Genomic DNA, 115,343 nt, shown 5'->3' with positions numbered 1-115,343 from the left:
AAGGTGGATATTCAGTCCCGGCTCGGGGAAGGGACCCGTGTGCGGCTTATTTTTAGCAACAGTGATCATCTACAGAAATAATACTGAGGGGACTTCATCGTCATTATTCATGGCTTTGAAGCCTCCTTCTTCTTTATAGGCTACTTATCTCTCAACCCATTCTCCACAAGGAGAAAGGCGAACATAACCTTAACGTCTCTGTAAGGAAACCTTAAGGTAAATCCATAGCAGCTAATCTCTCGATCTTATAAATTATATACATAACCCGTTCCCCGAATAAGGCGGATGAAATCATTTTTGTATTGGAAGGAATGAATGATATGAACGTATTGGAAGTCAAAGGACTTCATAAGGTATACCCCGGCAAAATAGTGACCCAAGCCCTCACCGATATTCATCTTAATATTGAAAAAGGTGAATTTGTCGGAATTATGGGACCGTCTGGTAGCGGTAAAACAACACTGCTCAATATGGTATCCACAATCGACCAGCCGTCCTCTGGCGAAGTGAATATCAATGGCAGCAACCCTTATCTTTTGAATAAAAAAGAGCTCGCCCACTTTCGCCGAAAACAGCTAGGCTTTGTGTTTCAGGACTTCAACCTGCTTGAGACGTTAACCGTCGCCGAAAATATTGTGCTGCCCCTGACTTTGGATAACCGTAAGCTCTCACAGATGGAAATCTTGCTTCAAAGAGTCGCTGAACGCTTAAACATTACCGATATTCTGAGCAAACGCACTTATGAAATTTCAGGGGGACAACGTCAGCGGACCGCAATTGCCCGGGCGATCATCACCTCTCCTTCGATTATTTTGGCCGATGAACCTACGGGTGCGCTTGACTCCAATTCTTCGCGGATGGTGATGGAATCGCTGGAGGATATTAACCACAAAGAAGGCACCACGCTAATGCTCGTAACACATGATCCACTGGCAGCGAGCTACTGCAACCGAATTGTTTTTATAAAAGACGGCAAACTAGCAGCCGAAATTCACCGGGGAGATAACCGTCAGGCCTTCTTCCAAAAGATTATCGATACACTTTCGTTCTGGGGAGGGAATAGTCATGAACTTTCCTCAATTCGCGTTTAATAATGTACGCCGTAATTCGCGCGCTTATTTTGCTTTTTTCTTAAGCAGTGCTTTTATGGTCATGATCTTTTTCTCTTATTCAGTCTTTATTTATCACCCTAGTATTACGAACATCGCGCTGGGTGCGAATTCAGCCTCCGGCATGCAAATTGCTTCTTACATTGTGTTTATCTTTGCGTTCTTTTTCGTACTATATTCGATTAGTGCGTTTCTGAAAATGCGTAATCTGGAGTTCGGCATACTGATGATTTTAGGCGCACGCCCTGGCCAGATCAACAAGCTGATTCTTATAGAAAACATGCTGATCGGACTGCTCTCTATAGTAACAGGTGTGTCTTTCGGCATGCTTTTATCCAAGTTATTCTTGCTGCTAAGCACGACAATTATGGGCATGGAGCCACTACCCTTTTATTGGCCAATGAAGGCGTTAATGATTACTTCTATCTCTTTCATTTCATTATTTCTGGTCATTTCGATCTTCACATTATTGTTCATTCGTAAACATCAAGTTCTTGAACTGCTTAAGGGAAATGTGAAACCTAAAAAAGAACCCCGTGTCTCCTTGTTGTTCTCGCTCTTTGGGCTTCTACTGTTGACCGTCGGCGCTCTCGCGATTCGGAAGCAATTGTCCCCGTCCTCACTGTTAGTCGCCGCTGTCACAGGTATCGCTGGAACCTACTTTTTCTACTCTCAGTTATCTGTATTGGGCATTCGCCTACTAAAACTAAGACGCAAACAGTTGTGGCGCGGAACCAATCTGCTGTGGATTTCCGAGATGAGTTATAAGATTAAAGACAATGCAAGAATGCTGTTCCTTGTAACTGTGGTTACCTCGCTTGCCTGCATGGCTTCGGGAATTCTTTTATCGATTAATCAAGCGAACTCAGACCTCTATAAAAAATCCCCATTCGCTGTGAGTTATACGATTTATGATCCGAAGGATGAAGCACCAGATTTAGAGCCCATTCACACTAAATTAAAGAATGCTAAAGTCGAGTATACAGAGAATAAAGTAGATCTAATCTCTGCTTCCATTCAAGGAATCGATAAGGAAATAATACTTGGAATTGATCTGATCTCCCGCTCACAGTTCAATCAACTGGGCTTACAGATGGATGTATCCGAGGTTGGACCCTTGTCTGAAAAAGAAGCTGTATTACTGCTGAACCCACATATGGATTCACAGAATTATGCTGCTAATCGAGCGATTCATTTGAAGGTTCAAAAAGATGAGGAACTGATGTTAAAAGAATTACGAACACCAAAGGTGCATCCAGTAGATCCAATGGCCACCTCACTTCTAATCGTAGATGACAACTTATATCATAAGATTTCTAATTCAACAGAGAAGTACACGAGACCTTATGTGAAATATCTATACAAAATCCCTGCATGGGACGGTCCTACACCTAATGACAGCTCAGCTGAAGCTGTTGTCACCAGAGACCTTATCCAATGGAATAAAGCCGCTAACAAGGCTAACCATCAATACAGCTCTATACTGGGATCGCGAGCAGACAGCTATCTATCTACCAAACAAGGAGCCGCCATGCTTAGCTTTATAGGGATTTTTATCGCTCTGATCTTCTCGCTTTCATCGGCCAGCTTTCTCTTTTTTAAACTTCATACTGAGCTCAACACAGATAAGCAAATGTATAATGCTTTGTCCAAAATCGGTTTAAGCACTAAAGAAATGTCAGCTTCTGCTACCAAACAGATTTCTGTGCTTTTCTATATTCCGATTATTATTGCCACCATTCAGACCCTTGTCGTGATACGCCCGATACTGAAACAGATTAATATCACAAATGTAACTGTGCCCGTGCTTACTACATCTGCTGTATTTCTGGTTGTGCAAACTATCTATTTCCTTATCGCGAGATCACGGTACATTCATAGTCTCAAGAAAATAATGGTGTAACACCATGTTGAAAAGAATCGTAACCCTGGATGTACTTCGCGGCTTGGAACTTATGGCAGCACCAAAAGGTTCTCTAGCTGATCAATAGGCAATTTGCTATAGTTAGTAAACTATTACTAATTAATGAAGCAAGGAGGTTCCTGATTTATGTCCAAGGCTGATCACATGTTATCCATTCTCTGGATGCTCAAGCAACGGGGAAGAACCGCCGGGGAACTAGCAGAAGCGCTAGAGATCAGTGTCCGATCTGTCTATCGTTACATCGACGCGTTATGCATCAGTGGCGTACCCATTATCGCGGATAGTGGACCTGGTGGTGGCTATAGCCTTCCGGAGCATTTTTCCGAGGCCCCGTTATTCTTTGACTCCGACGAACAACGTTCCCTCCTGCAAGCCGCCTCCTTTGCGCGGGGAACTGGATATCCTTATGTAGAAGCTCTAGATCAAGCAATCGCCAAACTGAAACGGTACAGCAATGCGCAGCAATTAGAACAGATGGAGCGTCATGAGAGCGGGATAGAAACCATCCACTCCCCTGCTGCGCCGCTTCCCCACCTGCTGCAAGAGCTTGAATTAGCGACGGCGAACGGACATACCCTCCAGATGGAATATCGAAAGGGAAACGGGGAGACGATTTCTTCCCGCGCTATTGATCCTTATGGACTTGTCCTGTGGAAAGGGCAATGGTACACCGTTGCTTATTGCCATCAGAGGCAAGAAATTCGGTCTTTCCGAGTCGATAGAATAACTGAACTGCACCGCACAGAAGCTCTGTTTGCCCGTCCTGCTGAATTCTCTGCACGGGATTTTTTATTAAAAAGCTTGCTGCCAACACCAAATACTCCAGAGAAACTCATAGCAGTAGTCATCGCCGCCGATGAAGGAATCCTGAACGATCTATGCAGTCATTGGCTATTTGGACATACGCTGGTGCAGCGCATTGACGGACAAGCCCGTTTTCAAGTCGATGAGACCTCCTTACTGACTTATGCGCCTTACTTCTTGTTGCCTTATGGATCAACACTACGAATCCTAGAGCCTTTAGCTCTGAAACAAAAGCTGTCCGCTATAGCTACCGATCTGGCAGCTTATTATAAGACTTAAAATGATTATTTTAGGATCACTGACCGTAGTTGTCAGTGATCCTTTTGTATAGTGTAAATAAGTCTAAGGGAATAAATGATTGTACAAACCAAGGAGGAATAAGGAATGAAAGAACTTCACTATGAATTTTATATTGGCGGAACACCTGAGCAGGTATGGGAGACTTTGATCTCTCCCGAAGGTACTAAACAGATTTACTACGGGAGCGTAATCCAATCCACCTTTAAAGAAGGTGAATTGCTGGAATATGTTGGTCCCGGTGCAGATGGCGATGAAACGATACATGTATATGGGACTCTGCTGGAGTTCACTCCACAAAAAGCGTTTCGTTTCACGCATAAGGTCGGCCCCTCCTATCATAAGGGGACAGAAAGATATGAATCGCGTATATCTTGGCTGCTTGAACCGGTGGGTGGAACTACTAAGCTTACGCTTATCCACGATGAATGGCATCCTGATGATCCTTCATATGCTGGCAGTATCAACGCCTGGTGGCAGGTTCTGAGTAATATTAAAACCTTGGTCGAAACCGGAGGTACACTTGATTTTGGCAGCTGGTCGTAATTTTAATGTTAATTAGGAATTAGGAATTAAGCTCAACCCTGCGGAAAAGAGCGTACAAGCTCTCTTTCGTCAGGGGCTTTTTTTGCTTAATTTTATTTTGCCTAAGGGAAACATTCTTGTTGCAGGGACAAAGTTGTTGCCATATACTAATGTTGTGCCAGACTACAAGAAATGTTCTAATACACAAAATAAAAACCATAGGCGGTAAAAATATAAATGAAAGAAGGGATCTCATGACTGGAACAACTATTCCTTTATCAGAGGCTGCAAAGGGTAGCACGCTGCGCATCAGCGACATTGAAGTTCAAGGTGTGCTTAGAAGAAGATTACTGGACCTCGGGTTCGTAGTCGGGAATATCGTAGAGGTGTTGCGGCGTAGTCCATTAGGAGATCCTATAGCTTTTCGGGTAAGCAATACGACCATTGCACTGCGTAGAGAAGAAAGTTCTTTAATCTTCGGAGAATTAATTGGAGGTGTAGAAGCATGAGTCAGTTCACCGTCGCTTTTGCAGGCAATCCTAACACCGGAAAAAGCACACTATTCAACCTGCTAACCGGCATGCGACAGCATACTGGAAACTGGGCAGGTAAAACCGTCATTACTGCCGAAGGCGAATTCAAACACAATAACCATTCATACCTCGCGGTAGATTTACCAGGAACGTACTCCCTATACTCAAATTCCGCGGATGAAGAAGCGGCTAGAGATTATATTATTTTTGAACAGCCAGACGTGACACTTGTAGTGCTTGACGCTACTTCGCTGGAACGTAATCTCAATCTTGCCTTGCAAGTGCTGGAGATTACCGGACGGGCGGTTGTCTGCATCAACCTCATTGATGAAGCACGTAAGCTGGGCATCGACATCAACCTGAAGAGTATCTCCAAACGTCTCGGCGTTCCCGTCGTTGCGATATCGGCACGCAATAAAATAGGGATCGATGCCTTATTGGATCAAGTGGAGCGAGTGGCTACAGGCTCATTCACAGCGCAGCCGCTGCGGATTAGTTACAACGAAGAGATCGAACGGGGAATTGCCGAGCTTACACCATTGGTAGAGCAAACCATCGGTACCAAATATCCCGCTCGCTGGATTGCACTGCGCTTATTGGACGGTGATGACAGCCTGCTTACTTCACTTAAAGAGCATATGAAAAGCAAGGATTTACCCGAAGCAAAGGAGGTCATCGGCCATGGAGTCACTGCCTATCACTAAGGGATCTGACGCTCTAGATTCCCTATTGTCCACCGCAAAAAAGCTCGCTGACGGCGGAGCCATTCGGGATGAGATTGTCAGTGGTATATATGGCGTATCCGCAGGCATCTGCGGAGATGCAGTTACTTATCGGGATAAGAAGAAACTGAACAGCACTTATAAGCTGGATAATATCGTGACCTCCAAAATTTGGGGTTTTCCCATCATGCTCGCCATTCTCGGTGTCGTATTCTGGATTACGATTGCCGGGGCTAACTACCCTTCTAGCTGGCTCGCTTCCTTCTTTGGCTTCATCGAAGGATATCTGACAGCGGGATTTGAGGCTCTCCATGCCCCAGCTTGGCTGCACGGCGTGCTTGTGCTTGGATTATATCGGGGCACCTCATGGGTAATCAGTGTCATGCTGCCACCGATGATGATCTTTTTCCCCGTATTCGCTCTGCTTGAGAATTTCGGGTATCTGCCACGCGTAGCTTTTAACATGGACCGACTGTTCAAAAAATCAGGTGGTCATGGCAAGCAAGCTTTAACCATGTCCATGGGCTTCGGCTGTAACGCGGCTGCGATCCTCTCCACACGAATCATCGAATCGCCGCGTGAACGAATGCTGGCTATACTGACCAACAATTTTGTCCCTTGCAACGGCCGCTGGCCCACGCTGATTTTATTGTCTTCCTTATTTATGGCAGGAGCCGCTACGACAGGCGCGCTTCGTACATTCACCACTGCCTCCGTCCTAATGGGAATGGTTCTAATCGGCATCATTGTTACCTTAACCGTTTCCTGGGTCATGTCCAAAACTGCGCTGCGTGGGGTTCCCACACATTACACACTGGAGCTTCCTCCCTACCGCCGTCCACAAATCTGGAAGACCATACTTATTTCCTCCAAAGATAAGTCCCTTAACGTACTTACCCGGGCTATCGTCGTTGCTGCCCCTGCCGGGATTATCACTTGGATTCTAGGCAATCTGTTTATTGGCGGCGATTCTGTACTGAATCATATGGCTGCATTCTTTGATCCGTTCGCACATTTGCTCGGCATGGATGGCTTTATCATCATGGCCTTTATTCTTGGACTTCCTGCGAATGAAATCGTATTGCCTATCCTGCTTATGGGCTATATGTCCTCAGGCGCTATGGTTGATATCGACAGCTTAGGCAGTATCAAAGATGTCTTTCTCTCACATGGCTGGACCTGGCTGACCGCACTCAACATGATGCTGTTCTCCCTGCTCCACTATCCTTGTGGTACGACACTCGTGAACATTTACAAGGAAACAAAAAGCATGAAGTGGGCCGTTCTCTCAGCAGTCATTCCGCTGGGTATCGCCATCGGAGTAACCTTTGCTGTCGCTCAGCTTGCCCGGTTATTTGGGTGGGTGTGACGAGGGTGAGGTAGGCTTGCGATCTAAACTCAAGTGACATCGTCTAACTTTAATTGATTTCATCTGACTTCAACTAGCTTCAAGTAACTTCAACTAACTTCACAACTCACTTCAACTGATTTCAACTTACATCGCAAAAATTCATCATTAACTCACTAAATTCACCTTAATCACATCACCCAAATTAACCTTGCTACACGGAATTCACCTTACTTTACCTTACAATCTAAAGTTCAACTTGCTTCCCTTTGCAACACCCTACAATATCTAGAGTTCATCTTGCTTCACTTTACAACACCCAACAATAACTAGAATTTGCTTCACAAAGTTCCGCCCACTTTGAAATCATATTTAAGGAATTTCTCCCTAATAATCGAACTTTATAGGCGCGCGTTAAACTTATTGCGGAATTTCTCCCTAATAATTAGCCGATTATAGGCAAAAAGGGCAATTTCCGCAGAATTTTAGGGAGGAATTCCCCAATTATCGCTATTAATGAGTAAAACACGATAAAATCAGGGAGGATTTCCCTAATTATTGATTCTAGATGATTCCGAGCTACACTTGAGCACCAGCACCAGCACCAGCACCAGCACCAGCACCAGCACTAGACCTGCATCGCCCTTCCACACATACCAACTCTAGACCTACGCCGCCCTTCAGCACACACCAGCATTAGCATCAGTACCTTTTCGCCCACCAACATACTCCACCACTGGTCCACCAACACAGCCCAACACCAGTTACTCAAGGTCTTCTCAAACAAATAAGCGGTCGCTCGGATGTTTATCCCGAGCGACCGCTTATTTTATCACAACCCCTTATATACTCTTACGTCCTAACTTGATCCCACCATTACATTACATGACGTGACTCTACAGTTAGAGTCATTTTTTGCGCGTTCCATCATTTCTACGACGGTATAGAACAGCCCCAGCTATAGCTGCTAGAACGATAATTATTCCACTAATCCCCACATTAACAAGTGGAAAGGAATCACTGTCCCCAGCCGGGTTCCCCGTTTGATCAGGCTCATTACTCCCAGCTTCTGACTCCGGTGAATTATTCGGGGTTACCTCCGGAGAAGCGGTAGGCGTTGTAGGCGAAATACCCGGTCCCAGCTCTTTCAGATCCACTGAGTCAGCGGTTAGCCGCTTAGTTCGACTGCATAAACTAGCCTCCAGATTACCAGAGTCTCCGCCGTCTCTAGCATAAGCATAGACAATGTAACTTTCCCCTTCCACAAATTCAAAGCCGCAGCTTGCAGAAGATAATGCCGTAGTTAATGTAACTTGATTACCCTCGACCCCTTTCCAGCTGGAATCCACCTCAAAGGTTACCTTTACTGGATCAGCAGAAGAAATTATGTTCCCCTGTGACGGCTCCTTCATATCCACTACTTTCCCGACAAAAACAGCTGTACTTTTCTCAAGAGCTTCCAGTGGCTCCGCAGGCATAACACAGGAACATGCGTAAGTGACCGAGGGCCGTACCGTCAGCAAAGCCGTAAATATTAATAGGACACCTAGAAATATCATCATTGGACTTCGGAAATTGATCTTTCGGAAATTGATCTTTCGCACTTTGATAACCCCCTTCTTTACCTTACAGACGGAGCAAACGTGGAAAGTGTTACAGGAATTCCCAAATAAGTGATACAAGTTTATCCGGTAGCAATTCCTCTAATCCTCTTCTTTAATTACCCTAATCTTCTTTAACTCCTCATATCCTCTTCATTAATCCCCCATACCTGCTGTACCACTCACAAACTGTGTGCGATCCCAATCAAACGCTGTATTCCTTCGCGCAGCACCCCTTCGCTTGCAAAGGAATAACTTAGGCGAAGCCTTGACTTCATTTCCCCCAGTGGATCAAATAACTCCCCAGGAACAAAAGCGATCGACTGCGCCATACTTGAAGCAAACAGGCGATCCATCGTAAGCTGCTCCGGTAGTTTCACCCATAGATTTAATCCGCCTTGCGGAGTCGTCCATTCCCAGCCAGTCCCCGCCAGCTCCTCTTCTACAATTTCCTTATGCACTTGAAGCGCAATACGCAGCTTACCGAGATGCTGTTGCAAGCGCGGGGAGGTGTAGTAATGTAGAAATATTTTTTGATTCAGCAGCGGAGTGCCATTGTCTGCGAGTGATTTGGCCGTGATTAGACGTTCCATAAATGGATATCGGCAAGCCACCGCACAGATTCGTAAGCCAGGGGCTACATATTTACTGAAGCTGCTGATATAGATCACCCACCCCTCCGTATCATAAGCAAAAAAGGGCGGCGGCGGCTCCTCATCAAAATACATATCGCGGAACGGGTCATCCTCCACCAGTAAACAGCGATAACGTTCGGCCAGTTCTACCAACAGCTTGCGCTGTTGCACAGGCACCGTGTATCCAGTTGGATTGTGATGCGTTGGATTAATGTAGAACATACGCGGTTTATGCTTTTTCATCAAAGCTTCTACTTCCTCCAGATCATATCCCTCCGGAGTGATCTCTACCGGAACCAACCGTGCCCCCTCCCGGCGAAAAATATCCATAGCAACACTATAAGTAGGCCGCTCCACAAGCACCGTATCCAGAGGACCAAGCACAATCCGGGCAATCAGATTGATCGCCTGCTGCGCACCCGAGGTAATAAGCAGCTCTTCCGAAGTTAACTGCAGCCGATGTTGCTTCCGAAAGTGGTGGCTTAACGTCTCACGCAGCTCGTTATCCCCCTGGACCGAGGCATACGTTCCCATTACCTTGGGATATAGATCGAACACTTTTTTAACATAGTCAGATAGAAAAAGATTCGGCAGCAGCCCCGGATCAATCAGCGCCTGCGAGAACTGATACTTAACTGGCACTCTCTGAATATCAGACAGCGGGTTAGTGAGCGCATAAGCCGATACTGCGGCTCCTACTTCAATAGCAGGAAGCGAGATTATGGGTGCCACGTAATATCCTGATTTATCTTTTACATAAACCTTTCCATCCTCCGTCAACCGTCTGTACGCTTTGAATACGGTCAGTCGATGTACCTTAAGCTCCTCCGCCAGCAGCCGTATAGAAGGAAGCTTATCATGTGCGACCCACTCCCCTCGCTCCATGCGATTTAATAAAAATTCATAGACCTGCCGAAACAAAGGATGATTATGCTCCGCTCCCACAACCTTTTTCATCTGGCTACAACTCCTCTCCGAACAACCTTGTAATCATATTGTACACGATTTCCGAATTAATCTGTTCTACACAAGGCAATCTGTTCTGTCCTCTCCCCTATATGATTAACAAAATGCCAGCTTATAAATTCTTATATTTTATAAAGCACACAAAAGGGGACTTTCAAAATGATCTTATTTGCTTATGCACTTGTATGTCTGATCTTCGGCACGACCTTTCTAGCTATCAAAATCGGCGTAGATGCCGGTGCGCCTCCTTTCTTTTCAGCGGGCTTAAGATTTTTTGTCGCGGGCGCTGTTCTATTCCTATGGATGGTCTGGAAACGTAAAGCCAGCTTCTCCTTGCTGTTGCGCAAAGAAATGTTGTTCACCGGGTCTGCTCTAACCTTCGGCACCTTCGCGGGTCTCTACTGGGCTGAACAATATGTTTCTTCAGGGCTTGCAGCTGTACTCTCTGCCACTGGACCGATCATGATCCTGCTGCTCCAAACCTCTATTCTTCGGCAAAAAGCACCCGCCATCTCCCTATATGGCTGCATCATCGGCTTCACTGGCGTACTGCTGCTGGTTCTCCCCAATCTCGCCGTTGATATTTCACCACTGTGGCTCATCGGTTGCGCCGTAGTCCTAATTGGAGAGTGTTGCTATGCTGTAGGTGCGATTTACTCCAAAAAAGTAATTAACAGTATGCCTGAGGTCTCACCGATTGCGCTGAATGCGGCTCAAATGATGTATGGCGGTGCGTTGTTATTCATTCTTTCTTTTGCCACGGAAAAAGTACATCCTGCATTTCTCTTCTCATTCGAAACAGCAGGTTCACTGCTCTATCTCACAGTTATCGGCTCCATGGTCGGCCATACCTTGTTCTACTGGCTCGTAGCTAAGACCAACCCAGTGTTTCCTTCTACCTGGCTTTATATTTCTCCACCGATTGCGGTGGGTGTAGGCTTTTTCTTTTACAAGGAGTCCGTATCTTGGATTACAATTCTTGGAGTGTTCACCATCATTGCCGGAACAATCCTAGTGAATGCTGATGCTCTAAAGCAATTACTGCAAAAAAAGAAGATCAACACTGTTGCGTTAAAAAAATCAAATATATGACGTACTATATATTGCATTTATGACCACTATTGCGTATTATATAAACAAGTTAAATTAAACACAGCTAAATATGACTCATATATGAAAGGAGGATTCGCTTAACGGCGCTTCTTTTCTAAAGAGGAATGCCTTTTTTATCGGAAGTGGAGGGAATTGTGATCGAACTGACATCACGTCAAATAGAGATTATCGATATCGTTAACAAAAGAGCTCCGATTACCGGCGAACAGATTGCCGAAAGTTTGAATCTTACCCGGCCAACAATTCGCTCGGATCTGTCTGTTTTGGTTATGCTCAAATATATCGACGCCAAGCCGAAGGTCGGGTACTTCCCAGGATTGAAATCATCCAGTCGTCAGGGAAGCGGTTATCTGCTGCAGGAAACGATGGTCAAAGAAATTCAAAGTGTACCTATAGTTATCCGTGAGACCACAACTATTCAAGATGCCGTAGTTACGCTTTTTCTACAGGATGTAGGCACTCTTATTATCTGTGACGAAGAGGGTAAACTCACGGGCGTTGCTTCACGTAAGGATTTCTTAAAGGTAACCTTGGGTAACCCCGGTGCAGTCTCCATGCCCGTAAGCATGGTTATGACGCGCCAGCCCAAAGTGGTCACAACTTCACCGGATGAGCCGGTGCTTGAAGCTGCACATAAGATGATTTTTCACGAGGTAGACAGTTTGCCGGTGGTTGTTCCCAGCGCCGCTGAAGACGGCGGTACAAAACTGGATGTGGTAGGACGTTTAACAAAAACCTCCATCATCAAACTTCTCCTCGAACTTGAAGCCAAAGGATAACAGGAGGAACCCATGAGCATCGAGCAATCTTCCAACTTAATAACGATATGCTCGGATTCTATAGGAGATACGGCAGAGGCTGTCGTGCAGGCCGTTATTCACCAATTTCAGAATCAGCAGGTCACCATTAAAAGATACGGCAATATTAGGCATGAAGACGAGCTACGCAACCTTATGGAAGAAGCAGCTCAGCATAAAGGTTTTGTCGCCTATACATTAGTTCAGCCAGAATTAAGAGAAATGATCCGCGAGGAAGCGGTACGTCTTGATTTACGGATCGTTGATATCATGGGCCCTATGATGCAGGCCTTCATTGATACCTTCGACGATGCTCCTCAGCAGCGGCCAGGTCTTCTCCACCAGCTCGACGAGAATTATTTCCGCCGCATAGAAGCTATAGAATTCACCGTCGCCTGTGATGACGGCCGTGATCTGGGTGCCATGCTCAAAGCCGATATCGTTCTGCTGGGCATGTCCCGTACTTCAAAGACACCGCTTAGCATCTTTTTGGCCCATAGAGGAAAAAAAGTCGTTAACTATCCAATTATCCCGGAGATTGGTCCTCCGCAAGAACTATTAAGCTTGCCGCCGAACCGGCTTATCGGATTAACCATGAAACCCGAGTACATGCTGAAGGTCCGCTCTGAGCGGCTTAAGGTTCTCGGATTACCGACAGGCTCCCAATATGCAAGTCTGGAGCGGATCACCGAAGAGATGGAATACGCCGCTTCATTGTTCAACAAGCTGGGCTGTCCTGTAATTGATATTACTGACAAGGCTATAGAAGAAACCGCTGGTATTATTATGGGTTATATCTAAATTTCAGTTTACAAAATATATAGAATGCACTGGAGGGAATTAGAATGGAGCGCGAACTGGCCCTTGAGATTGTACGGGTAACTGAACTAGGTGCTTTATCCTCGGCTCGTTGGATTGGACGGGGTGATAAAAATGCGGCAGATGATGCAGCCACGACTGCGATCCGTTCCATGTTCGATTCTGTGTCCATCGACGGCACTGTTGTGATAGGTGAAGGAGAGATGGATGATGCTCCAATGCTCTATATTGGTGAGAAAGTCGGGAACCAAAAAGGTCCCTCTGTCGATGTAGCCGTCGATCCTCTCGAAGGAACTGAGGTTGTTGCCTGTGGCCTGCATAATGCGCAATCTGTTATTGCTATAGCAGATAAAGGCAGCCTGCTGCATGCCCCGGACATTTATATGGAAAAGTTAGCCTGCGGGCCTGAACTTGCCGGTAAGCTTAGACTCGAGGACCCTGTAGAGATCACTCTGCAAAAAGCCTGCCATTACACTGGCAAATCCCTCTCCGAGTTAACCGTAATGGTGCTGGATCGCAAACGGCATGAGCAGCTGATTAATAGCCTGCGTGAAGCCGGGGTACGAATTAAGCTGCTTGGTCACGGAGATGTCGCTGGCGCTATTGCGGCTGCACTGCCAGACAGCGATGTCGATTTATATATGGGTTCCGGCGGAGCACCCGAAGGTGTTCTTGCTGCCGCTGCACTGAAATGCCTTGGTGGTGAAATGCAGGGCAGATTGCTCCCGGATGGACCAGTAGAGCTACAGCGCTGTGTACGCATGGGAATTGCCAATCCAACGCGAGTGCTATACATGGAAGACATGGTTGGCACGGGCGACGTCCTCTTTGCCGCCACGGGTGTAACGTCAGGTGAGTTCCTGAACGGCGTCCGTTTCATCGGTAAAGAACGCGCGGAGACACATTCGGTAATTATGCGGGCACAGAGCGGGACGATCCGCTATATCCGCAGCATTCATTTCCTGCCAGGAAAAGAAATACCGGCTGCGCTAACCGTTAGGCAAAATGCTGTCTCTCTATAAAACCACAAAAAACAGGCTATCTCACTAGCAGTATCCTTTGCTAGTGAGATAGCCTGTTTTGTTTTTTTACACTGAATGCTAATTGCTTCTTATTTATTTCCAATACGTTCACTCGCTAATGGATCTATATTAGCAACTTTCTCAAAGCGTTCTGCGTTCAGGCTGTTATACTTTGCGAAGATTTGTTTCACTTCTTGCTCCTTCTGCTCGCCTTCCACATCCGCCATTACTAGAATATGACCTTCATCCACGTAATTATCGTAGCTCTCTGCTTCCTCTTCAGGGATGCCAAGGCCAATAAGTCCGCCGACTAACCCGCCACTGCCTGCGCCTATCGCCGCTCCGGCTAGTGTTGCCGCAAGAGGGCCGGCTGCAATAATAGGTCCAATACCAGGAATAGCCAAAGCGCCAATTCCCATCAGCAGCCCCGTTACTCCACCCAGCAGGCCACCAGTAGCTGCACCTGTAGCCATACCTTCCGGGGCCACGGTTCCTGACTCGTCTCTAAGAGTTTCCTCATCCGCTTTATTTCTCGCGATAATCGAAATATCCTCTGTCCTACAGCCCTGACGCTTCAACTCCTCAATAGCTCGCGAAGCTTCGTATTCGGCAGCAAAGACACCCACTATTCTCTTATTCATCTCCATTACCTCCTATTGATGTAGTTAGCTCATACGTTCAGCTTCATAGCTTACTTAACCAAACTGGACAGGGATAAACTACGATCTTTGAATTGTCTGCAATTCCGAGTTAATATTCCTTCTAAAATATGCTGTATAATAAAAGTAAGCGGGTACAACTACCTTGATTAACTCTATAGAAGAAAGAGAAGGAATCATCCATGGCGATATTTAACTATAATTCTGAGCGTCCCTTCCGAGGCAATCCCGACCTGCATCTCCATTACTGGGGGCGGGAGCAGTGTCTTCCCGGACATTTTTTTGGACCTGGGGTCCGTGACGTATATAAAATACATTTTATCCATGCAGGAACAGGTGAAGTTACTGTGGGTGAACAGACCCATTATCTTAGGCCAGGACAAGCTTTTCTCACCTATCCGCATATCGTAACTGCCTACACAGCAGACACTGCAAATCCATGGACCTATTCTTGGGTAGCTTTTACCGGGGAGCAGGTTGATTATATTTTGGCCAAAACCGCCTTGTCACCTGAGCACCCGATCTTTCCAATGGATGAACAGCTTATGCCGAAATTATACGAGCTCCTGACACAAGCAGCTGAAGCTTCGGACAGTCTGGATCTACCTCTAAAAGCAATTATGTATGAGTTCTTTTCTCTGTTACTTCGAGCGGTGCCAGCAGTTCCAGATGTACTTCCTTTACCACGTCAAAAGAGTATTTACGTCGAGCAATGCCTGCACTTTTTGCATACACATTATTGTGAAAATATTTCGGTTGAGATGATGTCCTCTTCGCTCAAGCTGGATCGCAAATATTTATCCTCCTTGTTCAAACGGACAATAGGTATGCCACCACAGCAGTATTTATTAAATTTCCGCATCGCTAAGGCGTGCGAGCTGCTGACAGAGACCTTATGCACGATTGGTGAAATCTCACGTTCTGTGGGCTATCAGGACCCCTTACTCTTTTCGCGGATGTTCAAGAAGGTGAAAGGTTGTTCGCCAAAAGAATACCGTAGCCGTCATCTCGAAAATGACATTGTACTATAAACTTCTTCCTTGCTGACATACGTTTGTCCGCGATCTTTCGCTACAATAAGGACGTAACGTACTAAGTAATAAGTGTTTATAGGAGGAATAAATCATGTATAACGCAAGCGCTACCAGATATGACAATATGAAATATAATCGCACCGGAAAGAGCGGTCTACTCCTGCCAGCGATCTCGCTTGGTCTATGGCATAACTTTGGCGGCAACGACTTATTTGAGAATGGCCGCGCCATGGTAAGAAGAGCTTTTGATCTTGGAATCACTCATTTTGACCTTGCCAATAATTACGGTCCACCCGCAGGCTCCGCCGAAGAAAGTTTTGGCCAAATTCTTAAAAAGGATCTGACCCCTTATCGTGATGAGATGGTTATCTCTACTAAAGCTGGTTATTATATGTGGGCTGGTCCTTATGGTGAATGGGGCTCCAAAAAATATCTCGTCTCCAGCCTAGATCAAAGCTTAAAACGTATGGGACTGGATTATGTTGATATTTTCTATCACCACCGTCCAGATCCAAATACACCACTGGAAGAAACCATGGCTGCGCTGGACCTCGTGGTACGCCAAGGTAAAGCGCTGTATGTCGGGATTTCGAATTACGGACCTGAACAAACACGCGAAGCGGCACAAATTCTGCGTCGACTAGGCACGCCATGCCTGATTCATCAGCCAAACTATTCCATGATGTCCCGCTGGATTGAAGATGGCTTGCAGGATGTATTGTCTGAAGAAGGCATCGGCTCCATTGTGTTCTCCCCGCTACAAGGTGGCATACTAACCGATCGCTATCTAAACGGAATCGCTCCTGATTCCCGTGCCGCTGGTCCAAGTGTATTCCTGTCTGAGAATGCCATTACCGAAGAGGCGATCGGCAAGGTTCGCAAACTGAACGAGATTGCTGCTGCACGTGGACAAAAAATGTCTCAGCTAGCGTTATCTTGGGTACTCCGTGGAGACAAAGTAACTTCTGCATTGATCGGCGCAAGTAAGGTAAGCCAGATTGAAGATGCCGTCGCTTCCTTAAATGCCCCAGAGCTTAGCGCTGAAGAGCTAGAGCAAATTGAGGCAATTCTGCGGGGATAATTGTGGACTAAACAAGAGGAAACGGCATTACCGTACTTTTAGAGGTGGAAGCCGTTTCTGCAATACGGCCAATGAGATCAGGCAGCTTATGCTGCTCTGGCACTTCATTGGCCGTTTTTTTAACATTTTAGATTAAAGCTTGGAGATCAATTGCACTCATTAGAATGAAGTCAACTTTAAAGCCAAAATAAAAAGCCTATTCTGAGGAATAGGCTTGATTGAAAGATATTTTTGTTCGAGTTCCTAGTCTACGTAGGCTTCGGACAATATATAAGTGCTACTGTTATAGGTCTCTACATCATATGAAAAATAGACGTTAACAGTACTGAGAGCATTAAAGTCTTTCGGCTGAAAAGAGAAGCTGAAACGTTGGAAGTACTCATTTTTATCACTGATAAGCCCAACCTCAATATCAGAAAGTTTAACATCCTGTAAAGCCTTTGCAAAAGACTTGAGAGTTGATGCCGAATTCGCTTTCTTTGTGCCTGTTACCAAATCAGAATAATTATCTATAAAGTAGTCATCCCCCAAAGAAGTTCCCGAATTTTCACGAGAAGTAGATACATTTTTCGATAAATAAGCGGCGTAGTTGGAAGTATCTCCACTTAATAGGGAATCTCCGTACATTTTAAGAAGAATCACAGCTTGTTCCTTTAATTTGCTAGTCATTTGTGATGTAGTTCCAGAAAGTACCTTGATATCACTAGAAGTCGATGATGTGCTTGTACTTGGAGATGCGACTGGAGTCGATGATGTGCTTGTACTCGGAGCTGCGACTGAAGTCGTCGCATCATTATAAGGAATCCCGTTTGCAGAACCACTATCCAGTGAAATCACTTGTGTTGCGCTGTTCAACGACAAGTTGACACCAAGAGCCTCTGCTGTAGAACGTAATGGTAGATAGGTAGTACCGTTATAGACAAGCGCGGAGAGATTCTTTCCATTACCATCTTTTGGTTGCCATGAATTGCCATCAACTTTAAACTTGATATTTGAATTTAAAGCAGCTTGAATCTTTGTGATACCATTTGCTGCTCCTGCTCCAACTACCCCGAACACTAAGCTGCATACTACTAATGAACTGATAAATACAGACTTCTTCACTTGCATAAACATATTACCCCCTAGATGTAATTGATGCATCCCTTAGTATGTAAAACATTAGGTTACTCGTTGGGTTACTAATGGATTATCTCAGTAAGATTCTTCTGAACCAAATAACTTTTTCATACCTTTCGCTGAATACCTCCCACAACCTTCTTCAAAAATAGGAGCTCCTGTAGTAGAAAGAAAACCGCAGATAATCTTCTCCTCATTAAATATGTATGCTATGGAAATACTTACCTATAGTAAAACATAATCTAACAAATCACAATGTATTTTTTAATATACACCGTGTTATTTTCGACTATCATCCACTTTATTCAACATACCCATCATTGCGATGAACACCAACACCCCGATCACTCCGACATCCAGTGCAATCTGCAAACTATGTAATGTACGTATATTAATATACAGAAGGGTATAGAAACGAAAAACCACCACCAACAAAATGCACTTACTGCTTCTATTAATGAACACAAAAGCAATGGTTCCAATCACAACCAGGATCAGCGCAGCCGTTACTCCATGGAGCACTGCCATCAACGCCAAAAAGGAACGAGGGTAAAATTACCCCGCTCCTATAGATCCAGCAACGATAAAAATAAGTAAAGTGTAAAATGGTAGTTTTTCAAGTTTATGTGTCGTCACATAATTAATCTTGTTCGACAAGACTCAAGGAAAATCCTTATATTTGCTCACCCAAATATCTGCGTGATGTACACCATGATCAATAATCCAAAAATAAAAGAATACGTCGAAGGCCGCTCATAACCATGGCCATGACTCTCCGGAATCAGCTCCTTGTAGACGATAAAGAGCATAGCCCCGGCTGCAAAAGCTAGACCATAACCCACAACATTATGCAGGTAACTGGCAGTAAAATACCCGATCACCGCAGATACCATCTCCATCAAGCCGGTAAGTGTAACGATTCCTAAGGCTTTTAGCTTGCTAGTTCGCGAATTCATCAGAAAGACCGCAAGAATCAAACCTTCCGGCATATTCTGTGCGCCAATGGCAATCGCCACGGTAGGACCTAAACTGGCCTGTTCGCTGGCATAACTGAAACCTGTACTGAGGCCTTCTGGTATGTTGTGGATGAACAGCGCAATCATAACAAGCAGCGCTTTTGAATCCATATTGGTATAACCGGGCTTATTCTCCACATCGATATGCGGGATGTTATTTTCAATTAAATCAAGCAGCAGCACTCCGGTAATCAAGCCCAAGGTTAAAGCGATAATCCCCGATTCTTTGATCGATTGCGGCATGAGTCCAAACGTGGAGGCGGACACCATAATCCCCGCAGTGAAGGCTACGAGGATATCTTTCCACTTCTCGGATAACCTCTTCACGAACAGGATCGGAAATGCTCCAAGAACGGTAGCCATTGCCGATACAAAGCTGCCAATAAGCGCAGATTCCAAACCTTCAACTCCTTTGGTACAAGTCGGATAGACCAACATATGTTTCAGAAAAAATAATTATTACTTTTTCATACATTTTCGAATGGTCCAATATAGTATGGATCATATCATAAAAGACCTCCCCTAGGTTCGGTTCATATCCTAAGGAGGTCTTTGTCTCACATATCATTATGCAACTCGGTTACACCAGCTTCTTCCGGATCTTGCCGGAAATCAAATCAATAATTGTGATCATCGCAATGATACCTAGCAGTATAATCCCCACGCGGTCCCAATTCCGTGAACTGAGCGCGAAGATTAACGGTGTGCCGATCCCCCCTGCTCCAATCACACCTAGAATCGTAGCCGAACGAACGTTAATTTCGAATCTATATAAGGTATAGGATAAGAATCCCGGCAGCACCTGCGGCAACACCGCAAACCACAATACCTGCATGCGGCTGGCACCAGAAGAAATTAAAGCTTCGAGTGGACCGTTGTCGATATTCTCAATCTCATCCGCGAACAATTTGCCGAGCATGCCCACCGAATGTAGTCCCAGAGCCAGCACACCTGCAAAAGAACCCGGTCCAACAGCCTTGATAAATAACAAAGCCATAATAATCTCAGGGAAGGTTCGTATAAAGCTCAACATCAGCTTGCCGGAACCTGAAATTACCTTTCCCTTGCTCATGTTAACTGCAGCCCAAAATGCAAAAGGAATACATAAAAAGGTCGAGATAAAAGTGCCTAGGATTGAAATAGCTAACGTCTCGAGCAATCCCCGCAGGAGATCCTCCCCATCTGGTAAATAAACGAAGGCCCAGTCAGGTGAGAATATCCCGGCAAAAATTGCTTTAGTAATGATCCCGGCGGTTTCTTTGAATCCATTAAACGGCACTCCCGAAAAAGCCCAAATATATAACGCGGCTAGGGCTACATAAATCAGCCAACGAAAACGATTTTTACGGGGTTTAGGGACAAGGGTATTCCATGATTTACTCATATTAATTTCTCCCGCAGCTTAGTGCTTACATAATCAATAATCAGTACTACTGCTAATGTGAACAAGATGATGGTGCAAGTCTTATCGTATTCCAAAAAGCCTAGGGTGACTTCATAATAGTGGCCGATCCCACCCGCTCCTACCAGACCTAAAACCGCCGCAGCACGAACATTAATCTCGAAGGCATATAGGACATAAGACATAAAATGAGCCTGTACCTGTGGAATGACTCCGAACATAATGCGTTGAATCTTATTAGCCCCCACTGAAGTCATTGCTTCCAAAGGTCCTTGATCAATCGTCTCCATCGTTTCATAGGTAAGCTTAGCGATCAGCCCCAACGAAAATATCGTCAATGCAAATATCCCAGGAAGCGCACCGAGGCCGAAAATAGCCACAAAGATAGAAGCCAACAGCAGATCGGGAATCGTACGGATCAGGTTCAGCAGCATACGAACCGGATAATGAAGCCAACGGCTTTGCGTAATATTGCTTGCACACAACAGCGCAACCGGAACCGCAAGAATGGCACCAAACGTTGTGCCAACCAGCGCCATCCGGATCGTCTCCAGCATCGCATCTATAATGTTGTCAAAATACCCCCAGTTCGGGGGAAACATTTCCTTAAGCAAATCAAGCATATTCGGCAGACCGGAGATCAGCTCCCCGAAGGATGAATCGGTTAAGACAGCACTTCTCCACAGTAATACTACTAATATAATGGCTGTGAAATAATGTTTTATCTTTCTTGGCGGTTTGGGATGTAGCTTCTCTGCATTTACACTCATCTCACACACCTCCGACTACAGGCTCACCCAACAACTCATCCTGATGAATCGGTCTGCCGTAAATCTCAGCAAACCTCTCATCAGTTGCCTCTGATACAGGACCATCGAAGACAACCTCTCCTGCCCGGAGCCCGATAATCCGGGTAGCGTATTCTCTAGCCAGATCAATAAAATGCAAATTCACAATGGTCGTAATCCCGAGTTCCATATTAATCTTCTTTAGATCATCCATAACCTGCTTGGTTGTGAGCGGATCTAGTGAAGCTACAGGTTCATCTGCGAGGATAATCTGTGCCTCCTGCGCAAGAACACGGGCAATAGCAACACGTTGCTGCTGACCTCCAGATAGCTGATCTGCACGTGTATAGGCCTTCTCGGCGATATTTACCCGATCAAGGGATTCGAAGGCTAAATCGATATCCTTTTGTGGGAATCTGCCAAGTATCGTCCGCAGTGTGGAATGATAGCCCACCCGTCCTGCCAAAACATTACGAAGCACCGTCGTACGTTTCACTAAGTTGAAGCTTTGAAAGATCATTCCGATATTCCTACGGATCATTCGTAGCCGGCTTCCTTTTGCATTCGTGATGGACTGCCCGTTAATAAGAATATTACCTTCGGAAATATCATGAAGCCGGTTAATGGAACGCAGCAAGGTCGACTTCCCTGCTCCCGAAAGACCAACAATAGCTACAAATTCTCCGGCTGGAATGGTCAGGTTAATGTTGTTTAATCCTTTGGTTCCGTTTAGATACGTTTTGGATACATTACGAAGCTCTATCATGAAATCATCCCTTTATGTGTTTTCGTATATTCGTATAAAAGAGATAGCCAGATCCGGGGGGGAATCCGGAGCTGGCTATCCTTAATGCCTGTTATACACCAACATCGTTGTATCCTTGAACGGCCTGTTCTACTCTGTTTTTACTTTACTGTTGTATTCGCGAACAATGTCAAAGTTGCTGTCTTGTGATTTCACATAACCTTCATGAGAGTAAATGTCTTTGATAATCTCATGGCCTTCTGTGTCAGCTGCGATATCAATGAATGCCTGCTGGATTTTTTCTATCCATTCTTTATTCATATCTGAACGGACCGAAATCGTATCGTTAGGAATTTTATCAGTAAAGGCGAGAACTTGAGTATCTTCAAATACTTTTGGATAATCCTTAACGACCGTGTTCCGGGCATCTTGGAAAATAGCTGCTGCATCTACGTCACCATTCAGCACAGCAAGCACGCCTTGATCATGACCTTTAACCGTAATGGCTTGTACATCCTTCAACGGATCAAGTCCTGCATCCATTAGTGTTGCAGCCGGCCATACAAAACCTGCTGAGGATGTAACGTTTTGATAGGCAATTTTTTTACCTTTCAAATCGGCAACCGATTTGATCGCAGAATCCTTCTTGACGATAATCATAGATTTATAGAAATCCGCTAATTCATCTGTTGGACCACCGGTTTCATCATTTACACCAAAACGTTGAGCCTGAAGAATAACCTCAGCTGCTCCTTTTTCTTTAGCTAACACGTAAGCAGTTGGAGGAAGGAAACCTACATCCACTTTTTTAGAGGCCATAGCTTCGATAACGGTGTTGTAATCAGTAGAGACACTTACTTCTACAGGAATACCGAGCTTGTCACCCAGTAATTTTTCAAGAGGTTTCGCTTTAGCTTCGAGCGTATCTGCATTTTGAGAAGGAACAAATTGTACAGTAAGCTTCTCTGGAACATAACCCTCTGCTACAGGAGCTGCCGTTTCCTTCGGTGCATTTGCCCCGTCCGTCGATCCTTGGTTTGCATTATTTGTAGTGTTGTTAGCGCCACAACCACTAAGCAATGTAATAGACATCATTAGCGGCAATACGAATTTACTGATTTTTCTCAAACGAAAGACCTCCACTGTTTTCTATTTTTATTTTTGAGTACTTCTAAACTATAGATGTGTTTTATTAAATCAATAGCAACCAAGCATCAAATATATGTAAAATTTATTCCAATCTCTTAAAGTTACCAAATTATCTGCTAGAATGAGGTCTGAACTTATTATCAGGAGGAGCTACCTATGAATAAAGAGAATTCAATAACCTGTGAAATCCTCGTAACAAGTGATCTACATGGACATTTTGGGCCCGTCGATTACCGCACGGGGGAGAAACGACCAGCAGGCTTAGCAACAATTGCTACCCTCATTAAACAAGAAAGATCCCATACTCCTGAGCTGATCCTTATAGATAACGGGGATCTTATTCAAGGCACACCGTTAACTTATTATGCAGCTACACATTATAGTAATGAGCTGAATCCGGGCATAGCTGCACTAAATGAATTGAAATATGACGCTGCAATTATTGGCAACCATGAATTCAATTTTGGCAAAACTCTGCTGAATAAAGCCGTTCAGGATTCCCGCTTTCCTTGGTTATCAGCTGGAATTATAGATAACACGACAAATCAACCCGCCTTTGGTAAACCCTATATCATCAAATGGGTAGATAAAATCAAAGTAGCCGTTCTAGGGGTTACGACGCATTACATCCCCCACTGGGAGAACCCTAGCCATATTGAAGGGCTTCAATTTGAGGATTCGCTAGAGACTGTAAAGCATTGGTGTGCCATTATACGGGCAGAAGAGCAGCCTGATCTGCTCGTTGTAGCTTACCACGGCGGATTCGAACGCGATCTAAGCAGTGGAGAACCTGTAGAAAGACTAACGGGGGAGAATCAAGCCTACGCCATGTGTACAGAGGTAGAGGGCATAGATGTGCTAATTACCGGACATCAGCACCGCTCCATAGCTGGGGAGTTGAACGGTGTTACAATCATACAACCTGGTTGTAATGGACTTTCCCTCGGTAAAATTTCGGTTATTTTCCAAAAAGAAAATACACACTGGAAGATTCAGCGTAAACATGCCGAGCTCCTTAACGTTAATGAGACAACAGCTGCAGATGAAATAATCCTAGAGCTGAGCAGTACTCTTGAATCAGAAATACAAACTTGGCTGGATGAGAGAATAGGAACGGTTATCGGGGACCTGTCTATTTCCAGTGCTGATGAATGCCGCTTAGCTGACCACCCTTTTATAGAATTTATGAATAAGGTACAAATGGAGGCTACTGGCGTAGATATTTCTACAGCAGCCTTACTCAGTAACGATTGCAAGGGTTTCAGCGAAACCATCACACGCAGAGACATTTTATCGAACTTCATTTATCCCAACACCTTAACCGTCCTAAGACTGACAGGACAAGATATTAGAGAGGCCTTAGAACAAACCGCTAGCTATTTCCAACAAGACGAGAACGGAATAATAATCGTTAACCCCGCCTACATCGAGCCTAAACCGCAGCATTACAATTATGATATGTGGGAAGGAATACAATACGAGCTTGATATCGCTAGACCTGCAGGCGAAAGAGTCCTCCATCTGCTGTACCAAGGACAGCCTATAGAGGACTCTAAAGAATATGAGGTTGTTATGAACAATTATAGAGCCAGCGGTGGCGGAGATTATGAGATGTATAAGGGTAAAACGATTGTTCAAGAAATTATGATCGACATATCTGAAATTGTCACGGACTACATTGAAAAGCATGGCCAAATTGAAGCTACCTGTGACCATAATTGGAGAGTTGTTTAGGCTTTAGCGATGAACACCCCAATATCGCTCTCTATCAGCTTCAACGCACTTCTCCAGAAGTCGACGGAATGAACATCTAGATCCATTGTTTTTGCTACATCAACAATATTATGTTTGCTGGTATCCCTAAGGAACTGGCGATACTTAGGGGCGAACTCTTCGCCCCTCTTTAAATATTCCGCGTACAGTCCTTTAGAGAATAACAAACCAAAGGAATACGGGAAATTCAAAAATTCATTACTAGCCATAAAATATCCAGCTTTGTTCATCCACATGTACGGATGGATTGTACCCGGGTCAATGCCCTCACCATAGGCTTCCACCATACAGGCAATCATCAATTCATTTAGCTCTTGAACAGACAGCGGGCCTAATGCTCTTCTCTCATATAATTTGATCTCAAATAAATAACGGGCATAAAAGTCTACAAGATAATAACCGGCATCAGAAATACTTCTCTCCAGAATAAGCAGAGCTTCCTTCTCCGTTGAATTTGTAATTATGGCATGGTTCACTATCGTCTCACAAAAAATCGAAGCCGTTTCAGCAATCGGAATCGGGTAATCCGTATTCAGCATCGTTTCATTAGCCAGACAGGAGCTATGATAGGCATGGCCGAGCTCATGGGCAAGGATACTAATATCTATGGCATTTCCGGTGAACTGGGTCATAATTCTGCTCTCGCCAATCGGGAAAATATCAATGCAAAGTCCATACCCCCCTTTGCCTGATCTAGGTTCTGCATCAATCCATTGCTGATCAAAAGCCTTCTGAGCAAAACAAGACAGTTCCTCACTAAAGGTTGCGAAGCTCGAGAAGATTGTATCTTTGGCGTTAGCGTATGTAATTTTCCCGTTTTCTACACCGACTGGTGCAAAAATATCGTAAAAAGGCAGCTTTGCCGGATGTCCCAGCAGCTCGGCTTTCTTTTGATAATAGGTATGAAAGGCTGGCAGGCTCTCCCGAAGAGCAGTGAGCATAGCGGCTAAAGTCTCACTGTCCATTCTCGAAGCGATTAACACTTTTTCCAGAGAAGATTGATAACCCCGCATGCCATAAATCGTCACCGCCTCACCACTAATGCCATTTAAGCTGGCTGCGCAGACCTCAGCAATAAGACTACAGGCTTCTGCCTCTGCTTCATAAGCAGCTTTTCTTAAGCTTGCATTATTCTCATAAGCCATACTTCTTAGCTCCGCAAGTGTCACTTGTCTAGTTTCCCCATCTACCACTAAATCTGCAAGTGCACTTGAAGTCCTCTCCATATACAGTCTGCTCCATGCTTTGGATCCTGTACTCTGCATTTTGGCTATGGCCATTTCAAGTTCTTCGCTTAACTCATAGCGGGATTGTAACAGGAGTTCTCGCAAATAAAATTGATGCTCCATTAGATAAGGTGAGCTAACGATAAGCTCATCCATATGATCACAAGTGCTAAACCAGCGCTTAAAAGCCACAACTACCCCGATGATTTCTGAATTGGCCTCCTCAATATCATCAGCAAGATTCATGGCTTCCTCGGAGCCACGATCTGCGCTGAGTGTTAACTCTGCATAAGCTAACAAGCATACATATATGCTTTTATAATCATTATAAATTCTTAAAAAGCCCTCCACAGACATGGCTGTAACGTCTTTTACTTTCAAATGGTGCTCAGCCCACCGCTTTAAATCTTGTATATGCTGGTCCAGTAGCTTGCGATCCCTTTTTAACTGCTCCGATTCAAAGGAAGGATATAAACTATCTAAGTTCCATGTCATATTCATCCGCAAATCTCTCCCCCTTCGATTCCTATTCTTCTAAGCATAATCCATCCTGCCAGAAAAGTGCATCGACATAATGTACTTCTTCTCTTCATACACAAAAAAAGGACCCTGCCAACGTCCGGCAGGGTCAAAGTCTATATTATAAGGGGGTTATGTGATTACTATAACCCTCTTAGCTTAAAATAATATGAATAGTAGATAAAGATTGGCTTAATCTCCGAACCCTATTGACTTAAGGTTGATGGATTCACTCTAGCCTTGTTAATCTGAATTCCCACATACACGATAAGGAACAACACCATAAACCCAGCCGAATAACGATACATTATCCCATAATCAGTTGCTGCCGAGATTGCCCCCAGAATAATGGCTCCGCTGGCTACACCCAAATCCGTTGAGTTATAGAACATACTGTTGGCCATACCATATTGTGCAGGTGTTGAGGTGCGAAGCATCCAAGCCTGGATCGTTGGCTGAATAGCACCGAAACCAAGTCCATACAGCAGTGCAGAAACGATGAGCATTGGCATAGAGGTCGTATAAGAAAGCACAGTTAAGCTTGCAACGACGCAAACCGCCGCCGGAATTAGGACAGAAGCTGGTCCTCTTTTATCAAATAATCTGCCGGAGATAGGTCTTATAATGATGATCGTAACCGCATTAAATAAAAAGAACAAACCCACTTGCTCCAGATGAACTGATTCGCCGAATAAAGCGATAAAGCTTAGCAATCCCCCGTAGGTAATTGCCAACATGACATTTAGAATGGCAGGCAATACTAACTTTGTATTAAACGGAACCTTGAGAGGTTTGGTGGATTCGCTTTGAGTTGGGGTAGGCTTTTTTTTCGGTTGCGCTGGAAGTGAACGAGAAAATAAAAGTACTGGAAAAGCAAGAAGTAAAGTTACCATACCGATCATAGCCAGTGTTCCAAAACCTGATTGTTTCATCACATTCAAGCCAATCATTGGACCGATCGACATCGCCAGGCTGGTGGATAAACCGAAATAACCTATCCCTTCACCCATTCTTTTGCTTGGAATAATCTGTGAAACAATCGTTGGGATAATCGTGCTGGCAATCCCGAATCCAATCCCATAGCCCACACGCATCAGCAGCAGTGATCCGATAGAATCTGCTACAACATAAAGGCCGGTAATAGCGGCGGCAATTGCTAAGCCAATATATAATAATACATTGCGGCTAACCTTTCGCATCAGAAAAGCGGTCATAAAACGTGAAGCGATCGCAGTTAATGCAAAGACGCTGGTAACGAGGCTGACCATAATATCTCCGGCCTGAAATTCGCTTTTTACGTAAGACGGAAACGAAGATAACAACATCTGTAAATTCATAAATAAAAATAAAGCACTAATCGTTAAAGCAATAAAAGATTTGGTCCATAATTTCGTACGTAGTTCTTGTTGTTCTAACATAACTTGCCTTCCTACTCTCCATCTGTTATTTGATCTACATGATTGTTTATTCTTAGCAGCAATTCCATGAGCAACTCATATTCCTTACTAGAAATACAGTTCATAATCTCTTCTGTCACCTTATCTTCAATAGGAACGGTTTCCTTCACCAGAGACCTTCCTTTTTCCGTAATATAGACTTTAAAAGAACGCCGATCGTTCTCACCGGTTCTTTTATAGATCAGTCCCTTTCCTTCCAAATGATCCAGAATTCGCGTTGTAGTTGGCTTATCCTTACCAGAGCGCTTAGCAATGTCCTTCTGAATCAAACCTTCCGTTCTGTCAATATGAAAAAGGACTGACCATTGCTCCGGTGTTATATCATGTTCTTTCAGCCCACTTTGAAATAACATGCTTAATTTACGATAAGTCGTGCCCATCATAAATCCTAACGTAAGCTCGGATTGGTTATGCTTTGTCGTCATGATCGTATCCCTTCTCAATTAACACTGTTTTAATAGTTGCTTAAACAATTATATTCCTAACAACTAATTTTGTAAAGGTGAAGCAAAGCTATAAACTAACTATTATAAAGTTGCTTGACAAAGCACACTATGTGCGGTATTATTATCTCATCTTAAAGATACTTAACTTAAAGACAACCAGAGTTTACTACTCTTGAGATAAATAATTTTTAAAGGTTGTGTACTTCATGGGATTTCTAGACAAACTATTTGGTAGAACAAAAATTGAGGAGGAACAAACAATGTCAAAATTAAACATCGGTATTATTCTCGGAAGTACTCGTCAAGGTCGTTTAAGCCCGCAAGTAGGAGAATGGGTTAAAAAGATTGCGGATGCACGCGGGGATGCTAATTATGAGATCATAGATATTGCAGATTTCAAGCTTCCACTATTGGGTGAGGCTGATGCAACTGAACAAGCAACAGCATGGAACACTAAACTCGCTACACTAGACGGTTTCGTATTTATCGTACAAGAATATAACCACAGTATTTCTGCATCACTGAAAAATGCGCTCGATTATGCCCGTGAAGCTTGGAATAATAAAGCAGCAGGTATCGTAAGTTATGGTTCCGTAGGGGGCGCTCGTGCAGCTGAACATCTACGCGGAATCTTGGGAGAACTATCTGTAGCAGACGTTCGTGTACACCCTGCATTGTCACTGTTCACTGATTTCGAGAACGGAACTGTGTTTAAACCAGCGGATCTGCATCTTACCAATCTTAATGGGATGCTGGATCAAGTCTTGGCTTGGAGTGGCGCATTGAAAACTCTACGTTAAGATAACGCCTTACCCCTCTGTTATGTTATGAAGTACACCCTTTAGAATAGACATTTGATAAACCTTTGGTTTGTCCGGTCGATTCTAGAGGGTGTATTTTTTATGTGTGACGAAATGAGCACCCTGTGTAGAATCTAATCTGGTATAATCGGCGGGGATTTTAATCTACAGCAAGGAGCAATGATTATGTGGTTTATGTTTGCATTATTAACAGCCTTCGCTTGGGGAGGGGCTGACTTATTTTATAAAAAGGGGACCGATAGTCAGGATCGGTATAGCCATATTAAGATTGTCATTATCGTGGGGATAGTCATGGGTATTCACGCAACAGCTTATATGCTCATTCAAGGATTAACCTTTGATCCTATGGACTTAATCCGATATTTCCCTGTGTCTGCACTCTATATCCTGTCGATGGCAGTTGGTTATATTGGACTCAGATATATTGAGTTATCCATTGCCTCCCCCGTACAAAATTCATCTGGCGCTGTAACGACGATATTATTATTTATCTTTTTCACCCATGAGCTAGGGGCGCTTGAAATCGTTGGTGTTGCCGTTATCACCTTGGGCATTATCGGGATCGCCATCTTGGAAAAGAAAGCAGAACACCAAGCGCTTCAAAAGAGCGCCACACAGATTGATAAAAAATATCAGATTGGCGTGATCGCCATCATTTTTCCAATCCTATACTGCCTAATCGATGGACTTGGCACCTTTGCCGATGCTATTTATTTGGATGAACTTAGTCTGATTAGTGAAAAAGCAGCTCTGCTCGCGTATGAATACACCTTCTTTATATGTGCCATCTTGTCTTTTACATACCTGAAATTTTTAAAAAAGGTAAAGTTCAACCTATTTAAAGAACGGGATAAGGGCTTCGCAGCCATTCTGGAAACGACCGGACAATTCTTCTACGTATTTGCTATGTCCAGCAACGCGATTATCGCGGCACCACTTATTGCTTCATACAGCATTTTTTCCGTAATATTATCGCGAATCTTCCTCAAAGAAAAACTAAGCAAGGCACAATATGCCGTTATTATCGTTGTGATTCTAGGGATTGCTTTGTTGGGGGTTGCGGACGAGCTGTAGCTTCGGTACACAAAAAGACCTGCTAAGTAGGCTTCATTGCTTACTAGCAGGTCTATTCTATAGTTACTTATTCCGGCCTATCTATTGTAAAAATCTCTCCAAGGGTTGCGTAATTATTTCCCGCCAAACGGCTCACAGCGTTTAGAACTCTCGGGTCAATATGCCCCTCCTGATAGATCGATTCATCGATATGGAATTGAACAATTTCGCCAATAAACAAGTCACTCCCAGGTTCTTCGCCCCCTAGAGGAATTGCTTGAACAAGCTTGCACTCCATCCGCACCTTCGCTTCCAAAACGCCAGGTACAGCTACACTTGTACTTTGAATCGGTGTAAGATTCGCCAATTCAATTTCACTTTCAGAAGCAGGTAATGTGGCTGCAGTCTGATTGATCTTCGCAACATTCTCCTCATCTACAATATGCACAACAAACTGTTGATTATCGTAAATATTACGGGCTGTATCTTTTAAACGACCTGCCGGTCTTTGAATAGCCAATGAAACCATTGGAGGATTGGACGAAACGATATTAAAATAGCTAAAAGGTGCACCATTTAAGAGACCCTCTTCTGATTGTGTTGTGACAAAGGCTATAGGTCTAGGAATAATAGTGCCAATTAATAATTTGTAATTTTCCCGTTCACTGTTGTGCTTTGGATCCATTGAAATCAATTTCCTCAGCCCCTTCTTCACTCTTTCACAAAGTCGATCGTACTTCTAACGGTATCAATAGGACGGACTAACTTCTCAATTTGCTCACGTTTAGGTTCCAAGAAAGGTGGCAATGAAAGCTTCTCGCCAACGGTTTCATATTCCTCATCTCCCATAAATCCTGGCCCGTCAGTGGCAAGCTCAAACAATATTTGTGGTGCAACACGTGTATACAACGACTCGAAGAAGTGACGATCTACATATCCTGAAGTTTGGAATCCAAAGCCTTCAAAACGCTCTGTCCACTCGTCCAGCATCGCACGATCCTCTACACGGAAAGCAGCATGGTGAACAGTCCCAAAACCTTGGCGTGAATTCGGTAAGAACTCGTTATGCTCTACAATAATTTGTGCACCGTTTCCGCCTTCGCCAACTTCAAATAAATGATACGTCTCTTCCTGAGCAATTTCTTTAAACAACATCACTTTCTCCAATACTTCTTTGAAGTAGTTGAAATCAGCAATTCGTACAAAGATCGGTCCCAAGCCAGTTATTGCATACTCCAAAGGGATAGGTCCTTTTTGCCACGGTGTACCTGATACGACACCTTTATTCAATTCATCTGAAATAAGTTGATACTGTTGATCATCGAAATCTACGAAGGATAATGTCTTTTTGCCGAATTGCTCTTTAATGCCGGTATGCTTCACTGCAAGCCGATCAAAACGCTTAACCCAGTAGTCTAATGAAGCATCTGTTGGTACCCGGAAGGATGTTTTCGCAATCTCGTTAGTTCCATGAACCCCTTTAGGGATGTTAGGAAAATCAAAGAAGGTCATATCTGTTCCGGCGCTGCCCTTATCATCTGCAAAAAACAAATGATACGTCTGAATATCATCTTGATTAACTGTTTTCTTCACTAGACGCATACCTAACACGTAAGTAAAAAACTCGTAATTTTTCTCTGCGCTGCTTGTGATGGCTGTAACGTGGTGAATCCCTTTTAAGTTTCTCATTGTTATACACTCCTAATGTTTAGTTGATTTTGACTCGTAATATAATTCCCAAGAACAAAAAGGTTTAGTTTAATTATCTTAATGTTAAGATATTACTTAAAAAAAAGATCTTTTTCTACTGTACAAGCTCTTTGGTGGATAGCATCGAGTTTTTATCTTCACTTTAAATATCTTTAACTTAAGATAAGTTTAGCACTGAATCTGTAGGAAGTCAACGCTTTGAAGCTTTCCATATAAAAAAGGCTCCACACAAGTTCAATGAACTCGTATGAAGCCGGGATATTTTATATCATCTCATTAGGTTAAGTTATGATGCTGAGTGATGACCGCTGCTTGGCTTTGATGATCCATCTTATAACATATCAACGTAATCACACAGGCCAATATCGCCAGGATGGCAGCAGCTATAGGAAGAGAGATTAATCCTCCATGCCCGGCAACCACTCCACCGATCGCGGACCCGCCTGCAATTCCCAGGTTTGAGGCTACTGGATTCAATGAGGCAGCAAGATCCTTCGTTTTTGGTGAGAATTGCTTAGCTAAGTCAATCAAATAGAGCTGCGCAGGGGCGCTCACAATACTCGACATCATGGCTAGAGCCATTAGCACAATCATTCCTAGAATGGAAACAGATGCGGTCATACTAAAGATAACATAGACCACAGCTTGGATAAGGAACACGAATCTCAGCTTACTAACCGCATTCCCGGTCGCAACCTTGCCACCAATCCAGTTGCTGACAATCGTGGCAATTCCGTATACAAACAGCACACCGCTAACTGAGCTTTTAGGAACGTTCATGACTTGCTCCAGTATAGGTGTAATGTAAGTGTACATTACAAATACGGCTCCCACTGCCGTAACCGGAATGAGAAATGCAAGAATAATGCGGCCGTTTGTGAGCAATCCGATCTGATCCTTGAGTGAGCTAGGCACAGGTTTCGGTAATTGGCGTGGAATATAGATATAATTTAGGACTATGGCAACTCCAGCTAATATCCCATTCAGAACAAACGCTGCTGGCCAATTAAAAAACTGCCCGACGAAAGTACCGATCGGCACACCAAAAACATTCGCAATAGCAAAACCACTCAAAATTGTAGCAATCGCTTTGCCTCTCTTCTCCTGATCAACCGCTTCATTCGCTACCGTAATGGCTACAGAAAGAACAAAGCCACATAGTATGGCAGTAACTATTCTAGTCACCAGCAGCATACTGTAAGTTCCAGTTACAGCACTCCACAAATTTAGCAGTAAAATCAATACAAGTGATACAAGAATCGTAATCCGTTTCGGAACACGGCTGCACAAGGACATCATAATTGGTGTGCCAATGGCATAAGAAATCGCGAAACCAGATACCAATCCCCCGGCTGTCGCAAGCGTAACTCCGAGGCTTGAGGATATTTCAGAGAGTAAACCAACAATAATATACTCCGTCGTACCCAGAATAAAAGCCATAAAAGTAAACGAGAAAATCAATGCGTTCTGACGTGTTGTTTTCATGGTGCTCTCCATCCTGTTTATCTCTATTTTTATATGAACATACCTTACTCATAATACTCATTTAGACTATATTGAGCAATCCTATTTTTTCATAAAAAAAGAAGCTTCCCACAAGTTCAAAGAACTCATGAGAAGCTTCTAGTTTAAGCCGGTGGCAAAATAATTAAGGTAATGACTTGTTCCTCGGAATAAGATCTGGCTGTTCCAGGTCCATCCGCATCTGCTTTGAACTTAATGAGATAGGTCCCGGGTGCCGGCATCACTTTATTATGAAGTTCAAAAGCGATATCCGAAACACCTATGTTACTTCCTGTGAAAGTTAACGTATGCCCATTATTGCTAATTTGATCACTCGTCGGATGTGTCCATCCACTAATGGTATAATAGTCGTTTGTGGTAAAGGTAATGCCTTCCATCGTTACCTGAATTTCAGCATTCGTAAAGCTTTCTCCGGAGAAAAAGTCGAAGCGAATGCGCGATTGTGTAGAACCCGTTATCAGTTGTTTTGTTTTTGAACCGCCGCCTCCGTCAAAGCCATATATAGAGCTAGTAACCGTAGGTGTGGTCAGAACACCATTAACAAGCTCAATCGTAACCGCATGTACAGCGTTCTTCGTTGATTCATTATTGGATGAATCCTTAGCGGTAATCACGAAACGATACGTTCCTGCGTTCAGATCCCCAATATTGGCCGCACTCACAGCTCCGTCTGCTGCACTAGTGCCTAATGCGATGTCTGTTCCTAATTCGTCGGCATCTACTTCGCCGTTCTCATTCGCATCCGTCCACAGGTAGGCTTGTACCGCTGCTCCTTGCTCCCCGATGGCTCCCGCTAACCCGCGAAGCTGATCTTGTGTCCCGTTGTAGTTGTCGATCGCCTCGAACTTGGCTGCGTCCACTACCGGTGCAGTCGTATCCGGAACTTCGTTTTTGCTTAAGGTCACTGTAACCGCATGTGCAGCGTTCTTCGTTGATTCATTATTGGATGAATCCTTAGCGGTAATCACGAAACGATACGTTCCTGCGTTCAGATCCCCAATATTGGCCGCACTCACAGCTCCATCTGCTTCGCTGGTGCCTAATGCGAGGGCTGTTCCTAACTCATCGGCATCTACTTCACCGTTCTCATTCGTATCCGTCCACAGGTAGGCTTGTACCGCTGCTCCTTGCTCCCCGATAGCTCCCGCTAACCCGCGAAGCTGATCTTGTGTCCCGTTGTAGTTGTCGATCGCCTCGAACTTAGTTGCGTCCACTACCGGTGCACTCGTATCCGGAACTTCGTTCTTGCTTAAGGTCACCGTAACGGCATGGGCAGCATTCTTCGCTGATTCATTATTGGATGAATCCTTAGCGGTAATCACGAAACGATACGTTCCTGCGTTCAGATCCCCAATATTGGCCGCACTCACAGCTCCGTCTGCTGCACTAGTGCCTAATGCGAGGGCTGTTCCTAATTCGTCGGCATCTACTTCACCGTTCTCATTCGCATCCGTCCACAGGTAGGCTTGTACCGCTGCTCCTTGCTCCCCGATGGCTCCCGCTAACCCGCGAAGCTGATCTTGTGTCCCGTTGTAGTTGTCGATCGCCTCGAACTTAGTTGCGTCCACTACCGGTGCACTCGTATCCGGAACTTCGTTTTTGCTTAAGGTCACCGTAACCACATGTGCAGCATTCTTCGCTGATTCATTATTGAATGAATCCTTAGCGGTAATCACGAAACGATACGTTCCTGCGTTCAGATCCCCAATATTGGCCGCATTCACAGATCCGTCTGCTTCGCTGGTGCCTAAAGCGATGGCTGTTCCTAATTCGTCGGCATCTACTTCACCGTTCTCATTCGCATCCGTCCACAGGTAGGCTTGTACCGCTGCTCCTTGCTCCCCGATGGCTCCCGCTAACCCGCGAAGCTGATCTTGTGTCCCGTTGTAGTTGTCGATCGCCTCGAACTTGGTACTTTCAACCATAGGTGCATTTGTATCTGAATTGCTGCTATGCTCACTTTGCGAAGAGGAAGACCCTCCAACAACAGGAGTAGGCACTGTTACCGGCTCTTTACTCGGTTGAGCAGTTGGGGTGGAGGCGGGCTGCTCAGTGTTTCCGTTCTCCTTAAACTTCAGAAACTTAGAGGCTACTAGAGCTACGGCCTGACGATCTACTTTGGCATCAGGATTAAAAAAATTATTATATCCGGTAATCAATCCATATTCCACAGCAGCAGCTATAAAATCTTTGGAATAATCAGCAATTTGGCTACTATCAGCAAATTGTAAAGTTCCAGCTTTACCCGTAGGATTGACTCCCAATGCTCTCACGAACATGACGACCATATCCTGACGTGATAAATTTTGCCCCGTACCGAAAAGATTACTGCCTGTACCCTTAATCAATCCGGCTTTGACAGCTGCCTCTACATAGCTGTATGCGTAGTTGCTTGTGGGAACGTCCAGAAAGGTTGGCAGTGCAGGAGGGTTTGAAACATCCAGCTTTAATGTCTTTGCTAAAATAATTGCAAAATCCTGCCTTGTAATATTCGACGTAGGATAGAACTTACTCTCTCCGACACCGGTCACTATCCCCTGATCGAATAGCTCAACAATCGCTTTCTTTGCGTATGAGCCATCAATATCAATAAAGGAAGCCGCTGCCGATCCTTTGGTCGGCATAATGATAGGGCTTGATAATACAGCAGCAGCCAATATAGAGCTTATCCATTGCTTTTTGTTCACTTGCTTATCCCCCTGTTCTTTGGATGCGTTATGTCGTTTGTCTATAATCGATTCGTTAACACGATTCGACTTTATATTACAAACTTTTCATCTACAGGATTATAACAAGTATCAATAAACAGATTATAAACAAATAGCCATGGATGAACATTCTCATATCATTGATTCTGTGCATCAAACGAAAAAAAATGATACTATGTATGATGGGTATAGGACTTTGCTATCCTTATATCGTTTTTATATATTACAACAAGAGGAGATAATATGAGTAACGAACAAAACTTTTGGCTTGATTTACCGAAGCCGTTTTTTATATTAGCGCCCATGGAAGATGTCACAGATGTTGTATTTCGGCACGTCGTTAGTGAAGCTGCAAAACCCGACGTATTTTTCACAGAATTCACAAATACAGAAAGCTATTGTCACCCTGTAGGAAAAGACAGCGTACGTGGTCGATTAACGTTCACAGAAGATGAGCAACCGATTGTCGCTCATATTTGGGGTGATAAACCCGTATTTTTTGAACAGATGAGCATTGATATGAAAAAACTTGGTTTTCGTGGTATCGATTTAAACATGGGGTGCCCAGCACAAAACGTTGCATCGAATGGAAAAGGTGCTGGATTAATAAAACATCCTGAAGTTGCTGCAGAAATTATTCAAGCAGCAAAAGCAGGTGGATTGCCGGTTAGTGTTAAAACAAGATTAGGATACTCTGATATTGACGAGTGGCGCGATTGGCTAGGACATATATTGAAACAAGATATTGCGAACCTTTCCATTCACCTTCGTACAAAAAAAGAGATGAGTAAAGTAGAGGCACACTGGGAACTAATCCCTGAAATAAAAAAATTACGCGATGAAATTGCTCCAAATACGTTGTTAACTATTAATGGAGATATTCCTGACCGCGCAACAGGATTAAAATTAGTAGAACAATACGGCGTTGATGGAGTCATGATTGGCCGCGGCATTTTCACCAATCCATTTGCTTTTGAAAAAGAACCTAAAGAACACAGCGCGAAGGATTTTCTCAATTTACTTCTTTTACAGTTGGATCTTCACGATAAATATTCAAATGAACTCGAGCCACGTTTATTTAAACCACTTCTTCGCTTTTTCAAAATCTATGTTCGTGGATTTAGAGGCGCAGGCGAACTAAGAAATCAATTAATGGATACAAGATCAACAGATGAAGTACGTCGTTTAGTAAAAACTGTTTTAGAGCAAGAATTAGATTAAATTATACCCACAAAAAAATGAGAGACCTCTCAAAAGTTCAATGAACTTATGAAAGGTCTCTCATTTTTGTACTATGTGGTCAAATGGTGTTTCCTCTCAAGGAAACTCATCATCGAATTGCTTCGATAATGATTTTCTTACATCATGCCGCCCATTCCACCCATGCCGCCCATATCAGGCATGCCGCCGCCTTTTTCAGGCTCAGGCTTGTCAGCGATAACTGCTTCAGTAGTCAAGAACATAGCTGCTACGGATGCAGCATTTTGCAGCGCGGAACGAGTTACTTTAGCAGGGTCAACGATACCCGCTTCGAACATGTTCACCCATTCACCAGTAGCAGCGTTGTAGCCGATACCTACTGCTTCTTTTTTCAAGCGGTCCACGATTACGGAACCTTCTTGACCAGCGTTAGCTGCGATGGTGCGAATTGGCTCTTCCAACGCGCGAAGCACGATGTTAACGCCTGTTTTCTCGTCGCCAGTTACGTCTACAGCAGCAACAGCGTTATATACGTTCACAAGAGCTGTACCCCCACCGGATACGATACCTTCTTCAACCGCTGCGCGAGTTGCGTTCAGGGCATCTTCGATGCGAAGTTTGCGCTCTTTAAGTTCAGTTTCAGTTGCAGCGCCAACTTTGACAACGGCTACGCCGCCAGCCAATTTAGCCAGACGCTCTTGCAATTTCTCTTTGTCGAACTCGGAAGTTGTTTCTTCCAGTTGAGCACGGATTTGGCTTACGCGTGCATTGATGTCCGCTTTGTCGCCGCTTCCGTCTACGATTGTTGTGTTTTCTTTAGTTACGCGTACTTGACGTGCGTTACCCAGTTGTTCAATGGAAGTGCTCTTCAGATCAAGACCGAGCTTCTCAGTGATCACTTGGCCACCAGTCAGGGCAGCGATATCTTGCAGCATAGCTTCACGACGGTCGCCAAAGCCAGGAGCTTTAACAGCAACAGCGTTGAATGTTCCACGCAGTTTGTTCACGATCAGCATAGCTTGTGCTTCGCCTTCGATATCTTCAGCGATAATAACAAGCGGTCTAGCTTGTTGAACGATTTTTTCAAGCAATGGAAGAATTTCTTGAGTGCTGCTGATTTTTTTATCAGTGATCAAGATGTATGGATTCTCCAAAACAGCTTCCATTTTGTCTGTATCAGTAATCATGTATGGGGAAATGTAACCACGGTCGAATTGCATACCTTCTACTACTTCAAGCTCAGTAGCGAATCCACGGGATTCTTCAACAGTGATAACACCGTCTTTACCTACTTTTTCCATAGCTTCAGCGATCAATTGACCTACTTCATCGTCAGCAGCAGAGATAGCAGCCACTTGAGCGATAGCTTGGGAATCTTCGATAGGCTTAGCGATTTTTTGCAATTCTTCAACAGCTGCACGAACCGCTTTGTCGATACCTTTACGGATAACCATTGGGTTAGCACCAGCAGTTACGTTCTTCAGACCTTCGCGGATCATAGCTTGAGCCAGAACCGTTGCAGTTGTAGTACCGTCACCGGCTACATCATTAGTCTTAGTAGCAACTTCTTTAACCAGTTGAGCACCCATGTTCTCGAATGCATCTTCAAGTTCGATTTCTTTAGCGATCGTTACACCATCGTTAGTGATGAGTGGGCTACCAAATTTCTTCTCAAGCACCACGTTGCGGCCTTTTGGTCCAAGTGTAACTTTTACCGCGTTTGCCAGAGCATCTACACCACGAAGCATAGAGCGGCGAGCTTCTTCACTGAATTTAATTTCTTTAGCCATTGTGTAATTACCTCCTAGAATTTTTTGTATATCATATTACTTTAAGTAGTTTAGATTTAGCTTATGATCGACTCTTGCTTAGTCAAGAATCGCGTGAATGTCGCTTTCTTTCATAATCAAATATTCTTTACCTTCATATTTGATTTCTGTACCTGCATATTTTGAGAAAAGAACACGGTCGCCTTCTTTAACTTCAAGCGCTACACGTACTCCATCTTTCAAAGCTCCGCTGCCTACTGCAATAATAGTTCCTTCTTGTGGCTTTTCTTTCGAGGAGTCCGGAAGCACAATCCCGAATGAAGTTGTTTCCTCCTGCTCGCTCGGTAGCACCAATACGCGTTCACCTAATGGTTTGATCATGAAAAAATAGCCTCCTTTAAAATTATGTTATTTTGCTTCAAAACATAGTTTAGAACTTACCGGTCAAACTTAGAATGCTGTGATGTTCTTGAAAAATATCAATGGAACCCTGCTAATCTCCAGCCCATCTCCTATTTTTCAAGAGCGTTAGCACTCAACAGCGTGCAGTGCTAACAACAATTTTTATGATACTCAACTTGAGCCCGGATTTCAAGTCTTTTTACACAAATTCGTATTAGTTTTCGCAAAAAAATACGTTTCAATGCTTGTCCAAGCACACACTCTATTACATTGTATCCACGGGTTTTGAAAATATGCGTAGAATTCCAGCGCTTTCCTCTCACCCCTTATAGATATGAACGTTGCTAGAATGGTTAGACCTTTGCATCTAATGATCCTGATCGATCGATAACAATTACTTACTAAGTGTATTCAATCCAACTAATGAAATCAACTTATAGCAAAAAAGCTGCCACATTCGTAGAAAATCTACTTAGCGGCAGCCTCTCTCCTCACTCCTGCTTCTGAACATACCGTTCATCCCGTGCCGCGTCCGCAGCAAGTTGCTTGCGATAGACAAATGCAGATAAAAATACACTGAACTCATACAAAATGAGCAGTGGAATCGTCACCAGAAAGTCTGAGATAAAATCCGGGGGCGTGATAACTACAGCAATAAAAACAAGCGTGAAATAGGCGTACCGACGCATTTTACGCAAGCGTAGCGGGTTGAGTACTCTTAGTTTGGTCAGAAACATCACCAGCAATGGAAGTTCAAACAGCAATGCCAGCGGCAATACCAGGCTGAACATGAAGTTAAAATACTGTGCAATCCCGTAGGTCTCTTCCAGTCCCATGCTTCTGGTAATTGAGATCGTGAACGAGAGTGCCATTGGAAAAACAATATAATAAGCAAAAGAAAGACCGATAAGGAAAAGAACAAACACATAGGGAACATAACGAAGTGTCGCACTTCGCTCCTCCGGCCGCAGGCCCGGACTGATAAATGCCCACAGCTGGTAGGCAATAAACGGGACAGAAATCACTAGCGAAACGGCCATCGCGATCTTCATGTACATCCCAATGCCATCCCAGAATGAGAATGCATGCAGAACAAAACCTTGCGCCAGATCCGTGCTAATCAAATAATCGTAAATGGGCTTTGCACAAAATAAACCGCCAATTAATCCAAGGACAAATACGACTAACACATAAATAATCCGTTTGCGCAGCTCGGTGAGATGATCTACCACCGACATTTCTTCCGATTTCAGAGACATCCAGACACCATCCCATGACAAGAGTAAAAAAGATAACACTAACTTTCTTCAAAGCAGTGTCCGTTGCTGCGGAAAGCAAAGAAAAAGGGGCGTCTCCTCAAGTCTAGTAGACTCCTGAGAATGCCCCATTGAAAGATCTTCTATTATTCCGGCAGGCGTTTGTCCTGAGGAATATCTGCAGCGACCGTTTGCGGGGCCGTCGGCACAGGAGCTTCGCTCTTCTTCACCGGTTCATTATCCCCGATGATTTCACGCGCGCCTTCCTTAAATTCACGGAAGGTTCGTCCAACTGCACGGCCTAGCTCTGGCAGTTTATTTGGGCCAAAGAGCAGAAGTGCCAGTATGACCAACAAAATAATACCAGGAGTACCAATTCCACTAAACATTATTATTCCTCCTTGTCCACCTGTCCGTTCATGGTATCGTTTACTTTAATTTAATAATACCATAACTTATGTCACAGTTACATCCACTTTCTTCTATAAATAGATTATCATTGTGACGTGACAAGAAGATGACAAAGGGTTATTGGCGGTATTGGCCAGTTACCATGAGCAGTGCTTCCGGTAATTGATCCATAATAGCTGCCAGATTCTCATGAACACCCTTCGGCGTTCCAGGTAAATTGACAATCAACGTGCGACCGCGAATGCCGCATATCCCACGAAAAAGCATAGCTGCACGGTTTTTTTGCATCACTGTGCTTCGCATAGCTTCTGAGAGCCCAGGCACTTCCCGTTCTACCACTCGCCGAGTAGCATCCGGGGTCACATCACGAATCGCCAGATCTGTGCCTCCGGTGGTCAGTACCAAATCTGCCTGAAAATAGTCCGTCAGTTCAATCAAGGCTGCGATAATCTCATCTTGTTCATCGGGAACAATTCGATATTCAATGATCTCGCCACCTAGTTCCTCTTCCACCAGCTCCCGAATAACCTGGGCGCTCGTGTCTTCCCGTTCGCCCCTGGCCCCTTTATCACTGGCCGTTAGGATTGCTGTCTTCCACGCCATAGGTTTGTCCTTCCTCTCTATATGTATAGTTGGCTGTACAGTTCAGCCTGCTCGCCTCAGCGCTTCGAACAAAAGCAGCTGATACTTATTCGAGCGCATAATCTCCGTTCTTGCCCCCGCTCTTAGATACCAGAAGCGTCGGTCCGATAATCATATCCTTCTGAATAGCCTTACACATGTCGTACACCGTTAGTGCTGAGGCAGAAACAGCGGTTAAGGCTTCCATCTCTACTCCGGTTTTTCCTGTAGTACGGACTGTTGCTTCTATATAAAGTTCATCTTCGCTGTTATCGGAGAAGCTGATATCAATACCGGTAAGTGGCAGCGGGTGGCACATCGGAATCCAGTCTGACGTTTTCTTAGCCGCCATAATCCCGGCGATCTGTGCAACAGCAAGGACATCACCTTTGCTGATCTTGCCACTCTTAATGGCGCTCAGCGTTCCAGCAGCCATCTTGATCATACTCCGCGCGACAGCTGTCCGCTTCGTAATCTCCTTCTCACTCACATCCACCATACGAGCTCTTCCCTGCTCGTTGAAATGGGTCAATTCCATGGCTCACTCTCCTTTTCGGCAGTGCACTATACCATTTTCAGTAATCAGCATGTCCATTAAAGCGTCATGCTCATCCATCGGCACCCTTGGAACCAACTGCATGCCGTAAGCTAATCCGATCCATATCGGGGGCTGTGCGCTAACGTACCCGGCCTTCTCCCAAGACGCACGTAGCCGGTCATAGTATCCTCGACCGTAGCCAAGCCTGCCGCCTTGAAGATCAAATGCTAGCCCTGGTACGAACACAACAGCAGGTAGCTTAATCTCTTCAATCTCTAATAAATCTCTGCTGGAGACAACAGGTTCATGGATACCATAAGCCCCCGGCTCTAAATCGCTCCATGCATTCACCGCGTGGACACTCATTTCACCGCTTGCTGGAATTACACGCGGCAACAGCACCTTACGCTGATCTTTCCACGCCTGTGTGATAAGTGGGCGGGTATCAAGCTCTGAACGAAAAGACACATAGGCCATTAGTGAAGTTATACCCTTCGTCTCCAGCCACTCCAATGCATAGTGGCAGACTTCAGATGATAGTTTACTTCTCTGGTCCGAAGACAGCTCGTTTCGGGCGATGGTCTTCTCCGTTCGTAATTGTTGCTTTACTTTGGAGATCTCCGACTCCTTGCTGGACATTGTCGGCCTCCCCCTCTTATTCATCCCTAGCTTATCCTTGTTTGTAAATCCAGTTTACCACTCTTCTCCCCGGTTCGCCAAGGTGGATAGAACTGTGTTATCGGACTAGGTCGTTATTCCCTCCTTACATTAGATCGAACCCTCGCTTGGGAAACGCTTTTCATGTAAACTATAGAATAAGTTGTTCATACGGCTGAGGGATAAATACCAAAGCGAAATATGCAAGGGTGGAGGTTTCATCGTTATGCTTCTTCAAGCGACAGGAATTACTAAATCATACGGTATACAGAACGTACTGGATGGCATAAGCCTACAGGTAAATGAAAAGGAACGTGTCGGGCTAGTGGGTGTGAATGGTGCCGGCAAATCAACTTTTCTACAAATTCTGGCCGGTGAGATGTCTTATGACAGCGGTCAAATTCATAAATCAAAAGAAACAACAATCGGATATTTAGCTCAGAATAGCGGACTGCAATCTGACAAAACCATTCATGAAGAAATGATGGCGGTCTTCGCTCCGCTGATCGAAGCCGAAACTGAGCTGAGAGAGTTAGAAGTAAGTATTGCTGATCCTAAGCTCGCGGAAGACCCCAAGCGGTACGAAGAACTGCTTGAACGATATGCGCGGCGCTCGGATTGGTTCAAGGACCACGGTGGCTATGAAATGAATACACGGATTCGCAGTGTCCTACACGGCATGGGCTTCAGTGATTTCCCACCAGATACACCCATTTCTACCCTTAGTGGAGGCCAAAAGACCCGGCTCGCGCTGGCCCGTATTTTGCTTCAGGCTCCAGATCTTCTGATGCTGGATGAGCCTACTAACCATCTGGATATCGAAACGTTAACGTGGCTGGAGGATTACCTCCGCAGCTATGCTGGCGGGATTCTGGTTGTATCCCATGACCGTTATTTCCTAGACCGTCTCGTGACCACTATTGTAGAGATCGAGCGGCACCAGTCCCGGCGTTATACGGGTAACTACAGTCGTTATGTAGATTTGAAGGCTGCCGAATATGAAGCACGGATGAAGCAATATGAGAAGCAACAGGATGAAATTTCTCGAATGGAGGATTTCGTTCAGAAAAATATTGTCCGGGCTTCCACCACAAAACGTGCGCAGAGCAGACGCAAAGCGCTTGAGAAGATGGATCGTCTAGATCGTCCAATGGGCGATCTGAAGAAGGCTAGCTTCTCCTTTGAGCCAGACTTCATGTCTGGAAAAGAGGTGCTTCAAGTGCGCAATGTTGCGGTTGCCTTTAATGAAGGTTCACCTTTATTCAAGGACGCTTCTTTTGAGCTTCGTCGCGGGGAGACTGCTGCCCTGATCGGTCCCAATGGTATCGGTAAATCCACATTGCTGCAGTGTATGACCGGAACCCGTGAGCCTTCTGCTGGAACGGTGAATTGGGGCACTAAAGTAAAAATTGCTTATTATGATCAGGAACAGACCCGCCTTAATCCACAAAATACGGTTATGGAAGAACTGTGGAGTGAATATCCAATGATCGAGGAAGCCAGAATTCGTACGATCCTTGGTAATTTCCTTTTTAGCGGAGAGGATGTTCTTAAGAAGATTTCCGCACTCAGCGGCGGCGAAAAAGCTCGGGTTTCCTTATCTAAACTAATGCTCCGCGGTGCAAATATGCTAATTCTCGATGAACCTACCAACCATTTGGATCTGGTCAGCCGTGAGGTTCTGGAATCTGCTTTAATTGATTTCGAAGGCACCCTGCTGTTCATCTCCCATGACCGTTATTTTTTGAACAAAATGGCGGAACGGGTACTGGAGCTACATCCCGAAGGGATCGACCAATACCTCGGCAACTACGATGACTATGTCGAGAAGAAACGAGAATTAGAAGAGATTGCAAAAGATGCCGCTGAACTAGCTACTAAAAACGTCAATAAGGACAATGCTGTACCTGAAAAAAGCGCTGTAACCTCTTTTGAAGCAGACAAGCAGGCTAAGCGTGAAGAGCGTAACCGCAAACGGCGTATCGCAGAGCTTGAGGAGAACATCGCCTCACTTGAAGAATCAATCGTATTTATAGAGCATGAAATGACTAAACCTGAAGTTTATCAGGATTATTTAGCACTTCAAGGTTATGAAGAGGACCTGAAGAACAAAAAATCTCAGCTGACAGATTTCTTTAGCGAATGGGAAATCCTTGCTGACGAATAATGTAAACCCTCCTTATAAATATTTTTTCATCGTTCTAGATTTGTTCATAAATAGTTATCCACAGCTCTATACACAGGTTTCGTGTATAACTCCCTACTTCAAAAGACCCTTCGGGGTCTTTTTTATGCGTTAAATCGGTATTTTCAAGGAAAAGGAATTATTATCCACGGATCTATCCACATTATCCACAATTCTCACAGTGTTTCATTGCCAACAAAATTGTTTATTAGAGCATTTTGAAAAAAGCCGTTATTGCTGATTTTACGCACTTTTTACACAACTCAGGCAGAATATGTGGATAACGTTGTCCACAACTTGACAAAAGACGTAACCCCATTTTACAAGACTGATTTTCTGCTAAAAAAGAACCCGCTATCTCCTAAACTGACAGCGGGCACGTCGTATTTTAGACAATCTGTGTAGAGAGCAGGGCGGCATTACAGGCTGCGATATAAGCGATGCCTGCCGCCATAATTATATCTTGGTGAGTGGCCGTGCCTCTGAATTTAAGGCCCTCCCACTCCACCATCACCGCTGCCTCTGCTTGCGCATTCTCTCCGCTTCCAAGCGAATGAAGCTCGAGTCCTGCAAAGTCTATCTCCTCAGCAATCCCTTGCCCAATAGCGGCGATAATCGCTTCAAGCGGACCTTCACCAGTGCTGGTATGTGACGTTTCCCGGCCAGTCTGCAGATGGCGTACCGTAACTGCAGCTACACGGCGCTGGGCACTGCCCGCCAATACCTGAACCTCACCCAGCTCATAGACCTGAGCTTGTTGTCCAGTTGTACTGCTTACCATTTGCAGCAGCTGGTCATCACTGACGACCTTTTGACGGTCAGCGGTCTCTTTAAAGGACTCATAAAGTGCATCCAGCTCCGCAGGCTCCAGCGTTATTCCATACTTCGCAGCCCGATCCTTCAGCGCATGTCTGCCAGAATGTTTGCCCAGAATGATCATGCTGCGGGGGATGCCCAGCCGTTCGGGATCCATAATCTCATAGGTACTACGATCCTTGAGCAGGCCATCCTGATGAATCCCGGATTCATGCTGGAAGGCATTTCTTCCGACGACCGGCTTGTTATAGGCGATTGGAAAATGCATCGCTCCACTAATCAGCCGTGAAGTATCATACAGTTTATCGAGCACGATGCCTGTTTCTGCACCGATTGCATCGCCGCGGGTTTCGAGCGCCATAACAAGCTCTTCCAGTGCGCAGTTCCCTGTGCGCTCGCCTACACCATTCACGGTGACTTCTATCTGAGTCGCCCCTCCATCAATCGCTGCCAGACTGTTAGCTACAGCCAGCCCCAAGTCATTGTGACAGTGGGCACTATAGCTGACCTTGCCGCCGCCTCTTGCTCCCTGCCGCACTCTCCGGAACATCTCGCCATATTCATGTGGCAATGCGTATCCTACTGTATCCGGCAGGTTAATAATGGAGGCCCCTTCCTCTATAACTGCTTCAACCATTTCAATCAGATCATCAATCCCTGTCCGCGCAGCGTCCATGGCCGTGAATTCAACTACATCACAGAATTGTCGCGCATAAGCCGTCATCTCGCGCGCTTTAGCTACGACTTCAGCTCTGCTCATACGCAGTTGATGCTGCAAATGAATATCAGAAGAGGAAATGAACAAGTGAATCCGCCGACGTTCAGCATCTTGAGTCGCCCGGACTGCAGCATCGATGTCTCCTTTTACGGCCCGCGCGAAACCACAAATCTCCACGTTGCGCACCTTGCGCGAAATCGTCTGCACCGCTGCAAAATCTCCAGGACTCGATACCGGGAACCCCGGCTCCATTACATCAACACCCAGATCAGCGAGCTTATAGGCCAGTAATATTTTTTGTTCAGGAGTCAGACTAGCCCCAGGGGCCTGCTCACCGTCACGCAGGGTCGTATCGAAAATTTGAATACGTTTCTTAACTGGAATAATCATCTGAATTCCTCCTAGTTTTGTTTTCATGTAATTGGATGCCTTATCTCTATCCTATGCTTCGGCGCAGAACCACACGTCGACTTGCGGTTCTGCTCATTTCCCACCCACTGCTGCCGGCAGCTGAAACAAATGAATCTCTGCACAATGTGCAGAGTGTTCACTTTTGGCGTCTTATGTAGCGATGAGTCCATTCCCCGGACTTCTTCTACAAGAACGCAAAAACCCGCCGTCTCTAATAAAGAGACGGCGGGTTACCCCTCCGCGGTACCACTCTTTTTGACGCATCGGCTGTCTTAATAACAAGCCTTAAAGCTGCGTCCAGCTCTTCTTCCCGGTTCAAGCTGGCGTGCCAGCTTAAATCCGGAAAGGTCCGATAACGAGGACAGCCGTAGGCAGCGTACTCTTGTTCCGCCGCTCCGCTCCCGGGCGAGCTTCAAGAAATCCGGTGACTGCGTCGCACCAACCCGCAGCTCTCTGTTCACCGTCAAACTCTACTACTCCCGTTCTTAGCGTGTATTATATAAATTATTCACCACTCTAAATCCATACAAAAAAGCCTGCCATCTCATTCAAGAGACGACAGGCTGTTAACCTTCGCGGTACCACTCTTGTTGATGCTCTGTATCAGCTAAGTTCCTGCCGATTCCAATTGAACATCCACTCTACGGTCCAGTATGTTAGGTACTAGACCACCCTATTACGGAGGTTACCCGTAAACGGTGTACAAACGTTCCGGCGACAATTGCCAGTAATGTTCCACCGCTCCGCTCCCAGACGAGTTCAGGACTCCTTCGACTGCGTTGCACCCACCCGCAGTTCTCTTATCCCAGAGTATCCTTACTACTTCCGCTCATCGCGTTTGCTTGTTTAATTGAACTGATTATACTCGTTAGCTCCAAATGATGTCAATAGGCAGATACAGACCATTGTTCCAGTGAGAAGCCAGGGTCAGCAACCATATCCAGCGGTATTCCACCGTCATGCTGCCACTTCACGTATGCAGCCGCTCCAATCATCGCCGCATTATCCGTGCAATACACCGGTGGAGGAATAATAAGTTCAATGCCCTCCGTTTCACAGCGTGAAATTAATGCCGAGCGGAGTCCGCCATTAGCAGCGACCCCCCCACAGAGCAATAACTGTCTGGAGTTAGTGGCTTTAACGGCGCGTACCGCCTTTTCCACCAGCACTTCAACTACGGATTCTTGGAACCCCCGGGCGATGCCTGCGACATTGGGTTCAAGACCTTTCATTTTGCTCTGATTCACCACATTCAGCACCGCCGATTTTAGACCGCTGAAGCTGAAATCATAAGAGTTCGGCTCCAGCCATACCCGCGGCAATGCAACAACTTCCGTCGCTTCGCGTGCCAGGCGATCTACATGGGGTCCGCCGGGATAAGGGAACCCTAGCGCCCGAGCCACTTTATCATATGCTTCACCTACAGCATCATCACGCGTGCGGCCGATAATTCGAAACTCACCCTCACGCTCCATATGAACCAGTTCAGTATGTCCACCTGACACCACTAGTGTCATACATGGATACTGCAACTCTGCAACCAGACGGTTAGCATAGATGTGGCCTGCAATATGATGCGTGCCAATTAACGGCTTGCCCCATGCAAGAGCAAGGCTTTTAGCTGCTACTACCCCGACCAGTAAAGCTCCCACCAAACCCGGGCCTTGAGTCACCGCTACCGCAGTCAATTGTTCGGGTGTAACGCCTGCCTTGGCGAGCGCTTCCTCGATTACGAGCGTAATTACCTCCACATGTTTACGGGAAGCCACTTCTGGCACCACGCCCCCAAAAGCGCGATGTGTCTCTATTTGACTCGAGATGATGTTGGATAACACTTCTGATCCGTTTTTGACCACGGCCACCGAGGTTTCATCACAACTGGTCTCTATAGCAAGTATTAGTACAGGTTGATCTGCGCCCGTTTCTGTCTTCATTTCAAGTCCACGCTTCCTTCCAAATAGCCATGCTCCTTATACTCCGGTAGATCCGCCCACATAATGAGCGCATCCTCGCGATTATCGGAATAATATCCTTTGCGCGTGCCGGCAGAACGAAAGCCTTTTTTACGATATAAATTCTGAGCTACCTCGTTGGATACCCGTACCTCAAGCGTAATGGATTTCATGCCTACGTAAGAGGCTGTATTCATTAACTCCTCCAACAGGCGCTCCCCCCATTTACGTCCACGATAAGCTTCGAGTAAGGCAATATTCGTCACATGCGCCTCATCCACGATAGCCCACATTCCAGCATAGCCAATGATATGACCCGCCAGCTCCATGACCATGTATTTAGCAAAATGATTATGCGTCAGCTCATTCCGGAAAGCTTCCTCCGTCCACGGCATGGTAAAGGCTTCGCGCTCAATAATAAGAATGTCCGGAATATCCTCCAGCTTCATCAGACGAAAAACAAGGTCAGCCTCTTGTGCTCTCAATGCTTCCACTTCCGTCATCGTTTTAAGCCTCCTTTACTACTTAACCGCAGATTGGCCTCCGCTTCCGAAATCTGAGTATAGTTAGGGATCAAGCTATGAATATCATCATTCTCTACTTGCAGCCGGGCTTCACCAAGGAAGCCTGTCCAGCGGCCCTCCAGCTCATATGGAACAGCTACAGAAGTGCCGAGTTCCGCCAGCGGATGTAGTGATTCTTCGCTGCCATGTACAGCGGTTTCTCCAACAAACCATAGAATAGCTGGTTTAGTTCCTTCAGCTGAAGCCTGTTGTAAACGTTCTGCCAAGTACTCCACCCAGTCGGCCATCAACCGGATGGCATCTGGTTCAAGGCGGCTAAGAGAACTATTCCCATCCGCTGCGAATAATCCTGTGTAGACCTGTCCCCGACGCGCATCCATCAGTGGAATGATCCAGTCTGGACCGTAGCCACTGTTCGCAGTGGCTTGGCCTGACTCTGCTGTCGTCTTATTCTTAAGGGCTATTTCATACCCACCCCATGCCACAGCATGCAGGCTCGAAATACCAACTACCGGGACATTCCATGCCCAAGCCAGTGTTTTGGCAGCGGTAACCGCGATCCGTGTTCCCGTATAAGATCCCGGGCCCACACCAACCGCAATCCCGCCCAGATTAGCAACGGTTGTTCCCGAAGCTTGCAGCGCCTGCTCTATAATCGGCAGCAAATGCACCGAATGATTCCGTTCACCGGAAGCATTAATTTCATGCAATAATTCTCCATTCTCGGTCACTGCAACCCCCAATACGGCAGTTGATGTATCCAGCGCTAAAAGCCGCTTGCGCGGCTCTGTATTCTCGTTCGTCATTTTTATTAACCCCACTTCTGGATCAGCTCCCGGCAAAGCTCACCATAAGGCTCCCCGATTGCGGTCACCGTAATGATTCTTTCCTCCGGTCCAACTGTTTCCATGTATATATGCATATGCCGCGGCGGCATTAACTCCGTAATAATACTGCTCCATTCTACCAAACAAACACCCTGACCATAGAAATACTCATCCAATCCAAGCTCATCTGCTTCCTGAAGTGAAATCCGATATACATCCATGTGATATAACGGCAGACGACCTTCGTACTCTTTAATAATAGTAAAAGTAGGACTGTTTACGATCCCTTTCACTCCAAGATGGCGAGCATAACCTTGCGAGAAGGCCGTTTTTCCTGCGCCTAGATCACCGTCCAAACCGATAACCATGCCTGCCGTTGAAGCAGCAGCTATTGCACTTGCCAGTTGCTCCGTATCCTGCAGATTGTAAGAACGGTAAGTGAACACCGTTTCGACTGTTTTGTCCAACTACAACTACCACCTTTTAAAATATACCTGTCGAAAACCATTACATTCAATTATATCGGTATGGTCCATCCACCGCAACAACTGTCCCGCCCATTGTTTAAGCCGAAGGAGGTACAGCCCTCTTCTTCACTTGCGTGGTTAAGCTGAATTTCGATACCGAACGCTGCGAGAATGGGTGGCTTCGACTGCCGTTAATCCGCTCATGCTGCTCCTACCATATCTGTAGCTTGAAAGAATAATACTGTGGCAATAACTCCTGAACACAGCGCAACAATAATGGACTGTCCTGCCTGATCCAATATATTGGTTTAAATCTTACACCGTCAACCTTGACGTCAGTTATGCTCCAAATCAAAAAAGAGACCTTTACGCAAACTTAAGCATAAAAAGTCTCTTTTTTTAAAACTATAATTCAGCTTTAACGTACGCTCTAAGTAGACCTTTGTTAGTGCTCTTGCTCTTCGAGTCGTTCAACACCCACAGTGTGCGTATTGGTTGGTCGAGAGCCAACTTGTACCGTAGCCATTCCGTTCTCTTCATCCACATGTTCAATCCATACAGGCTCCCCATCCAAATGTACACTTACAGTTTCTTTAGAAGCATAAATATCCTGTGCCCGTTTGACGTCCACAACTGTTCTCCTCCTTTATCTTTCCTAAAGTTTACGATTCTAAGGGTGACGTATCTTCGAGGGTTCGTTCCGCATCCAGCTTTTCCGAATCGGAAACCTGACTGGCCTCCGTGGACGCAATAATGCTCTCCCAATCCACAACTGTGGCCGGAATATCCTGCTCGCTCAGCGTATCGCTCCATTCGTTATCTCTTGGTTCCATACCTTAGATTCTCCTCCTCAACTTCACAGGTCCGAGTTTATTTTTTCCCAAGCTTCTCAAAAAATGCACCCGGCTAGAAAAGCCTTTCCTGCCTCATACTAACCCAAAGCAAATCAACTTAGATCAGGAGGTGTTTCTCATGCATACCGTTTGGAAAGGAGCCATCAGCTTCGGGCTTGTGCATGTTCCGGTTAAAATGTTCTCCGCTACGGAAGACAAGGACATTTCTCTGCGTTATATCCATAAGGAGTGTGGCAGCCCGCTGTCGTATGTACGCAAATGCCCGGTGTGTGACAAAGAGGTAGCTTGGGAAGAGATCGGTAAAGGATATGAGTATGAAAAAGGGAAGTTTGTGCTCTTCGACAAAGAGGAATTGGATCAACTATCCGACGAGACCAGTAAAAGCATCTCCATTCTCGACTTTGTAGACCTGACGGAGATCGATCCGATTTATTTTCAAAAAACCTATTATTTATCCCCGGATCAGGCAGGCTCAAATGCTTATCGACTTCTTATGGAGGCCATGAAGCAGACAGGTAAAATTGGTATCGCCAAAATTTCAATCCGCTCAAAAAGCAGTCTGGCAGCGATCCGTGTGCTTGAGGATTGCCTTGCGATTGAGACCATTTTTTATCCTGATGAGGTGCGGCCGATCTCGCAAGTGCCTGGTCTGCCCGAAGCAGGGACAGTGAACGATAAAGAGCTGGAAATGGCTAAGCTGCTGATCTCACAGCTATCCACTCCTTTTGATCCGGCAAAATATACCGATGATTATCGCCAGCGTATGCTTGATCTGATCTCACATAAAATTGCAGGCGAGGAATTTCATATCGCTCCTGCTAAACAGGAAAGCAATGTGATTGATCTAATGGCTGCCTTGCAGGCTAGTATTCAAGCTGTGCAGCATATTCCTTCAGACCCTGGTCCTTCATTAACAGGCAACACAAAAACCAAAACTAAAGCGGCTCCTGCTGCCAAAAGAAAAACAGCCAAGACCAAAACAACCGCCGCGGAACCTGCGGAGCAGCAAAACGAGGTCTCCGGGCCGGCTCCAGTCATCACGCCAAAACCGAAACGCCGCAGCACGAAAAGCAAAACAACCGTATCTTAGGAGGCTCTGCGGATGAAGCTTCAGCCCATTATTCCTTTTGAACCTATACTGGCTGGGCAGCTTCCAGCAGGTGACCAGTGGATCGCACAAATTAAATGGGACGGCGTACGGATGTTGTCCTATTACGATGGAAGCACTACTCAGCTTATTAACAGACGTGGCAATTACCGTACCACGCAATATCCAGAACTTATTGATGTATCTGCTTACTGCAAGGCTGACTCCGTGATTCTTGATGGTGAGATTATCGCGCTCAAGGACGGCAAACCCTCATTTCATGAGGTGATGCGGAGGGACAGTTTGAAAAACGGTTCCACAATTTCCGTCGTTAGGCATCAGGTTCCTGTCATTTATATGATTTTTGATATTCTGTTTTATAATGGCCAATCGACGATGGATCAACCATTATTCTTGCGGCAGCAGCTGTTAAGTGACATTCTGCTGCCGCATCCCCATGTTCAAGCTGTGCCAAGTTATACCGATCCTACAGAACTGTTCGCCGCCACTCAGAACCAGGGCTTGGAAGGAATCGTCTGCAAGGACATCAACAGCACTTATGCTCCGGGCGGAAAAGATAAACGTTGGCAGAAACGCAAAATCAGTTCTGATATTACAGCTGTAGCCGGGGGTGTGACGTTCCGTGACGGTATCGTCAACGCACTGCTTCTTGGTCTTTATGATGATAAAGGAAATTTGCATTATATCGGACATGCCGGTCCGGGAAAATTGACTGTGCAGGATAAACGCGACTTAACTGCGGAGGCACACCGCCTTAAGCTGGATCGGATGCCCTTTGCAGATGTTCCACAGCGAGGCAAGGGTGCTTTTTGGATAAAGCCGGAGCTCGTCTTCAAAGTTCATTTTCTGGAATGGAACACCTCGGGCACTCTGCGTCAGCCTGTTACTCAAGCTAAAGTGGATCTTCCCCCGGAGGCATGCACAATAGAGCAAAAAGGATAAAAGAACGTCCTCCCAATCTGAAATGGGAGGACGTTTCTTATTGTGCTGTAAAACTTGTTACAAGGGCCTCAAGCTCTGCCTTTGTCTGCGCAGTATTTTTTGTACTCGTAAGTGTATAATCGACACTTCCATCAGCACTGGACCATACCAGCTGGACTTTAAGATCACCGTGATGAGGACCAAAAACTGTGTAAATCGCCTCAACCCCGTTGAGGGTCAAGCTCTCATCCTGATCCCCAGGCAGCTGGGCCAAAGTCACCCCTTCCGGTAGCGTGTATGCGGGTGCAGATCTTAAATTCAACCTCTCTCCATTTCGTAGATAGGTGATAGAGGTTTCTGTATTGCTCCACTTCAAGCTTTGCGAAATCACCTTTTTACCACCAGCTTGGGCTTTAGCTTTTAACTGATCCCTAAGGGTTTTATACTCTGAGCTAAAAAACATTGGAATCACTGGATTTAAAACGACATCCTGTAACTTATAATCCTCTGGTAGAGAAGTAGGTATCAGGAGTGACTTCCCGCTTAATGAAAGTAACTTCTGCGCCGCTTCGTTTATAGAACTGAATCTATATGGCATATAGCTTATACTCAAGGTTTCATGTGGATTAGATTTCTTATCATTTACATACAGGATCTTAAGTTCGCCTGCTTGTAAGGGAACTGTATTTTCTTTGGCAATCAAAGCTTCAATCGTTGAAGATATGGGCGTATTCTGCTCAACGGGTACGGTAGCTTTACTTTTATTATTACTCCCCGCAGGCACTGCGCCTGCTGTTCCACTCACCGCACTTATCAATACTAATAAGCTTAAGGCTGTAATCGCCGCGCTTTTCTTAATCATCATTATAATATCCTCCTTTAGCCCCTTGGTTATTTGATCATGGTTTTAGCTACCGCCAGCATTTCATTTGTCGTCAGCGTACTGGCCCGATTGTCTGAAAGGGTATATTGTATCGTGCCTGAGTTATCCAGCCATACTAGCTTTGTGTTAAAGCTTGCGTCTTTAGCGGAATCAGTTGTAAGTACTACTTTTCTGCCGTTGACCGTTAATTCTTTCTTAGATTCCGAAGCTCTTACAAAAGGTACCGCTCCTTCCGGAAGTTTGGATGGCGGCGACCCAGTTACAATGCTAAAATTGGCTTTTCCTTTCGCATACAGCTGCATAGACAAATTCGTCTGGTTCCAGCTGATGATTTTACTAAACAACTGTTTATTAGAATTACCAGCAACCGCTGCTGCCTTCAATTCCTGCTCTAGTTGCAAATACAGCTCTGAATCATTAGCTACAGCCGGTGGATAGATGATGGCTCTCGCCAGAGTGAAGCCTTTAGGAAGATTTCCGGGCTGCGGAATAGACGGACCCTTTAGCGCTTTAAACTTCGCAGCAAAGGATTTATAGTCCTTAAAAACAAACCCTTTGCCAGAGAAGCTGATCGCATCCTGTGGATTGGAGACTTTATCCCGTACGTAGTAGGCCAAAAGCGTACCTTCCTTCACTCCAGCTACGAGTGCCTGCAATTCCTTTTGGGTCTTCTGATCGGTTTGTGATGCAACCTGCGCTCCTGATGCCGCCGCAATTGTAAGAGACAAGCCGGGTACATCCACACCCCCGGCCACTCCTGTTCCCAGCAAGATTGCTGCAGAGAACGCGATAACTGTTTTTTTGAAATCAGAATGGAGCTTCAATTTCTAACATCCTCTCCTTCAATAAGGTAAATGTATTTTCACCCCTGTTTTTTAACTACACTTCTATAACAATCCAACATTAGAAAAAGGGACATTTTCTCACAAAAAAGAGGCTGTCCCAAAAGCCATGAAATAGTTGCTTGGGAAAGCCTCTTTTTTGTTCTTAACATTACAAGTAACGCATCAAGTGATGCTCCTAATGATGCAATAAGTGAGCACTTATAGAACAATTGGGGAATCTCTCCCTAAACCTCAGATATTTCTGTCCACAGAACGTATCGCCCATAGTCCACCGTCACATATACCACTAATTCCACAAATCATCTACTGCAAGCCGCACGAAAATCATACATAGCACATCGCCCACCGCCCCAACCATTAACATAGAACTCTACGCGTGGCATATCGTCACATGGCACAGTAAAATCCATTATTCCCCTATTCCATAAAAAAGCTGCCTCCCAAGTAGAATTCACCACTTTTGAGACAGCTTCTCATAATGTACAGTTAGAACAGTAGCTAGTGAATAAAACTGGTGGCAATCTTTTGCCATTGCTCACAAGTCAGTTTATTCTCCTGCTTGTCGCTCAGAGAAAGAACCATCTGGGTGGCTTCATCATACCAATACAATCGATTCTGAGAAGACCAAGCATTCTTCCCTTTTCCAGTACCCGCCGCGATAAATATTGCCTCTTTACCTGTACCTGTCACAGACCATTTTTCAGCAGTCTGGCCTTCCAAGATAGTCACTTGCATGGTATAACCCTTAAAAACACTCTGCCTTAAGGATAGTGTAATTCTTTGATCTCCGTTGTGGTAGGTAACCTCAGCATTATCTATGGAATTTGCAGCTATCTTCTCCATAAACAAGTTTTGTCCAGTTTTATCGGTTGTAGCCTTTTTTTGAAATTGTTCAAGGATTTCTTCATATTCTGTGTCTAGCGACTTGTATAGGGGAGCTGCATTAAAAGTTCCTTGCTCGAATTCATAACCATCAGCTAACGAGGAAGGCAACCCTGGCCAGAAATCGCCAACCGTTTTTAATTCTTTTACGAAGTCTTGATATTTCGAATACACCGGCGAAATAAAAGCAAACTGCAATTGATTTCCATAGCCTAACCCTAACTCCAGCTTATTTAATTCAGCATCCTTCACATAATAAGCAGCCATTTCCCCAGTGTTTAAACGAGCAAGCACTTGCTCTTTATAAGTCATAGATAAGCTCTGATACTTCTCTATCGCAGGCGAGGTTGTCGGATCAGGCGTATTATTATGCACCGTCTTCACAACAGCCTTCCCTCCGCTGTTCACTAGTGTAATAATACCACCTTGGGGTTTTGAGATATCAATTGTAACCTGGCTACCTTGTTCCGATAAATCTCCATCAGCAGATAGCTGAAAAGCACCCAACCCGATAATCCCTAGCAATACAGCCGCGGAGACTCCTGTGAGCACTCTTTTTCTAAACCTAGACGGGTGTTGGGGCATCTCCTTTTGCTTCTGCATAATAGGATCTTCCGGTTCTGGGAACGGCTTCAGCTCGATAACGATGTTCGTCCTTTCACCGTCAATCCTATTCTGTTGTTCATGAATTGCTCTTACCCGCTTCATAACAGCTGCTTTTACATCCAGCTCTTCGCAGCTCCCTACCGCATCCATTTTCTTGATCATTTTCTCTTCAACAAAGCCTCGTTGCCGCACCATTCCGTTCCCCCTTTCTGAGCATTCAGCATTTTGCCAAGCTTCGTAATCGTTCGCCTGTATTTTTTCTTCACAGCATCAGTATTCTTATCCAGAATCTCCGCAATCTCCGGGAAGCTCTGTTCCTCAAAGATTCTAAGTACTAACAGGTTTCGCTCCTCTGTCTTCAGCTTCTCGAGGGCAAAAGTCAGATGTTCGTTAAATATGTAACGGTCCATCAACTGTTCCGGGCTTTCTGCAGGCGGATCTGGTTGAAAAAGCGCCATAAACTTTATTTGGCTTTGACGTTTGCGGATCAGACTGAGGCAATGATGGTAGGCAATTTTATATAGCCATGAAGAGAAGCTCGCGATAGGGCGGTATGTGCCTATATGCTGATATGCCTTTACCAGAATTTCCTGTACTGCATCCTCCGCTTCAGTACGGCTCCCAAGCAGCCGACAGCAATAGCGGTAAATCGGCTTTTGAAAAGCCTCGACGATCAAGGCATAGGAATCTACCTCGCCTGCCTGTACCCGAACAACAGTGTGCTCGATCCCGTCCAAAATCAGCAAACTCCCCTTTCTCATTAACGTATATCCTTATAAGTCTTATGATCATCCAAAAGGGACACTTTGAGAATATTTTTTTCATGAAAAGGAGCCGACTGACACATAATACCTTCATTCCTATCACAGAAAGGAGTTTCCCCGATGCCGGCAGCGATCAAAGGTACAATTACCATAGACGGAGAAGAAATCATCATCACTAATCCAGAAAAGCTGCTCTGGCCTGAATGTGGCATTACCAAACGAATTTATCTGCAAAAGCTCGCTGCACTCTCTCCCTATCTGCTGCGTTATTGCCGAGACCGGCTGCTTACCGTCATTCGTTATCCGCACGGCATCACTGGAATGTCCTTTTATCAGAAAAATGCGCCTGATCCTCTTCCGGCCTTTGTCCAAACCGCTGTACACGAGAATATTAACTATATCAAGCTGCAAGGTTTACCTGAGCTGATCTGGCTGGGGAATCTGGCTGCTTTGGAATTCCACCCTTCCCTGCATTATGTAGGCAGCGAGCTGCCCTGTGAGTGGATGATTGATCTTGATCCGTCACTTGAGATCGAACCTCGTATCATGGAAGCAACTGCGATCGTTGGGGCGGTCTTAACCTCTCTTGGCCTCTCCTCTGTACCCAAAACCTCCGGTGCTACCGGGGTGCAAATCATCGTCCCTATCGAGACTGGCGTTACTTTTGATGGATTGCGGAAAATCGGGCATTTTGTGGGTCGTTATGTCACCGAAAAGCATCCCAACCTGTTCACCCTGGAACGTCTAAAAAAGAATCGCGGAGATAAAATTTATTTTGACTACCTTCAGCATTATAGCGGCAAAACATTAGCTGCACCTTACACACCACGCGCAAGACCATTTGCTACAGTTTCTACACCCTTGCTCTGGGAGGAGGTTCAGCAAAATGTATCTCCCTCTAATTTTCATCTGCTCAATATCGAGGAACGCCTTCTGCGTATGGGAGATCTTTTAGAGAAAGTGCCCCCACAGCCCGTTGAACAGCTCATCGCTAAGCTCCCATAAAGAGCAATCCCATAGAAAAAAGAGCCTAAAAACAGCAATAAGCCCGCAGCATCAACTACATGCTACGAGCTTATTTGGCGTCCCACTCAAGGACAGAAGGTATACTATATAAGAATACGGCAGGCCGAGCTTTGTTCACCGTATTTATTGCTTTTTTATCCGTAAAAATACCTTCTTTCAGTTAATAATACTTAAGAGCTACGCTAGTGGATGGATTTCTTCTTGAAGCGGCCACCTTTAACATCATGAATGTTACCTATTGCGATGAATGCATCAGAATCCCAATCTTCAACAATGGTTTTAAGCTTAGCTTCTTCCAGACGGGTGATAACTACAAAGATCACTTTCTTGTTCTCACCGGAAAATCCGCCTTCTCCATCTAAATAAGTAACACCACGTCCAAGACGCTCTGTCAGAGCTTCCCCGATATCGCGGAATTTATCACTGATAATCCATACTGATTTCGATTGATCCAGACCCTCAAGGGTGATGTCAATAACCTTAAATGCAATATAATAAGCAATCAGGGAGAACATCGCGTTATTCCAACCGAACACAAATCCAGCTCCGGACAAGATGAACAGGTTGAAGAACATAACTACTTCACCTACAGAGAAGGGAAGCTTCTTGGCTACCAAAATCGCAACAATTTCTGTACCGTCTAGAGATCCCCCGAAACGTACAACCAATCCAACACCTACACCTAGAATGATACCGCCAAACACGGCAGCAAGCATCGGTTCAACTGTAAAGGCCTCTACATGATGCAGCATTGAAGTGCCGATAGACATAAGTAAAATCGCATATAAGGTAGATAAGGCAAATGTCTTACCGATTTGCTTATAACCGATTAACAGGAACGGAAGGTTGAGCAGTGTCAATAATATACCCAGAGGAATGTCAAATAAATGTGATAAAATAATGGAGATACCGGTAATCCCGCCATCAATCATTTGATTAGGTACTAGGAATATCTCAAGTGCAACAGCCATCATGGCGGCCCCTACGGATAACATGATCATACGCTGCGCGAACTTAGCCATTTTATGGGCACCGGTCTTCTGCAGTTTGTTCTGCTCCTCTTTGGTAAACATTTGTGGACTCACATTCATAGAACTCCCCCTACAATTTAACAGTATAGTTTTGAAACATTCGGAAGTATAACTACAATCTATACTTTCTTACATTTCTTCTTATACAATTATTATATCACAAAATATGCTCTAATAATGAATGGAACACGTACTATCCTTCGAAAAATTCAGATTTAGTCCTCTTTCCGGTCATAACAGCGGTGATAACAACTGACATAGCCCTTCACCGAGTTTGACAATTCTCCCTCTCTCCTTAAATTTTACAGGATCAATGAATTCACTGTTCTTTTGATCCTTTTCAAACCCCGCGACTAGCTCTGCTATCGTCTCAGGATGCAGCAAAACCGCTGTCATTTCGAAATTAGAATAGAAGCTGCGCATATCCAGATTCGCACTTCCCACCGTACCCAGCAGATCATCCACAATCATGACTTTGGCATGCATAAATCCTTTGGTGTAGCGATAGAACTTCACGCCTGCATCTTGTAAATTCTCCAGATAAGACAAAGAAGCATGATAAACAAGCTTATTATCAGGCTTCGCCGGAATGATGATTCTAACATCCACTCCACGAAGGACTGCACTCTTCAAAGCACGACAAATCGCAGGGTCCGGAATAAAATACGGTGAAGTAATCCAGATCCGTTCCCTAGCAGAGCAAAGAGCGGCAAAATACATCTCCTGAGAAGCATCGATCGCAGCATCCGGTCCACTTCCTACAATCTGCACGGCCTCTTGCTCCTTGCAAGAGTGCTCAGGGAACAAACGAGGATGACTCATACCTTCACCAGAGGCCAGTCTCCAATCCTTCAGGAAGACATACTGAATATAATAAACAGAATCTCCTTCTAAACGCAGATGGGTATCGCGCCAGTACCCCATCTTGGCGTCCTTTCCTAAGTAATCATCACCGATATTCATTCCCCCCGTAAAACCAATCAATCCGTCCACCACTAGGATCTTCCGATGATTGCGGAAATTAAACCGACGATCCAGTAAAGAACTAATCGGAGGTAAAAAAAAGTGGAACTCCACCCCGGCATTTCTCAGGGTTCGAATAAACCTACGGCTTAATCGATGACTGCCCAGTCCATCACAAAGCAAACGCACCTTTACTCCCTGCCGCGCCTTTCGAATCATAACGTCCTGAAACTGTTCTCCGATCTCATCATCACGATAAATATAAAATTGCATGTGGATATGCTCTTTTGCCTCTTCCATGGCTTCCAGCATAGCGTCGTAAGCTTCTCTTGCAGTTGACAGCACTCTGCTTTTGTTATGGCCTGTAATAGGCCCTTCCGAGAGCTTTGCAAGCAAAACCAATAAACCCTCGTTATTCTCAAACTGAGCGTTTCCAGTATCCGACGCATGTTTTACTACCTTAATCTTACCAGTGACATACGAACGGATTTCCCGGAACAGTGAAGTACATCTTTTGTTCAATTTTCTATTCTGTCTGTAGTCACGACCTAGAAAATAATAGAATGCCAGACCGAGCGGTGGACAACAGAAGGAAATAAACAACCATGCTATAGCCCTTTGCGGGCGTCGGTACTCCAGAAATACAATCAATGCAATCTGTATGATAAAAAGAATTAGAATTATCGCGAAAATCTTCAATTCTCTACCCCCTCAATTAATAAAAACAGATGCAATAGACTCTCTGCGATGACTCTAGTACAGGTTTTGCCGTAACTCTCCTTCTTTATTCAAACAAACCGTTGTCATGTTCCTGAAAGATATGGAATACATAGAGTAGTAGGACAATTCGGATGAGCCTAATGGAAGAAAAGTCGTTAGCCTCAGGTATCGCAAGCGGCTGCCATAAGCCGCAGAAAGGAGAAGCCATGAAGAGTCAGCCAGATCATAAACGGATTACGCTGCTTGTCGTAAGGGATGCCGGACGTCCAGTCAAACAGCTCCACATCTCCAAACCGCTAGCGTTCGCCTTACCGGCAGCAGCAGCCCTGTCTATCTCCAGTCTGGTCACCTCTATGCATTTCCATGCCTCTCAGTCCATCTCACAGCTAGAAGCCGAGGCAGCCGCACTATCGCTAACCAATCTCCGCATGGAAATGAAGGTCGCCGACAAGGATAAAGATTTAACACAGCTTCGTAGCCAGGTCAGCGAACTTTCGGAAGAGGCAGATAACATTAAAGACAAGCTGAAGAGTGTAAATGCACTGGAACAGGAGCTGCAAGCATTGATTAACAAAAGCAAAGGTGCTGCTGCCGCTACAGACACGAATGAATCTCAACCGGAGAAATCCGCAACAGAAAAATCAAAAGCTGGATCGGCCACTTCAAATTCAACATTAGGTTTATCGAACCGTCTTTCTTCTCCTGTTCCTAAAGAGACTTCCTTTAAGCAGAGTACAGAAGAGAACTCATCTTCCACTTCTCTATCCGCCATAAGTTTCCGCTTTGGGGCCATCACCGCAGCCCTTCCAAAAACACTCACCCCGCAGGTTGGTGGAGAATACATCGCGGTGTATCAGAACGACGCTACGAGCTTGGTGGAAGAAACTAAGGATGACTTTGAGGAGATTCACGGGATGCTTGATGAAATGGTGGAAAGTATCACACAGACGATCACACAGGCAGAGCATGAAAATAACGTACAGGCAAATCTGCAAGCTCAAAAGGCCCGTGCAGAAAAGGCTAAACTTAACGCTGTACCGCTCTGGCCTACCGAGTCCAAAGTCATTTCTTCAAGCTTCGGCTACCGCTCAGATCCATTCAAAGGTTTGTCTGCGTTCCATTCCGGTGTCGATATTGCTGGGAACATCGGTGATCCTGTATATGCTGCCTTAGATGGCGAGGTTATTACTGCGGAACAAATGGGCGCACGCGGAAAATACATCGTGATTAAGCATTCAAATGGATTGGAAACCTGGTACATGCATTTGAACGGAATGATCGTATCTGCGGGAGACAAGGTTAGCAAAGGGCAGAAAATCGGCTTGCTTGGAAGCACTGGCCGAAGCACAGGTCCTCATCTTCATTTTCAGGTTGTGAAGCAGAATAAAACAGTCAACCCTTTAGCGTATGTCAAACCCTAAAGGGTTGCATTTAATTTCAAAATAGGAGGAATTTATAAATGTGGAACAAACGGCAGCAGCGTGTCCCCTTTAAATCTACCGATTCCCTAATTGGGCATGGAGGAACACTGGAGGGTAAGGTGCAATGTGATACAAACCTGCGGATTGAGGGTACCTTTAGCGGTGAGATTATTTGCAGTGGTGTCGTGACTGTAGGAGAAGAAGGAACAGTGCGCTCCAGTATTAAAGCGGAAGAAATCGTGATTGCCGGCAAAGTATACGGGGATGTTACGGCTGATCGCAGACTCATTATGACCGGAACCGGAGAATTGCATGGCAATATTTCAGCAGGAGCACTTAGCATTATGGAAGGCAGCCTCCTGAATGGCTCCATTGCCATGCAAGAACAGCCCACCTCTGAAAAAGCAGGTGAGCCCAAAAGTAATATGAAAAAGGACAAGGCAGCCAAGCGCTCCTCCAAAGCTCAAGGAACACTTGAAGCCGGCTAGACTTATTTCTATGAAGCAACGTCCCTTTTACGGAAGACAATCCAGGAAATGGCCAGGAATAGGATATAGTACACCGCTAATACAGCTATGGAGAAACCAAGTGTTGAGCCCCCCGGACCCGTATCCGACAATAGGTAGCCTCTTAGATCCATATGTGTGAAGATCAAGTATTGGGCCCATTCAAACCGTTCTGGACTAAAAATAACCGTAAAAATACTCTTGGCAAACATAATAAATAAGGATAATCCAATAGCCAGCCCACTTGCGCGGAATACGCTAGATACCATGAAAGCCAGAGCAGCAGTCAGGAAAAGCTCAATGTAACGACATAGGAGATCTAGGAAGGAATATTCCGCTGGACTCCAAGCCGTAATGGATGACATCGTATCTCCCGAAGATGAGGAGAAGATTAACGAAGCACCAAACCCAAAAGCAATCAATACTGCGGTGCTAAGCAAACTGAATAACACCATGGAAATATATTTCGAGAGCAGGATCTTGGAGCGACTCCACGGGCGAATCAGCAGCAGCTTAATGGTTCCCCAGGTAAATTCGCCCGCTACGGAGTCAGAAGCCACTACAACGGTAAAGATTGTATTCAAGAAGAACGCAATACTCACCGTCATCTGAAAGTTGTCCCAAAGCCCCATAAGCGATGAATCGCCTTCGCTTGTGAAATAAATAAGCGCAGGAAGCAGCACGCTCATCACTGCAAGAATAAGCAGCATAATCCATGTGCGGACACGGCTGTATATTTTGATATTCTCATTATGTATGAGAGCTGTAAACTCACCCAATTCCTTCACCTCCTGTAACCTCTAAGAATTGATCCTCCAGCGTACGGGCAAGGGTTCTGATGTTATACACCTTAATCCCACCTGCCACTAGCTTGGCATTTAATTCTGCAATCTCCTCACGCTCTGCCTCAAGCACAAGTCCCCCACTCTTAAATACTCCACGTCCAATGAGGGCTAACGCAGCCTCAGCATTATCAACCTCGAACAAGGTTTCTCCCAGAGGCATTACAGTATTGCCTACCCCTTTCAGCTGCTTCACATCCACCAGTCGTCCATTTTGGATAATCGCTACGCTGTCACACATGAGCTCCATCTCGGAAAGTAAATGACTGGAGACGAATACAGTTGTTCCTTCTTCCTGACATAAACGGCGTAAATAGTCTCGGAGCTCGCGTATCCCTTGTGGGTCCAGCCCGTTGGTTGGCTCATCTAGAATCAGCAGCTTGGGTCTGTGCAGCAGTGCTTGAGCCACTCCCAGCCTCTGACGCATACCTAGCGAATAGGTCTTAACTTTGTCATGAATTCTTTGACCTAGTCCGACTAGCTCGACAACCTCATCTATCCGTTGCTTTGTTACCCCTGGCACCATCCGTGCATATTGGCGCAGATTCTGATAACCGGTGAGGAACTTGTACATCTCTGGATTTTCTACAATGGCCCCTATATTTGCGATAGCCTCTTCAAAATGGTTTTTAATACTACGGCCACAGATCAAGATGTCTCCACGACTAATGGAAATCAATCCTACCATCATCCGTATTGTAGTAGTCTTACCTGCTCCGTTGGGTCCCAAAAAACCGAAGATTTGTCCAGGCGGGATGTCCAGCGTTAAATCGCTCACCAGCGTTTTCGAGCCGATTTTTTTGGTGACTCCCTGCAGGCGGGCAACAGGCTCCATCAATATTTCTGTATTCGACATAGTCTCACTTCCTTTCATCTATAACCTAGTTTACCACATATACCCTTTTTTCCGAAAATCACTAGAGGATAAGAGTCTGCCAGTAAAAAAAGGAACCTGACTTCTCCGGTATTAGGAAGAGTCAGGTCCCCTTATTCACTTAGTTCCTATTTCATTCAAGTACAACAGTTTAACCGCCAACACGGGCAAGCTCGCGCATATTTGCTTCAAATGCAGCCATCAACGCAGCTTCTCCGGTCAATCCGGTTTGTTCTACCTTGCGAATTTGCTCCATCATCCGTTTGTAATCCTTCGGAATGACACGAACGAAGTTCGGCAAGCTATCTGCCCACTGATTCAGTACCCGTGCGCCAGCCGCACTACCTGTAAGCTTGGTATGGCGGATAATCAGCTCACGCAGCTCTTCGATCTCCTCAGACTCTTCCACTCTCTCGAGCAGTACCATTTCGAGATTGCAGCGGCCGATGAAGGTTCTATCTGGGTCGTAGACATAAGCGATGCCGCCTGACATCCCTGCCGCAAAGTTACGGCCAGTTTCACCAAGGACAACCACTCGGCCTCCAGTCATGTATTCACAGCCGTGGTCACCCACGCCTTCTACAACAACCTTCGCTCCGGAGTTACGGACGGCAAAACGTTCACCAGCGATACCGTTAATATAAGCTTCTCCACCTGTTGCACCGTAGAATGCAGTATTTCCGATAATGATATTGTCCTCAGCAGCAAAGGTAGCTTTCGGAGATGGCTTGATAATAATCTTACCACCCGACAATCCTTTACCTACATAGTCATTGGAATCTCCTTCCACCGTAAGCGTGATTCCCTTAGGCACGAATGCACCCAAGCTTTGACCAGCAGAACCGGTGAAATGAAGCCGAATCGTATCATCCGGCAAACCTGCGGCCCCATACTTGCGGGTCAGCTCGCTGCCAAGGATAGTTCCGACGGCACGATTAACGTTCGTGATTGGCAGTGATGCCTCAACAGCCGTACCTGATTCCAGTGCAGGTGCTGCCAGGTCGAGCAGCTGCGAAACATCAAGTGTCTCTTCCAGACCATGATTCTGGTATTTACTGCGGAAGCGTGTGCTTCCTTCCGGTAATTCCGGTGTATGCAGCAGGCTGCTCAAATCTATGCCTTTCTTCTTCCAATGCTTCGACGCCTGAGTTGCGTCTAGACAATCGGTACGGCCTACCATCTCTTCAATTGTACGGAAGCCGAGACTTGCCATAATTTCACGTAGATCCTGTGCCACGAAGGTCATAAAGTTAACTACATGCTGCGGATCACCGGTAAAATTCTTACGAAGATCCGGATTCTGTGTAGCTACACCAACCGGACAAGTATCCATTTGGCAGACACGCATCATAATACAGCCAACAGATACTAGCGGAGCAGTGGCAAAACCATACTCTTCGGCCCCAAGCAATACAGCTACAGCCAAATCGCGGCCGCTTAGCATTTTACCATCTGTTTCCAGAACTACACGGTCACGCAGATTGTTGAGCATCAATGTCTGATGGGTTTCAGCCAAGCCAAGCTCCCACGGAAGACCCGCATGACGAATGGAGTTCATCGGCGATGCCCCTGTACCTCCATCATAGCCACTAACCAAGATAATATCAGCGCGCCCTTTGGCTACACCCGCAGCAATCGTACCCACTCCAACTTCCGATACGAGCTTAACATTAATGTTTGCACGTGGATTTGCATTTTTCAGATCATAGATCAGCTCTGCCAAATCCTCGATAGAGTAAATATCATGATGCGGTGGAGGTGAGATCAGACCGACACCTGCTGTTGAGCCACGTACTTCAGCGACCCAAGGATAAACTTTACGTCCCGGAAGCTGTCCACCTTCCCCTGGTTTAGCACCCTGAGCCATTTTAATCTGGATCTCATCAGCGTTAACTAGGTAGTTCGAGGTAACACCAAAACGTCCAGAAGCTACTTGTTTAATCGCACTGCGACGTGAATCACCATTGCTATCCGGAATATAGCGGGCTGGATCTTCGCCGCCTTCACCTGTATTACTCTTACCACCGATACGGTTCATCGCAATGGCCAGTGTCTCATGTGCTTCCTTACTAATGGAACCAAAGGACATTGCACCCGTCTTAAACCGTTTCATAATGGACGATGCAGATTCTACTTCTTCCAGTGGAATCGGTTCATAGGCTGACTTGAATTGCAACAAGGAACGAAGCGTCAATTGTTTCTCGCTTTCTCCTTGAACAAGGGCAGCATATTTCTTGTACATATCATAATTCCCGCTACGCACAGAGTGCTGAAGCAGATGAATCGTCTGTGGATTGAATAGATGCTCTTCCCCATCATTACGCCATTGATAATCGCCACCGGAGTCAAGCACCTTATCATTTCCGTCTTTTTCTGTAAAAGCACGGTTATGATGGATAAGCGCCTCAGTTGCCACTTCCTCCAGGCCAATCCCCCCAATCCGGGAAGGTGTCCAAGTAAAGTAACGATCCACGAACTCAGAGTTCAGACCCACAGCTTCAAAAATCTGCGCACCGCGGTAAGATTGAATCGTCGAAATTCCCATTTTAGAAAGAATCTTAACTACGCTCTTAGTCGCAGCTTTAATATAGTTCTTCACTGCTTTTTCATGCGAGATTCCCCGCAATAAGCCTTGGCCGATCATGTCATCCAAGCTTTCAAAAGCCAGATAAGGATTTACTGCACTCACACCATAACCGAGCAGCAGCGCATAATGATGGACTTCACGTGGTTCACCGGATTCCAGCAAAATACTAACCTTCGTCCGTGTTCCTTGGCGGATCAAATGGTGATGCAGACTCGATACCGCAAGCAGAGCTGGAATCGCAGCATTCTCACTGTCCACACCGCGGTCAGTCAGAATCAGAATGTTATGCCCTTTTGCCATAACACGGTCAGCAGCCTCGTTCATGCGCTCAAGCGCGATGCGTAATCCTTCTGCCCCAAGCTCAGCCGGGAAAAGAATTGGAATAGACATCGATTTGAAGCCTGCACGGCGAACATGGCGAATCTTAGCAAAATCTTCGTTTGAAAGAATTGGCGTTTGCAGCGAGATCTGGCGGCAGCTTTCCGGTTCCGGTTTAAGCAAATTACGCTCTGGTCCAATCGTAGTCGTTGTGGATGTAACCAGCTCTTCACGAATGGCATCGATGGGTGGATTCGTTACCTGAGCAAACATTTGTTTGAAATAGTTATAGAGACGTTGCGGGCGGTCCGAAAATACGGCGAGCGGAGCATCATAACCCATGGAACCGACAGCTTCAGCACCAGTAGATGCCATTGGCTCAAGCACCTTACGCAAGTCTTCAAAAGTATAGCCGAAAGCCTGCTGTAGCTGTTGTACATTATCATGCTTAGGATTTGGCAGTTCAGGTGCATCCGGAAGCTCATCAAGACTGATCAAATGCTCATCCAGCCACTGGCGATAAGGCTTCTCAGAGGCGATAGCCGATTTAACTTCCTCATCGGAGATAATGCGGCCTTCCTTCGTATCCACGAGCAGCATGCGTCCAGGCTTCAGGCGGTCTTTATATAGGATGTCCTCTGCTGGAATGTCCAGTACACCGGCTTCTGAGGATAAAATAATCATATCGTCTTTCGTTACATAATAACGAGCAGGACGCAGGCCGTTACGGTCCAGAATAGCGCCGATTTGTATCCCATCGGTAAAGCCCATTGCAGCAGGCCCGTCCCATGGCTCCATTAGAGTACTGTGATATTCATAAAATGCTTTTTTATCAGCATCCATACTATCATGATTGCTCCATGGTTCAGGAACCATCATCATGGCTACCTGTGGCAAGGATCGTCCGCTCAAATAGAGAAACTCAAAGGTGTTATCGAACATTGCAGTGTCCGATCCATCCGGGTTAATAACAGGCTTGATCTTATTCAGATCTTCACCAAACACTTCGCTCTTAAACAATGACTGGCGCGCATGCATCCAGTTCACATTACCACGCAAGGTATTGATCTCACCGTTGTGGATCATAAAGCGGTAGGGATGCGCACGTTCCCAGCTTGGGAAGGTGTTCGTGCTGAAACGGGAGTGAACTAACGCGATCGCTGATTCCAGCTCTTCGTTCTGCAAATCCAGGTAGAATTGTCCGACTTGTTCTGTAGTCAGCATGCCTTTGTATACAATCTTACGGCACGACAAGCTTGGAATATAGAAGGATTCATCCTCTTCTGCACCACCGTAACGAATGGCAAGCTCTGCACGTTTGCGGATTACATAAAGCTTACGTTCAAAAGACAACTCATTCGTGACTGAAGCCGAGCGGCCGATAAATACTTGACGCACAAAAGGCTTAGCAGCTTTCGCTGTCTTGCCAAGCATTTCATCATAGGTAGGCACATCACGATAGCCGAGTACTATTTGACCTTCTTCAGCAATAATATTGCTTAAGAGAGCTTCATGCTGCGCCCGAACTTCATCGTTATGAGATAAAAAGATCATGCCCACGCCATAATGGCCTTGTTCCGGCAAAGCAAAGCCTAGCTTCTGAGCTTCGCTTGCAAAGAAACGGTGCGGAATTTGAAGCATGATACCTGCTCCGTCACCAGAGTTGGGTTCGCTACCTTGGCCTCCCCGATGCTCCATATTAAAGAGCATTGTCAAAGCATTACTTACGATATTGTGAGACGGTGTGCCTTTAATATGAGCTACAAATCCCATGCCGCAAGCATCTTTTTCGAACTGGGGATCATACAGGCCCTGTTTTACGGGCAGTTCAGTGTGTTTCATCGAACGCAACCTTTCTATTATAAAGTATGCAATGTGTTAGGAAAATTTTTCACATGAAAATCTTAATAATTATTCAATCCAGATTAGTGCTATTATTTTATCACCGAGGTATCATCAGCGCAATTTAAACTTTTTTATGATGCTGATTAACAATTGTTTTTGCATCACAGCTTTAGCGAGTAAAAGTTTAAAAAAACTTCATGTTGCATAATTATACATAAATAACGCATAAGTGCATATGCAATGAAAGCGTTACAAGATTTTTCACTCCTTCTAATATGTTTGCAAGAAAAAGGGTTTTTATGATTTTAAATCAAAAAAAGCGTCTCCCAGAGGAGACGCTTTTTTATACTTTTTTTTCAAAAAATTTATCAGTTTATACAGTCAAAACTTGTTCACTATTCACTCCAACTTCATTCTCACGGCTACGTGTCATGAAGTAAGCGAAGGTAAGAGCAAGGAATCCAAGACCAAAGATTGCCAGGATACCTACATCTCCCCACATTGCACTGAAGTCACCTGTAGAAATTACTGCTTTGAGACCACTAACTGTGTACGTCATTGGAAGCAGTGGATTAAAGAATTTCATCCAGTTAGGAATCAATTCAAGTGGGAATGTTCCGGCACTAGTTGTTAATTGGAAGATAAGAATAACGATAACAACGAAACGTCCCGGTTGATCCATCCAAGTAACAATCGCTTGAACTACCCATGTGTAAACTAAGCTTGTTAAGAATGTAAATACGAAGAATAGCGGTTTACTTTGTACTTCCAGTCCAAGTCCGTACAATACAACCACAGCAGCCAGCATAGACTGGATGAAGCTCATGATTGTGAAGGTAAGCGTACGGCTGATGAAACGGTTCATACGGCTAGCACCAAGGACAGCCGAATCACGCATTGGAATAACAATTGTTGAAATCAAAGCACCTACAAACAATCCAAGAGAGAGGAAGTAAGGAGCAAAACCTGTACCATAGTTCGGAACATGATTCACAACTTTATCCTCAACCACAACTGGTTGTGCGAACATTTCCATCATTGCATCTGTTTTGTTCACACTGCCTGTTTTTTCAGCAGCATCGCCAAGCTTAGTTGCCAGTTCTGTTGATCCAGATTTCAGATCATCCATACCATCTTTCAGCTCGCCTGCGCCATCAGCCAGTTTTTTCGAACCATCTGCTACCGCACTGATACCGGAACCTAGTTCGCCTACACCGCTAAGCAGTTTTGAGGTACCATCACCAAGTGCTTTACCGCCTTCAGCCAGCTTGCTGCCTCCAGCTGCAGCTTCTTTAAGCTTCGCACCAAATTGTTGCATTCCTGCATTCAGCTTATCGCCACCAGCTACAAGTGCAGATGCGCCTTGTGCCAGTTTTTGTTGTCCTGTCAACAGCTGTGTGCTACCAGCATTTAATTGCTTAGCTCCATCATGCAACTGAGTTACACCAGCAGCTAACTGCTGTGAACCCGAGTGCAGTTGAGTTGCACCTTGTGCCAGTTGCTCTTGCCCACTGTGGAGTGCAGTAGCACCCTGTGCCAGCTGCTCTTGGCTTTGTTGCAGTTGCTCACTGCCTTGTGCCACGGCTGCACTAGCTGCCAGCAGCTTCTGTACCGCTGGATTTTGTGCCAGCTCAGGACTAGCCTGTGCCAATTGCTGCAATCCTTGAGCTACCGCTTTAGCACCCTCAGTTACCTTCGTGCTGCCTGCGGTGGAAGCTTGCAAACCCGCTTCCAGTTTCGCGCTGCCATCTACGGAAGAAGTTAAGCCCGCTTCCAGCTTCGCGCTGCCATCAACTATAGATTGTGTTCCTGCTTGTAGTTTAGAAGTACCATCCACAGCAGACTGTGTTCCCGCCTGAAGCTGTGTAGCACCTGTTACAGCTTGTTTCAAGCCGTCACTAAGCTGCTTACTGCCGGCAGAACTTTGTGCAACACCGTCTTGAAGTTGCGTATGTGCAGTAGACAATTGTTGCAATCCGCTTGCCAACGTGGTTGATCCTGTTTTAAGCGCTGTAGCACCTGCATTCAAATCAGTCACGCCTTGTGTAAGGGGTTCTACACCATTTTGAAGTTTACCTGTACCCTCTGTCAGTACAAGTAGATTATCTTTCAGCTTCAGGGCTCCGTCATCTAGCTTACCAGCGCCATCAGCGATCTTGGAAGCACCATCTCCGGCTTCGCCCAATCCATCAGATACTTCTGTAATCTGATTGAATACAGACTCCACATAAGCTTCTGTTACTTTAGCAGATACTTTATTTTTAATTTCTGCTACAGCCGTACCACCGATCTGACCAGCCAAGAAGTTATAACCTTCATTTGGCTCATAAATAATTTTTGCCGGCTGTGGTTCATCATCCATAAGAGTAGTAGCTTTAGCAGAAAAGTCTTCCGGAACAATGATCGACATATAATAAGTATTGTCCTTCATTCCTGCTTCCGCTTCTTCAAGGGAAACGAAGTTCCACTGGAAGCCGTCGGTTACCTTCAACTCTTCTATAAGATCATTACCGGCTTGTAGTTGCTTGCCTTCATAATTAGCGCCGACATCCTGGTTGACCACAGCAACCGGAAGTTCATTCATCTTGCCATACGGATCCCAGAATGCCTTCAGGAAGAATCCGCTGTACATCACCGGAATAAATAGGATAGCAATCATTGGAATCAGCACCTTCGGATTTCTAAGGGCTGCGCCAAGATCCTTGGTAAATACGGATAATGATTTCATTCTGGTTCTCTCCTTATGAGCTTATGCTCTCTTTAAAATGCTTTGTTTGCGAAATATTACGTAACACTAAATGACTGTTTTCCCCATTCGGTCAATTCAGGGTATAAAAAAATGCCTTGCGGCTCTTCTTCAATGCCTAATCATCTTGAGAATTGTTAAGGGAAAGCGAATCGAGTGATGCTGAGAACGCCATCCCTATCCTGAATCAACCCTTACTGTGCCAATCCTTCGGCGAGAAACAAATGAAAATACATCTTGATCTGTTCCTTGTCCAAGGGAGTATGTGTTTTATTCAGTTCAGCAGTCAATACAATATATAATCTGAACATGACTACCGAGACGATTTTGGGATCGCAAGGTTTGATTTCTCCCTGTTGGAGCGCTTGTTGCACCTCCCGTTCTAAATATTCTAAAACTACGTTCTCGATCTTCTCGAGTCCTTCTCCAGCCTGCGGCGTACCGAATTCGCGATTTTCCTGGGAAAGTTTTATGAATAGCTCCTGCTCACTTCGAAACTCAAGCAGAGCATCCAGCACACGATGCAAGTTATCAAAGAAAGGTCTGTCTCGCCTGATCTCCCGTTCAGCTATCGTCTTCATTTCCATCATCATATCGCGCAGGATCTCGTCAAACAATTGCTCTTTGTTTGTAAAAAAGGTGTAGATGGTTCCCTTACCGACATTTGCAATTTTAGCAACCTGATCCATTGTAGTTGCCTTATAGCCAAATAATGAAAAAGATTTCGCTGCGGCCTGAAGCACCTGCTGTCTTCGATCCACCACTGCCACCTGTGCACACTTCCTTTCTCCAGAAAATATCGTTCCCGCTGACTTCTGACCACTTTACTAATCCGGTCAATTGGTCATTCACTACTTTATCATGTTGTTTTCTAGTTTGCAATACTTTGGGCGAACCTTTTATTTTTTTATTTATTGCAGGGTTTTAACTTTCTATTTACGTCTTACTTGTATAATGTGAGTATAGTATAGATTTCCTAGTATAATTAGAAGAAGGAAAGCATCTCTATAGAAAAGGAAAGTAGCAGGTGAACTTATGCGAAAGAAAAGAGTACTGCTGTTTTCGGAAGGCTTCGGTACGGGCCACACAGGAGCAGCCTATGCTCTGGCCGAAGGAATAAAGCTGCTGAATCCGGATGTCCAGTGCCGAGTCATCGAGCTGGGGAAATTTCTTAACCCGACGGTCGCCCCTTGGATTCTTTCCGCTTACCGCAAAACAGTTAGCAGCCAGCCTAAGCTGGTCGGCATGATGTATAAGACACAATATCATAAATCATTGAACCCGTTGACTAAAATGGCGCTTCACCGGATTTTTTATACACATGCTTCACAGGTGATCGAACAGCTAAAGCCTGATTTGATTATCTGCACTCATCCCATTCCGGCTGCGGTCATTTCCAGACTAAAGCGTCGTGGATTAAATGTGCCTCTGTATACATTAATTACAGATTATGATGCACATGGGAGCTGGGTAAATTCCGAGGTCAATCGTTATCTCGTATCTACCCCACGCGTCAAATCCATTCTGACAGGCCGTGGGATCGCTCCAGAGCTAGTAACCGTCACTGGCATCCCAGTGCATCCAAAGTTCTGGGAACGCTCCAACAAGACGCTGCTGCGCAAGGAACTGGGATTGGCTGATATCCCAACCGTACTCATTATGGGTGGAGGCTGGGGGTTAATGTTCGGCAAAGAGATTATGCATTCCCTCACCGCCAGAATGGATGATATTCAGCTCGTGTTCTGTATGGGCAGCAATGAGAAGCTAATCGCCAAAATGAAGTCCAATCCGCTGCTTAATCATCCCAATGTTAAAATTCTGGGATATAGCAGTGAAATCAATAAATTGATGGATGCCTCAGACCTGCTGATCACGAAGCCTGGAGGGATGACCTGCACAGAAGGTCAGGCCAAAGGAATTCCGATGCTTTTCTATAAAGCTATTCCAGGTCAGGAAGAGAAAAACTGCCAATATTTCGTAGAGCTTGGGCTGGCAGAGGTGCTCGACTCGGAAGTTGTGAACAAATGGTTCACTATGATGCTTCGTGAATATTCAGTTCTGGAAGAGCAACGCAGACGACGTCTCGCTCCAGATAAACATCAACCGCAAAGCTGTGCGACTACTGTTCTGAAGATGTTAGGTAACCCCGTAAGCGAGGCAACTGAAATTAGAGGCTCTAGAGCGCAAGCACGTAATGAAGAACCTGTATGTATTACACCTTAAAGAATAAGCAGGTAGTCAGGGAATTTCCCCCGGCTACCTGCTTTTTTTAATATAAATCGGATTGGTTTAAATTTCTACACTCTCACCAGCTTTAAGCGGGAAACCTTCTACTCCCTCTTGGTGCAGGCGATCGCAGAAATCAGCACCATCCTGAGCAATATCCGGAAATGTATTGTAATGTAGCGGGATCACCTTATCCGCCCGCAGCCAGCGTGCGGCCAGCAAGGCGTCATCCGGTCCCATGGTTAGCATATCACCTATAGGCAGAGCTGCCAGGGCAATCGCATTCCTTTCTCCAATGAGGCGCAGATCGCTGAATAGCGCGGTATCCCCCGCATGGAAAATCGTCTTGCCCTCAATCGTCAACAAAATCCCCGCGGGTTGTCCAGCATAAATCCAAGAGTCGCCCTCCTGAATGGATGAGGAATGAAATGCCTGCGTAAATTTCACAGTCATCCCGGCATAGGTATGACTACCACCTATATTCATGTGCTTTACTTGTGCACCCTTCATCCGGCAATATTCGGCAAGCTCAAACACCGCAAAGATCGGACAATCATTCTGCTTGGCAATTTCGACAGCATCTCCAAAATGGTCAGAGTGGCCGTGAGTAAGCAGAACGGCATCAACTGAAATATTGGCAGGTGAAATACCGGAGTTCGGATTGCCTGACAAAAAAGGGTCAATAATAACCTTTACGTTCCCCGTCTCTACCAGCAGAGCTGAATGTCCATAATAAGTGATTTTCATGGTTATCTTACACCTCCAGATTCATATAGTTTAGTTTACCCTATATAGCACTGAGGTTCACAGATCCACCAAATTTATTTATAAAAAGTATGATTGCCAATGGTTTTAACATAAGTCTGTGTATGATGTACGGTCAGATCCTGTGCAAGTTTTAGCGACAAGAAAAAGTAAGTATTATCGGGAACTTCCTTTACTCCGGAGAGTGCAGCATTCACCGCTTTAATACTATCATCGTTAGGCTTCACACGGTTAAGACGCCCGTTAGCTACAGGGCTGAACTGGCTCTTCTGATAAATAACCTTATATATCGTGTCGGGGAAATTGGCTGACCGCAGCCTATTCAGAACAACGTTGGCAACTGCCACCTTGCCCTTGTACGGTTCACCTTCCGCCTCTGCCATTACAATTTTTTGTAGCAGAAGCAGTTCTTCTTCGGATACAGCGTAGCGCCGGGTTGCTTTACTTTGCTGCTCCTGGCTTAATAGCTCTGTCCGAGAGAAGTACAATGTTGTGAGGGGATGTTTCTGAGAAGCCGAGACTGTCTTCGCTGTCGCCTGACTACTCTTTGTTGCTGTTTCCGCCAATTGCGACGCTTTTTGCGCAGCTGGCTTGGATTGTACTACATCAGCCTTCACCCGAATAATGGAAACGTTCGATGTGTTTTTTGTGTTTTTTTGTTTTAATTTTTTTACACTAAGCCATTCCACACCCTTCGCCGGTTTCCAAGCGGAACTTAAAAGACTGAATGTGTTATTAAGCTTATTGGCTTGTGTAACTTCAGTAATGCCCCTCGTAATGCTACTCGTTATACTAGACTTCGATTCATCTTGCAAAAGAGAAAGTACGGATGCACGGCTAGTGGATTGCAACTTATCCATCTGCACCCTGTCCATCTTCCCTTCCGCAACTTGTTCGGGTTGCAATAAGCTTATGGCAGAGAAACACACTAGTATAACGCCAACGAGCAACGCAATATAGCGGTTTTGTTTAAAAATTAACATGATATTCCTCCTATTTCACGGCACATTCCTATTGTATGTAACCGAAAACGGAAGCTTTGAAAACTTTATTATCGATTTTAAACTGTAAACTTTTCAATAATTTCATACATAGGAATGGCATACATTCTGGTAGCATACAACACAAAACTATCAATCGTCCAGTCTCTCTGATAGTTTTTTAGGTTCCAATCATCATCCAATTTCAGTAAATTTTCCAGCAATTTATCATCATATGAATTTTTTCCCCGGTACTTTCGAGCCACGGTAAGATGCGGTTTATAGGCCCTGGATTCGCCTGAAAAACCTAGTGGAAACGTCGCTGAATGCACTCTGGCAGCTAATTGATTTAATGCCTCTATTTCGCCGGAAACCCCTATCCACAGGACTCTTGGGGAAGCTGGAAGACCAAATGTGTCCCATTTGTCCAAAGAGAGATTGAAGGGTCTGCCTTGCCCCGCAGTCTGCCTCAAGGATTTCACTAAATCTGGAATTTTGGCCTTTGGGGTATCTCCTAAAAACTGCAGGGTAATATGATAATCTTGCGGATTTGTCCATTTAGCAAAATCAAAATTTTCAGATAGCTTTGAACATGCCTGCGCCACTATTTCTTGCAGCTCAGAAGGTAATTTCACAGCTAAAAAAAGCCGTTCTGATTCGTTCTCTGATGCTTTAGCATCCATGGTCAATTTCACCTTCTCCAATAGATTTGGTATTCTTAACCTATAACATGATCCATATCCATTAAACCACAAAGTAGGAGGAACACATCATGACTAAGTCTATAGTATGTCTACAACCACTTACATCTCAGCAGCAGGAAAGGATCAAAGCGGCTGCCCCAGGCTATACATTTACACAAGGAGACGCAAAAAATCCGGATTTGCAGCTGCTTGCAGAAGCAGAAATTGTAATTGGCTGGGCAAAAGGTATTTCGGATACACTCCTTCGCCCCGAGTCCTCCCTTCGCTGGGTTCAGTCCTGGTCTGCTGGTATTGAGAAGCTTCCTCTCGATCGTCTTAAGCAACAAGGAATCCTGCTAACCAGTGGGAGCGGAGTTCATGCCGAACCTATTTCTGCGGTAATCTTCGGGTTCATACTTCTCTTCACCCGTAATTTGCATACAGCTGTACGCAATCAGCAGAACCGTATTTGGAAATCTGATGGCAGTGAAAGCGAGCTGTTCGGTAAAACAGCCGTAATAGCTGGAACTGGAGCGATCGGCAGTGAAACCGCCAGAATTGCTAAAGCCTTCCGGATGAAGACTATCGGTGTCAGCCGTTCCGGTAAGCCAGTCGCAGACTTTGATCAAATCTATACAACAGATCGTTTATCCGAAGCTGTAAGTCAAGGCGATTTCATCATCAATACCCTTCCTATTACCGATGAGACCAAGCATTTATTTAATGCCACCAGCTTCTCCGCGTTTAAAGAAGGCTCCTATTACATTAACATTGGCCGGGGCGCAACTACCGATACAGAGGCGCTGATCGATGCATTGAATCGCGGACAACTCCGTGGTGCTGGGTTGGATGTTTTTGAGACCGAACCCCTTCCGCAGGATCATCCGCTTTGGTCTATGGAGCAGGTTATTATCACTCCACACTCCGCTGGAATTACAGATCAATACGCTGACCGGATCGTTAATATTTTTACCGAAAATGTGAAGTCTTACTTATCATCAGGCACACCTTCTCTAAATCTTGTTGATTATGACCGGCAATATTAATAATAAGCTTTACAAAACAGGAACATCTGTTCTATAATAAGAAAATCCAAAGTTATCCATAAAGAGAGGGTTAGTGCAATGAAGGTCACGGTCACAGAATTTAACGAACAATGGAGTCTAATGTTCAACGAAGAAGCTCAGAAGATTAAAGATATCTTTGCTGATGCCCTCGTTGATATTCACCACATTGGCAGCACTTCTGTTTCCGGACTCAAAGCGAAACCAATCATAGATATAATGCCAGTAGTACGAAATATCGAAGCTGTAGATGAGTTCAACCAGCAAATGACAGCACTTGGTTATGAATGTATGGGTGAGTTCGGTATCAGTGGCAGAAGATATTTCAGAAAAGGCGGAGATAGCAGAACCCATCATGTTCATGTCTTCCAAATGGATAATAAGATAGATATCGGTCGTCATCTGGCTGTAAGAGACTACCTTCGATCACATCCGGAAGCGGTTAAACAGTACGGAGATTTAAAAGATACTCTTGCCAAACAATTTCCAGAGGATATTGGAGCTTATATAGACGGGAAAGAAGAATTTGTGGTTAATCTTGAAAAAACTGCATATGAGTGGTATTTAAATCAATAATCCTTATAAAAATAGCCCCTGCTGTTCATTTAGATCATCCTAAATGAACAGCAGGGACTACTTGTCTAAGAGCCTCTAATCCAAATCATAAATCGAGCCGACTTTCAGTCCGTACAGCTCATTATATATTTTCTCTGCAAAAGCATCAGTCATCCCTGCGATATAATCAATCACCATATGCTCCCAAGTCCAAATCGGCTTTGCCTGCTTCTGATCTTTCTCAAAGCGCTGCAGCCAATCCGATGGAATAATGGCTTTAGAGGTCTGTGGATCCAGAAATGCTCCCCATAGTCGGCGCAAAATCCACTCACTACGTTTCTGCAGCCGCTGCACACGCAAATCACGGATCATAGTGACCCATGCGAAGCTTTTCAGCACACTGACGGTCCGCAGCATATCTTCATCTTCTTTTCCTTCCTTTATAAAGGTGACCTTCTTCCAGTCTCCATCTTGGATCACTCCCAAGCTTGCGACAAAGGTACTTACCCAATAAGCCTTAACTTCACGTCGAGTGCGGGAATAGTCGTTTTCACAGGTTGGCATTTTTTCCTTCCAAACCCGAAGAAATGAACTGAGCACTTCCTCGACCTTCGCGCGAATGCCTTCCTCTTCCCAGCCCTTCCAGAAGAAATCCTCGAGCGTGGTGATTTTCTCTACGATTAACCGTTGGATATAAGAATCATGCATAAAGTGTTCATGCACTTCAATCTTTCCGGCTTTAATCCCATCCTCCAGATCATGTGCAGAATAAGCGATATCGTCACAAAGGTCCATAAGCTGAGCCTCCAACGTTTTCTTACCTGCTGGTATTCCCCACTCTTTGCGGATCTCCGAAATATATCCCCATTCGTGCAGGTACATCCCCTTCTTCAGCGAGGTGCCGGGAAAAGGATACTTATTTATGCCTAGCAGCACAGCATCCGACAGATTTAGGCCATCAATATTTTCACGCTTCTCCAGAAACATAATCAGCCGATAATTGTGGGCATTGCCTTCGAAATGCTCATAACGTTGCTTCATCTGCTCCTGGATCAGCAGCCGATCCACACCCGTTGCGCCTGATTGCAGCGCAGCTTCGTTAGTTTTCTTTTCAATAAGCTGTTCCAAAATATTATCCAGCACTTCTTCCCCTTTATGTCCAAAGGGAGGATGGCCAAAATCATGAGCGATAGCTGCGCATTCCACTACCTCTGGATCGATAACAAGACCCGGATTCTCCGCCTTAGTGGTTTCCACTTCTGGATACGATCGCAGCAGACTTTTCGCCGCCTCACGGGCAATCTGCGCAACTTCAAGTGAGTGAGTCAGACGCGTACGGTAATAATCACCCGTCCCTGCTCCGAATACTTGTGATTTACCTTGTAGCCTACGGAAAGTAGGCGAATGAATCAGGCGTGAATAATCACGCTCATAAGCAGCTCTCGACGTTTCAAGGCGGGTAATCTCCGGATATTGCCGGTGTTCTCTTTTTTCAATAAGTGTCATATTCCCACCCCTAACCAAATGTCTGTATATAGTACTTCATTATAAGGCATTTTCATAACTATTTTCACATCAAAATACAAAAGCTAATTTAATTATAAACGGGCATGTCGATAACTATGTAATCATCAGAAGCCAAAATGAATCTCATAACCTGTACATGAAGGATAGTAGAAAGAAGAAAGAGCACCAAAAAAGACTGGTTGTCTATACAAAACTTAAACTATGAATATACCGACCCCCAAAAGGAGCACTCTAAAATAAAAAAAACAGGTGAAATGATGAAAACTCGCAGCAAAATTATGATGATCACCCTTACACTCTTTTTATGCTTCACGAACTCTGCTCTAGGCAGTCCAAGCAAAAACCGCGACTACTACGAGAAAAGAGGAGACATGATTTGGGAAGTACATACTAACCAAAAAGTGATTGCATTGACGTTCGATGACGGTCCTGACCCTACTGAAACCGATCAAATCTTAAAGGTATTGAATCAATACCATGCGAAATGCACCTTTTTTGCGATAGGAAAAAGAATTGCAGCCTATCCAGAGGTAGCGAAACGAGTGATTGCTGAGGGGCATGAATTAGCTAACCATACCTACAATCACGTTTATTTTAAAAGACCTATTAATGAAGCCCAATTTGAGCAGGAGCTAAAATTGACCGAAGAAGAGATTATAAAAGTCTCCGGTAAACATAGTTCACTGTTCAGACCACCAGGCGGCATGTATGACGAGACCTTAGTAGATCTGTCTAACAATATGGGCTTGAAGCCCATATTATGGTCCTGGCATCAAGATACACGTGACTGGAATCGCCCAGGGGTATACAGCATTTCGAACAAGGTCATTCGAAATGCACGTAATGGAGACATCGTTCTGTTTCATGATCATGTGCACGGGCAGTCACAAACTAGAGAAGCGCTTAAAATTATTTTGCCCGAATTAGAAAAGAAAGGCTTTCGATTTGTCACTGTCTCTGAGTTGATCAAATTATCCAGTACACAGCAGGCTGGGAAACAACAATAGCCTAATTGCACAGGACTTCAAAATAGGGTAGTCTTGTCCTAATATGAAGTTCTGGAGGCTTTTGTGGTGTCCGATAATACATCCTATACGACAGAGGAAATTGCCCGCTTATTAAAAATATCAAAATTAAAAGTATATGATCTAATTAAAAAAGGGGAGCTCCCCTCCTACCGTGTAGGAAAACAAATGCGCGTGGATCAATCCGATTTGGAAGCTTACAAACAAAATACACGGAGTGGGGTGTCTACCGCTAACCCTACTACTATAATGGGCCAGACTCCACCAGCAATCCCCTTGGCCTTTTCCGGTACAAATCCAGCTCAAATGCCAGCACACTCTCCTCACCTTAAAGCTGTAGGACACAGCTTGGTGATTACAGGTCAGGATATGTCACTGGATATTCTAGCTACCTATTTAGAACGGGCTCTGCCTACTGAACGTCCTCTTCGTTCTTATGCCGGGAGTTTAGACAGCCTGATTGCCATGTATAAAGGGGAATCGGACATTGTCAGCACACATTTACTCGACGGGGATACTGGAGAATACAACCTACCCTATATCCGTAAAATACTCGTCGGATGTTCTTATGTTGTAGTTCGCCTGCTAACCCGAAGTGCTGGTTTATACGTACAAAAAGGGAATCCCAGAGGTATTCAGGAATGGTCTCACTTAGAGCAGGATGGACTCACGCTGATCAATAGAGAACGAGGCTCAGGTGCACGCGTATTATTGGATGAACAGCTTCGATTGCATGGCATTCCAGCAGCCAGCCTATCAGGCTATATGAACGAGGAGAACAGCCATTTGGCAGTTGCCGGTAAAGTGGCCCGGGGAGAAGCTGATGTAGCCATCGGCACCGAGAAAGCCGCCAAGATTGTCGACGGCGTTGATTTTATTCCTATGATTCAGGAGTGCTACGACCTGGTGATGATAAAAAAACCGGAGCATGAGCAATGGATCGCTGCCGTGATTGATATTTTGCGTTCACCAGCCTTCCAGAGTGAGCTTGGATCCATTCACGGATATGATCTCACGGAAACTGGTACGATAATTTATGAGACTTAATGGTCGCAGACAGAAGAAGGAAGCAATCTGCAGAAGCGTTTAACTGTATTTCGTACAACTATATTACTTCGAACAACTAGCAAATTGTATATAACTGTATTTGGTACACCTATTTCTTTTGATTTACTACCTCATAGGCGTCTTTTCTAGTTTTAGTTGTATAGAATACAATTAAAACTAGAACGTTCCCTTGTGCAGACCGAATAACTGTATAGAATGCAGTTAACTCACAGACTCCATCAAAATTTAGCGGCGCTAAAAGCTGCATCAAAGTCGCCGGGTTTCCACTTGCTCAGCATCTGCTCAACCGCCCGCTTCAAACCAAAAACACCAGACAGCAACTCTCCCATAACCGGAGAATCGCTGTCTGGTGTTTTTTTTAAGAACGCCGATTCACAAACATCAGCATAGCGGCTGAAATAACAATAATTGAGCATACCCACATCCACGCGAGCGTCATATTGCCTCCATCTACCGCAACATAGATCGCTGTGGGTAAGGTTTGCGTACGGCCCGGAATATTGCCAGCTACCATGATGGTAGCACCAAACTCCCCAAGACCGCGGGCAAAGCCAAGAACATAACCGGCTGCCAGCGACCGGCCCGCAAGCGGCAGCGTGACATAGCGCAGTACCTGCAGTTCACTTGCCCCTTGTGCCCGCGCTGCATCTTCAAGATCTGCTTCTATCCCTTCGAAACCCGCCTTCACTGTGCGGTATACGAGTGGAAAAGCTACAACTACAGCAGCGATAACAGCTGCCCCCCATGTGAACAGGATCGTCTGCTCCGTCATCTGTTCATACCATCTGCCGATCCAGCTTCGTCGGCCTAAAATAACTAAAAGCACAAATCCTACGACCGTCGGCGGCAAAACGAGCGGAAGCAGCATTATAGTCTCTACCAAGCTGTGGCCGGGAAACTTCCGGCCTGCCATGGCCTTCGCAGCAGCTGTTGCCAAAATGAATACAATAATGCTGGTAATCACAGATATTTTTACGGAAAGCCATACCGGGGCGAAGAAATCAGTCCAGTTTATTTCCAACCTTATTCCACCCGCTTCTACTCGTAATTTCTATTTAAGGAAGCAGGAAGCCATAACTTACAAAGATATCATTAGCTTCCTTGCTCTGAAGGTAACTATACAACTCCTTAGCTGCCTTTTGATTCTTCGAGCTCTTCACGATGCCTGCCGGATAATTAATGGCTTTGTGTACATGTGGACCGACCGTCAAAGCGATTTTAGTTTTCTTTGAAGTAAGTGCATCTGTCTTATAGACAAAACCGGCATCGGCATTTCCTGTTTCTACATAAGAGAGAACCTGACGCACATCCTTGGCAAATACGAGTTTGCTTTGCAGCGGATCCCATACCTTTTTCGCTGTCAGCGATTGCTGCGCATATTGACCCGCCGGCACAGATTCAGGCTGTCCCACTGCGACCTTCTTAAAAGCTTTATCCGTAAGTTGAGTAATCGTAGTTAATTTAACCTTTGAATCTGAGGGTACAACTACAACCAATTGATTCTTAAGCAGAACCTTATGATCGGAGACAAGTCCACCTTCCACCAGTGCATTCATCTGTTTATCACCTGCAGAGAAGAACAGGTCCGCCGGGGCCCCTTGCTCAATCTGCTTTTGCAGAGTGCCGGATGCTGCATAATTAAAAACCAAATCAATATCGGGATGTTTCTTTTCATAAAGGAGAGCAATCTTATCCAGACTGTCTTGCAAACTAGCCGCTGCGGAAACAATAATTTCGGTCTTCTTGGTAGCTGCTTGCACCTCTACACCTGAACCTGCAGACAAATTCACAACCAGAAGGATTGCCAATATCCCCATCACGGAGAGTGCCCATTTCTTAAACATTTCCATTCCTCCCAATTTCGTATGTATATATTTAGATGCTATTCTAGCATACAGTTTTTCGTTTTTCTACAACTACAGTTGTGTTTGGATATGTTTAGTTATATATTGTTATAATTAGACAATATACAACGATGATTTTGGCTTTTTGCACACAAAAAAGATGCCTCTGACACCCCTAAATAGGGCTGCAAAGACACCTAACAAGAATGATATTAATTCTTCACGTTAAAGCCAAGTACATTCAACATAATGGATAACCCACTCCCCCAGGAACCTCACCCGGATTAATATATTCATTTTTAAGAATCAAATGAATTTTGAGAATACCTTTCTTCTATATAAAATTGAACAAAGGTCAAATTCGAGAATAATAACAACCCTATAAATTATAATTATGTTATTTAATGTATGATGATATTATAAAAAGACTCACCAAACAAGAGAAATATTCTATAATTTTTGATTTGTAACAATATATGCAAACGAATATTTCATTTGAAGGTGAGAATCCATCTTATTTATATTGTGATATCCATTTCTCCAACTGCTGCCTGAGCACTTCACGATAATATAACGGCTCTATGATTTCAGCATCCTCTTCGAATCTCTTAATCCAGCGGACAAACGCAATATCTTGTTCCAACGCGACTTTAAAATAACAACACCGAGCTTGACGGTCTACTTTATTCGGCTTATAGGGCAGATCCTCTCTCTTAAGCCCTTCCATGATTCGCTCCGAAAATTTCACTTTAAACTCTACCTGCAAACTGTCGCGGTCAAGTGACCATTTTTGCTTCATAAAAGCTTGCAAATCAAATGATTCCTTTGAGAAGCAGCGGTTTAGTGGCTTCACGTTTGAAAAATCGTTGATATGATATGTACGAATAACACCCTGATGATGGCAAAATCCAATGAGATGATAACGATTTTCCAGTGGGACTAAACAATAAGGATCGATGGTTATTTCTTTCTCCTCCACTGCATTCTCACAATAATTCGCTTGAATACTCCTCTGCTTTAATAAAGCCTCCAATATAGGTGTTAAAAAAGATTGATGCTCCATCTGTGCACCGCTTCTTTCCAACCAGCTTGTACCTGCTTCTCTTCTTGCACGTTCTATCGTTTCTTCCCGCTCCGCCTTTCGCTTGTATTCAGCTGCAACTACTTTTTCATAAGCGCCTTCAAAACCGATAGGCAGAACGGGTTTAATATCTTCCATAATATAGCGTAGTTGCGAAAACGCAGACGCCTCTTCTTCCGACCAATCCAAAGGATAAAGTGCAAAATTGCCAATAAAAGCATAGCCTTTTCCATGTCCAAGGTGGGTTATAGGAATATGCATGGCGCTAAGCGCGTCCATATCCCGGTATATCGTTCTCTCGCTGTTGCCGCAGCGTTCCGCCAATTCACGGGCTAATATCCCTGGCTTGGCTTGAACAAGTGTAATAATGCGCATCAGTCGGATTAATCGGTCTGTCATATTCAGTTCCCCTTGATTTATGGTTAAATAGACCCATTATTTTATGAAAAAAAGTAATAGTGTGATAGAACTTTTTTACTATGTTACCACATTTTATATTACAATTCTTCTGATTATTTTCCGCCGAACCCGCTGACAAAACAAATTTATGTATAGGTCTTTTTTCGTCAATATGCATCTTCTAGTTGTATGTCCTATATCAATTTCCAGTAGCAGTTTTCCCCCGCTTCTGATACTCGAATCCAATCTGTTTATACAACATTTCGGCCTCTTTAAGTAGTAAAGGATCTCCAGAACGCACGGCTAGTAATAGTAATTTATCTGCGTGACGGCAAAGCATTTCATGAGCTTGACTATGTTGTCCTTCATTTTGCAACGTAGTTGCCTCCTCAATCGTTTCAGCTGTTTTTAACAATTCCAGATGTTTCTCTACGTGAAAGCAGCAGGTTTCACTCAGAACCTGAGTATGATGGGTATATTCTAGCTCAAGAACCTTTACTGGAAGCTCTTGAACACGCTCTACGGTTGGTTTTTTATATTTCCACTGTAAGGAAAGAGCTTCATATCTACCTGCAATAGTAGTAGAGATATTGAATTCCAAAGCAATAAACTTTCGTTGCCCCGTTTTTATTTTGCCAAGCTTAAGAAGTAGCGATCTGCCTTCACCGACTTCAAACTCACACCCATACGAACGCTTAAAAGTTACATGGGGTTCAAGCCAAACCCGCAGCTCAATTTCACGCGCAACCACTTTATAACTGCTGGGTCGGCTGTGCTCTGCAGGTATGTTCCCTTTCCATTCGACAAGCAAAATAACCTTACGATTGCCGCCTGCAAAAATACGATTTTGACTCCATGTGAATACGGGATGAATACTTTCTATCATTATTTCCACCTCTTTCTTTTTTTGGGTCTTCTATTAATGTACCAATAATGGCGGACAACTCCATGTCATGGAATGTATGTTCGGTTCTATATTATCGACAAAAAAAGAGTCATTCTACATGCTTAGTAGACTGACTCTTGTAAAAACAACCCCTTTTGTCTTTTTATGACGAAAATTTTATGTTTTTTTCTCATCGACTCCCTAATTTAGTCTGCATTCGCTCTCGCTTGAAAAATAGTCCCAGTGCCCATTTGGCACACAACAGAGAAAATATAAAAAACAGTGTGGCCCAAAATATTGCGGGTATGGGGGTCATTCTTGCCAGATTACTGGCATCTCCTGCACGGGTCGGGGATACAGCAGCCGCGTATACCAGAAATAAACTTCCCATTACAGACTCCTCCAAGGTTAAAAAGGCCAATAACAAATAATAATATTTACTGGCCTTCTTCCAACCCACCAGCATTAGAATATTTAGCGCAATAAATCCGCCCAACCACATCATGCCAAAGCTTCCTCGTACGTATAGCAGGAGCATAATCAACGCCACACCCGTAGCTAAGATAAGGCCCCAATCATGGCGTCCTTTACTGTATAAATAGAAGAGCAGAAGTGCAAATAAGGAGGCTAGCAGATAACCTGAGAGGGAAACTAATATTGCCTTACCCCCTTCTTGAATAGCTGAATAGGTTACACCGCTATGATCTTCGTATAATTCAATCCTCAGCACACTACCAGACAGCAACAAGGTCATCAGCGCATGACCAAATTCATGAATCATCGTGTCTAAATTCCGAAACAAAGATGAAAATGGGATCAGTCTGGTCAAAAAAGCAGATCCGATCAGAAGCAATATTGTTTTAAGCCATTTGTTCAATCGACAGCAGCCCCTTTCGTCCAAAGTATACGATAAATAGTACCTCTTCTCAATCGAGATAATCACGGACTGATCGTGTTTAATAATGAGTAAACGAAAACCTTAAGGAGGTAAAAATTACTTTCATTATAAGCATTACCAGTCCCATGGCGTACGCTGTCAGAAGCTGTCAAGCTGTGTTAAAATAAAAGAACTACAAGCCTAAATTGGGTGGTGATTATATAGATGAAACAACATAAATCCCGAGCATATCTACAGCTGTTATATTCGCTCCTGTTCTTGCTGACGCTTACTGTATGCCTGCCAGCTCCTGTAGCAAAAGCTAATATATTCAGTGATATCTATAATGGAGTTAAAAATTTCTCCGAGCTGCCAAACGAAGTGAATGAATTAAAGGAAGGTTTTCAGCAAACCGCTGAAGAGCTTCAGCAGGCAAAGGATAAGCTCGCGAATACCACGCAGGAGATAGAAGCTTACCGGATACAGAACGAAAGCCTACAAGAGCAGAATCGCCAACTAACGCAGATGGTTGATGAATTAAAAAATGACCGGACGGCACGCGAAGAATATTATCATAAAATCAAAGTGACTATTTTTACAGGGATTGGACTAATCCTAGGTTATTTTATACTGATCCGTTTTATTCGTTTCAGCATGCTTTACCGTTCGCGAAAAGGCGACCGTCTGCGTTAGTCTTACGTATTCATTGAAGATCACAGTCACAGCATGAGGGAGATGAACTATGAACATCGATATCCAAGATGAAAGCGACAGTGGAAGCGGACAAGCCGTAGCCTTCTCCCTTGAGGAGAAGGAAGAGGTTCATGTACTCCATCCACAACAAATTATCGCTTATCAAGGTCCTTCCTCAGGACGAGCGGACAGATTTATGGATGTGAAGGGCATATACCGCAAGCGAAAGTTGATTCGTTCCGATATGGCAGGTCCTTGCCATTTCGTCGCCGCCCTTCCACCAGGCTATCGCATAAAAATCCTGCAGCTCGATGGCAAAAGCGATCTGCTGTACGACTTTAAGCATCTCTTCTTCTACAGTATAGGTATTTCACTGGAGACCCGAGTGCTAAGCATGAAGAATGTGCTCGTTACACGGGACATTGTAAAAGTGAAATTCTCGGGCAATGGCATGATTGGCATACTGACGGAGGGTACGGTCTGTGAAGCTGTACTGCACCCGACCAACCCCCTTTATGTCGATGCAGGCAGCATTATTGCCTACCCTGAGAATGCCAAGCTGGAGCTCACCGTTTACGGCAACCATTTGGCTAGCCAGCATATGAGCTATCACTGGAAGATGACAGGTCACGGGCCTGTGCTGTTTCAGGCAGGACGTCAGAACCGCCGATTCGAAAGAGATAACAACGATGATGGAATTGTTAAACGATTTCTACGCGAGGTAGTTCCCTTCGGGGGTGTGTTTATTAAATAGTTGTGTTCAGCAGTAAAACAACAAAACAAAGAGCGCCATGCGTATCCTATACGCAGGCGCTCTTTGTGGTTCTATCCTTTATAAGAATGTTGTCTTAGGCGATAAAAGCATTCAACATCCAAGCATGTTTCTCAATGCTGCTTCTAATACCAATCAGCAGATCCGCAGTGGGTTGATCAGCCAGTTCTTCTGCAGTAGCAATCGCAGCCTGCAGTTCTTTAGAAACAGTTGTAAAGTCTCTAACCAGCTCCATTACCATACCCTTGGCATCTTCGCCGCCACGAGCTTCCTGTAAATCGGAAAGCTCCAGATATTGTTTCATAGAGGAGGCAGGTTGTCCACCAATAGCAAGCAGGCGCTCAGCCAAATCATCTGCATAACCAGCAGCTTCATTGTAGAGTTCTTCAAACTTCTCATGCAGCGTGAAGAATTGGGATCCGCTAACATACCAGTGATAATGATGAAGCTTTACCCCAAGCAGGAACCAGTTCGCGGTCTGGCGGTTCAAAGCAGCGTGCAGTTCAGTTTGGCTCTTTAGTTGTGTAGTCATTAATAAAACCTCCTATGGTTAATTTATTATATTGTATTTAGACTCGTTCTAAATCTATATACAATTTAACACATCCTTTTGCTTTTTGCAACCACTCTGAAGATTTGCATGTTGCCGATTCTAGCATAACTTTTGTTATAACGCCTATTATCTCTGTCACACTCTGGATAACGTCCTCTTTCTAGACTTAAATCAAAGATATATTTTCCTCCGCCGTCTTCCCTTTCTGACTCCGGAAAAAAGCCCTCATCTCATCGCGTTTGCTCTTTGGACTTAAGACATATACAGTATCCCCTGGCTTAATGACGGTACTGCCATGGGGGGTGACAATGCTTTTATTCCGGATAATAGCAGTAAATAAGATATCATCTGGCAGTCCGATATCGGAGATTTTCTGCCCGGCAATGGGCATGTAAGGTTCAATTCCTATGTGGTTGAACTCGGAATCCGTCTTGCCAAGGGCGACCAGCTCCATCAGGGATGGCTGTGCTGAATCCTCTTGCCCCACCAGCTTCAACCGGGAAGCCAGCGGTGAAATGCTTGTTCCTTGAATCACTGCTGAGGTCAGCACGACGAAGAATACCACATTGAAGAACAGTCGGCCGTGGGGAAGATTAGCTAGCAGCGGATAGGTTGCCAGCACAATTGGAACGGCTCCGCGCAGGCCGGCCCAAGAAATTAGTGTTTTTTCACGAATAGAGAATCTGGAAAAGAGCAAGCTTATAAACACTCCTATTGGCCTTGCCACAACCATCAGAATGACGGACAGCAATATACCTTGCCAAGCCACCTCTGCCAGCTCCTGTGGAAATACCAGTAGACCCAGCAATATAAACATAAATATTTGCATCATCCAAGCAAAGCCATGACTAAAATTCATAATGGTTCGATGATACATCAGCTCGGAATTGCCAAGGGTAAGACCCATTACATAGACAGCCAGCAAGCCGCTGCTATGAACGAGTGCAGATAAGCCGTAGGTTAGGACAGCAAATCCAATTGCCAATACCGGGTAAAGTCCCGTAGAATCCAGGTTAATTCGATTGATAAGATATACTGCGACTTTACCAAGTACAATCCCTATCACCAAACCAACTGCCATCTCCCATATAAAGGACAGCACAAGTCCCCATATCGCCATATCCGGATGCTGAATCCATTCGATCAGCGATACTGTCAAAAATACCGCCATAGGATCGTTGCTGCCTGATTCCGCTTCGAGTGTCGAGGTCAGTCGTTTGTCAATATTCTTACCGCCTAATACCGAAAAGACCGCAGCCGCATCAGTCGAACCCACGATAGCTCCGAACAAAAAACTTTCTGCCCATGACACCTCAAGAATCAGCTTAGCGAACACCCCAACGATAGCTGTCGTTAACAATACGCCTACCGTGGATAAGGATAATGCCGGCCGAATAATAGGCTTGATATCCTTAATACTGGTCTGCATCCCACCTTCGAACAAGATAACAACCAGCGCAAAAATCCCAGCCATTTGTGTTAAGGAAGCATTGTTAAAAAAGATAAATTGACTCAGTACCATCCCCGCAGCAAGGAAAAGCACTAGAGCTGGCATTCCAAATTTAGTGGAGAATTTGGTGGAAAACACACCTACAAGTAAGAGAGCTGCCAGCAATAATATGATATTATCTGCAAGTTGGGTCACCGTTTATTCACTTCCCTTTCGCTTCTAGCTTAAAATATAAGCTTCCTTATTTATGTACGTTATTACCCTTATCCACCTCCTTTTGAGACATTGAATAATATAAGCAGGATTGAAGATTTCATCCGCTGGGGCTTATACTTAAAATAATTCCTTTCTACCCTACTCGTATTTACATATAAGGAGGCTGACTGTATATGCAATTGAGATTAATAACACCTGCGGAGCTGGAGCAAGCCGCTCTTCTAGCCCATTCCATCTTTCGTAAAGCTGGCGACACTTCTATGAAAGAGCTGTTTCCGCTGATTTTTAGCCCTGGTTACACTCACTCTTATGCAGCCGTTGCCGAGGACGGTAACATCGCTGCTTTTATGGGATTAGTGCCCTCCACGATCCGCACTGGAGAAGCTCTCCTGAACGTGTTCTCCATCGGCGCGGTTTGCACAGATCCTGCTTATCGCGGACAGGGACTAGCCGGTCAGCTTCTACAGCTATGCCAGACCCATGCTGCGAATGCCGGCGCATCGCTTATCTTTGTCTCGGGTGACCGCTCGCTGTATACCCGAGCGGGATGCGTACCGTTCGGCGGTACGCAATTTGCCGAGCTGAACGCAAGCTCGGCTCACGCACTTGCTGCCGCAGCAGGGGAAGAATGGACGCTGCGGCCCATGCAGCCGGGCGACTTCTTCGCCGTCAACCGGCTGCTGAATGAACGCGAAGCCGGACAGGTGTACAGTCCGGGTGAGCTGGCGCTGCTGCTGGGTGCCGAGGCTTACGCGGGTGTGCTGGGCTTGTCCCAGCGCACACTCGTAGCCGTGCGGGACGGCAGCATCGAGGGGTTCGCCGCGATGGCTGTGCCTGCGGCGGATGTGCCGGCGCCGAGCCCAGCGACGGCGGTGGAATGGGCGGGCCAGCCGCAAGCGGTAGCGGCGTTGCTGGCCAAGGCGGCTCTGTGCAGCGGCGTTGGCACGCTGCAAGTGCCTGTGCCGTGGCAGGAGCGCAGCCTGCTCGCGCTTCTGCGGGACGCCGGCGCCTCCTTAAGCGCCGGCGCGAACAGCGGGACGGTCTGCATCGCAGACCGGGAAGCGCTTTTGCGGCAGACGGAAGTATGCCGCAAGCGTAGCCTCGACTTGTCGTCTGTGGACGACGACAAGGAGCTGATCTCGCTGCTGTTTGATCCAGCGAGCCCGCTTCGCACCTCTGATTCCTTGGGGGAATCAGAGGCAATCCCTTTACCTTATATGTCAGGCCTCCATTTTATTTAAAGCACAAAAATAACCTCAGCGGGAGAATGATCCCGCTGAGGTTATTTAGTATGCTCTATTAACAGTTATATAAATTCAAATAATTGCTTATTCTCTGGAGTACACCTGTAACTCTTGAATAGACCAATAATTCCCGGCCGCTCCGTTCTGTACAATTTTGACATACCTCGTCTTCACTTTAGAAAAGGATATCTTAGTAAGCTCTTTCGTACCTTTTCCAGACGTGAGTTTTTTCCAGTTTTGAGCATCGTCAGAAATATAGACTACATAGTCTCTTGGATAATCAAACGGTGATAACGTGCTATCCAAATCTATTCTTTCAATTTCATGTGCTTCACCCAGATCAATCTGAAAATACTCTCCGGATACCTGATGTTTTCCCGTATCCCAGCGCGTGCGCCGATCCCCATCGATAGCCAGACTAGGAGCTGATGCTGCCGTATTCACATTTGAGGATACCTTCCATTTAGTACGATCCAGAGGAACCAGTCCAGTGGCTGTAATCTGAACTTTATCGGACAGTAAATTAGAGCCGGATACCCTTACCGCGTAGGTATATAACGTCCCTTCACGTAAATTATGATCCGTATATTCTGTAAGCTTCACATCGGTGGCCACCACCTTCATTTCCCCGCCGCTACCTTCAGCGCGAAGCAGCTCATAGCTTGCTCCTGGTGCCTCCAACCAATTTAATTTTACAGCTAAACCTTTTGTTGCTGCGGCTTTGAATCCTTTAGGTGCCGACGGCTTTACTTCAGAGGAAGGCTGCATAATATACTGCACAGCCTCACCTGGAGCAAGGGTCTCCGTAAAGGTTAACGTAGGAGTAGCCTTTTTACCTGTTACATAACTTCTTGCTTTTTCATACGTATCCCCGTTTCCAAAACGTTCCCCTTCATACACCCCGTTTTTCGGCATAGTCACATTTACACTCACAGTTTGTGGAGTAGATTCAAAGTTAACGAAATTAACCAGCACCTTATTTGAGGTCGCTCCGCTTCCCGCAAGAGGCTTCAATGTAGAAGTATCCACGGCCCGAACATATACCAGCTTGTCGGCTAACACATCTTTGTTGGCAATTTGATAAGTTAGCGGAGCTCCATGTGTAGCATAGGCAAGACTGAGCCTTCTCATGATGCTGACACGTGAATCCTCATTTTCTTTTGTATAATAAATCTCTGTGGTCGCCGGATCATGCTCTTCTAAATTAAACCCGTATTTGAATAAACTGAAATCCTTAAAAAAAGCAGCATGCTGCACAAACATATCCGCATAACCAATATGTGCACGCATGATCCGGTCGAATACAGCCGCTGTCCGCTCCGTTGCCCCGTATTGATAGGCATCCACATGACTGTCCGAGGTACCAAATTCAGTGGTCAGCATTTTTTTGCCGAGTCCATTGTCTGCACCAGTGAAGGTCTTCAAATTCTCAGTAAAGCTTCCTCCATTACTAAAAATATAAGAGTCGCCGTAGGAATGTCCATTGGTCAAATCCGTAACCTTCTCCAGCTCCATACGTTGCTCTGGATCACGTTCCCAGCCATCCGGATCTCCACATTCCTTCCCAGTTCCCTTCTGATTACCGCAAGAATCCTCACTGTAGCTCGGCCAATATGCCCAGCCCGGAGCAACAGTTTGTAAATGGGGCGCGATTTGCTTGCCCTTTTTATTCAGCCAGTCCGCAATCGCCAGGTTCACTGCCTTAGAACGATTGAATAATCCCGGCTCATTATCTACCTCATAATATTGAAAATAGGGGCTATATTGCTCAAAATAATCTGTCAGCTTTTTCTCCGCGTCAGCAGGCAACGATCCATCTGCCTTAAGCTTAATATCACCAGTATGCAAATACAAAGCAACCGCCTGCATGTTGTAATCCTGCAATACCTTGTAATATTCCATCATATCCGAGCAGGATCTCCCGACATCACTGGCACAGCTAGTACGCATCACATTCCCGCTATAAGCCATCCCTAGCCATTTGATAACATAAGGCAAGTGCGTAACTGCACCTTCATCGAAATAAAATTGTTTATTATTCACTACTGTTCCCGTCAGTGTATAGCTGCCATGGATAGGCTCAGAAATTGGAGCGTTAAGAGATTCTAAACGGAGATTATCCCAAGTCCACCAGGAATATTCGTCTTCTTTGTCACTGCAATATAAACAGCGAACCGTTTGCAGCTTCAATTCATTCGTTCCTATCTTCAATTGCTCCTTGGGAATATATAATTCATAGGTCTTTTGAAAGTTATATTCGCTTTCTGTGCCAGCAACGCCCGCAATTTGAATGATCCCCGACAATTGATGATTGGAGAACACACTCATTTGCGGCACGGATTTATAAGCATCCAGAATACCTACGCTAAATAAGACCCCATTCTCCGGGATCTTATTTAGCTGATAGGTGATCGTTAATTCCGGCTGGGTCTTTCCATTCAAGCCTGCAGGCAAGCTCTGAAGAGCCGATGATTTGAGCACCGAAGAAGTAACATTAAATTCCTTCTTGCTGCCAGAAGTGCCACTCGCAGCGAATTCAGCTGCTGAGCCATCATGTTGTCCCAGATTCCAGATCACAGTACCATCCGGTATTTCTGCTGCAGCATCAGTTCCTGCAGATAGTCTCGGTATATTGGCACCTACCTTATAATCGTTTGTCCTATTCGTTCCGAAGACAGAGACAGACAACAGAAACAAGACGGTTAATGCGGCGAATTTTAGTAATAACAGTAATGGTTTGTTTGCAGATATCTTATTTTTTCTATTAGATATTCTCCTCGTTATTCCCATCCATAGGTCCTCTCTTTCTTCCGGAATGTCTTACCCTATCATTTCATTAGATTAAGGAAGGAACAATGCCCCTTGTGGAATTACCTGCTGCTTCTGGCGGGAACTCTCCCATAGCAAACGAAGATTGGCATCTCCTTCATTCTCATAATATTCAATTTGGATATCATAAAGCGTTCCGGCTGTGAGCGGGATACTTCCTTTATGAAGGGTTGCACTTTGATTTTTCCAATTGTCGATGATCAGCTTTCCGTCAATCCAGACACGGACTCCATCATCAGAGGATGCCGAAATCGTATATTTTTCACTGAATTTGGGTTTGAGTTTCCCTTTCCAGCGTACAGAAAAGTGATCTTCATTTATCTCTGAGGCAGGAGACCCGCCATGCCAATTAAAATCAATCTTACGGTCATTGCGGATAAGTACCGCTTCTCCCTCTAAATCAGTATTGTTATAGTATTCTCCAGTTAAACCCGTTAGGGTTATCGGAGTTACGGGTGCTATCGAAGGACCTCCTGTTGTGAGAACATAGTCCTCTCTTGATACTATAAACGAGTCTTTCATAAAGCTTTTAATTGACTGTAGCGTATTATTTTCTGTCAGTAATTTTCCCCAGGTCATCATATAGACCCATTTATTTTGTTTCTCAGTTAATACATCCGGGTTCGGCAGTTGCCCACTCTCCCCGATTCCGATAGGTTTACCCTCGGCCAATGCGAGCAGATCCTCATAGTAGGACTGTTTATAATCGTTATTGTAGATATCCGCAGCCAGAACATCGAGTTTATCCCCACCGGGATAATATGCAGCATATGGATCTGACCATTCATTCGGCGCATTCGGATTCCACACCCACAGTAGATTATTTAGCTTGTGTGTGTTTACAAAACGATCATAGACAATACTCCACAGCTCTGAAAAATTGTCCTTTTTCCCCCACCAAAACCAACCACCATTCATTTCATGGTAAGGTCGCCATAAGACCGGAACTCCGGCATCACGCAGCTGACCCAAATATCCAGCAACCTCGTCTAGATCTGAGATTAGCTTCTTATACTGAGCTGTCCCAGGTGTAACATAAGCATTAAATTTCTCTTGACTGAGACTTCTGTTTACATTGGACCACTCTGGAGAGGTTCCCGGTAAACTCTGATGGAAGGTCATGGCTACAATGCCACCCTCTTGATGCCATTCAATTGCACTGTCTATAACAGCTTGCCGCTGTTCTGCGATCGTCTCTTCGGATTGATTATTAATCGCCCCTAATTCATAACCATGTAGAACAGCATTTTGTCCCGAAGTATTCTTCAGCTTATGAACCAGTTCATCTGGACTTTCTAGATAATCATGCTGGCCGGACAAGATCCCTTTGCCACGTAGATTTACCAAATTACTCAGCAGTTGCTTGGCTTCTTCAGAAGCCGAAGGATTGCTTGGTATAGCCGGAGGTAGAGAGGAAGAAACACTCATAGCCTTCGGAAGACTTTTAACCTCTCCCCAAGGCAGCAAGGAAAAAATAATAAACACCGGTAACATAGTAAACAACAATCTGTTTTTCTTATAATATTTACGCAAATAAATCCTCCTTTCGGTAGCTGTACTGCCTCCACAGGTGTTAAAAACATACCTGTTATCGGACAATCGTCTTCTGACCTAATGAGGACTATAGCTTAGTAGCTCTGCAATAACGCAGAGCCACTAAGGATCGACCTTTAATTTTCATCAATCAGGAGACATCCGGAAGAAAAAGTGCACTTGCTGGAACTGTCTCTTTAGCTTGACTAGCACTTTCCCACATCAAGCGGACTCTCGCATCGCCTTCATTCTCGTAATACTCCACCTTGATATCATATAGCTGGCCAGCCTTCAGCGTTATAGTGCCCTTACGCTCAGTACCACTTTGCTTAGTCCAACTATCAATCACAGATTCCCCATTCACCCAGACACGGATACCATCATCTGAGGTAGTGTAAAATGTATATTGCTCATTATATAATGGCTTGATTTTACCGCTCCAACGTATGGAGAACCGATCAATCCCGAGGGCGGCATCCGGCGAGCCTTGCCGCCAATTGAAATCGATTATTGCATCAGTTCTGTTAAGAGCTGCTGCTCCCGACAACTGCATGTTGTTGTAATACTCTCCTGCAAGCCCCTTCGCGAGAGGAATTGCTGCCTCCCCCTCTTCTTCGGAAGGTGCCGGCGCTGGTGCGGCGCTAGGTGTCGGTGCCAGACCAGTATTTAATTTATCTCTGGTCAGGGTATAGTTGCTATTCATAAATGTTTTGATTGTGTCTGCACTGTTATTCTCGTAAAGCATTTTTCCCCAGCTCATCATATACGTCCATTTATTTTGCGATTGCTGAAGCTTCTCCAGATTAGGCATTTCACCATTCTCCCCGATCGCAATCGGTTTGCCTGCGGCTAGACTCAATAAGCTGTCATAGTATTTTTGCTGGTAATCATTTTCGTATATATCTGCTGCCAGAATATCTACTTTATCAGCACCTGGATAAGTTAGCGCATAAGGATCTGACCAAACATTGGGAGCATTCGGACTCCATACCCATAACAAATTATTTAATTTATGAACGTTAACAAAACGGTCATACATAATATTCCATAGTTTAGAAAAGTTATTTTTCTTCCCCCACCAGAACCAGTTCCCGTTCATTTCATGATAGGGTCTCCAAAGCACCGGAACGTTGGCATCGCGCAAGCTTTTTAAAGAGACGGCCACCTTATCAAGCTCAGCGATCAGATTGTTATATTGCTTGGTACCCGGTGTAACGTAACTATCGAACTCACTCTGGCTAAGTGTTTTTTTCACATTATCCCAGTCATAAGAGGTGCCCGGCAGGTTAGCATGAAAAGTCATAGCTACGATCCCGCCCGCTTTATTCCAGTTGATGGCGCTGTTCACCACATTTTGACGTTGCCAAGCCATCGTTGCTTCGGACTGACCACTGATCGCACCCATTTCATAACCGTGAAGAGCCGCATATTGTCCGCTGGTTCCCTTCAGCATATTGTTAATTTCATCTGGACTTTCTAAATAGTCATGTTGACCGGCAATAATACCTTTTCCTGAGATCGAGTAAAAATAGTTAAGCAGCTTTACGGCTTCAGGTGAGGCACCTGGGGTAACTGGCGTTCCAGAATTTGAAGCAGCTATGACAACAGACGGCGAAATTCCAACAGCAAGCGGAAGTGCAGTCAGAAACAGGACGAGTGACAGAAATGCACCAAACAATCGATACGTACGGTAAGCTTTCAAAATAATCTCCCTTTCGGTAGCCAGGCTGCCACTCTTTCGAAGGCCCTATAGCTTTGCGTCCCTACCTTTCGATAGGTTTGCCTTTTCAATTTAAGAGAAATAATCTCTCTTACCGTAAGTATCGACGACAATTAATGATATATTTAGTGTTTTTATGACTTTTTTTGATAATTGAGTCAATTTACCTGTTTCAAGAAATTTTGAATTGGTTAAATAGATAGGTTAGACCTATGAAATGAATTGTTGTAGTTCTATATCATTCCAGTCTAAAGTAATACGTATGTTATCTTCTTCTACTAATTCAGACCCCGTCTGTACCTCTATAAACTCAACATCCGTCAAAGCAAGGATCGCGTGCTTCGTTCCTTCCGGTATACGTACCACGTCCCCAGCCTTCACATTATGTTTTTTCTCATTCAGCACAATACTTGCTTCGCCGCTGACGATTGTCCAAATTTCACTACGCTTGCGATGTAATTGATAGCTGATATTATTCCCCTCGGATATAAAAATCCGTTTGGTCAGCACTTCATTGCCTTCATCATATTTCACATAATCAATAACTTTGTAATGACCCCAACGGCGTTCCTCGTACATCGGTCTTTGTTCAAAGGTCTTCAGCACTTCTTTAATCCGTGGGCTCTCAGCTTTATGGGTAACTAGAATCCCATCCGGGCTAGCCGCAATGATCAGATCCTTCGCACCAATTACCGTAATCGGAATGTCCAGCTCATTAATCAAGCAAGTCCCCTCAGAATCCGCCGTCACAAAACCTTTTCCTACATGCTTGCTGCTCATTTCCTCTGTCAGCGTATTCCACGTTCCAAGATCCTTCCAGAATCCATCATACGGCTGCACCACAATATGTTCTTCTTTCTCCACCACTTCATAATCAAAACTGATGGAAGACAATAGCTTATACTGCTTCTGCAATTCTTCATATCCTAAAGGCAACCCTTTACGCTGCAAAATATCTAACAAGTACCCTAAGCGGAAGGCAAACACTCCGCAATTCCACAAGGCATTTTGCTCGATGAGCTGTTCTGCTTGTATGCGGTCAGGTTTCTCTTGAAAGTGACTCACCTTCATAAAACCATTTTCCCCCGCCTCTTCGGTGGTAGGAATAATATATCCGTATTTCTCTGAGGCATGTTCAGGAACAACACCCATAAGAGCCAGATTTGCTCCACTTTCCAGCATGGTCCCCTCAAGCATAGCTATGGTATCGAAAAAAGATGCTTCTACATAAGGGTCAACAGGCAATATTGCTACCGTCTCCGCTGGAGAAACACCTGCCACTGAATAAAGATAGGTAGCTGTTAAGGCGATAGCCGGAAAAGTATCCCGACGCTCCGGTTCAACGATAATCGGCACATGACTTCCCAGTTGGCTTTGTATCATTTCTACTTGGCCACGGCCGGTGGCCAGATAAGATGATTCTGCCATCCCTGCTTCCTCCAGCTGTCTCCAGACACGTTGTACCATGGATTCTGGTTCACCTTGAGGGCTTTCAAGTACCTTTAGAAATTGCTTTGAACGTGAGTCGTTGGACAACGGCCATAACCGTTTACCTGAACCGCCTGATAGAAGTACCATTTTCATAGAATGAACCCTCCTTGAATTATGGAAATCGAGCATATTTGAATTGTTATCAAAACGTCAGCTTCCACTTAGCCTTATTTCGAGCGGATGCACTAAAAAAATTTGTTAGGTAGAAACCACTCCAAGGGATTTTGGACTTCCGATCGCTGTTATCCTCAGATTTCCTTATTGAACCGCTTCTCGCGGTAGAAATCCGAGGATAGCATATGCTTTTGAAGCTAGCTTTCCTACGGAAATCTTTCGGGCGAACACTCCGTTTCTACAATTCCAAATTCCCTTTCCGTTCTTAACCTAACCAACTTCTTCTTAATACTTGATCCGTGCGTACCGGGCTGTACCAGCCGGAAGCAAGCACGTTTTTCTAAAGATTTGCTTCTGCTCCGGGGGAGGCAGCTGCAACTGCAAGAACAACTGCAAGAACAACTGCAACTACAAGAGCAAGACTAGTTGCCACCACAGAGACAGAGACAATGACAACTACAAATGCTACTGCGGTATATAATCAGAGTACCTAACTTTATAAATTGCTTAGAAACTTAAGATAAGGGAACGGAGTGACGGAGGGGAATTTTGGAACTGTAAGAGCGATAGCGTCCGCCTTTGTCTGCGGATTTCTACCGCTATCAGCGGTTAAAATCAGGAAATCTGCAGACAACAGCGGCTGGAAGTCCAAACATTCTCTGGAGTCACGGCTCATCCCTAAATAGAAAAAACACATGTTCAATCAATATAACTTAGATTAAACCGCTCCAGCTACACTAGCAGAATAACCGCTCAATCCACCCATCTGCGGGCGACCGACAGAATGATAAACGAGGCCGGTACCCTCGATTTGCTCCTTGGAATACACGTTGCGTCCATCAATCAGCACCCCATTGCGCATGCTTTTCGCCAGCTGATGCAGATCAATGTCCTTCAGTAGGCTCCAATCGGTCAAGAGGCATACGGCATCGCTGCCCTCAGCCGCCTCCTCTGGCAGATTGCACCAGCGAAGCTGCGGATGATCGTATTGCTGCCTGAAATTTGTAGCTGCGATTGGATCATATAGTTTGACTGTTGCCCCTTCAGCCACCAGTGCCTCAACAATCTCTCTGGCTGGAGCTTCGCGGACATCATCAGTGTTAGGCTTAAAAGCAAGCCCCCATATCCCAATTGTCGAACCGCGCAGGCTGCCAAGTGATTCATGCAGCTTGGAGATGATCATAAACCGTTGTCCCTTGTTCACTTCGACTACAGATTTCAATAATTTGAATTCGTAATCGACGTTGCCCGCAATTTGAATGAGTGCATTAGTGTCTTTCGGGAAACAGGAGCCTCCATAACCGATGCCAGCCTGCAGGAAGGATGACCCGATTCTTTGGTCCATACCCATTCCTTGTGCTACCTCGGTTACATCAGCTCCCACTTTTTCACAAATATTGGCGATCTCATTAATAAAAGAAATCTTCGTGGCCAAAAATGCATTCGAAGCATATTTGATCATTTCAGCACTGCGTATATCTGTTACAAATACATTTTCTGTGAAACCCTTATGAAGCTCGCGCATCGTTGGTTCCAGCTCTGGATTATCAAGGCCAATGATAATTCTATCAGGATGGAGGGTATCGCGAATCGCTGACCCTTCACGTAAAAACTCAGGTGCAGACACGATATCAAAAGAATGTTGGGTATACTTAGAGATCATTTGAGAGATTTTTTCATTTGTTCCTACTGGAACTGTAGATTTAGTCATTATAATTTTGTGCCCTTCCATCGCTTTGGCGATTTCAGCGGCTGCACCCTCAATGTAGGTTAAGTCTGCTTCACCGTTAGGCAATGATGGCGTACCTACAGCAAGAATGATAATATCTGAACGGCGCACCGACGCTTGAAGATCTGCAGAAAAAGATAACCGTTCCTCACGAAGATTAAGTTCAATCAGTTCCTCGATTCCCGGCTCATAGATGGGCGATTCCATCTGTTTCAGCTTTTTAATCTTTTCCTCGTCCTTATCCACACAGATGACATGATGTCCGCCCAGTGCAAAGCACACGCCAGATACAAGACCCACATACCCAGTACCGATTACTGTCAGCTTCATATAATCATCCTCCTTTTAGAAAATTGACGTACGCCTGCTCAACATACTGCTTGAACTTAACCATAAACGCCTGCTCATCGAATTTACGTGCGTGCTCCATAATTTGATCGATATCCCAAGCGTAGGACTCTACCTCATAAATAGCCTTAAGTAGATCCTCCACTTCTTGATGCTGAAAGAACACACCATTTACATAAGGAATAATAGTATCTAGTGCCCCACCTGCTTGATAAGCAATTACCGGTCTTCCTGCAGCGTTCGCTTCCAGCGGTGTAATTCCAAAGTCTTCTTCTCCTGGAAAAATAAATGCTCTACACTGTGCCATCATTCCAGTTACTTGTTCATCTTCTAGCCGGCCCAGAAACGATACATTATCCTTAGCCATGCCTTCGAGACGCTTGCGATCCGGTCCATCCCCTACGATATAAAGCTTAAGACCGTTACGATTGAAAGCCTCTACTGCCAGATCAATCCGCTTGTAGGAAACAAGCCGGGAGACAATTAAATAGTAGTCACCAATGGTAGAAGAGCTTGTAAACCGGGCTGTATTAATCGGTGGAAATATGACATCTGCATCCCGGTGATAATAATTCTGAATTCTCGTCTTCACTACTGAAGAATTGGCTACGAACTGATTCACATTTTTGGAAGTCCGTTGGTCCCACGTTTTGAGCTGCTGCATGTATACCTTAAGCATTTTTTTGAACAGCCCGGAATTCGACTGACGTTCCATGTAGGTGTCATAATCCCATGCGAAGCGCATAGGCGTATGGCAGTAACAAAGATGAAACGTATGTTTAGGAACTTGAATACTTTTCATAAAAGCACTGCTGGAACTCAGGACGATATCGAAACCGCGAAAGTCCAAATCACGGATGGCCATTGGATAAAGTGGCAGCACCCCTTTAAAATTGGTCTTTACCCCCGGAATCTTTTGCAGCCAGGAGGCACGGATATCCGCATCTTTGAGATTGTCAGTAAGGCGGCTTCCGTTAAAAACCGTTGTGTAGATTGGAGCCTCGGGATACATGTGATGAAAGACTTCCACCACTCTTTCCGCGCCGCCCATTTGGATTAAGTAATCGTGCGCTATCGCAATTTTCATGTGAATCATCCTCAAAGTTTTATGGAGCATCATCTTCAGAATTACCGCGTCATCTCATCTGTCAGGTGCCCGCCAACAAACCTTTATAGTAGTCAACGATGTCCTTGACCGTATTCTCGATAACAAAATGCTCTTTCACTCGTTTCATCCCATTGTCCGCCATCCGCCGTCTTTCCTCTGGGTGATCCAGCATCCATTTAATGGAGTCTGCCAGTATCGCCGCGTCACCAGGCTCTATCAGTAGCCCTGTCTCACCTTGAACTACAATTTCTACCGGCCCGCCTTCATTGGAGGCGATCACCGGCAATCCCGCTGCCATTCCTTCAACGATAACTTGGCCAAAAGGCTCAGGAGTTACCGAAGTGTGAATCAGTAAATCAGCAGTATTCATAAGGCCTTGGATATCATCCACATGCCCTAGCATGCTTACATTAGTAAGCTCGTCGTTTTTTATCTTTTGCAGCAATTCCTGCTTATAGGCCTCTTCTCCAAACAGAGCGTCTCCGGCCAGCCAGAATTTCACACGAGGTTCATTCTTAAAGCTTTTTGCGGCTTCCAGCACAATATGCTGACCTTTCCAATGCGCCAATCGACCAACTAGCAGTACGTTAAAATCCTTCTGGTCCCGCATACCGATTCCATTACCAATCGCTTTAGCAAAAGCGGAGTATACGACCAGCGTTTTTTTGGAACGCGGCAGCTCCAAAGCATTCAGCGTAGAATGTGAATTTGCGATGACTCCATTGGGGAGCAGACGCGACAGCAAACGAATACCTTTGGCAACGATTGGCTTTAAATAAGGAGCTCCAATATGATCCCGGATGTGCCAGATCAATGGAACGCCCGCTATTTTTGCAGCGATGGCTCCGTATAATGCAGATTTCAGGGAATTGGTGTGCACGCAATCTACCTTCTCCGCTTTTAAAAGCGGCGCAAGCTTGCGGCCATAAGCCAACAGCTTGAAGGCTGCAGCAGGTGCTCCCAAGTTGACTGCATTTCTACCACGACTTCTGATGCTCTCATCCAGCGGAATAATACGGACATCCATCCCTTTTTCTCGTAGCCGTTCAGCCAGGGCACCATCCTCAGCCAGGATTACCAGGGGATCGATCTGTTCTCCAATATGGGTAAGGATGTTAAACAGGGCAACTTCTCCACCACTCCATTTAGCAGTGTGATCTATATAGGCCACTCTAAGCATTACGTGGTCACCTCCTCTCCTAAAGCTTGTAGGAACACGGATTCTACTTGATCCGTAACATGCTCCCAGGTATATCTCTCCAGTACATGCTCCCTACATTCATCCCGGCTCGGAAGCAGTTTTCGATTGCTAAGCATATGGATCATGCCTTCAGCCATGTGATCGCTACTTGAACTCTTAAATAGCAGCTCCGGCCGGAAGCCTTGCAAAATTTCCTTATTGCCGCCAATCGGTGTAGCCATCACTGGCAATCCTGAAGATAAGGCTTCAACGGTAATCAAACCAAAGCCCTCCAATGCCTGTGAGGGAACCACGAACATGTCCGCTGCCTGATAATAAGAGGCCAGTTCATGATCAGGAATGTAGCCTAGCAGCCTTACCTTGTTGCTTAAGCCATAGTCGGCGATCTTTTCTTCCAGTTCCCCCCGCAACGGCCCTTTACCACCAATCAGCAGAATTGCATTCGGGAATCGCTCCGCAACTTGCTTCCAGGCTTCAAGCAGCTGGAGTAGTCCCATCCGATTGACCAACCGCCGGACAGTCAGCACGGTTGTTGCTCCCTCAGGTAAATTCAAGGTTCGGCGAATCGCCAATCGATTCGTAGCGGGGATAAAACGTTCCACATTAGCTGCGCCTGGAATCACAATAATTTTGTGTAGTGGCACTCCGTGCAGCTTATGGAGAATATCGCGGAACGTCTCACTAAGCACGATGAACTTATCCGCAAGCTTATAGGCTCTATGTTCAATGGATTTGGCGATGGTTGTTTTGACCCGGTGCTTAATGCCTTGGCCTTCGATTTTCATTTCTTCATTCCATGGGCCATGAAAAGTCATCACTACAGGAATCCCACGTTTCTTTGCTTCCAGGGCTGGACCAATACCATAAGGAGCAAAGTGAGTGTATAAAATATCTATACGGCCACTGCCCTCTCCCATCAGATCGGCCGCCTTACGCTGGAAAGCATCCTTACGTTTCCAGATCCCATCTTTTGGATCTCCGGCATTGTGAATAATCAATTCCTCAGGGGTAGCAGGCGTCTCTTGACTGCAAATCAGCGCATGCACCCGATTACGTGAGGAGAGTTGCTCGCAAACGGATTTGAAATACGTGTTAAGCCCACCCGGCTGTAGCGACGGCCAGCTAAGGCCTGTCGTCATAATGTTCAATCCGTCACTGTACGGCATAGCTTCTCTCTCCTTTATTCTCCTTCTCGGTCTGACTCGTCTTCGCATTGTGCTGAGTCAGCTTTCCCGATCTAATTAATTCATAATGCTTGAAGCCGACCATGAATTCATACATGACCCAGAATACGGATACTCCGAAACCTGACATTCCCTTCTTGAACAACCCGTGTAAGAAATACTTTTGCAGGAAACGGGCTGGTGGTCTTAACAGCAGATGACTGACCCGAAATCGTTTGCCCTTGGCATACGCACTTTCAGCTTCCAAGTCAGTGTACTTATTGAAACGTGCCACATGATCGTTAATACTGCGGTAACCATAATGCCAGAGGGTTCCTGTCAAACGTATGGTTCGCTCTTCAGAGACCTCGGGCATCTCGTGCACCAAGCTATTTCGAATGCCATACGCTTTGCGGTTGTAAAGGCGCACTAGATATTCGCCACGATCCAGCCATCTGCCCATAAAATCACCGATCCGGTAGATAGAATAGGCAACCGATTGATCCATAAGCCCCGGTTTCAGTTCAAGAATACTCGCGGCCAACTCGTCGCTGACCACTTCGTCAGTATCAATAAGGAAGACCCAATCATGAACCGCGCGTTCTACTCCGAACTCCCTCTGTTTCGCATATCCGGGCCAAGGGTTGACGTATACACGACAATTCAAGCTTTCAGAAAGCTGTACTGTCCCGTCTTTGCTGCCTCCGTCAATCACAACCACCTCGTCGGCGAATAACCTGCAGGATTGTATGGCCTTAGATATTCGAACTTCGTCATCCTGAGCGATGATGACAGCCGATATTGGATAATTGCCTTGGCGGCCTACCACGCTTTTTACTGAATCCATGAAGGTTTCCTCCTTTATCTTTCGCATTATCCATTCATATCCATAGGTTTCTTGCGAATGTAAGAATTCATCGTCGTCTTCATCCACTGAATGTCCTCCCGGGTAATGAGCAGCCGCGGAAGTTTAACTTTTAAGGTGTACTTTATATTGAGAACAATGAAGAAAAATCGCAGGATTGCTGATGACAACATCGCTATTCCTGCTCCGAGTAAGCCAAATTTAGGGATGAGCAGGAACAACATTGGGATAACCAAAAGTAAGCCGAAACCTTGAAGCATCGAAACCACTTTTGGCTTGCCTAACGCCATAAAGGCCTGCGCCAGAATGATCGTCCCTCCGCTAATGGTCACTTCAAGGAGCAATAAGCGAAACACGGTTAATGCCGCATTGAAGTCTTTGCCGTACATCAACGGAATTACTAAAGGGGCTAAGAGCATCAGGAATACTCCGCCAAGCATGGTGAAGGTCGTACTTATTCGGAAGGCTTTGAATGTTAACTCAACTGCCTGTTCTTTGGACAGCTCAGAAGCCTTAGGAAACAACACGATCGTAATTGAGCTTGAGAAAAAATTAACCATTCGTGATAGACTCACAGCCACTACATACAGCCCCAAATCAGCAGGTCTTAACAAACCGGCAATTACGATCTGATCGATATAGGTAGAGAAATTGCCAAGCAAGTCATTGCCGTAGGAACCAAGTCCGTAAGTAAACAATCTTTTTAAATTCTGATAGGCCCCTCTCATCTTCACCTTATAGGTACGAAGCAAGGAAATCGTCATTCCGATAAACAGCGGCGCTCCCGGAAGAAGATAGGCAACTGCAGTTGTAAATGGATTCATCTGATCCAGCGCGATCAATATCCCGATCATCGTCAGTGTAAGCAACGGCACTAGATAGCGAATCCAATTAAACCTCTTGTATTCGCCTCTGAATTGAAAAGCTGCATTGTTAATTTGAGAGATCACTATAATCGGACACAGAATCATAGACCACTGAGCAAAGGTCACGACCTCCGGACTGAAGGATTTCAGCCAATAAGGCAAGACCACGATACCTATAATCATCGCTATGACTCCAAAAATGGTACCGAGCAGCAATGCCATACGATAAAGCACTCCGGCATCCTCCGGATTTTTCTTAGCGTTATAGATGAGAGCTGAAGGAATGCCAAAGCTCATGCTAAACGCCAGAAACTGTGACCAGTTAATCATTGCCGTCTGTTCCCCACGACCTGTCGGTCCAAGATAACGTGCGGTCAGTACACCAGTTAACATGTTAATCAATAGGATCATGACACTGACAAACATAGTTTTTACGGCTGCCGAGCTGTTGTCCTTGCTCTTGGCGAACAGTCTAAAAGATGACCAGATTGTTCTAGCGGGGAGAGATTTTGCATTCAACTGCTGCATACGGTGTTCCCTTCCTTCTACTTTGAGTAATCTCCCTTGCGCTGAGGCCAAGACCGATCAGCATCCAGATTAAGTATCCCTTGAGTCCGGGAAACCCATTATCTGAAACTAGACTGACAATCGCACCGGTCCAAGTAGCTAACGCAAGTCGGGCGTAGGGCTGCAATTGGTCCCTGCTGATTACTCTAGCGAATATCTGTTTGACAACTGCGCCTAAAGCTCCGAAGAAGAAAACAGCACCCAGAACACCAAAGGTAAGCAGTAAAGCGATAACTCCGTTATCCATAATTCCGTACTCTCCAAGCTCGCCGTCATTACCAAGCTTAGTCCCTTGGCCTACACTACCAATTCCCTGACCTACTGGATTGGCGGCAACCATCGGCAGCATGTTTTGCCATAAGCTTAGCCGTTCATTATAAGAGTGATCTTCTTGAACAGAAGAAAGTGTCTCTACCCGAGCAACCAGTCCTTCGGCACCAGGCAATTTCGGCACAACCCAGAACAACGCAGCAGCCACAAAAACTAATTGGATCAAGGTTTTCCACTTTCCCTTAGAAGGAGAGGTTCCAATGTACATGAGCAGCATCACCAGGAGTATCAGCCATGCCGCACGTACCAAAGTAGTCAGCAGGCAGATTACAACTAGCAGAACGCCGATCCAGCGCAATGTTCCCCGCCATTTTTTCTCCAGTATCATCGGAACTAAAGCAAACGCTAAGAATGTTGCAGCCGGTCCGGGCGAATTCAGCGTAGAGAACACTCGGATTTCCAATGGATACGGATTTCCGATGGACATCATATCCGCATGTTTCATCCAGAACACATCCCAAGGTGGCACCGTCAAATACTGAACAATCCCGTAAATGGCTACTAGGACTGCAATATTGGCAAAAGCGGTAAGCAACCGATCGATATCCTTCGGCTTGAACTTCGTGACGGCAAAGTACGGCAATAACAGCAGTGGCACAATATAATTCGCTAAGTCATAAACTGAACCCATGCCATTCTTAGCCAGACCGATTAAAGCACCATAACCCAGCGCAACTGCGAACATTAACATGATCCGCGTGGAGGCTTTTTGAATATTATGAATCTCCTTCAGCAGCGGAATGATCAAGGTTACACCGGTTAACAAGGGAGCTAAGCTCAGCAAGGATACAGAGTGATACACTCCTTCTGACCAGTCAGCAATGCGGCGCAGCTCTGGAGCTACGGCCCAGATTAGCAAGGTATAAGCAACCAGCATTTTCGGTCTAAGTATAGCTAACAAGAAAGCTGGGAATAGGATGGCTGAGAGAATGGCTCCCTGCAGACTGTTCGATGAACTCAGCATCGCACTGGAGAAGCCGATGATCAGCGGAAGAGAGACACCTACAGCAGCAGTCCCCCCTATTAATCCAACTGTCTTGATGAACCTAAGTGATGGGGGCGTAAATACACTCATTCCAAGCCTCCTTCCTTCACCTTATCCCGCTTACGCAGTTCCTTAAGTAATAAAAGTAGAAATTGTGCATCGTCCACAAGATATCTTTTCCAGAGCCGGCCCGGCTCCTGGCTAAGCCGCCAGAACCATTCGAACCCTGTTTTTTGCATGAAGCTAGGCGCTCGTTTCACTGAGCCTGACAGAAAATCAAAGGTCGCTCCCACTCCGATCGATATCGGAGCTTGATAAGAGGTATAGTGGCGGTAAATCCACTTTTCCTGCTTAGGTGCTCCTACACCAACAAACACGATATCTGGCTGGCACTCTGTCAGCATTTCTATAATGCGTTCATTCTCCTCCTCATTGTGCTCGAATCCATAGGATGGAGAATAACAGCCAACCACATTTATTCCGGGATGTGCTGTTTTCAAATTCATCGCTGCCCGTTCCGCCACGCCTTCAGCTGAGCCTAAGAAGAACAGCCGGTACTTCCTTTGCTCAAAGGCGTTGCCCAATCGATTAAATAGATCCGCGCCGGATACCTTCTGCTTAAGCGGCTTGCCTAGCATTTTGGATGCCCAGATCAGTGGCATTCCGTCAGCAACAACTGCGCCTGCCTTCGAATATACCGTTTGAAATTCTTTATCCTTACGAAGCTTGATCACATGATCTACATTGCAAGTGAGGATATAAGACTGATTCCTCTCCTGAATGGTTTTATCAATGTAATCAAGCAAATCCATGAAATCATAGTTATCAAAATTGACATCGAACATATTCACTTGACTCATCGTATCACTTCTTTTTGTGGGGAATCGGTTGGCTGTGAAGATCGATACAGGCAGTTCAGGTACCAACAGAACGGAATAATAAATTGGACCGTCGACAGCGTGTTATCGGAGAATGAGTAGATTAAAAACGCTGCAATAAATAACAGATAATAAGGTTTGATCGGCGGAGCCAATGCTCTGTACACCAGAATAAATACAGCCAATAAAGAGAACATCAACAGAATAGCGCCAATATATCCCCCATCGAAGTAAAAGCGGATATACTCGTTGTGCGGAACTACAAAACCCTTATACAATGTTCCATCATTTGCTACCGTCACTGCTCCAAGCCCTCTACCAGACCAAGGAGAGTCCGCAGCCTTGTTTAAGAAATACTCCCATGCCTCTGACCTTCCTGATAAATCAACAGCCGTATCTGTCTGTCTCTCAAAGGAACGTTTCTCAAAATTATCGAGCTGCCAGAAAACGGCGACCATAATCAGGAAAAATGCACCCATCAACGGAATTAGCAGATAGGTTCTGCCCTTCAAATATTGGCGGAGAATATCATAGAAGTAATAGAGAACGGTAAGTCCAAGTGCCAATATAGGCCCTCTTGTTCCTGTTCCAATCAAGATAAAGAAATTTAGAACTAACATGATATAGAAAAAGCGTGCTTGCTGCGGATTCCGCTTCACCTCTATAAATGGAATCGCTACTCCCATAAAGGCCAGCATCGCTAGATGCGCAGGAATATTAGCCCCCTGAATCCGTACAGCGCCTGTATACTCGATGTTGAGAAAATTATGAACATGCGCAAGCTGCAGCAACAAACCAACCACTACACTAACAAGGGGAAGCATACAGATAATTTTGATTTGCAGCTCGGCTACATTCTTTTTCCAGTTGATTAATAAAAATACGAATGGAATGGATAGACCGATAAAAGCTTTAACTGCAATGGATGAGGTCATTTCCGGCAGCCAGATCGAAGACCCAAAGGTAATCACCAGCAGCGCTACCATTGCCCACAAGGGGTGACTCAGACGAAACCGCAAGCCATTGACCAGAATACAAGGAACAAGCAGCATCACGATAACCAATTTATAAAGGGACAGTATCTCCATTCCGAACATGCTGCCATCATATAAAAAGTTAATCGATATTGCCGTCGTGATTAGAACGAAATAACTGATCAGTTCAGGCCGTGAAATCGAGATTCCCAGCAAAATAATCAGAAGCACGGCAGCTATCGCAATCATCGGCTGGTAGATGACCGCCGTTCCAAAGAACAGGGCCGACATGAGATAGAGCATCCCGTATGGCAAAACATTTAATTTGGAGCCCCACTCAAAATTTGTCATGTTAATCCCTCACCCCGCTGCGGAATGCCTCTCCCGATTGAGAATCATATGAAGCGTTCCACGAATACTCTCCAGCCTGCATTTATTCAAAAGCCTTCTTCCTTTACTTCTTGAGAGGATAGAATCAGCCAGGATATACACGAGCTTAGCGGCTGTCTTTCCCACTAGAAGCAGCTTGCCTTTTAGTCCTTCGCTTTTCATAGCGTTAGAGATACCTTGGCTATAATAGCGCCTCATAATCCAGTCTTCCGTCAAACGGGCCGCCGGAACGAAATGGTCAACCGCCATTTCCGGATGGTAGAGGATGGAATGCCCTTCTTTTTGAATCTGTCCGAATAACCAGGTCTCTTCACCAGAGAGCAGAGAATCACCCTTTCTTCCGAGATCTAGGGGAAAAAGACTGATGTCGAATACGAGCTTCCGCATCGCCATATTGGCCCCACAAGGATGAAGTTGCTTGGGATATTCCTTAATCCGGCTACCTAAATCAACAATCGTGTACGGAAGCTCAAAGGGTTTAATCAACCAGTCCGGACGTTTACTTTCAAATATCGGAGCGATTTTGCCTCCCATAGCCATGACCTCCGGTTTACTCTCGAAAGTACTGACAATCGTTGTTATCCAACGCTGGCAAGGTATGGCATCATCATCGAGAAAGGCAATCAGCGGCGATTTGGAAGCCAGAATTCCTGTATTTCTAGCCGCTGAAAGCCCCTGCATCGGCTCCATCATGTAGCGGATATCCACATCAGCTCCATGCTTTCCTATAAACTTTTTGACGCAAGCTTCAGTATCATCCTTGGAACAATTATCCACAACAATGATCTCCGCCTGCTCTAAGTGATCCAGCTTTAAAAGTGACTGAAGCGTCTTGATCAATAAAGGTGCTCTGTTGTAGGTACAGATGATAATGGAAAGCTTAGGAACGTCTCCGTATTCACGCATCGGCATTCACCTAATTTCCACATTATTAATAAGCATCTTTTGAACCGAGTAACATCAGTCCGGTTTTAGCAATGATTTTTAGATCCAGCATGGTGCTCCGAATATGGATGTAGGTTAAGTCCAGCTGTACCATTTCGTCGAAGCCGACACTGTTTCGGGCATTTACTTGCCAATATCCGGTACAACCTGGAGTAACCGTCAAACGCTGTTTGTCATAATCCGTATACTGAGCCACCTCTTCTGGCAGCGGAGGACGAGGACCGACCAGACTCATTTGACCTATCAGCACATTCCACAGCTGAGGTAGCTCATCGATGCTCGTCTTGCGCAGGAATCTCCCTATTTGTGTGATCCGCGGATCGTTCTTAATCTTGAACATGGCACCGCTCACTTCGTTATAGGCCATCAGGTTTTCTTTTAACTCCTCAGCGTTACTGACCATGGATCTGAACTTATACATCGGGAATTGCTTTTCATTCTTCCCAACCCGGTTTTGCCGAAAGAACACCTTTCCTTTCGGATCCTCCAGCTTGATCAGAATCGCCACGACAACAAATAATGGCATTAACACGAGAAGACCAAGAGCGGAAAAAAAGATATCGATCATCCGTTTCATTATCAAATAGGACTCTGCTTCTTTCCTTCTCTCATCGGTATGCAGCATGTAAAGTTTCGGCAGGACCGCCTCGTAGTCTTCCGGCAGTTTTTGCATGCTCATCCTCCTCATCTAAAATTTTGCGAACTCAACTTAACTACTCAAGCTGGTTTGTCCCATTTTATTCAGCCATTCCGCCATTGCATCCATCACCGGATAGCGCAAATCTTCGCTTTGCAGTGCAAATTCAAGTGTTGTCAAAATATATCCAAGCCGCTCGCCGACATCATATCTTGTTCCGTCAAAATTATAGGCATATACCCGTTCGCTCTGATTCAGCTTCTGAATGGCATCTGTCAACTGGATCTCTCCGCCAGCGCCTTCTTCCATCAAATCGAGATACTTAAAGATCTTCGGCGTAAACACATACCGGCCCATGATCGCAAGATTGGAAGGTGCCGTACCTAGTGGCGGCTTCTCTACAAAATTGTTAACCCGATACAATTTACCGTCCTGCAAATCCGGTTCAATAATACCGTAACGATTCGTGAATTCATCAGGAATCTCTTGAACTCCGATAACCGAGTTTTGTGTTTCTTCATATTGATCGATCAGCTGCTTAAGGCAAGGTACGGCTCCTGTGACGATATCATCGCCTAACATGACACCGAATGGCTCATCTCCGATAAACCGTCTTGCACACCATACGGCATGCCCGAGACCCTTCGGTTCTTTCTGGCGGATATAGTGAATTTCTACCTTAGCTGAACGTTGAACCTCTTTAAGCAGATCCAGCTTTCCATCTTCCAAAAGCCTAGACTCCAGCTCAAACGCATTGTCAAAATGATCCTCAATGGCTCTTTTACCTTTACCAGTAACAATGATGATATCTTCAATACCGGAAGCAATAGCTTCCTCAACAATGTATTGAATGGTTGGTTTATTGATAATCGGAAGCATTTCTTTAGGCATGGCTTTCGTTGCAGGAAGAAAGCGCGTACCTAGTCCTGCCGCGGGTATGATTACTTTTTTTACCTTTTTCATCGCACTTTACCTCCTAAAAGTTTTGTGAGCATTAGCTTCAATGATTTGACTTCGTACAAAACTCACTTCGAAAGCATAAACTTAAGTTTTGTGAGCATTAGCTTCAATGATTTGACTTCGTACAAAACTCACTTCGAAAGCATAAACTTAAGTTTTGTGAGCATTAGCTTCAATGATTTGACTTCGAGCAAAACTTACTTCGAAAGCATAAACATTTACTTCGCCTGGTTCATGGCAATTCCGATTAGATTAGAGCCGGTCTGTTCAAGCAGCGTCTTCGCTTTGCGAATCGATTCCCGTTTGGACTTTCCGTATCTGGCCACCAGAATCACGCCGTCCGCTTGAGGTGCCAATATACGAGCATCACTGAAATCGACTGCCGAAGGAGAATCCAGCAGGATCAGATCGTAGTTTTCTTTTAGTTCCTCAAGCAAAGCGGTCATTTTGGGGTTTCCCAGCAAATCCGGCGGACTAACATGAGTTTTTCCCGCCGGGATGACTGACAGATTGGCTAAGTTTCCGAGGACTGCGATGTTATCTGCTTCCTCTTGCCCACTTAAATAAGCCGCAAGCCCGTCACTCCCCTCTACTTCAAACACGGTATGAAGACCGGGATGTCTCAGATTGCAGTCAACCACCGCTACCTTCTTGCCGTCCTGGACGAAAGAAACCGCGAGATTCGACAAGATTGTCGTCTTGCCTGCCCCAGCTTCTGCTGATGTAAAGAGCAGCACTTTTCCACCGCCGCCCTGCGCTAGTTCAAGCTGACGTATATATGTGCGCAGTGATCGGAACGATTCGGAGATATGCGAGGATGGATTAACGTCTGTAACCAGACTCTTATTTAGCCGCAACATA

General features: G+C 45.1%; 103 protein-coding genes, 1 pseudogene, 1 riboswitch and 2 other annotated features (2 of these 107 cut by a window edge). Of the genes and pseudogenes, 32 read left to right on the top strand and 72 right to left on the bottom strand.

Annotated features, from left to right (window positions below; genetic code table 11):
- The 8 genes from MHI51_RS05425 to MHI51_RS05390 all read left to right on the top strand — a co-directional run.
- Positions 1-81, top strand: the 3' portion of a protein-coding gene (locus MHI51_RS05425) for a sensor histidine kinase (RefSeq protein ID WP_405173650.1). It extends 918 nt beyond the left edge of the window; the window shows 81 of its 999 coding nt (coding positions 919-999); its start codon lies beyond the left edge, outside the window; the stop codon is at positions 79-81.
- A 239-nt stretch (positions 82-320) separates the two neighbouring features.
- Positions 321-1,091 carry an ABC transporter ATP-binding protein gene (locus MHI51_RS05420; RefSeq protein WP_036679832.1) on the top strand — a complete coding sequence of 257 codons (771 nt, stop codon included), beginning with the start codon at positions 321-323 and terminating at the stop codon, positions 1,089-1,091.
- A complete protein-coding gene (locus MHI51_RS05415; RefSeq protein WP_339246670.1) occupies positions 1,066-3,012 on the top strand; it encodes an ABC transporter permease in 1,947 nt (648 codons plus the stop codon). The genes MHI51_RS05420 and MHI51_RS05415 overlap by 26 nt, the downstream gene beginning before the upstream one ends.
- Before the next feature lie 147 nt (positions 3,013-3,159).
- Positions 3,160-4,116, top strand: a complete 957-nt coding sequence (locus MHI51_RS05410) for a YafY family protein (RefSeq protein ID WP_342410467.1) — start codon at positions 3,160-3,162, stop codon at positions 4,114-4,116.
- A gap of 105 nt (positions 4,117-4,221) precedes the next feature.
- A complete protein-coding gene (locus MHI51_RS05405) occupies positions 4,222-4,680 on the top strand; it encodes an SRPBCC domain-containing protein (protein ID WP_342410466.1) in 459 nt (152 codons plus the stop codon).
- Between the two features lie 233 nt (positions 4,681-4,913).
- Positions 4,914-5,168, top strand: coding sequence for a FeoA family protein (locus MHI51_RS05400; protein ID WP_036679839.1), 255 nt, complete (start codon positions 4,914-4,916; stop codon positions 5,166-5,168).
- Positions 5,165-5,896: a FeoB small GTPase domain-containing protein gene (locus MHI51_RS05395; protein ID WP_076130631.1), complete on the top strand. Its 732-nt coding sequence runs from the start codon at positions 5,165-5,167 to the stop codon at positions 5,894-5,896. Before MHI51_RS05400 ends, MHI51_RS05395 begins: the two co-directional genes overlap by 4 nt.
- Positions 5,874-7,283 carry a nucleoside recognition domain-containing protein gene (locus MHI51_RS05390; RefSeq protein WP_076220490.1) on the top strand — a complete coding sequence of 470 codons (1,410 nt, stop codon included), beginning with the start codon at positions 5,874-5,876 and terminating at the stop codon, positions 7,281-7,283. Before MHI51_RS05395 ends, MHI51_RS05390 begins: the two co-directional genes overlap by 23 nt.
- An 887-nt stretch (positions 7,284-8,170) precedes the next feature.
- Here the strand turns inward: MHI51_RS05390 and MHI51_RS05385 are convergent.
- Positions 8,171-8,866 (bottom strand): hypothetical protein, encoded by a 696-nt coding sequence (locus MHI51_RS05385; protein WP_076220491.1) that lies wholly within the window; start codon positions 8,864-8,866, stop codon positions 8,171-8,173.
- 179 nt (positions 8,867-9,045) lie between these two features.
- Positions 9,046-10,455, bottom strand: coding sequence for a PLP-dependent aminotransferase family protein (locus MHI51_RS05380; protein ID WP_076220446.1), 1,410 nt, complete (start codon positions 10,453-10,455; stop codon positions 9,046-9,048).
- Between the two features lie 168 nt (positions 10,456-10,623).
- Here MHI51_RS05380 and MHI51_RS05375 point away from each other — a divergent pair, with 168 nt between their 5' ends.
- From MHI51_RS05375 to glpX, 4 genes are all read left to right on the top strand, one after another.
- Positions 10,624-11,556 carry a DMT family transporter gene (locus MHI51_RS05375; protein ID WP_076130627.1) on the top strand — a complete coding sequence of 311 codons (933 nt, stop codon included), beginning with the start codon at positions 10,624-10,626 and terminating at the stop codon, positions 11,554-11,556.
- 125 nt (positions 11,557-11,681) lie between these two features.
- Positions 11,682-12,356 carry a helix-turn-helix transcriptional regulator gene (locus MHI51_RS05370; protein WP_051490920.1) on the top strand — a complete coding sequence of 225 codons (675 nt, stop codon included), beginning with the start codon at positions 11,682-11,684 and terminating at the stop codon, positions 12,354-12,356.
- Between the two features lie 12 nt (positions 12,357-12,368).
- The gene (locus MHI51_RS05365; RefSeq protein WP_405173649.1) at positions 12,369-13,175 is read left to right on the top strand and encodes a pyruvate, water dikinase regulatory protein; all 807 of its coding nucleotides are present in this window, start codon (positions 12,369-12,371) and stop codon (positions 13,173-13,175) included.
- Between the two features lie 44 nt (positions 13,176-13,219).
- Positions 13,220-14,215 (top strand): class II fructose-bisphosphatase, encoded by a 996-nt coding sequence (gene glpX, locus MHI51_RS05360; protein ID WP_076278048.1) that lies wholly within the window; start codon positions 13,220-13,222, stop codon positions 14,213-14,215.
- Positions 14,216-14,304: 89 nt separating this feature from the next.
- Here the strand turns inward: glpX and MHI51_RS05355 are convergent, their stop codons facing one another.
- A complete protein-coding gene (locus MHI51_RS05355) occupies positions 14,305-14,856 on the bottom strand; it encodes a general stress protein (protein ID WP_076220788.1) in 552 nt (183 codons plus the stop codon).
- Positions 14,857-15,056: 200 nt separating this feature from the next.
- On the opposite strand from MHI51_RS05355, the gene MHI51_RS05350 reads away from it, so the two are divergent.
- Positions 15,057-15,905, top strand: a complete 849-nt coding sequence (locus MHI51_RS05350) for an AraC family transcriptional regulator (RefSeq protein ID WP_076220789.1) — start codon at positions 15,057-15,059, stop codon at positions 15,903-15,905.
- Positions 15,906-15,999: 94 nt separating this feature from the next.
- The gene (locus MHI51_RS05345) at positions 16,000-16,989 is read left to right on the top strand and encodes an aldo/keto reductase (RefSeq protein WP_282579691.1); all 990 of its coding nucleotides are present in this window, start codon (positions 16,000-16,002) and stop codon (positions 16,987-16,989) included.
- A gap of 243 nt (positions 16,990-17,232) precedes the next feature.
- Here the strand turns inward: MHI51_RS05345 and MHI51_RS05340 are convergent, their stop codons facing one another.
- The 7 genes from MHI51_RS05340 to MHI51_RS05310 all read right to left on the bottom strand — a co-directional run bounded on the left by MHI51_RS05340 (position 17,233) and on the right by MHI51_RS05310 (position 23,187).
- Positions 17,233-18,099: a stalk domain-containing protein gene (locus MHI51_RS05340; RefSeq protein ID WP_076220905.1), complete on the bottom strand. Its 867-nt coding sequence runs from the start codon at positions 18,097-18,099 to the stop codon at positions 17,233-17,235.
- A gap of 288 nt (positions 18,100-18,387) precedes the next feature.
- Positions 18,388-18,630, bottom strand: coding sequence for a hypothetical protein (locus tag MHI51_RS05335; RefSeq protein WP_405173648.1), 243 nt, complete (start codon positions 18,628-18,630; stop codon positions 18,388-18,390).
- A gap of 161 nt (positions 18,631-18,791) precedes the next feature.
- Positions 18,792-19,523 (bottom strand): ZIP family metal transporter, encoded by a 732-nt coding sequence (locus MHI51_RS05330; protein WP_036676473.1) that lies wholly within the window; start codon positions 19,521-19,523, stop codon positions 18,792-18,794.
- Positions 19,524-19,704: 181 nt separating this feature from the next.
- The gene (phnE, locus tag MHI51_RS05325; protein ID WP_036676480.1) at positions 19,705-20,508 is read right to left on the bottom strand and encodes a phosphonate ABC transporter, permease protein PhnE; all 804 of its coding nucleotides are present in this window, start codon (positions 20,506-20,508) and stop codon (positions 19,705-19,707) included.
- Positions 20,505-21,296: a phosphonate ABC transporter, permease protein PhnE gene (gene phnE / locus MHI51_RS05320; protein WP_036676482.1), complete on the bottom strand. Its 792-nt coding sequence runs from the start codon at positions 21,294-21,296 to the stop codon at positions 20,505-20,507. The genes phnE (MHI51_RS05325) and phnE (MHI51_RS05320) overlap by 4 nt, the downstream gene beginning before the upstream one ends.
- Position 21,297: 1 nt before the next feature.
- Positions 21,298-22,080, bottom strand: a complete 783-nt coding sequence (gene phnC / locus MHI51_RS05315) for a phosphonate ABC transporter ATP-binding protein (protein WP_076187310.1) — start codon at positions 22,078-22,080, stop codon at positions 21,298-21,300.
- 129 nt (positions 22,081-22,209) lie between these two features.
- Positions 22,210-23,187: a phosphate/phosphite/phosphonate ABC transporter substrate-binding protein gene (locus tag MHI51_RS05310; protein ID WP_038568963.1), complete on the bottom strand. Its 978-nt coding sequence runs from the start codon at positions 23,185-23,187 to the stop codon at positions 22,210-22,212.
- 177 nt (positions 23,188-23,364) lie between these two features.
- Between MHI51_RS05310 and MHI51_RS05305 the strand changes: the two genes are divergently transcribed.
- The gene (locus MHI51_RS05305) at positions 23,365-24,942 is read left to right on the top strand and encodes a bifunctional metallophosphatase/5'-nucleotidase (protein WP_405173647.1); all 1,578 of its coding nucleotides are present in this window, start codon (positions 23,365-23,367) and stop codon (positions 24,940-24,942) included.
- On the opposite strand, the gene MHI51_RS05300 is transcribed toward MHI51_RS05305, so the two are convergent.
- The 3 genes from MHI51_RS05300 to MHI51_RS05290 form a co-directional block, all read right to left on the bottom strand.
- Positions 24,939-26,708: a M3 family oligoendopeptidase gene (locus MHI51_RS05300; protein WP_405173646.1), complete on the bottom strand. Its 1,770-nt coding sequence runs from the start codon at positions 26,706-26,708 to the stop codon at positions 24,939-24,941. The genes MHI51_RS05305 and MHI51_RS05300 overlap by 4 nt on opposite strands.
- A 224-nt stretch (positions 26,709-26,932) precedes the next feature.
- Entirely contained in the window at positions 26,933-28,144 is a 1,212-nt protein-coding gene (locus MHI51_RS05295; RefSeq protein WP_076130619.1) for an MFS transporter, read from the bottom strand.
- Between the two features lie 11 nt (positions 28,145-28,155).
- The gene (locus tag MHI51_RS05290) at positions 28,156-28,608 is read right to left on the bottom strand and encodes a MarR family winged helix-turn-helix transcriptional regulator (RefSeq protein ID WP_036676493.1); all 453 of its coding nucleotides are present in this window, start codon (positions 28,606-28,608) and stop codon (positions 28,156-28,158) included.
- Between the two features lie 281 nt (positions 28,609-28,889).
- Between MHI51_RS05290 and MHI51_RS05285 the strand changes: the two genes are divergently transcribed.
- Both MHI51_RS05285 and MHI51_RS05280 read left to right on the top strand, forming a co-directional pair.
- Positions 28,890-29,429: an NADPH-dependent FMN reductase gene (locus MHI51_RS05285; protein ID WP_036676495.1), complete on the top strand. Its 540-nt coding sequence runs from the start codon at positions 28,890-28,892 to the stop codon at positions 29,427-29,429.
- Positions 29,430-29,615: 186 nt separating this feature from the next.
- Complete coding sequence (locus tag MHI51_RS05280; protein ID WP_076130618.1) at positions 29,616-30,524, top strand: EamA family transporter; 909 nt, start codon at positions 29,616-29,618, stop codon at positions 30,522-30,524.
- 67 nt (positions 30,525-30,591) lie between these two features.
- Here the strand turns inward: MHI51_RS05280 and MHI51_RS05275 are convergent, their stop codons facing one another.
- The 4 genes from MHI51_RS05275 to MHI51_RS05260 form a co-directional block, all read right to left on the bottom strand.
- Positions 30,592-31,197: a flavin reductase family protein gene (locus tag MHI51_RS05275; RefSeq protein ID WP_076187301.1), complete on the bottom strand. Its 606-nt coding sequence runs from the start codon at positions 31,195-31,197 to the stop codon at positions 30,592-30,594.
- Between the two features lie 17 nt (positions 31,198-31,214).
- Positions 31,215-32,192, bottom strand: a complete 978-nt coding sequence (locus MHI51_RS05270; protein WP_076187299.1) for a ring-cleaving dioxygenase — start codon at positions 32,190-32,192, stop codon at positions 31,215-31,217.
- Positions 32,193-32,489: 297 nt separating this feature from the next.
- Positions 32,490-33,698: an MFS transporter gene (locus tag MHI51_RS05265; protein WP_076187297.1), complete on the bottom strand. Its 1,209-nt coding sequence runs from the start codon at positions 33,696-33,698 to the stop codon at positions 32,490-32,492.
- Positions 33,699-33,841: 143 nt separating this feature from the next.
- Complete coding sequence (locus MHI51_RS05260) at positions 33,842-36,424, bottom strand: S-layer homology domain-containing protein (RefSeq protein WP_405173645.1); 2,583 nt, start codon at positions 36,422-36,424, stop codon at positions 33,842-33,844.
- Between the two features lie 264 nt (positions 36,425-36,688).
- On the opposite strand from MHI51_RS05260, the gene MHI51_RS05255 reads away from it, so the two are divergent.
- Positions 36,689-37,666, top strand: a complete 978-nt coding sequence (locus MHI51_RS05255; protein ID WP_076129221.1) for a tRNA-dihydrouridine synthase — start codon at positions 36,689-36,691, stop codon at positions 37,664-37,666.
- 137 nt (positions 37,667-37,803) lie between these two features.
- Here the strand turns inward: MHI51_RS05255 and groL are convergent, their stop codons facing one another.
- From groL to MHI51_RS05220, 7 genes are all read right to left on the bottom strand, one after another.
- Positions 37,804-39,435, bottom strand: a complete 1,632-nt coding sequence (gene groL / locus MHI51_RS05250) for a chaperonin GroEL (RefSeq protein ID WP_036676504.1) — start codon at positions 39,433-39,435, stop codon at positions 37,804-37,806.
- A 78-nt stretch (positions 39,436-39,513) separates the two neighbouring features.
- Positions 39,514-39,795 carry a co-chaperone GroES gene (gene groES / locus MHI51_RS05245; RefSeq protein WP_036676506.1) on the bottom strand — a complete coding sequence of 94 codons (282 nt, stop codon included), beginning with the start codon at positions 39,793-39,795 and terminating at the stop codon, positions 39,514-39,516.
- 512 nt (positions 39,796-40,307) lie between these two features.
- Positions 40,308-41,075: a twin-arginine translocase subunit TatC gene (gene tatC / locus MHI51_RS05240; protein ID WP_076129223.1), complete on the bottom strand. Its 768-nt coding sequence runs from the start codon at positions 41,073-41,075 to the stop codon at positions 40,308-40,310.
- A gap of 143 nt (positions 41,076-41,218) precedes the next feature.
- Positions 41,219-41,461, bottom strand: coding sequence for a twin-arginine translocase TatA/TatE family subunit (locus MHI51_RS05235; protein ID WP_036676510.1), 243 nt, complete (start codon positions 41,459-41,461; stop codon positions 41,219-41,221).
- 139 nt (positions 41,462-41,600) lie between these two features.
- Positions 41,601-42,086: a molybdenum cofactor biosynthesis protein B gene (locus tag MHI51_RS05230; protein WP_036676512.1), complete on the bottom strand. Its 486-nt coding sequence runs from the start codon at positions 42,084-42,086 to the stop codon at positions 41,601-41,603.
- Positions 42,087-42,171: 85 nt separating this feature from the next.
- Entirely contained in the window at positions 42,172-42,642 is a 471-nt protein-coding gene (gene moaC / locus MHI51_RS05225) for a cyclic pyranopterin monophosphate synthase MoaC (RefSeq protein WP_076129224.1), read from the bottom strand.
- A 3-nt stretch (positions 42,643-42,645) separates the two neighbouring features.
- Positions 42,646-43,281, bottom strand: coding sequence for a 5-formyltetrahydrofolate cyclo-ligase (locus MHI51_RS05220; protein ID WP_340393423.1), 636 nt, complete (start codon positions 43,279-43,281; stop codon positions 42,646-42,648).
- A gap of 244 nt (positions 43,282-43,525) precedes the next feature.
- On the opposite strand from MHI51_RS05220, the gene MHI51_RS05215 reads away from it, so the two are divergent.
- On the top strand, positions 43,526-45,466 hold the full coding sequence (locus tag MHI51_RS05215) for an ABC-F family ATP-binding cassette domain-containing protein (RefSeq protein ID WP_405173644.1): 1,941 nt from the start codon (positions 43,526-43,528) through the stop codon (positions 45,464-45,466).
- Between the two features lie 406 nt (positions 45,467-45,872).
- On the opposite strand, the gene MHI51_RS05210 is transcribed toward MHI51_RS05215, so the two are convergent.
- From MHI51_RS05210 to MHI51_RS05175, 8 genes and pseudogenes are all read right to left on the bottom strand, one after another.
- Entirely contained in the window at positions 45,873-47,408 is a 1,536-nt protein-coding gene (locus MHI51_RS05210) for a 2-isopropylmalate synthase (protein ID WP_036676518.1), read from the bottom strand.
- Positions 47,409-47,644: 236 nt separating this feature from the next.
- Positions 47,645-47,925, bottom strand: a binding site (T-box leader).
- A gap of 52 nt (positions 47,926-47,977) precedes the next feature.
- Positions 47,978-48,271 (bottom strand) — a binding site (T-box leader).
- Between the two features lie 42 nt (positions 48,272-48,313).
- Positions 48,314-49,363: a tRNA (adenosine(37)-N6)-threonylcarbamoyltransferase complex transferase subunit TsaD gene (gene tsaD, locus MHI51_RS05205; protein WP_076219611.1), complete on the bottom strand. Its 1,050-nt coding sequence runs from the start codon at positions 49,361-49,363 to the stop codon at positions 48,314-48,316.
- On the bottom strand, positions 49,360-49,884 hold the full coding sequence (gene rimI / locus MHI51_RS05200) for a ribosomal protein S18-alanine N-acetyltransferase (protein ID WP_076219610.1): 525 nt from the start codon (positions 49,882-49,884) through the stop codon (positions 49,360-49,362). The genes tsaD and rimI overlap by 4 nt, the downstream gene beginning before the upstream one ends.
- Complete coding sequence (tsaB, locus tag MHI51_RS05195; protein WP_342410460.1) at positions 49,881-50,711, bottom strand: tRNA (adenosine(37)-N6)-threonylcarbamoyltransferase complex dimerization subunit type 1 TsaB; 831 nt, start codon at positions 50,709-50,711, stop codon at positions 49,881-49,883. The genes rimI and tsaB overlap by 4 nt, the downstream gene beginning before the upstream one ends.
- A gap of 5 nt (positions 50,712-50,716) precedes the next feature.
- On the bottom strand, positions 50,717-51,199 hold the full coding sequence (gene tsaE / locus MHI51_RS05190; protein ID WP_076274402.1) for a tRNA (adenosine(37)-N6)-threonylcarbamoyltransferase complex ATPase subunit type 1 TsaE: 483 nt from the start codon (positions 51,197-51,199) through the stop codon (positions 50,717-50,719).
- Between the two features lie 153 nt (positions 51,200-51,352).
- Positions 51,353-51,495 (bottom strand): annotated as a pseudogene (locus MHI51_RS05185) (multidrug resistance efflux transporter family protein); the annotation flags it as partial.
- Between the two features lie 149 nt (positions 51,496-51,644).
- Positions 51,645-51,830, bottom strand: coding sequence for an H-type small acid-soluble spore protein (locus tag MHI51_RS05180; protein WP_036676525.1), 186 nt, complete (start codon positions 51,828-51,830; stop codon positions 51,645-51,647).
- A 31-nt stretch (positions 51,831-51,861) separates the two neighbouring features.
- Positions 51,862-52,032 carry a hypothetical protein gene (locus MHI51_RS05175; protein ID WP_175620005.1) on the bottom strand — a complete coding sequence of 57 codons (171 nt, stop codon included), beginning with the start codon at positions 52,030-52,032 and terminating at the stop codon, positions 51,862-51,864.
- Positions 52,033-52,171: 139 nt separating this feature from the next.
- Between MHI51_RS05175 and MHI51_RS05170 the strand changes: the two genes are divergently transcribed.
- Positions 52,172-53,143 carry a Ku protein gene (locus MHI51_RS05170; protein ID WP_076276848.1) on the top strand — a complete coding sequence of 324 codons (972 nt, stop codon included), beginning with the start codon at positions 52,172-52,174 and terminating at the stop codon, positions 53,141-53,143.
- Between the two features lie 12 nt (positions 53,144-53,155).
- Positions 53,156-54,103: an RNA ligase family protein gene (locus MHI51_RS05165; RefSeq protein WP_076276847.1), complete on the top strand. Its 948-nt coding sequence runs from the start codon at positions 53,156-53,158 to the stop codon at positions 54,101-54,103.
- A 37-nt stretch (positions 54,104-54,140) separates the two neighbouring features.
- Here MHI51_RS05165 and MHI51_RS05160 read toward each other — a convergent pair whose 3' ends face one another.
- The 4 genes from MHI51_RS05160 to MHI51_RS05145 all read right to left on the bottom strand — a co-directional run bounded on the left by MHI51_RS05160 (position 54,141) and on the right by MHI51_RS05145 (position 58,059).
- Positions 54,141-54,947, bottom strand: coding sequence for a hypothetical protein (locus tag MHI51_RS05160; protein WP_342410456.1), 807 nt, complete (start codon positions 54,945-54,947; stop codon positions 54,141-54,143).
- Positions 54,948-54,973: 26 nt separating this feature from the next.
- On the bottom strand, positions 54,974-55,789 hold the full coding sequence (locus MHI51_RS05155) for a hypothetical protein (RefSeq protein WP_341001256.1): 816 nt from the start codon (positions 55,787-55,789) through the stop codon (positions 54,974-54,976).
- A gap of 519 nt (positions 55,790-56,308) precedes the next feature.
- The gene (locus MHI51_RS05150; RefSeq protein WP_405173643.1) at positions 56,309-57,493 is read right to left on the bottom strand and encodes a hypothetical protein; all 1,185 of its coding nucleotides are present in this window, start codon (positions 57,491-57,493) and stop codon (positions 56,309-56,311) included.
- Positions 57,457-58,059 (bottom strand): RNA polymerase sigma factor, encoded by a 603-nt coding sequence (locus tag MHI51_RS05145; protein ID WP_256717243.1) that lies wholly within the window; start codon positions 58,057-58,059, stop codon positions 57,457-57,459. Before MHI51_RS05145 ends, MHI51_RS05150 begins: the two co-directional genes overlap by 37 nt.
- A 123-nt stretch (positions 58,060-58,182) precedes the next feature.
- On the opposite strand from MHI51_RS05145, the gene ligD reads away from it, so the two are divergent.
- Complete coding sequence (gene ligD / locus MHI51_RS05140) at positions 58,183-59,067, top strand: non-homologous end-joining DNA ligase (protein ID WP_076129236.1); 885 nt, start codon at positions 58,183-58,185, stop codon at positions 59,065-59,067.
- Between the two features lie 203 nt (positions 59,068-59,270).
- On the opposite strand, the gene MHI51_RS05135 is transcribed toward ligD, so the two are convergent.
- Together MHI51_RS05135 and cls are read right to left on the bottom strand one after the other, a co-directional pair.
- Positions 59,271-60,110, bottom strand: coding sequence for a YitT family protein (locus MHI51_RS05135; protein WP_248547977.1), 840 nt, complete (start codon positions 60,108-60,110; stop codon positions 59,271-59,273).
- Between the two features lie 240 nt (positions 60,111-60,350).
- Positions 60,351-61,781, bottom strand: a complete 1,431-nt coding sequence (cls, locus tag MHI51_RS05130; protein WP_076276843.1) for a cardiolipin synthase — start codon at positions 61,779-61,781, stop codon at positions 60,351-60,353.
- Positions 61,782-61,942: 161 nt separating this feature from the next.
- Between cls and MHI51_RS05125 the strand changes: the two genes are divergently transcribed.
- Together MHI51_RS05125 and MHI51_RS05120 are read left to right on the top strand one after the other, a co-directional pair.
- Complete coding sequence (locus MHI51_RS05125) at positions 61,943-63,223, top strand: M23 family metallopeptidase (protein WP_076185051.1); 1,281 nt, start codon at positions 61,943-61,945, stop codon at positions 63,221-63,223.
- Between the two features lie 38 nt (positions 63,224-63,261).
- Entirely contained in the window at positions 63,262-63,711 is a 450-nt protein-coding gene (locus MHI51_RS05120; protein ID WP_038568928.1) for a polymer-forming cytoskeletal protein, read from the top strand.
- Between the two features lie 8 nt (positions 63,712-63,719).
- Here the strand turns inward: MHI51_RS05120 and MHI51_RS05115 are convergent, their stop codons facing one another.
- The 5 genes from MHI51_RS05115 to MHI51_RS05095 form a co-directional block, all read right to left on the bottom strand.
- On the bottom strand, positions 63,720-64,508 hold the full coding sequence (locus tag MHI51_RS05115) for an ABC transporter permease (RefSeq protein ID WP_076185050.1): 789 nt from the start codon (positions 64,506-64,508) through the stop codon (positions 63,720-63,722).
- A complete protein-coding gene (locus MHI51_RS05110; RefSeq protein WP_232061156.1) occupies positions 64,501-65,427 on the bottom strand; it encodes an ABC transporter ATP-binding protein in 927 nt (308 codons plus the stop codon). Before MHI51_RS05110 ends, MHI51_RS05115 begins: the two co-directional genes overlap by 8 nt.
- 169 nt (positions 65,428-65,596) lie before the next feature.
- Positions 65,597-70,192, bottom strand: coding sequence for a glutamate synthase large subunit (gene gltB, locus MHI51_RS05105; protein ID WP_076218345.1), 4,596 nt, complete (start codon positions 70,190-70,192; stop codon positions 65,597-65,599).
- Positions 70,193-70,568: 376 nt separating this feature from the next.
- A complete protein-coding gene (locus tag MHI51_RS05100; RefSeq protein WP_405173642.1) occupies positions 70,569-72,923 on the bottom strand; it encodes a YhgE/Pip family protein in 2,355 nt (784 codons plus the stop codon).
- A 212-nt stretch (positions 72,924-73,135) separates the two neighbouring features.
- Positions 73,136-73,711, bottom strand: coding sequence for a TetR/AcrR family transcriptional regulator (locus MHI51_RS05095; protein ID WP_076129243.1), 576 nt, complete (start codon positions 73,709-73,711; stop codon positions 73,136-73,138).
- A 265-nt stretch (positions 73,712-73,976) separates the two neighbouring features.
- On the opposite strand from MHI51_RS05095, the gene MHI51_RS05090 reads away from it, so the two are divergent.
- Entirely contained in the window at positions 73,977-75,164 is a 1,188-nt protein-coding gene (locus MHI51_RS05090; RefSeq protein ID WP_076129244.1) for an MGDG synthase family glycosyltransferase, read from the top strand.
- 66 nt (positions 75,165-75,230) lie between these two features.
- On the opposite strand, the gene MHI51_RS05085 is transcribed toward MHI51_RS05090, so the two are convergent.
- From MHI51_RS05085 to thpR, 3 genes are all read right to left on the bottom strand, one after another.
- Entirely contained in the window at positions 75,231-75,914 is a 684-nt protein-coding gene (locus MHI51_RS05085; RefSeq protein WP_076218346.1) for a metal-dependent hydrolase, read from the bottom strand.
- 74 nt (positions 75,915-75,988) lie between these two features.
- Entirely contained in the window at positions 75,989-76,915 is a 927-nt protein-coding gene (locus tag MHI51_RS05080; protein ID WP_076137184.1) for a cell wall hydrolase, read from the bottom strand.
- Between the two features lie 77 nt (positions 76,916-76,992).
- On the bottom strand, positions 76,993-77,595 hold the full coding sequence (thpR, locus tag MHI51_RS05075; protein ID WP_076218347.1) for an RNA 2',3'-cyclic phosphodiesterase: 603 nt from the start codon (positions 77,593-77,595) through the stop codon (positions 76,993-76,995).
- Between the two features lie 89 nt (positions 77,596-77,684).
- Here thpR and MHI51_RS05070 point away from each other — a divergent pair, with 89 nt between their 5' ends.
- Both MHI51_RS05070 and MHI51_RS05065 read left to right on the top strand, forming a co-directional pair.
- Positions 77,685-78,641: a D-2-hydroxyacid dehydrogenase gene (locus MHI51_RS05070; protein WP_076129248.1), complete on the top strand. Its 957-nt coding sequence runs from the start codon at positions 77,685-77,687 to the stop codon at positions 78,639-78,641.
- Positions 78,642-78,719: 78 nt separating this feature from the next.
- Complete coding sequence (locus tag MHI51_RS05065) at positions 78,720-79,235, top strand: GrpB family protein (protein WP_341001249.1); 516 nt, start codon at positions 78,720-78,722, stop codon at positions 79,233-79,235.
- Positions 79,236-79,310: 75 nt separating this feature from the next.
- Here MHI51_RS05065 and MHI51_RS05060 read toward each other — a convergent pair whose 3' ends face one another.
- Positions 79,311-80,720, bottom strand: coding sequence for a deoxyguanosinetriphosphate triphosphohydrolase family protein (locus MHI51_RS05060; protein WP_076218349.1), 1,410 nt, complete (start codon positions 80,718-80,720; stop codon positions 79,311-79,313).
- 278 nt (positions 80,721-80,998) lie between these two features.
- Between MHI51_RS05060 and MHI51_RS05055 the strand changes: the two genes are divergently transcribed.
- Positions 80,999-81,748: a polysaccharide deacetylase family protein gene (locus tag MHI51_RS05055; RefSeq protein WP_076129284.1), complete on the top strand. Its 750-nt coding sequence runs from the start codon at positions 80,999-81,001 to the stop codon at positions 81,746-81,748.
- A gap of 66 nt (positions 81,749-81,814) precedes the next feature.
- Positions 81,815-82,813, top strand: coding sequence for a helix-turn-helix transcriptional regulator (locus MHI51_RS05050; protein ID WP_076218350.1), 999 nt, complete (start codon positions 81,815-81,817; stop codon positions 82,811-82,813).
- A 379-nt stretch (positions 82,814-83,192) separates the two neighbouring features.
- On the opposite strand, the gene modB is transcribed toward MHI51_RS05050, so the two are convergent.
- The 5 genes from modB to MHI51_RS05025 form a co-directional block, all read right to left on the bottom strand.
- Complete coding sequence (modB, locus tag MHI51_RS05045; RefSeq protein WP_172628881.1) at positions 83,193-83,849, bottom strand: molybdate ABC transporter permease subunit; 657 nt, start codon at positions 83,847-83,849, stop codon at positions 83,193-83,195.
- Positions 83,850-83,889: 40 nt separating this feature from the next.
- Positions 83,890-84,684: a molybdate ABC transporter substrate-binding protein gene (gene modA / locus MHI51_RS05040; protein WP_370510711.1), complete on the bottom strand. Its 795-nt coding sequence runs from the start codon at positions 84,682-84,684 to the stop codon at positions 83,890-83,892.
- 508 nt (positions 84,685-85,192) lie between these two features.
- Positions 85,193-86,158: a YafY family protein gene (locus MHI51_RS05035; RefSeq protein ID WP_076185040.1), complete on the bottom strand. Its 966-nt coding sequence runs from the start codon at positions 86,156-86,158 to the stop codon at positions 85,193-85,195.
- A 199-nt stretch (positions 86,159-86,357) separates the two neighbouring features.
- The gene (locus tag MHI51_RS05030; protein ID WP_076185039.1) at positions 86,358-87,044 is read right to left on the bottom strand and encodes a hypothetical protein; all 687 of its coding nucleotides are present in this window, start codon (positions 87,042-87,044) and stop codon (positions 86,358-86,360) included.
- A 190-nt stretch (positions 87,045-87,234) separates the two neighbouring features.
- Positions 87,235-87,921, bottom strand: coding sequence for a M50 family metallopeptidase (locus MHI51_RS05025; protein WP_341001247.1), 687 nt, complete (start codon positions 87,919-87,921; stop codon positions 87,235-87,237).
- A 225-nt stretch (positions 87,922-88,146) separates the two neighbouring features.
- On the opposite strand from MHI51_RS05025, the gene MHI51_RS05020 reads away from it, so the two are divergent.
- On the top strand, positions 88,147-88,614 hold the full coding sequence (locus MHI51_RS05020) for a hypothetical protein (RefSeq protein WP_076129257.1): 468 nt from the start codon (positions 88,147-88,149) through the stop codon (positions 88,612-88,614).
- 49 nt (positions 88,615-88,663) lie between these two features.
- Positions 88,664-89,368, top strand: coding sequence for an AIM24 family protein (locus MHI51_RS05015; protein ID WP_076129258.1), 705 nt, complete (start codon positions 88,664-88,666; stop codon positions 89,366-89,368).
- A 94-nt stretch (positions 89,369-89,462) separates the two neighbouring features.
- On the opposite strand, the gene MHI51_RS05010 is transcribed toward MHI51_RS05015, so the two are convergent.
- Together MHI51_RS05010 and MHI51_RS05005 are read right to left on the bottom strand one after the other, a co-directional pair.
- The gene (locus MHI51_RS05010) at positions 89,463-89,918 is read right to left on the bottom strand and encodes a Dps family protein (protein ID WP_076129259.1); all 456 of its coding nucleotides are present in this window, start codon (positions 89,916-89,918) and stop codon (positions 89,463-89,465) included.
- Positions 89,919-90,105: 187 nt separating this feature from the next.
- Positions 90,106-91,584, bottom strand: coding sequence for a potassium/proton antiporter (locus tag MHI51_RS05005; RefSeq protein ID WP_076279908.1), 1,479 nt, complete (start codon positions 91,582-91,584; stop codon positions 90,106-90,108).
- 194 nt (positions 91,585-91,778) lie between these two features.
- Here MHI51_RS05005 and MHI51_RS05000 point away from each other — a divergent pair, with 194 nt between their 5' ends.
- A complete protein-coding gene (locus MHI51_RS05000; protein ID WP_405173641.1) occupies positions 91,779-92,846 on the top strand; it encodes a GNAT family N-acetyltransferase in 1,068 nt (355 codons plus the stop codon).
- An 87-nt stretch (positions 92,847-92,933) separates the two neighbouring features.
- Here the strand turns inward: MHI51_RS05000 and MHI51_RS04995 are convergent, their stop codons facing one another.
- The 18 genes from MHI51_RS04995 to MHI51_RS04910 form a co-directional block, all read right to left on the bottom strand.
- A complete protein-coding gene (locus tag MHI51_RS04995) occupies positions 92,934-95,639 on the bottom strand; it encodes a discoidin domain-containing protein (RefSeq protein WP_341001244.1) in 2,706 nt (901 codons plus the stop codon).
- Positions 95,640-95,690: 51 nt separating this feature from the next.
- The gene (locus MHI51_RS04990; RefSeq protein ID WP_256721818.1) at positions 95,691-97,211 is read right to left on the bottom strand and encodes a glycosyl hydrolase; all 1,521 of its coding nucleotides are present in this window, start codon (positions 97,209-97,211) and stop codon (positions 95,691-95,693) included.
- Positions 97,212-97,362: 151 nt separating this feature from the next.
- Entirely contained in the window at positions 97,363-98,913 is a 1,551-nt protein-coding gene (locus MHI51_RS04985) for a glycosyl hydrolase (protein ID WP_081387493.1), read from the bottom strand.
- A 12-nt stretch (positions 98,914-98,925) separates the two neighbouring features.
- A riboswitch (cyclic di-GMP riboswitch) is annotated at positions 98,926-99,005 on the bottom strand.
- A 136-nt stretch (positions 99,006-99,141) separates the two neighbouring features.
- Positions 99,142-100,515, bottom strand: coding sequence for a sugar phosphate nucleotidyltransferase (locus MHI51_RS04980; protein ID WP_076129262.1), 1,374 nt, complete (start codon positions 100,513-100,515; stop codon positions 99,142-99,144).
- 739 nt (positions 100,516-101,254) lie between these two features.
- Positions 101,255-102,595 carry a UDP-glucose/GDP-mannose dehydrogenase family protein gene (locus MHI51_RS04975; protein ID WP_076129263.1) on the bottom strand — a complete coding sequence of 447 codons (1,341 nt, stop codon included), beginning with the start codon at positions 102,593-102,595 and terminating at the stop codon, positions 101,255-101,257.
- Between the two features lie 4 nt (positions 102,596-102,599).
- Entirely contained in the window at positions 102,600-103,700 is a 1,101-nt protein-coding gene (locus MHI51_RS04970; RefSeq protein ID WP_036676592.1) for a glycosyltransferase, read from the bottom strand.
- A 61-nt stretch (positions 103,701-103,761) separates the two neighbouring features.
- On the bottom strand, positions 103,762-104,901 hold the full coding sequence (locus MHI51_RS04965; RefSeq protein ID WP_036676593.1) for a glycosyltransferase family 4 protein: 1,140 nt from the start codon (positions 104,899-104,901) through the stop codon (positions 103,762-103,764).
- The gene (locus tag MHI51_RS04960) at positions 104,901-106,088 is read right to left on the bottom strand and encodes a glycosyltransferase family 4 protein (protein ID WP_036676596.1); all 1,188 of its coding nucleotides are present in this window, start codon (positions 106,086-106,088) and stop codon (positions 104,901-104,903) included. The genes MHI51_RS04965 and MHI51_RS04960 overlap by 1 nt, the downstream gene beginning before the upstream one ends.
- On the bottom strand, positions 106,075-106,932 hold the full coding sequence (locus MHI51_RS04955) for a glycosyltransferase family 2 protein (protein WP_405173640.1): 858 nt from the start codon (positions 106,930-106,932) through the stop codon (positions 106,075-106,077). The genes MHI51_RS04960 and MHI51_RS04955 overlap by 14 nt, the downstream gene beginning before the upstream one ends.
- 26 nt (positions 106,933-106,958) lie before the next feature.
- Positions 106,959-108,344, bottom strand: a complete 1,386-nt coding sequence (locus MHI51_RS04950) for an oligosaccharide flippase family protein (RefSeq protein WP_076129264.1) — start codon at positions 108,342-108,344, stop codon at positions 106,959-106,961.
- A complete protein-coding gene (locus MHI51_RS04945; protein ID WP_076129265.1) occupies positions 108,310-109,788 on the bottom strand; it encodes an O-antigen ligase family protein in 1,479 nt (492 codons plus the stop codon). Before MHI51_RS04945 ends, MHI51_RS04950 begins: the two co-directional genes overlap by 35 nt.
- Entirely contained in the window at positions 109,785-110,558 is a 774-nt protein-coding gene (locus MHI51_RS04940) for a WecB/TagA/CpsF family glycosyltransferase (RefSeq protein WP_036676606.1), read from the bottom strand. Before MHI51_RS04940 ends, MHI51_RS04945 begins: the two co-directional genes overlap by 4 nt.
- A complete protein-coding gene (locus tag MHI51_RS04935; RefSeq protein ID WP_036676609.1) occupies positions 110,555-111,901 on the bottom strand; it encodes an O-antigen ligase in 1,347 nt (448 codons plus the stop codon). Before MHI51_RS04935 ends, MHI51_RS04940 begins: the two co-directional genes overlap by 4 nt.
- Positions 111,902-111,910: 9 nt before the next feature.
- Positions 111,911-112,846, bottom strand: coding sequence for a glycosyltransferase (locus MHI51_RS04930; RefSeq protein WP_036676610.1), 936 nt, complete (start codon positions 112,844-112,846; stop codon positions 111,911-111,913).
- Between the two features lie 25 nt (positions 112,847-112,871).
- On the bottom strand, positions 112,872-113,564 hold the full coding sequence (locus MHI51_RS04925; protein WP_076129267.1) for a sugar transferase: 693 nt from the start codon (positions 113,562-113,564) through the stop codon (positions 112,872-112,874).
- Between the two features lie 30 nt (positions 113,565-113,594).
- Positions 113,595-114,485 carry a UTP--glucose-1-phosphate uridylyltransferase GalU gene (gene galU / locus MHI51_RS04920; protein WP_042185171.1) on the bottom strand — a complete coding sequence of 297 codons (891 nt, stop codon included), beginning with the start codon at positions 114,483-114,485 and terminating at the stop codon, positions 113,595-113,597.
- Positions 114,486-114,700: 215 nt separating this feature from the next.
- On the bottom strand, positions 114,701-115,342 hold the full coding sequence (locus tag MHI51_RS04915; protein ID WP_076129268.1) for a CpsD/CapB family tyrosine-protein kinase: 642 nt from the start codon (positions 115,340-115,342) through the stop codon (positions 114,701-114,703).
- A protein-coding gene (locus MHI51_RS04910; RefSeq protein ID WP_076129269.1) for a YveK family protein crosses the window boundary here: on the bottom strand, positions 115,326-115,343 show its 3' portion. It continues 720 nt past the right edge of the window; 18 of the gene's 738 nt are visible here — the last part of the coding sequence; its start codon lies off the right edge, out of view — the gene reads right to left on this strand; the stop codon is at positions 115,326-115,328. Before MHI51_RS04910 ends, MHI51_RS04915 begins: the two co-directional genes overlap by 17 nt.

Origin of the sequence: Paenibacillus sp. FSL H8-0260, from assembly GCF_045040625.1 — a bacterium.
In the GTDB taxonomy this organism is placed as follows: Bacteria; Bacillota; Bacilli; order Paenibacillales; family Paenibacillaceae; genus Paenibacillus_AQ; species Paenibacillus_AQ odorifer.
This window is presented reverse-complemented; position numbering and strand designations above follow the sequence as displayed.

Bases quoted from the DNA above. Each gene is read 5' to 3' on its own strand.
- MHI51_RS05375 (WP_076130627.1), top strand. From the start codon at position 10,624: ATGATCTTATTTGCTTATGCACTTGTATGTCTGATCTTCGGCACGACC.
- gltB (WP_076218345.1), bottom strand. From the start codon at position 70,192: ATGAAACACACTGAACTGCCCGTAAAACAGGGCCTGTATGATCCCCAG.
- moaC (WP_076129224.1), bottom strand. From the start codon at position 42,642: ATGGAATTGACCCATTTCAACGAGCAGGGAAGAGCTCGTATGGTGGAT.
- MHI51_RS04960 (WP_036676596.1), bottom strand. From the start codon at position 106,088: ATGCCGTACAGTGACGGATTGAACATTATGACGACAGGCCTTAGCTGG.
- MHI51_RS05035 (WP_076185040.1), bottom strand. From the start codon at position 86,158: ATGACAGACCGATTAATCCGACTGATGCGCATTATTACACTTGTTCAA.
- MHI51_RS05125 (WP_076185051.1), top strand. From the start codon at position 61,943: ATGGAAGAAAAGTCGTTAGCCTCAGGTATCGCAAGCGGCTGCCATAAG.
- MHI51_RS05015 (WP_076129258.1), top strand. From the start codon at position 88,664: ATGAACATCGATATCCAAGATGAAAGCGACAGTGGAAGCGGACAAGCC.
- MHI51_RS05160 (WP_342410456.1), bottom strand. From the start codon at position 54,947: ATGATGATTAAGAAAAGCGCGGCGATTACAGCCTTAAGCTTATTAGTA.
- MHI51_RS05085 (WP_076218346.1), bottom strand. From the start codon at position 75,914: ATGAAAATCACTTATTATGGACATTCAGCTCTGCTGGTAGAGACGGGG.
- MHI51_RS05020 (WP_076129257.1), top strand. From the start codon at position 88,147: ATGAAACAACATAAATCCCGAGCATATCTACAGCTGTTATATTCGCTC.
- tsaD (WP_076219611.1), bottom strand. From the start codon at position 49,363: ATGAAGACAGAAACGGGCGCAGATCAACCTGTACTAATACTTGCTATA.
- MHI51_RS04965 (WP_036676593.1), bottom strand. From the start codon at position 104,901: ATGCTTAGAGTGGCCTATATAGATCACACTGCTAAATGGAGTGGTGGA.
- MHI51_RS05010 (WP_076129259.1), bottom strand. From the start codon at position 89,918: ATGACTACACAACTAAAGAGCCAAACTGAACTGCACGCTGCTTTGAAC.
- MHI51_RS05090 (WP_076129244.1), top strand. From the start codon at position 73,977: ATGCGAAAGAAAAGAGTACTGCTGTTTTCGGAAGGCTTCGGTACGGGC.
- MHI51_RS05290 (WP_036676493.1), bottom strand. From the start codon at position 28,608: ATGACGACAAAGCATAACCAATCCGAGCTTACGTTAGGATTTATGATG.
- MHI51_RS05350 (WP_076220789.1), top strand. From the start codon at position 15,057: ATGGCGATATTTAACTATAATTCTGAGCGTCCCTTCCGAGGCAATCCC.
- MHI51_RS04940 (WP_036676606.1), bottom strand. From the start codon at position 110,558: ATGAGTCAAGTGAATATGTTCGATGTCAATTTTGATAACTATGATTTC.
- MHI51_RS05340 (WP_076220905.1), bottom strand. From the start codon at position 18,099: ATGCAAGTGAAGAAGTCTGTATTTATCAGTTCATTAGTAGTATGCAGC.
- MHI51_RS05390 (WP_076220490.1), top strand. From the start codon at position 5,874: ATGGAGTCACTGCCTATCACTAAGGGATCTGACGCTCTAGATTCCCTA.
- MHI51_RS04970 (WP_036676592.1), bottom strand. From the start codon at position 103,700: ATGAAAATTGCGATAGCGCACGATTACTTAATCCAAATGGGCGGCGCG.
- MHI51_RS05150 (WP_405173643.1), bottom strand. From the start codon at position 57,493: ATGGTGCGGCAACGAGGCTTTGTTGAAGAGAAAATGATCAAGAAAATG.
- MHI51_RS05055 (WP_076129284.1), top strand. From the start codon at position 80,999: ATGAAAACTCGCAGCAAAATTATGATGATCACCCTTACACTCTTTTTA.
- MHI51_RS05280 (WP_076130618.1), top strand. From the start codon at position 29,616: ATGTGGTTTATGTTTGCATTATTAACAGCCTTCGCTTGGGGAGGGGCT.
- MHI51_RS05165 (WP_076276847.1), top strand. From the start codon at position 53,156: ATGAAGCTTCAGCCCATTATTCCTTTTGAACCTATACTGGCTGGGCAG.
- glpX (WP_076278048.1), top strand. From the start codon at position 13,220: ATGGAGCGCGAACTGGCCCTTGAGATTGTACGGGTAACTGAACTAGGT.
- MHI51_RS05210 (WP_036676518.1), bottom strand. From the start codon at position 47,408: ATGATTATTCCAGTTAAGAAACGTATTCAAATTTTCGATACGACCCTG.
- MHI51_RS05405 (WP_342410466.1), top strand. From the start codon at position 4,222: ATGAAAGAACTTCACTATGAATTTTATATTGGCGGAACACCTGAGCAG.
- MHI51_RS04955 (WP_405173640.1), bottom strand. From the start codon at position 106,932: ATGGATTCAGTAAAAAGCGTGGTAGGCCGCCAAGGCAATTATCCAATA.
- ligD (WP_076129236.1), top strand. From the start codon at position 58,183: ATGCCGGCAGCGATCAAAGGTACAATTACCATAGACGGAGAAGAAATC.
- MHI51_RS05285 (WP_036676495.1), top strand. From the start codon at position 28,890: ATGTCAAAATTAAACATCGGTATTATTCTCGGAAGTACTCGTCAAGGT.
- MHI51_RS04975 (WP_076129263.1), bottom strand. From the start codon at position 102,595: ATGAAGCTGACAGTAATCGGTACTGGGTATGTGGGTCTTGTATCTGGC.
- MHI51_RS05410 (WP_342410467.1), top strand. From the start codon at position 3,160: ATGTCCAAGGCTGATCACATGTTATCCATTCTCTGGATGCTCAAGCAA.
- MHI51_RS05420 (WP_036679832.1), top strand. From the start codon at position 321: ATGAACGTATTGGAAGTCAAAGGACTTCATAAGGTATACCCCGGCAAA.
- MHI51_RS05145 (WP_256717243.1), bottom strand. From the start codon at position 58,059: ATGAGAAAGGGGAGTTTGCTGATTTTGGACGGGATCGAGCACACTGTT.
- groES (WP_036676506.1), bottom strand. From the start codon at position 39,795: ATGATCAAACCATTAGGTGAACGCGTATTGGTGCTACCGAGCGAGCAG.
- phnE (WP_036676480.1), bottom strand. From the start codon at position 20,508: ATGAGTAAATCATGGAATACCCTTGTCCCTAAACCCCGTAAAAATCGT.
- galU (WP_042185171.1), bottom strand. From the start codon at position 114,485: ATGAAAAAGGTAAAAAAAGTAATCATACCCGCGGCAGGACTAGGTACG.
- MHI51_RS04930 (WP_036676610.1), bottom strand. From the start codon at position 112,846: ATGCGTGAATACGGAGACGTTCCTAAGCTTTCCATTATCATCTGTACC.
- MHI51_RS04925 (WP_076129267.1), bottom strand. From the start codon at position 113,564: ATGAGCATGCAAAAACTGCCGGAAGACTACGAGGCGGTCCTGCCGAAA.
- MHI51_RS05380 (WP_076220446.1), bottom strand. From the start codon at position 10,455: ATGAAAAAGGTTGTGGGAGCGGAGCATAATCATCCTTTGTTTCGGCAG.
- MHI51_RS05070 (WP_076129248.1), top strand. From the start codon at position 77,685: ATGACTAAGTCTATAGTATGTCTACAACCACTTACATCTCAGCAGCAG.
- MHI51_RS05230 (WP_036676512.1), bottom strand. From the start codon at position 42,086: ATGGCGTGGAAGACAGCAATCCTAACGGCCAGTGATAAAGGGGCCAGG.
- MHI51_RS05110 (WP_232061156.1), bottom strand. From the start codon at position 65,427: ATGTCGAATACAGAAATATTGATGGAGCCTGTTGCCCGCCTGCAGGGA.
- MHI51_RS05295 (WP_076130619.1), bottom strand. From the start codon at position 28,144: ATGTTAGAACAACAAGAACTACGTACGAAATTATGGACCAAATCTTTT.
- rimI (WP_076219610.1), bottom strand. From the start codon at position 49,884: ATGACGGAAGTGGAAGCATTGAGAGCACAAGAGGCTGACCTTGTTTTT.
- MHI51_RS05355 (WP_076220788.1), bottom strand. From the start codon at position 14,856: ATGAATAAGAGAATAGTGGGTGTCTTTGCTGCCGAATACGAAGCTTCG.
- MHI51_RS05255 (WP_076129221.1), top strand. From the start codon at position 36,689: ATGAGTAACGAACAAAACTTTTGGCTTGATTTACCGAAGCCGTTTTTT.
- MHI51_RS05060 (WP_076218349.1), bottom strand. From the start codon at position 80,720: ATGACACTTATTGAAAAAAGAGAACACCGGCAATATCCGGAGATTACC.
- MHI51_RS04945 (WP_076129265.1), bottom strand. From the start codon at position 109,788: ATGAGTGTATTTACGCCCCCATCACTTAGGTTCATCAAGACAGTTGGA.
- MHI51_RS05365 (WP_405173649.1), top strand. From the start codon at position 12,369: ATGAGCATCGAGCAATCTTCCAACTTAATAACGATATGCTCGGATTCT.
- MHI51_RS05170 (WP_076276848.1), top strand. From the start codon at position 52,172: ATGCATACCGTTTGGAAAGGAGCCATCAGCTTCGGGCTTGTGCATGTT.
- MHI51_RS05235 (WP_036676510.1), bottom strand. From the start codon at position 41,461: ATGTTTAGTGGAATTGGTACTCCTGGTATTATTTTGTTGGTCATACTG.
- MHI51_RS05000 (WP_405173641.1), top strand. From the start codon at position 91,779: ATGCAATTGAGATTAATAACACCTGCGGAGCTGGAGCAAGCCGCTCTT.
- MHI51_RS05220 (WP_340393423.1), bottom strand. From the start codon at position 43,281: ATGTCCAGCAAGGAGTCGGAGATCTCCAAAGTAAAGCAACAATTACGA.
- MHI51_RS05120 (WP_038568928.1), top strand. From the start codon at position 63,262: ATGTGGAACAAACGGCAGCAGCGTGTCCCCTTTAAATCTACCGATTCC.
- MHI51_RS05080 (WP_076137184.1), bottom strand. From the start codon at position 76,915: ATGTTAATTTTTAAACAAAACCGCTATATTGCGTTGCTCGTTGGCGTT.
- MHI51_RS05370 (WP_051490920.1), top strand. From the start codon at position 11,682: ATGCCTTTTTTATCGGAAGTGGAGGGAATTGTGATCGAACTGACATCA.
- groL (WP_036676504.1), bottom strand. From the start codon at position 39,435: ATGGCTAAAGAAATTAAATTCAGTGAAGAAGCTCGCCGCTCTATGCTT.
- MHI51_RS04935 (WP_036676609.1), bottom strand. From the start codon at position 111,901: ATGACAAATTTTGAGTGGGGCTCCAAATTAAATGTTTTGCCATACGGG.
- MHI51_RS04950 (WP_076129264.1), bottom strand. From the start codon at position 108,344: ATGCAGCAGTTGAATGCAAAATCTCTCCCCGCTAGAACAATCTGGTCA.
- MHI51_RS04980 (WP_076129262.1), bottom strand. From the start codon at position 100,515: ATGAAAATGGTACTTCTATCAGGCGGTTCAGGTAAACGGTTATGGCCG.
- phnE (WP_036676482.1), bottom strand. From the start codon at position 21,296: ATGAGTGTAAATGCAGAGAAGCTACATCCCAAACCGCCAAGAAAGATA.
- MHI51_RS05135 (WP_248547977.1), bottom strand. From the start codon at position 60,110: ATGGCTAAGTTCGCGCAGCGTATGATCATGTTATCCGTAGGGGCCGCC.
- MHI51_RS05030 (WP_076185039.1), bottom strand. From the start codon at position 87,044: ATGATAGAAAGTATTCATCCCGTATTCACATGGAGTCAAAATCGTATT.
- MHI51_RS05345 (WP_282579691.1), top strand. From the start codon at position 16,000: ATGTATAACGCAAGCGCTACCAGATATGACAATATGAAATATAATCGC.
- MHI51_RS05305 (WP_405173647.1), top strand. From the start codon at position 23,365: ATGAATAAAGAGAATTCAATAACCTGTGAAATCCTCGTAACAAGTGAT.
- modA (WP_370510711.1), bottom strand. From the start codon at position 84,684: ATGGAAATGTTTAAGAAATGGGCACTCTCCGTGATGGGGATATTGGCA.
- MHI51_RS05100 (WP_405173642.1), bottom strand. From the start codon at position 72,923: ATGAAATCATTATCCGTATTTACCAAGGATCTTGGCGCAGCCCTTAGA.
- tatC (WP_076129223.1), bottom strand. From the start codon at position 41,075: ATGTCTCTGAAATCGGAAGAAATGTCGGTGGTAGATCATCTCACCGAG.
- MHI51_RS05215 (WP_405173644.1), top strand. From the start codon at position 43,526: ATGCTTCTTCAAGCGACAGGAATTACTAAATCATACGGTATACAGAAC.
- tsaB (WP_342410460.1), bottom strand. From the start codon at position 50,711: ATGACGAACGAGAATACAGAGCCGCGCAAGCGGCTTTTAGCGCTGGAT.
- MHI51_RS05270 (WP_076187299.1), bottom strand. From the start codon at position 32,192: ATGAGAAACTTAAAAGGGATTCACCACGTTACAGCCATCACAAGCAGC.
- MHI51_RS05065 (WP_341001249.1), top strand. From the start codon at position 78,720: ATGAAGGTCACGGTCACAGAATTTAACGAACAATGGAGTCTAATGTTC.
- MHI51_RS04995 (WP_341001244.1), bottom strand. From the start codon at position 95,639: ATGGGAATAACGAGGAGAATATCTAATAGAAAAAATAAGATATCTGCA.
- phnC (WP_076187310.1), bottom strand. From the start codon at position 22,080: ATGATAGAGCTTCGTAATGTATCCAAAACGTATCTAAACGGAACCAAA.
- MHI51_RS05415 (WP_339246670.1), top strand. From the start codon at position 1,066: ATGAACTTTCCTCAATTCGCGTTTAATAATGTACGCCGTAATTCGCGC.
- MHI51_RS05265 (WP_076187297.1), bottom strand. From the start codon at position 33,698: ATGAAAACAACACGTCAGAACGCATTGATTTTCTCGTTTACTTTTATG.
- thpR (WP_076218347.1), bottom strand. From the start codon at position 77,595: ATGGATGCTAAAGCATCAGAGAACGAATCAGAACGGCTTTTTTTAGCT.
- MHI51_RS05175 (WP_175620005.1), bottom strand. From the start codon at position 52,032: ATGGAACCAAGAGATAACGAATGGAGCGATACGCTGAGCGAGCAGGAT.
- MHI51_RS04915 (WP_076129268.1), bottom strand. From the start codon at position 115,342: ATGTTGCGGCTAAATAAGAGTCTGGTTACAGACGTTAATCCATCCTCG.
- MHI51_RS05395 (WP_076130631.1), top strand. From the start codon at position 5,165: ATGAGTCAGTTCACCGTCGCTTTTGCAGGCAATCCTAACACCGGAAAA.
- MHI51_RS05300 (WP_405173646.1), bottom strand. From the start codon at position 26,708: ATGAATATGACATGGAACTTAGATAGTTTATATCCTTCCTTTGAATCG.
- MHI51_RS05400 (WP_036679839.1), top strand. From the start codon at position 4,914: ATGACTGGAACAACTATTCCTTTATCAGAGGCTGCAAAGGGTAGCACG.